Origin of the sequence: Caballeronia sp. ATUFL_F1_KS4A (assembly GCF_023630905.1) — a bacterium.
GTDB classification, from domain to species: Bacteria; Pseudomonadota; Gammaproteobacteria; order Burkholderiales; family Burkholderiaceae; genus Caballeronia; species Caballeronia zhejiangensis.
Window position 1 is genome coordinate 1 of record NZ_JALQEB010000037.1, and the last position, 112668, is coordinate 112668.

111 protein-coding genes (1 of these 111 only partly in view) are annotated in these 112668 nt (G+C 64.5%); 57 read left to right on the forward strand and 54 right to left on the reverse strand.

Going from position 1 to position 112668, the window contains the following annotated elements; all coding sequences use genetic code 11:
• Window positions 1–144 precede the first annotated feature (144 nt).
• The 3 genes from NCS03_RS23575 to NCS03_RS23585 form a co-directional block, all read right to left on the reverse strand.
• The gene (locus NCS03_RS23575) at window positions 145–429 is read right to left on the reverse strand and encodes a hypothetical protein (RefSeq protein WP_250529911.1); all 285 of its coding nucleotides are present in this window, start codon (window positions 427–429) and stop codon (window positions 145–147) included.
• Between the two features lie 303 nt (window positions 430–732).
• The gene (locus NCS03_RS23580) at window positions 733–2280 is read right to left on the reverse strand and encodes a methyl-accepting chemotaxis protein (RefSeq protein ID WP_250529912.1); all 1548 of its coding nucleotides are present in this window, start codon (window positions 2278–2280) and stop codon (window positions 733–735) included.
• A 177-nt stretch (window positions 2281–2457) separates the two neighbouring features.
• On the reverse strand, window positions 2458–3162 hold the full coding sequence (locus tag NCS03_RS23585; RefSeq protein WP_008347144.1) for a glutathione S-transferase N-terminal domain-containing protein: 705 nt from the start codon (window positions 3160–3162) through the stop codon (window positions 2458–2460).
• 376 nt (window positions 3163–3538) lie between these two features.
• On the opposite strand from NCS03_RS23585, the gene NCS03_RS23590 reads away from it, so the two are divergent.
• Together NCS03_RS23590 and NCS03_RS23595 are read left to right on the forward strand one after the other, a co-directional pair.
• Window positions 3539–4039: a hypothetical protein gene (locus NCS03_RS23590; protein WP_250529913.1), complete on the forward strand. Its 501-nt coding sequence runs from the start codon at window positions 3539–3541 to the stop codon at window positions 4037–4039.
• A gap of 72 nt (window positions 4040–4111) precedes the next feature.
• Window positions 4112–4879: an SDR family oxidoreductase gene (locus tag NCS03_RS23595; RefSeq protein ID WP_250441195.1), complete on the forward strand. Its 768-nt coding sequence runs from the start codon at window positions 4112–4114 to the stop codon at window positions 4877–4879.
• Window positions 4880–4887: 8 nt separating this feature from the next.
• On the opposite strand, the gene NCS03_RS23600 is transcribed toward NCS03_RS23595, so the two are convergent.
• Window positions 4888–5118 carry a hypothetical protein gene (locus NCS03_RS23600; RefSeq protein WP_008347150.1) on the reverse strand — a complete coding sequence of 77 codons (231 nt, stop codon included), beginning with the start codon at window positions 5116–5118 and terminating at the stop codon, window positions 4888–4890.
• A gap of 179 nt (window positions 5119–5297) precedes the next feature.
• Between NCS03_RS23600 and NCS03_RS23605 the strand changes: the two genes are divergently transcribed.
• The 7 genes from NCS03_RS23605 (at window position 5298) to NCS03_RS23635 (ending at window position 13420) form a co-directional block, all read left to right on the forward strand.
• A complete protein-coding gene (locus NCS03_RS23605; protein ID WP_250529914.1) occupies window positions 5298–7274 on the forward strand; it encodes a sigma-54-dependent Fis family transcriptional regulator in 1977 nt (658 codons plus the stop codon).
• 191 nt (window positions 7275–7465) lie between these two features.
• Complete coding sequence (locus tag NCS03_RS23610) at window positions 7466–8521, forward strand: ATP-NAD kinase family protein (protein WP_250529915.1); 1056 nt, start codon at window positions 7466–7468, stop codon at window positions 8519–8521.
• A gap of 33 nt (window positions 8522–8554) precedes the next feature.
• Window positions 8555–9550 carry a thiamine pyrophosphate-dependent dehydrogenase E1 component subunit alpha gene (locus NCS03_RS23615; protein ID WP_008347155.1) on the forward strand — a complete coding sequence of 332 codons (996 nt, stop codon included), beginning with the start codon at window positions 8555–8557 and terminating at the stop codon, window positions 9548–9550.
• A gap of 18 nt (window positions 9551–9568) precedes the next feature.
• A complete protein-coding gene (locus tag NCS03_RS23620) occupies window positions 9569–10585 on the forward strand; it encodes an alpha-ketoacid dehydrogenase subunit beta (protein WP_008347157.1) in 1017 nt (338 codons plus the stop codon).
• Window positions 10585–11709 carry an acetoin dehydrogenase dihydrolipoyllysine-residue acetyltransferase subunit gene (locus NCS03_RS23625; RefSeq protein ID WP_008347159.1) on the forward strand — a complete coding sequence of 375 codons (1125 nt, stop codon included), beginning with the start codon at window positions 10585–10587 and terminating at the stop codon, window positions 11707–11709. Before NCS03_RS23620 ends, NCS03_RS23625 begins: the two co-directional genes overlap by 1 nt.
• A gap of 109 nt (window positions 11710–11818) precedes the next feature.
• Window positions 11819–12571 carry a lipoyl protein ligase domain-containing protein gene (locus NCS03_RS23630; protein ID WP_008347161.1) on the forward strand — a complete coding sequence of 251 codons (753 nt, stop codon included), beginning with the start codon at window positions 11819–11821 and terminating at the stop codon, window positions 12569–12571.
• A gap of 18 nt (window positions 12572–12589) precedes the next feature.
• Window positions 12590–13420, forward strand: coding sequence for a hypothetical protein (locus NCS03_RS23635; RefSeq protein WP_250458097.1), 831 nt, complete (start codon window positions 12590–12592; stop codon window positions 13418–13420).
• A gap of 9 nt (window positions 13421–13429) precedes the next feature.
• Here NCS03_RS23635 and NCS03_RS23640 read toward each other — a convergent pair whose 3' ends face one another.
• The 3 genes from NCS03_RS23640 to NCS03_RS23650 all read right to left on the reverse strand — a co-directional run bounded on the left by NCS03_RS23640 (window position 13430) and on the right by NCS03_RS23650 (window position 15290).
• Window positions 13430–13960, reverse strand: a complete 531-nt coding sequence (locus NCS03_RS23640; protein ID WP_033535907.1) for a YMGG-like glycine zipper-containing protein — start codon at window positions 13958–13960, stop codon at window positions 13430–13432.
• Window positions 13961–14010: 50 nt separating this feature from the next.
• Window positions 14011–14361: a hypothetical protein gene (locus NCS03_RS23645; RefSeq protein WP_033535906.1), complete on the reverse strand. Its 351-nt coding sequence runs from the start codon at window positions 14359–14361 to the stop codon at window positions 14011–14013.
• 173 nt (window positions 14362–14534) lie between these two features.
• Window positions 14535–15290 (reverse strand): DeoR/GlpR family DNA-binding transcription regulator, encoded by a 756-nt coding sequence (locus tag NCS03_RS23650; protein WP_008347169.1) that lies wholly within the window; start codon window positions 15288–15290, stop codon window positions 14535–14537.
• Window positions 15291–15368: 78 nt separating this feature from the next.
• Between NCS03_RS23650 and NCS03_RS23655 the strand changes: the two genes are divergently transcribed.
• Entirely contained in the window at window positions 15369–15956 is a 588-nt protein-coding gene (locus tag NCS03_RS23655; protein ID WP_250529916.1) for an NUDIX domain-containing protein, read from the forward strand.
• On the opposite strand, the gene modC is transcribed toward NCS03_RS23655, so the two are convergent.
• Genes modC through modA form a run of 3 tightly spaced genes read right to left on the reverse strand, consistent with a single transcriptional unit; the run spans window position 15945 to window position 18536 of the window.
• Window positions 15945–17063, reverse strand: coding sequence for a molybdenum ABC transporter ATP-binding protein (gene modC, locus NCS03_RS23660; protein WP_250530054.1), 1119 nt, complete (start codon window positions 17061–17063; stop codon window positions 15945–15947). The genes NCS03_RS23655 and modC overlap by 12 nt on opposite strands.
• A 19-nt stretch (window positions 17064–17082) precedes the next feature.
• The gene (modB, locus tag NCS03_RS23665; RefSeq protein ID WP_175982081.1) at window positions 17083–17763 is read right to left on the reverse strand and encodes a molybdate ABC transporter permease subunit; all 681 of its coding nucleotides are present in this window, start codon (window positions 17761–17763) and stop codon (window positions 17083–17085) included.
• A gap of 8 nt (window positions 17764–17771) precedes the next feature.
• Window positions 17772–18536 carry a molybdate ABC transporter substrate-binding protein gene (gene modA, locus NCS03_RS23670; protein WP_008347177.1) on the reverse strand — a complete coding sequence of 255 codons (765 nt, stop codon included), beginning with the start codon at window positions 18534–18536 and terminating at the stop codon, window positions 17772–17774.
• A gap of 304 nt (window positions 18537–18840) precedes the next feature.
• Here modA and NCS03_RS23675 point away from each other — a divergent pair, with 304 nt between their 5' ends.
• The 4 genes from NCS03_RS23675 (at window position 18841) to NCS03_RS23690 (ending at window position 21948) form a co-directional block, all read left to right on the forward strand.
• Window positions 18841–19638, forward strand: coding sequence for an enoyl-CoA hydratase/isomerase family protein (locus NCS03_RS23675; protein WP_250441190.1), 798 nt, complete (start codon window positions 18841–18843; stop codon window positions 19636–19638).
• Window positions 19639–19656: 18 nt separating this feature from the next.
• The gene (locus tag NCS03_RS23680) at window positions 19657–20334 is read left to right on the forward strand and encodes a glutathione S-transferase family protein (protein WP_008347180.1); all 678 of its coding nucleotides are present in this window, start codon (window positions 19657–19659) and stop codon (window positions 20332–20334) included.
• Window positions 20335–20457: 123 nt separating this feature from the next.
• Window positions 20458–20640: a hypothetical protein gene (locus tag NCS03_RS23685; RefSeq protein WP_250503436.1), complete on the forward strand. Its 183-nt coding sequence runs from the start codon at window positions 20458–20460 to the stop codon at window positions 20638–20640.
• A gap of 264 nt (window positions 20641–20904) precedes the next feature.
• Window positions 20905–21948 carry a PDDEXK nuclease domain-containing protein gene (locus tag NCS03_RS23690; RefSeq protein ID WP_008347183.1) on the forward strand — a complete coding sequence of 348 codons (1044 nt, stop codon included), beginning with the start codon at window positions 20905–20907 and terminating at the stop codon, window positions 21946–21948.
• A 183-nt stretch (window positions 21949–22131) separates the two neighbouring features.
• Here the strand turns inward: NCS03_RS23690 and NCS03_RS23695 are convergent, their stop codons facing one another.
• From NCS03_RS23695 to NCS03_RS23705, 3 genes are all read right to left on the reverse strand, one after another.
• Window positions 22132–22449, reverse strand: a complete 318-nt coding sequence (locus NCS03_RS23695; protein ID WP_008347185.1) for a c-type cytochrome — start codon at window positions 22447–22449, stop codon at window positions 22132–22134.
• The gene (locus NCS03_RS23700; RefSeq protein ID WP_250503438.1) at window positions 22446–23714 is read right to left on the reverse strand and encodes a PQQ-dependent sugar dehydrogenase; all 1269 of its coding nucleotides are present in this window, start codon (window positions 23712–23714) and stop codon (window positions 22446–22448) included. The genes NCS03_RS23695 and NCS03_RS23700 overlap by 4 nt, the downstream gene beginning before the upstream one ends.
• A gap of 231 nt (window positions 23715–23945) precedes the next feature.
• Complete coding sequence (locus NCS03_RS23705; RefSeq protein WP_250520008.1) at window positions 23946–24704, reverse strand: hypothetical protein; 759 nt, start codon at window positions 24702–24704, stop codon at window positions 23946–23948.
• Between the two features lie 181 nt (window positions 24705–24885).
• Here NCS03_RS23705 and NCS03_RS23710 point away from each other — a divergent pair, with 181 nt between their 5' ends.
• The 4 genes from NCS03_RS23710 (at window position 24886) to NCS03_RS23725 (ending at window position 27919) form a co-directional block, all read left to right on the forward strand.
• Window positions 24886–25362, forward strand: coding sequence for an outer membrane lipoprotein (locus NCS03_RS23710; protein ID WP_033535903.1), 477 nt, complete (start codon window positions 24886–24888; stop codon window positions 25360–25362).
• 54 nt (window positions 25363–25416) lie between these two features.
• The gene (locus tag NCS03_RS23715; protein ID WP_250529917.1) at window positions 25417–26610 is read left to right on the forward strand and encodes a polysaccharide pyruvyl transferase family protein; all 1194 of its coding nucleotides are present in this window, start codon (window positions 25417–25419) and stop codon (window positions 26608–26610) included.
• A gap of 162 nt (window positions 26611–26772) precedes the next feature.
• Window positions 26773–27159: a potassium channel family protein gene (locus tag NCS03_RS23720; protein WP_250529918.1), complete on the forward strand. Its 387-nt coding sequence runs from the start codon at window positions 26773–26775 to the stop codon at window positions 27157–27159.
• A 58-nt stretch (window positions 27160–27217) separates the two neighbouring features.
• A complete protein-coding gene (locus NCS03_RS23725; protein ID WP_008347197.1) occupies window positions 27218–27919 on the forward strand; it encodes an SDR family NAD(P)-dependent oxidoreductase in 702 nt (233 codons plus the stop codon).
• 4 nt (window positions 27920–27923) lie between these two features.
• Here the strand turns inward: NCS03_RS23725 and NCS03_RS23730 are convergent, their stop codons facing one another.
• The 11 genes from NCS03_RS23730 to NCS03_RS23780 form a co-directional block, all read right to left on the reverse strand.
• Window positions 27924–28967, reverse strand: coding sequence for a sensor domain-containing diguanylate cyclase (locus NCS03_RS23730; RefSeq protein WP_250529919.1), 1044 nt, complete (start codon window positions 28965–28967; stop codon window positions 27924–27926).
• 209 nt (window positions 28968–29176) lie between these two features.
• Window positions 29177–30388, reverse strand: a complete 1212-nt coding sequence (locus NCS03_RS23735) for an SAM-dependent methyltransferase (RefSeq protein WP_250529920.1) — start codon at window positions 30386–30388, stop codon at window positions 29177–29179.
• Window positions 30385–31155, reverse strand: a complete 771-nt coding sequence (locus NCS03_RS23740; RefSeq protein WP_250529921.1) for a DUF1365 domain-containing protein — start codon at window positions 31153–31155, stop codon at window positions 30385–30387. Before NCS03_RS23740 ends, NCS03_RS23735 begins: the two co-directional genes overlap by 4 nt.
• On the reverse strand, window positions 31140–32441 hold the full coding sequence (locus NCS03_RS23745; RefSeq protein WP_250529922.1) for an NAD(P)/FAD-dependent oxidoreductase: 1302 nt from the start codon (window positions 32439–32441) through the stop codon (window positions 31140–31142). The genes NCS03_RS23740 and NCS03_RS23745 overlap by 16 nt, the downstream gene beginning before the upstream one ends.
• 120 nt (window positions 32442–32561) lie before the next feature.
• Window positions 32562–33167 (reverse strand): lipocalin family protein, encoded by a 606-nt coding sequence (locus NCS03_RS23750; protein ID WP_250529923.1) that lies wholly within the window; start codon window positions 33165–33167, stop codon window positions 32562–32564.
• Window positions 33164–34285, reverse strand: coding sequence for an SAM-dependent methyltransferase (locus NCS03_RS23755; protein ID WP_250529924.1), 1122 nt, complete (start codon window positions 34283–34285; stop codon window positions 33164–33166). The genes NCS03_RS23750 and NCS03_RS23755 overlap by 4 nt, the downstream gene beginning before the upstream one ends.
• 19 nt (window positions 34286–34304) lie before the next feature.
• Window positions 34305–35084: a DUF1295 domain-containing protein gene (locus NCS03_RS23760; RefSeq protein ID WP_034472218.1), complete on the reverse strand. Its 780-nt coding sequence runs from the start codon at window positions 35082–35084 to the stop codon at window positions 34305–34307.
• Window positions 35085–35194: 110 nt separating this feature from the next.
• A complete protein-coding gene (locus tag NCS03_RS23765) occupies window positions 35195–35920 on the reverse strand; it encodes an anti-sigma factor (protein WP_250529925.1) in 726 nt (241 codons plus the stop codon).
• Window positions 35917–36489, reverse strand: a complete 573-nt coding sequence (locus tag NCS03_RS23770) for a sigma-70 family RNA polymerase sigma factor (RefSeq protein WP_008347216.1) — start codon at window positions 36487–36489, stop codon at window positions 35917–35919. The genes NCS03_RS23765 and NCS03_RS23770 overlap by 4 nt, the downstream gene beginning before the upstream one ends.
• A gap of 30 nt (window positions 36490–36519) precedes the next feature.
• Entirely contained in the window at window positions 36520–36960 is a 441-nt protein-coding gene (locus NCS03_RS23775) for an SET domain-containing protein (protein ID WP_008347218.1), read from the reverse strand.
• 296 nt (window positions 36961–37256) lie between these two features.
• Window positions 37257–38510 carry an MFS transporter gene (locus NCS03_RS23780; protein ID WP_250529926.1) on the reverse strand — a complete coding sequence of 418 codons (1254 nt, stop codon included), beginning with the start codon at window positions 38508–38510 and terminating at the stop codon, window positions 37257–37259.
• A 131-nt stretch (window positions 38511–38641) separates the two neighbouring features.
• Between NCS03_RS23780 and NCS03_RS23785 the strand changes: the two genes are divergently transcribed.
• Window positions 38642–39514, forward strand: a complete 873-nt coding sequence (locus tag NCS03_RS23785) for a LysR family transcriptional regulator (protein WP_250503450.1) — start codon at window positions 38642–38644, stop codon at window positions 39512–39514.
• A gap of 1 nt (window position 39515) precedes the next feature.
• Here the strand turns inward: NCS03_RS23785 and NCS03_RS23790 are convergent, their stop codons facing one another.
• On the reverse strand, window positions 39516–39794 hold the full coding sequence (locus tag NCS03_RS23790) for a hypothetical protein (RefSeq protein WP_008347227.1): 279 nt from the start codon (window positions 39792–39794) through the stop codon (window positions 39516–39518).
• Between the two features lie 97 nt (window positions 39795–39891).
• Between NCS03_RS23790 and NCS03_RS23795 the strand changes: the two genes are divergently transcribed.
• Complete coding sequence (locus tag NCS03_RS23795; RefSeq protein ID WP_250436985.1) at window positions 39892–41280, forward strand: FAD-binding oxidoreductase; 1389 nt, start codon at window positions 39892–39894, stop codon at window positions 41278–41280.
• On the opposite strand, the gene NCS03_RS23800 is transcribed toward NCS03_RS23795, so the two are convergent.
• The gene (locus NCS03_RS23800) at window positions 41277–42332 is read right to left on the reverse strand and encodes a DMT family transporter (protein ID WP_175982066.1); all 1056 of its coding nucleotides are present in this window, start codon (window positions 42330–42332) and stop codon (window positions 41277–41279) included. The genes NCS03_RS23795 and NCS03_RS23800 overlap by 4 nt on opposite strands.
• A gap of 138 nt (window positions 42333–42470) precedes the next feature.
• Between NCS03_RS23800 and NCS03_RS23805 the strand changes: the two genes are divergently transcribed.
• Together NCS03_RS23805 and NCS03_RS23810 are read left to right on the forward strand one after the other, a co-directional pair.
• On the forward strand, window positions 42471–42746 hold the full coding sequence (locus NCS03_RS23805) for a hypothetical protein (RefSeq protein WP_008347233.1): 276 nt from the start codon (window positions 42471–42473) through the stop codon (window positions 42744–42746).
• Window positions 42747–42813: 67 nt separating this feature from the next.
• Window positions 42814–43152 carry a cupin domain-containing protein gene (locus NCS03_RS23810; RefSeq protein ID WP_250529927.1) on the forward strand — a complete coding sequence of 113 codons (339 nt, stop codon included), beginning with the start codon at window positions 42814–42816 and terminating at the stop codon, window positions 43150–43152.
• Here NCS03_RS23810 and NCS03_RS23815 read toward each other — a convergent pair.
• Window positions 43149–44051, reverse strand: a complete 903-nt coding sequence (locus tag NCS03_RS23815) for a LysR family transcriptional regulator (protein ID WP_250529928.1) — start codon at window positions 44049–44051, stop codon at window positions 43149–43151. The genes NCS03_RS23810 and NCS03_RS23815 overlap by 4 nt on opposite strands.
• Before the next feature lie 118 nt (window positions 44052–44169).
• Between NCS03_RS23815 and NCS03_RS23820 the strand changes: the two genes are divergently transcribed.
• From NCS03_RS23820 to NCS03_RS23840, 5 genes are all read left to right on the forward strand, one after another.
• Window positions 44170–45111 (forward strand): hydroxymethylglutaryl-CoA lyase, encoded by a 942-nt coding sequence (locus NCS03_RS23820; RefSeq protein WP_250441178.1) that lies wholly within the window; start codon window positions 44170–44172, stop codon window positions 45109–45111.
• A 7-nt stretch (window positions 45112–45118) separates the two neighbouring features.
• On the forward strand, window positions 45119–46267 hold the full coding sequence (locus tag NCS03_RS23825; protein ID WP_008347241.1) for a CaiB/BaiF CoA transferase family protein: 1149 nt from the start codon (window positions 45119–45121) through the stop codon (window positions 46265–46267).
• Window positions 46268–46325: 58 nt separating this feature from the next.
• Window positions 46326–47765, forward strand: a complete 1440-nt coding sequence (locus NCS03_RS23830; protein ID WP_250458081.1) for an MFS transporter — start codon at window positions 46326–46328, stop codon at window positions 47763–47765.
• Between the two features lie 134 nt (window positions 47766–47899).
• Window positions 47900–48289, forward strand: a complete 390-nt coding sequence (locus tag NCS03_RS23835; protein ID WP_008347245.1) for a hypothetical protein — start codon at window positions 47900–47902, stop codon at window positions 48287–48289.
• A 68-nt stretch (window positions 48290–48357) separates the two neighbouring features.
• The gene (locus tag NCS03_RS23840; RefSeq protein ID WP_008347246.1) at window positions 48358–48618 is read left to right on the forward strand and encodes a hypothetical protein; all 261 of its coding nucleotides are present in this window, start codon (window positions 48358–48360) and stop codon (window positions 48616–48618) included.
• A gap of 25 nt (window positions 48619–48643) precedes the next feature.
• On the opposite strand, the gene NCS03_RS23845 is transcribed toward NCS03_RS23840, so the two are convergent.
• Window positions 48644–48955 carry a hypothetical protein gene (locus tag NCS03_RS23845; protein ID WP_075583514.1) on the reverse strand — a complete coding sequence of 104 codons (312 nt, stop codon included), beginning with the start codon at window positions 48953–48955 and terminating at the stop codon, window positions 48644–48646.
• 839 nt (window positions 48956–49794) lie between these two features.
• Here NCS03_RS23845 and NCS03_RS23850 point away from each other — a divergent pair.
• Window positions 49795–50952, forward strand: a complete 1158-nt coding sequence (locus NCS03_RS23850) for a porin (RefSeq protein WP_008347250.1) — start codon at window positions 49795–49797, stop codon at window positions 50950–50952.
• A gap of 64 nt (window positions 50953–51016) precedes the next feature.
• Here NCS03_RS23850 and NCS03_RS23855 read toward each other — a convergent pair whose 3' ends face one another.
• A complete protein-coding gene (locus tag NCS03_RS23855) occupies window positions 51017–53407 on the reverse strand; it encodes an ATP-binding protein (RefSeq protein WP_008347252.1) in 2391 nt (796 codons plus the stop codon).
• Between the two features lie 281 nt (window positions 53408–53688).
• On the opposite strand from NCS03_RS23855, the gene NCS03_RS23860 reads away from it, so the two are divergent.
• Entirely contained in the window at window positions 53689–55473 is a 1785-nt protein-coding gene (locus NCS03_RS23860) for a ShlB/FhaC/HecB family hemolysin secretion/activation protein (RefSeq protein ID WP_250529929.1), read from the forward strand.
• Window positions 55474–55493: 20 nt separating this feature from the next.
• Here the strand turns inward: NCS03_RS23860 and NCS03_RS23865 are convergent, their stop codons facing one another.
• From NCS03_RS23865 to NCS03_RS23885, 5 genes are all read right to left on the reverse strand, one after another.
• Window positions 55494–57857, reverse strand: a complete 2364-nt coding sequence (locus NCS03_RS23865) for a beta strand repeat-containing protein (protein WP_250529930.1) — start codon at window positions 57855–57857, stop codon at window positions 55494–55496.
• Window positions 57858–58117: 260 nt separating this feature from the next.
• Complete coding sequence (locus NCS03_RS23870) at window positions 58118–58486, reverse strand: hypothetical protein (protein WP_250503457.1); 369 nt, start codon at window positions 58484–58486, stop codon at window positions 58118–58120.
• Between the two features lie 125 nt (window positions 58487–58611).
• A complete protein-coding gene (locus NCS03_RS23875; protein WP_250522140.1) occupies window positions 58612–59895 on the reverse strand; it encodes an ATP-binding protein in 1284 nt (427 codons plus the stop codon).
• Entirely contained in the window at window positions 59892–60554 is a 663-nt protein-coding gene (locus NCS03_RS23880) for a response regulator transcription factor (RefSeq protein WP_008347261.1), read from the reverse strand. The genes NCS03_RS23875 and NCS03_RS23880 overlap by 4 nt, the downstream gene beginning before the upstream one ends.
• Window positions 60555–60739: 185 nt before the next feature.
• Complete coding sequence (locus NCS03_RS23885) at window positions 60740–61885, reverse strand: porin (RefSeq protein ID WP_250529931.1); 1146 nt, start codon at window positions 61883–61885, stop codon at window positions 60740–60742.
• A gap of 280 nt (window positions 61886–62165) precedes the next feature.
• Here NCS03_RS23885 and aldA point away from each other — a divergent pair, with 280 nt between their 5' ends.
• From aldA to NCS03_RS23915, 6 genes are all read left to right on the forward strand, one after another.
• Window positions 62166–63590, forward strand: coding sequence for an aldehyde dehydrogenase (aldA, locus tag NCS03_RS23890; RefSeq protein WP_250529932.1), 1425 nt, complete (start codon window positions 62166–62168; stop codon window positions 63588–63590).
• A gap of 115 nt (window positions 63591–63705) precedes the next feature.
• Window positions 63706–65010: an MFS transporter gene (locus NCS03_RS23895; RefSeq protein WP_008347266.1), complete on the forward strand. Its 1305-nt coding sequence runs from the start codon at window positions 63706–63708 to the stop codon at window positions 65008–65010.
• Window positions 65007–66224 carry a mandelate racemase/muconate lactonizing enzyme family protein gene (locus NCS03_RS23900; RefSeq protein ID WP_008347267.1) on the forward strand — a complete coding sequence of 406 codons (1218 nt, stop codon included), beginning with the start codon at window positions 65007–65009 and terminating at the stop codon, window positions 66222–66224. Before NCS03_RS23895 ends, NCS03_RS23900 begins: the two co-directional genes overlap by 4 nt.
• Window positions 66225–66241: 17 nt before the next feature.
• Window positions 66242–67900, forward strand: coding sequence for a GMC family oxidoreductase (locus NCS03_RS23905; protein ID WP_250441169.1), 1659 nt, complete (start codon window positions 66242–66244; stop codon window positions 67898–67900).
• A gap of 158 nt (window positions 67901–68058) precedes the next feature.
• Entirely contained in the window at window positions 68059–68979 is a 921-nt protein-coding gene (locus NCS03_RS23910) for a LysR substrate-binding domain-containing protein (protein WP_033535896.1), read from the forward strand.
• Between the two features lie 11 nt (window positions 68980–68990).
• The gene (locus tag NCS03_RS23915; RefSeq protein ID WP_250529933.1) at window positions 68991–69872 is read left to right on the forward strand and encodes a LysR substrate-binding domain-containing protein; all 882 of its coding nucleotides are present in this window, start codon (window positions 68991–68993) and stop codon (window positions 69870–69872) included.
• Window positions 69873–69894: 22 nt separating this feature from the next.
• Here NCS03_RS23915 and NCS03_RS23920 read toward each other — a convergent pair whose 3' ends face one another.
• From NCS03_RS23920 to fae, 6 genes are all read right to left on the reverse strand, one after another.
• Entirely contained in the window at window positions 69895–70245 is a 351-nt protein-coding gene (locus NCS03_RS23920) for an STY0301 family protein (RefSeq protein WP_250529934.1), read from the reverse strand.
• Window positions 70232–70489 carry a BPSL0067 family protein gene (locus NCS03_RS23925; protein WP_284504156.1) on the reverse strand — a complete coding sequence of 86 codons (258 nt, stop codon included), beginning with the start codon at window positions 70487–70489 and terminating at the stop codon, window positions 70232–70234. The genes NCS03_RS23920 and NCS03_RS23925 overlap by 14 nt, the downstream gene beginning before the upstream one ends.
• A 389-nt stretch (window positions 70490–70878) precedes the next feature.
• Window positions 70879–72249 carry an MFS transporter gene (locus NCS03_RS23930; RefSeq protein WP_250529935.1) on the reverse strand — a complete coding sequence of 457 codons (1371 nt, stop codon included), beginning with the start codon at window positions 72247–72249 and terminating at the stop codon, window positions 70879–70881.
• A gap of 106 nt (window positions 72250–72355) precedes the next feature.
• A complete protein-coding gene (locus tag NCS03_RS23935; RefSeq protein ID WP_250529936.1) occupies window positions 72356–73795 on the reverse strand; it encodes an NAD-dependent succinate-semialdehyde dehydrogenase in 1440 nt (479 codons plus the stop codon).
• Window positions 73792–74829, reverse strand: coding sequence for an aldo/keto reductase (locus NCS03_RS23940; RefSeq protein ID WP_250529937.1), 1038 nt, complete (start codon window positions 74827–74829; stop codon window positions 73792–73794). Before NCS03_RS23940 ends, NCS03_RS23935 begins: the two co-directional genes overlap by 4 nt.
• A gap of 13 nt (window positions 74830–74842) precedes the next feature.
• Entirely contained in the window at window positions 74843–75352 is a 510-nt protein-coding gene (fae, locus tag NCS03_RS23945; RefSeq protein ID WP_008347281.1) for a formaldehyde-activating enzyme, read from the reverse strand.
• A 248-nt stretch (window positions 75353–75600) separates the two neighbouring features.
• On the opposite strand from fae, the gene NCS03_RS23950 reads away from it, so the two are divergent.
• From NCS03_RS23950 to NCS03_RS23960, 3 genes are all read left to right on the forward strand, one after another.
• The gene (locus NCS03_RS23950; protein WP_085955306.1) at window positions 75601–76290 is read left to right on the forward strand and encodes a 4'-phosphopantetheinyl transferase family protein; all 690 of its coding nucleotides are present in this window, start codon (window positions 75601–75603) and stop codon (window positions 76288–76290) included.
• A gap of 52 nt (window positions 76291–76342) precedes the next feature.
• The gene (locus NCS03_RS23955; protein ID WP_250529938.1) at window positions 76343–77098 is read left to right on the forward strand and encodes a phosphatase PAP2 family protein; all 756 of its coding nucleotides are present in this window, start codon (window positions 76343–76345) and stop codon (window positions 77096–77098) included.
• Window positions 77099–77162: 64 nt separating this feature from the next.
• Window positions 77163–77486, forward strand: coding sequence for an outer membrane protein assembly factor BamE (locus NCS03_RS23960; RefSeq protein WP_008347287.1), 324 nt, complete (start codon window positions 77163–77165; stop codon window positions 77484–77486).
• Between the two features lie 66 nt (window positions 77487–77552).
• Here NCS03_RS23960 and NCS03_RS23965 read toward each other — a convergent pair whose 3' ends face one another.
• From NCS03_RS23965 to NCS03_RS23975, 3 genes are read right to left on the reverse strand one after another with little or no spacing between them, the layout of a single operon-like run.
• Window positions 77553–78413 carry an ABC transporter permease gene (locus tag NCS03_RS23965; protein ID WP_008347288.1) on the reverse strand — a complete coding sequence of 287 codons (861 nt, stop codon included), beginning with the start codon at window positions 78411–78413 and terminating at the stop codon, window positions 77553–77555.
• A 23-nt stretch (window positions 78414–78436) separates the two neighbouring features.
• Window positions 78437–79225: an ABC transporter ATP-binding protein gene (locus NCS03_RS23970; protein WP_008347290.1), complete on the reverse strand. Its 789-nt coding sequence runs from the start codon at window positions 79223–79225 to the stop codon at window positions 78437–78439.
• Window positions 79226–79235: 10 nt separating this feature from the next.
• Window positions 79236–80252, reverse strand: a complete 1017-nt coding sequence (locus tag NCS03_RS23975) for an ABC transporter substrate-binding protein (RefSeq protein WP_008347292.1) — start codon at window positions 80250–80252, stop codon at window positions 79236–79238.
• Window positions 80253–80419: 167 nt separating this feature from the next.
• On the opposite strand from NCS03_RS23975, the gene NCS03_RS23980 reads away from it, so the two are divergent.
• The 10 genes from NCS03_RS23980 to NCS03_RS24025 all read left to right on the forward strand — a co-directional run bounded on the left by NCS03_RS23980 (window position 80420) and on the right by NCS03_RS24025 (window position 90961).
• Complete coding sequence (locus NCS03_RS23980) at window positions 80420–81097, forward strand: response regulator transcription factor (protein ID WP_008347294.1); 678 nt, start codon at window positions 80420–80422, stop codon at window positions 81095–81097.
• Window positions 81087–82463 (forward strand): sensor histidine kinase, encoded by a 1377-nt coding sequence (locus NCS03_RS23985; RefSeq protein WP_008347296.1) that lies wholly within the window; start codon window positions 81087–81089, stop codon window positions 82461–82463. The genes NCS03_RS23980 and NCS03_RS23985 overlap by 11 nt, the downstream gene beginning before the upstream one ends.
• A gap of 200 nt (window positions 82464–82663) precedes the next feature.
• Window positions 82664–83299 carry a M12 family metallopeptidase gene (locus NCS03_RS23990; protein WP_250529939.1) on the forward strand — a complete coding sequence of 212 codons (636 nt, stop codon included), beginning with the start codon at window positions 82664–82666 and terminating at the stop codon, window positions 83297–83299.
• Between the two features lie 129 nt (window positions 83300–83428).
• Window positions 83429–84739 (forward strand): MFS transporter, encoded by a 1311-nt coding sequence (locus NCS03_RS23995; RefSeq protein WP_250529940.1) that lies wholly within the window; start codon window positions 83429–83431, stop codon window positions 84737–84739.
• A gap of 2 nt (window positions 84740–84741) precedes the next feature.
• Complete coding sequence (locus NCS03_RS24000) at window positions 84742–85821, forward strand: proline racemase family protein (protein WP_175982046.1); 1080 nt, start codon at window positions 84742–84744, stop codon at window positions 85819–85821.
• 4 nt (window positions 85822–85825) lie between these two features.
• Window positions 85826–87052 (forward strand): NAD(P)/FAD-dependent oxidoreductase, encoded by a 1227-nt coding sequence (locus NCS03_RS24005; RefSeq protein WP_250529941.1) that lies wholly within the window; start codon window positions 85826–85828, stop codon window positions 87050–87052.
• A gap of 15 nt (window positions 87053–87067) precedes the next feature.
• Window positions 87068–87970: a dihydrodipicolinate synthase family protein gene (locus NCS03_RS24010; RefSeq protein ID WP_008347307.1), complete on the forward strand. Its 903-nt coding sequence runs from the start codon at window positions 87068–87070 to the stop codon at window positions 87968–87970.
• On the forward strand, window positions 87967–88965 hold the full coding sequence (locus NCS03_RS24015) for a 4-hydroxyproline epimerase (protein ID WP_250529942.1): 999 nt from the start codon (window positions 87967–87969) through the stop codon (window positions 88963–88965). Before NCS03_RS24010 ends, NCS03_RS24015 begins: the two co-directional genes overlap by 4 nt.
• Before the next feature lie 12 nt (window positions 88966–88977).
• Complete coding sequence (locus tag NCS03_RS24020) at window positions 88978–90213, forward strand: metal-dependent hydrolase family protein (protein ID WP_250441158.1); 1236 nt, start codon at window positions 88978–88980, stop codon at window positions 90211–90213.
• A 46-nt stretch (window positions 90214–90259) separates the two neighbouring features.
• The gene (locus NCS03_RS24025) at window positions 90260–90961 is read left to right on the forward strand and encodes a GntR family transcriptional regulator (RefSeq protein ID WP_175982040.1); all 702 of its coding nucleotides are present in this window, start codon (window positions 90260–90262) and stop codon (window positions 90959–90961) included.
• Here NCS03_RS24025 and NCS03_RS24030 read toward each other — a convergent pair.
• The gene (locus tag NCS03_RS24030) at window positions 90942–91382 is read right to left on the reverse strand and encodes an aconitase X swivel domain-containing protein (protein WP_250529943.1); all 441 of its coding nucleotides are present in this window, start codon (window positions 91380–91382) and stop codon (window positions 90942–90944) included. The genes NCS03_RS24025 and NCS03_RS24030 overlap by 20 nt on opposite strands.
• Window positions 91369–92622 carry an aconitase X gene (locus NCS03_RS24035; protein ID WP_250529944.1) on the reverse strand — a complete coding sequence of 418 codons (1254 nt, stop codon included), beginning with the start codon at window positions 92620–92622 and terminating at the stop codon, window positions 91369–91371. Before NCS03_RS24035 ends, NCS03_RS24030 begins: the two co-directional genes overlap by 14 nt.
• A gap of 124 nt (window positions 92623–92746) precedes the next feature.
• On the opposite strand from NCS03_RS24035, the gene NCS03_RS24040 reads away from it, so the two are divergent.
• A complete protein-coding gene (locus NCS03_RS24040; RefSeq protein WP_250529945.1) occupies window positions 92747–93907 on the forward strand; it encodes a CaiB/BaiF CoA transferase family protein in 1161 nt (386 codons plus the stop codon).
• Between the two features lie 45 nt (window positions 93908–93952).
• Here NCS03_RS24040 and NCS03_RS24045 read toward each other — a convergent pair whose 3' ends face one another.
• From NCS03_RS24045 to NCS03_RS24075, 7 genes are all read right to left on the reverse strand, one after another.
• A complete protein-coding gene (locus NCS03_RS24045) occupies window positions 93953–94936 on the reverse strand; it encodes a glycosyltransferase family 2 protein (RefSeq protein ID WP_250529946.1) in 984 nt (327 codons plus the stop codon).
• Window positions 94937–95270: 334 nt separating this feature from the next.
• A complete protein-coding gene (locus NCS03_RS24050) occupies window positions 95271–96092 on the reverse strand; it encodes an SDR family NAD(P)-dependent oxidoreductase (RefSeq protein ID WP_250503492.1) in 822 nt (273 codons plus the stop codon).
• 22 nt (window positions 96093–96114) lie between these two features.
• On the reverse strand, window positions 96115–96531 hold the full coding sequence (locus NCS03_RS24055) for a MaoC family dehydratase (RefSeq protein ID WP_008347317.1): 417 nt from the start codon (window positions 96529–96531) through the stop codon (window positions 96115–96117).
• Between the two features lie 14 nt (window positions 96532–96545).
• Entirely contained in the window at window positions 96546–96983 is a 438-nt protein-coding gene (locus tag NCS03_RS24060) for a MaoC family dehydratase N-terminal domain-containing protein (protein WP_008347319.1), read from the reverse strand.
• The gene (locus NCS03_RS24065) at window positions 96983–98170 is read right to left on the reverse strand and encodes a lipid-transfer protein (RefSeq protein ID WP_008347320.1); all 1188 of its coding nucleotides are present in this window, start codon (window positions 98168–98170) and stop codon (window positions 96983–96985) included. Before NCS03_RS24065 ends, NCS03_RS24060 begins: the two co-directional genes overlap by 1 nt.
• Window positions 98171–98205: 35 nt before the next feature.
• The gene (locus tag NCS03_RS24070; RefSeq protein WP_008347322.1) at window positions 98206–99345 is read right to left on the reverse strand and encodes an acyl-CoA dehydrogenase family protein; all 1140 of its coding nucleotides are present in this window, start codon (window positions 99343–99345) and stop codon (window positions 98206–98208) included.
• Between the two features lie 20 nt (window positions 99346–99365).
• The gene (locus tag NCS03_RS24075; protein WP_250529947.1) at window positions 99366–101249 is read right to left on the reverse strand and encodes a feruloyl-CoA synthase; all 1884 of its coding nucleotides are present in this window, start codon (window positions 101247–101249) and stop codon (window positions 99366–99368) included.
• 227 nt (window positions 101250–101476) lie between these two features.
• Here NCS03_RS24075 and NCS03_RS24080 point away from each other — a divergent pair, with 227 nt between their 5' ends.
• The 6 genes from NCS03_RS24080 to NCS03_RS24105 are packed head-to-tail and all read left to right on the forward strand — an operon-like array spanning window position 101477 to window position 107130.
• Window positions 101477–102229, forward strand: a complete 753-nt coding sequence (locus tag NCS03_RS24080) for an SDR family NAD(P)-dependent oxidoreductase (RefSeq protein WP_250529948.1) — start codon at window positions 101477–101479, stop codon at window positions 102227–102229.
• Between the two features lie 42 nt (window positions 102230–102271).
• The gene (locus NCS03_RS24085; protein ID WP_008347329.1) at window positions 102272–103420 is read left to right on the forward strand and encodes an acyl-CoA dehydrogenase family protein; all 1149 of its coding nucleotides are present in this window, start codon (window positions 102272–102274) and stop codon (window positions 103418–103420) included.
• Between the two features lie 7 nt (window positions 103421–103427).
• Window positions 103428–103931 carry a MaoC family dehydratase gene (locus NCS03_RS24090; protein ID WP_008347330.1) on the forward strand — a complete coding sequence of 168 codons (504 nt, stop codon included), beginning with the start codon at window positions 103428–103430 and terminating at the stop codon, window positions 103929–103931.
• Between the two features lie 9 nt (window positions 103932–103940).
• Entirely contained in the window at window positions 103941–104729 is a 789-nt protein-coding gene (locus NCS03_RS24095; protein ID WP_250529949.1) for a citryl-CoA lyase, read from the forward strand.
• A 59-nt stretch (window positions 104730–104788) separates the two neighbouring features.
• The gene (locus tag NCS03_RS24100) at window positions 104789–105982 is read left to right on the forward strand and encodes an acyl-CoA dehydrogenase family protein (protein ID WP_250529950.1); all 1194 of its coding nucleotides are present in this window, start codon (window positions 104789–104791) and stop codon (window positions 105980–105982) included.
• An 8-nt stretch (window positions 105983–105990) separates the two neighbouring features.
• Window positions 105991–107130 carry an acyl-CoA dehydrogenase family protein gene (locus tag NCS03_RS24105; RefSeq protein ID WP_250529951.1) on the forward strand — a complete coding sequence of 380 codons (1140 nt, stop codon included), beginning with the start codon at window positions 105991–105993 and terminating at the stop codon, window positions 107128–107130.
• 17 nt (window positions 107131–107147) lie between these two features.
• Here NCS03_RS24105 and NCS03_RS24110 read toward each other — a convergent pair whose 3' ends face one another.
• A complete protein-coding gene (locus tag NCS03_RS24110) occupies window positions 107148–109955 on the reverse strand; it encodes a winged helix-turn-helix domain-containing protein (RefSeq protein ID WP_250529952.1) in 2808 nt (935 codons plus the stop codon).
• A 296-nt stretch (window positions 109956–110251) separates the two neighbouring features.
• Between NCS03_RS24110 and NCS03_RS24115 the strand changes: the two genes are divergently transcribed.
• Window positions 110252–111364 carry a porin gene (locus tag NCS03_RS24115; protein WP_250529953.1) on the forward strand — a complete coding sequence of 371 codons (1113 nt, stop codon included), beginning with the start codon at window positions 110252–110254 and terminating at the stop codon, window positions 111362–111364.
• A gap of 106 nt (window positions 111365–111470) precedes the next feature.
• Complete coding sequence (locus NCS03_RS24120) at window positions 111471–111839, forward strand: BON domain-containing protein (RefSeq protein ID WP_063828775.1); 369 nt, start codon at window positions 111471–111473, stop codon at window positions 111837–111839.
• A 60-nt stretch (window positions 111840–111899) separates the two neighbouring features.
• Here the strand turns inward: NCS03_RS24120 and NCS03_RS24125 are convergent, their stop codons facing one another.
• Window positions 111900–112668 carry the 3' portion of an aldehyde dehydrogenase family protein gene (locus tag NCS03_RS24125; RefSeq protein WP_175982023.1) on the reverse strand. 659 nt of this gene lie beyond the right edge of the window, so the window shows 769 of its 1428 coding nt (coding positions 660–1428); its start codon lies beyond the right edge, outside the window; the stop codon is at window positions 111900–111902.

The window sequence follows — 112668 nt, forward strand, 5'->3', positions numbered from 1 at the left end:
CAACATGCCGCCGCGCCCCGCCGACTGGGGGGGTCTTTCGGTGTATCGATTATGGGGGGGGCCGCGTGGTGTGTGGTGCGGGCAAACTCTCCGCGGCGGCCCCCAAAAAGGGGCGCCCCCCGCTTTTTTATTTGCGCGATGACATCAGCCGTGCGTCGTGCCTTTAGGCATCCTTGACGACGCGCACGCCTGCAACGCGACGATCGCCTTGTTTGCGAGCGTGAGCGTTTCCTCGCAGGCGAGGCGGTCGCGAAAGATCGAGCATCCGCCGCCGGCGTTCACTTTCGCCACCGCGTTACGCAGCTTGTCGAGCGCGGATTGCGGCGAGCCGGCGTCGCGAATCATCGACGCGATATCGAACGCGCTGCCGGCGTCGGTTTCGACGTAGCCGGGGCATTGCGTTTGCGCGTGAGCCGCCATGCAGATCATGCCGGCAGCCGCAGCTAGCGAAAGGCGCCGGGCGCGGCGTCGAGAAGGGTAGAGGAGGGCATCCATTGGCGTCACCATCGTCAGATTCGCATTGACAAATCATGCGTTCGGCGAACTCGTGACGGCTGGAACGGACGAATGCTTGTCCACAGAATCGGTGGGCAAGATTGTGGATATCCTGAGCATCGCCGGGCCAACGTGTTGATGCGTAACGCATTTGACCCGGCGTACGAAATTCGCGCGTTGCTTCGTCTCCCATTCTGAACCGGTAAAAAAATTCGCGCCGGCCGCGTCAAAAAACGCCTAAACCCGGAATGCCTGGACGGTTTGCCCGAGTTCGCGCGCCTGCGCGTCGAGCGCGTGCGCGGCCGTCGCCGCTTCGTTCACGAGGGCGGCATTCTTCTGCATCAAACGATCCATCTGCGATACCGCGTCGTTCACTTCGTCGATGCCGCTGCTTTGCTCGCGCGAAGCCGTCGCGATCGCTTCGACGAGCATCGACACGGCGTCGACGGAAGCGAGCAGATCGGCGAGCGTCGTGCCCGCGCGCATGACCGTCGAGCCGCTCGATTCGACGTGCGCGTTCACTTCGCGGGTCAATTGCGAGATTTCCTTCGCCGCGGCCGACGAGCGTCGCGCGAGCGCGCGAACTTCCTCGGCGACGACAGCAAAGCCACGTCCGAGCGACCCGGCTCGCGCCGCTTCGACCGCCGCGTTCAGCGCGAGCAGATTCGTCTGAAACGCGATGGATTCGATCACGCTCGTAATCTGCCCGATCTGCGCCGAACGCGACGACAAATCCGTCATGCGCGCGATTGCATCGGCGACGGCGCGTTCGCCATCTTTCGCGCGCCCAGACGCTTCCCTCGCCAACTCGCGCGCGCGATTCGCGTGCTCGGCGTTCGCGCGAACGGTGGATGCGATCTGCTCCATGCTCGCCGACGTCTGCTGCAAGCTCGCCGCATGTTCCTCGGTGCGCGCGGACAGTGCGTGGTTGCCCTCGGTGATGTCCGCCGCCGCGACGCCGATGGTCTGCGTCGAGCGCTTGATGTCGCCGACCATCGACGCGAGCTGGCTGCGCATCAGGCTCATCGCGTACATCACGCTTTCCGTGTCGCCGCGCGCGACGGGCACATCGGTCAGCAGATCGCCTTGCGAGACGCGCCGCGCCACGCTTGCCGCGAGTTCCGGTTCGCCGCCGAGCTGGCGCATGAGCGAGCGCGCCAACGAAAAGCAGAGCCAGCCGACGAGCGCCACGCCCGCCCCGATGCACGCGCCCACGCTCCATTGCACGATGCGGCTCACGCGTTGCGCGTCGTCGTATTCCTGCTGTGCGGCGGTGAGCTGAAACGCGCGCAGATCGGTGCTTTCCTTCTTGACGCGCTTCGCTTGCGGCTCGATCTGCTGCGTGACGATCCACTGTGCTTCGGCCAAATTGTTGGCGGCGAGCAGATCCGTCGACGGACGAAAGCCTTTGTCGCGCAGTGTCGCCCAGTCGGCGGCGAGGCGCTTTGCGAGCGGCGCTTCGGTCGAATCGAGCGGATAGCGCAGATAGCGGCCGAGCAGGGCATCGATATTTGCGACGCGCTGCTGCGTCGATGCGACCACGGCTTGCGTCTTTTGCGCCGATGGATCGAGCACGGCGTCGCTGATCGCGAACTGGCTTTGCGTGATGAGTTCGTCGATCGTGGAAATGGTCTGCAGCGCTTGCACGCGCCCTTCGAAGACGTGGCGTAGCGCGGCATTGCCTTGCTGGACGCCGAATAATCCGACGCTGCCGACCGCGACGAGCACGGCGGCGACCGCGCCCGTGACGATCGCGAGGCGCGCCTTGACGGTGAACTTTGACATGTTCGGTAGAAGAGAAACGTGCGCGGAGAAGTCCGAGGCGCGCAGCGGCCAATCATCGGACTTTTATGGAGAGCGCAATCTACCGATCGTCGACGACGTTTGTGTGACAAGCGCCGCGGTCACGCGCCGCAAACCTTTGCGTGCGCGTTCCCAACGAAAGCGACCGATGCCCCGCAATCAATCGCGCTTCGGAATCTCCAGTCCGCGCTTCACCGCAGGCCGCGCGAGAAACGCGTCGAGCACGCGCTCGACGTTCTTGAACTCGTGAAAATCCACCAGCTCGCGCGCTTCGTAAAAGCCGATCAGATTGCGCACCCACGGAAACGTGGAGATATCCGCGATGCTGTACTCGTCGCCCATGATCCAGTCGCGACCTTCGAGCCGCTTGTCGAGGACACCAAGAAGCCGCTTCGATTCGGCGACGTAGCGCGCACGCGGACGCTTATCCTCGTAATCCTTGCCCGCGAACTTGTGAAAGAAGCCGACCTGCCCGAACATCGGGCCGACGCCGCCCATCTGGAACATCAGCCATTGCAGCGTTTCGTAGCGCTTCGCCACATCGTCGGGCATCAACTGGCCGCTCTTCGCCGCGAGATAGACAAGAATCGCACCGGATTCGAAGAGCGGCATCGGCTCGCCGTTGGGTCCGTCCGGATCGATGATCGCGGGAATTTTGTTGTTCGGATTGAGCGACAGGAACTCGTCCGACATCTGATCGTTCTTGTCGAAGCGCACGAGATGCGGCTCGTAAGGCAGGCCGGTTTCCTCGAGCATGATCGAGACTTTCACGCCATTGGGCGTCGGCAGCGAATAGAGCTGAATGCGCTCGGGATGCTGAGCGGGCCATTTGCGGGTGATGGGGAAATCGGCAAGCGCGGTCATTTAGAGTCCTCGAAGGTCGAAGCGCCGAATATAACGATTTCGCGGCTTTCCTGCGTCGAAGACACCATCGCGCGCGCTGTCATCCGCTCGCCGCATCGACAGGAAAAGATTGAGGGATCTCGTACAGACGACGTATGTCGAAACGCGGAATCTGTTCTTGCCTCGACTACAAAAGCGATTGTAGGAATCGCAGCATCGATACGAGGATTGCGCGCAGCGCGAAGGTCAAGAAGTCAACGAACAACGAAGAAACCAAGCCCTTGCGGGAATGTGCAGCGCGAACGCGACGTGCGGGCCGGTCCACTGGCTCGGTTATTGCATCGGCACGGGTGCCCGGGAATCCGTGCCGGCCTTACGAACCGTTGGTTACGCTGCCATGAAAACCGCTCCTCTCGCAACGCTTACCGCAATCGCTGCCGTGGTCGGGGGACTGCTGCCCAGCCTGTGCACCGCCACGTCTCTCGAAAGCCAGCTCGACTGCAAGTCCAGCGCGCACAACTTCATCGCACCGCTCGTCGCCGATAAATCCATCGACGCGCGCCCCATGCGCGTCGAGGCGAATTCGGTCAACGCGTTCAAGCCGACCCAGGGAAGCGAGCTCACCGCTTACGGCTTTCGCGTGTATGCCGTGCTGGGCTACGAGCACGGCGACGAGATGTTCAAGCGCGGTAGCGGCCAGCCGATCAACGATTCCGCGTATGGCGTCGTGGTGCTCGCCGCGTCGGAAACGGTCGAGGCGAAGGTGCGCGAATCGGGCAGCACGGCGGTCGTCAAACAGGTCGTGCCGATGATGATGACCGCCGTCTTCTGCGACGGCAGCGGCGCGAGCAAGACGACGGCCGGCGCCGTTACGACGGAAGCGTCGCGGAATCGCTGAATCATCGTCGATAATGTTCTCCCCAAAAGCGCGCGCAAAGTGTCGCGCGCCCGACAACAGGAGAACGCCGACATGTCTGACGCAGCCAAGCAGTCTCAACGAATCGCCATCGTCACCGGAGCGGGAAGCGGGATCGGCCGTGCGGCGGCGCTGGCCTTGCTCGGCGACGGCTGGTCGGTCGTGCTTGCCGGAAGACGTCCCGCGCCGCTCGACGCGGTGATCGGCGAATCGAATGCAGCGGAGCGCGCGCTCGCCGTGCCGACCGACGTCTCCGATCCGCAATCGGTCGAGAAGCTCTTCAAGGCGGCGGTCGAGCGCTTCGGCCGCGTCGATCTGCTGTTCAACAACGCTGGCGTGACGAATCCGCCGGGACCGTTCGAGGACTGGACGCCCGAGCAATGGAAGAACGTCGTCGATATCAATCTGAACGGCATGTTCTATTGCCTGCAGCAAGCATTCCGCACGATGAAGGCGCAAACGCCGATGGGCGGCCGCATCATCAATAACGGTTCGATTTCCGCGAGCGCGCCGCGCCCCAATTCGGCGGCCTACACGGCGACGAAGCACGCGGTGCAAGGTCTCACGAAGACCGCATCGCTCGATGGCCGCAAGTACGACATCGCGGTCGGTCAGATCGATGTCGGCAATGCTTTCACCGAGCTGTCGGAGCGCATGTCGAAGGGCGTGCCGCAAGCGAACGGCGAGATCGCCATCGAACCGATGATGGACGTGAAGATCGTCGGCCAGTCGGTGCTCTACATGGCGAACCTGCCGCTCGAAGCCAACGTGCTGTTCCACACCGTGATGGCCACCAAGATGCCGTTCGTCGGCCGCGGCTGATTCTTCTTCTACGCGATCCGATACCAGACGCGAATGCCCGAGTACCAATGGCTCACGCTGGTATCGTCGCCGGCGCCGAACGTCGAGAGGCTCTCGACGTTCAGCACGTCGACGTCGTTCTCCGCAATCCACCTGTTCGCGCGCTCGACGAGCGCCGCGCCGTTCTCGTACACGTTGCCCTTGATGAGGTGATGCTGCACGATCTGTCGCTCGAAGTCTTCGTAAGCGATCTTCGCCATCCGCTGTCTCCTGATTTTCGTTCTGATGCGCCGATGTATCAGCGGCCGTTTATGTTGCGGCGCAGCGCTATCGCCGCATGACGCGTTCTGCCGATTCGAGCATCATATGGCCTGAGACACGCTCGTGCGAATCGGTGAATTCCGCGTGCGGGCGGCACGAGAACGCCAAGGAGAGCACGATGGACATGCGGCAACGCGAGCACATCGAGGCAGTCGTCGCGGCGACCACGCGGGCGGACGCGCTCGGTACGGCGCGAGCGCACGACGGCATCATTCAGTCTTCATGGCGGCGTTGCGTGCATCAGTACGGACTCGATCCGTCGCGCATGCAGGAAGCGCGCATCCTGCCGCAGACGCGCCTGCGCGAGCATCAGCAGCGCATCGACGACTTCGCGCGCATCGCGCGTCACGGTCTCGAAGCCTTGTACGAGCAGGTCGCGGGCATGGGTTATGTCGTGCTGCTCACCGATGCGCTCGGCGTGACCGTCGATTACATCGGCGATGCGAACACCGATTCCTCGCTGCGCCGCGCGGGTCTCTATCTCGGCGCGGAGTGGAGCGAAGCGGGCGCGGGCACCTGCGCGGTCGGCACCGCGCTCACGACGGGGCAGGCGCTCACCGTCCATCAGATCGATCATTTCGACGCCACGCACATTCCGCTAACGTGCACCGCCGCGCCGCTCTACGATTCGCGCGGCGCGCTTTCCGCGGTCCTGGACATTTCCGCGCTCGTGTCGCCGCAAGCGCGAGACAGCCAGAATCTCGCGCTGCAACTCGTGCGGATTTACGCGGGGCACATCGAGAACGCGAATTTTCTGCGCACGCATCGGCAGGACTGGATTCTGAAGCTGAACACCGCGCCGGAATTCGTCGATGTGAACCCCGAATATCTGATCGCGCTCGATGCGAGCGGACGCATCGTCGGACACAATCGCCGCGCGCATACGATGCTCGCCGCCGAAATCGGCCGTCCGGTCGCGCCGGGAGAAAGGGCGACGTCGCTGATCGGCGTGCCGTTCGATACGCTTTTCGACGCGCGCATCGAAGAGCTGGGCCGCTTCGTCTATTCGCGCCCGAGCGAATTGCGCGCGGTGCCGCTCGCAAAATCCGGCGCGCTGCTTTATCTGAGCGTGATGCCGCCCGCGCCGTGCGTCACGCCGTCGACCAACGCGACTGCGGCGCGCAGCGTGGAAGTGCCCGCGCCGCTCGCCGCGCTGTGCGGTGGCGATGCCGCGCTCAGGCGTCAACTGGAACGCGCCGCGAAGCTCGTCGATTCGCCGATCAACCTGCTCGTCAATGGCGAAACCGGCAGCGGCAAGGAGTTTTTCGCGAAGGCGCTGCATCGCGCGAGCGCGCGGCGCGCGGGGCCGTTCGTCGCGGTGAATTGCGCGGCGATTCCGGAGACGCTCATCGAAAGCGAATTGTTCGGGCATCTGCCGAACAGCTTTTCGGGCGCGGGCGCGAAAGGCAAGCGCGGGCTCATTCAGGAAGCGGACGGCGGCACGCTCTTTCTCGATGAAATCGGCGACATGCCGCGCGAGTTGCAATCGCGGCTGCTGCGCGTACTGGCCGAAGGCGAAGTGCTCGCGATCGGCGCGTCGCGGCCCGTATCGGTCGATGTGCGCGTGATTTCCGCCACCCATCATTCGCTCGACGCGCTCATGCACGACGGACGCTTCCGCGAGGATCTCTACTATCGCCTGAACGGCGCGCGTTTCACGCTGCCGCCGCTGCGCGAACGAAGCGATCTCGACTGGCTCGTCGACAAGCTGCTCGAAGGCGCGGTCACGCTGACGCCGGCGGCGCGTGAACGGCTGCATCGGCATGAGTGGCCGGGCAATCTGCGCGAGCTTTGCAACGTGCTGCGCTATGCGCGCGCGGTGTGCGCGAACGGTTCGATCGATGTCGATGATCTGCCGGAAGGATTCGACGGCGCGCCGACGCCAGTCGAAGCCGAGCCGGCGCGCGCCGTCGTCGAGGATTTCGATCCGCATCGGCTGCCGCCCGAAGGCATGCTGCTGATGCAGTATCTGCGCGCGGCGAGCTGGAATCTGAGCGCGGTCGCGCGGCAGATCGGCGTGAGCCGCATGACGCTTTACCGGCGCATGGCGCGCTACGGCATCAAGTCGCCGAATCAGCGCGACGCGGGTCACTAACGCGCGATACGCCTGTACTCCCGCCGATACACCTGCCGCTGTGACACCTGTCACGGCGGCGCCCCGTACACCCTCCAAAGCGCCCGATTTCCGCGGGTAATCCCTCGCTTTTTCGCGCGCGAAAGCCGTCTTCAGATTGGCATGGCGCTTGCCTTTATCCGCCGCACAAAACACACAACGGAGACACTGGCATGCGTGACAGCGCGGCGCCGCTCGTCGGCATCATTGCCAATCCTGTTTCGGCGCGGGACATCCGGCGCGTCATCGCGAATGCGAACAGCCTGCAGCTCGCGGATCGCGTGAATATCGTGTTGCGGCTGCTGTCGTCGCTCGCGTCGTGCGGCGCTTCGCGCGTGCTGATGATGCCGGACCGCGAAGGTCTCAAGGTCATGCTCCAACGGCATCTTTCGCGCAAGCAAGGTCCGGACGCCGCGCTCGCTCACGTCGAATTCCTCGACATGCCCGTGACCGCGCGCGTCGACGACACGTTTCGCGCCGCGCGCATGATGCGCGACGCCGGCGCCGATGCGCTCATCGTGCTCGGCGGCGACGGCACGCATCGCGCGGTCGTGCGCGAGTGCGGCCAGGTGCCGATCGCAGGCTTGTCGACGGGCACGAACAACGCCTATCCGGAAATGCGGGAGCCGACCATCTCCGGACTTGCGACGGGGCTCTACGCAACGGGCCGCGTCCCCGCGCGCCAAGCGCTCGCGTCGAACAAGTTGCTCGACATCGAAATTCGCGATGCGAAAGGCAGCGTGCGCCGCGACATCGCGCTCGTCGATGCCGTGATTTCGCACGAGCATTTCATCGGCGCGCGGGCGCTGTGGAAGATCGACACGCTCGCCGCCGTCTACGTCTCTTACGCCGATCCGCAGGCGATCGGCATGTCGGCGATCGCCGGTCTGCTCGAACCGCTCGGGCGGCACGACAAGGGCGGACTCGCGATCGAGCTCGGCAGACCAGGCGACTGCGAATTCGAACTGCACGCGCCGATCGCGCCCGGCCTCGTCGAACCCGTGCCGATCGCGAACTGGACGCGCCTCGCCGACGGCGTGCCGCATCGCGTGAAGCAGAAGAGCGGCATCGTCGCGCTCGACGGCGAACGCGAGCTCGCCTTCGGACCCGGCGACGAAGTGAGCGTCACGCTCAGGGAAAGCGCTTTTCGCAGCATCGATGTCGCCGCGTGCATGCGTTACGCGGCGGCGTCCGGGCTGATGCGTCAGTCCAGCAGCCACACCCGCTAGGCCAACCCACGGAAGACATCAAAGGAGACAGAGATGACAGCGACGCAACATGCGGGCGGCTTGCCGCTCTCCAAGGACGAACTGCTGAGCGCGTATCGCAAGATGCGCACGATCCGCGATTTCGAAGAGCGCCTGCACGTCGATTTCGGACGCGGGGACATTCCCGGCTTCGTGCACCTGTACGCGGGCGAGGAGGCGGCGGGCGTCGGCATCATGACGCATCTGAACGATGGCGACCGCATCGCGAGCACGCATCGTGGACATGGACACTGCATCGCGAAAGGCGTCGATCCGGTCGCGATGATGAAGGAGATCTACGGCAAGAAAGGCGGCTCGTGCAACGGCAAGGGCGGCTCGATGCATATCGCCGATCTGTCGAAAGGGATGATGGGCGCGAACGGCATTCTCGGCGCGGGCGCGCCGCTGATCTGCGGCGCGGCGCTCGCGGCGAAGTTTCGCGGCAAGGGCGAAGTCGGCATCACGTTCGCGGGCGATGGCGCGTCGAACCAGGGCACGTTTCTCGAAAGCCTGAATCTCGCGGCCGTGTGGAACCTGCCGGTGATCTTCGTGATCGAGAACAACGGCTATGCCGAATCGACCGCGCGTGACTACGGCACGGCCGTCGATAGCTACGTCGATCGCGCGGCGGGCTTCGGCATTCCGGGCGTGACCGTCGACGGCACCGATTTCTTCGCGGTGTACGAAGCGGCGGGCGAGGTCATCAAACGCGCGCGCGAAGGCGGCGGGCCGGCGCTGCTCGAATGCAAGATGATCCGCTTCTACGGTCACTTCGAAGGCGACGCGCAGACGTACCGCGCGCCCGGCGAAATCGACGATATCCGCTCGAACAAGGATTGCCTGAAGAAGTTCGCGGCCGCCGTCACGCAAGCCGACGTGATCTCCCCGGGAGAACTCGACGCGATCGACAAGGAGGTCGCCGCGCTGATCGACCGCGCGGTGCAGGAAGCGAAGGACGCGCCTTTGCCGACCGCCGCCGATCTGCTCACCGATGTCTACGTCAAATATTGATTCGAGGAGACAAACACCATGGCCCGCAAACTGAGCATGAAGATGGCGATCAACGAAGCCATCGATCAGGAAATGACGCGCGATCCGAGTGTGATCGTGCTGGGTGAGGACATCGTCGGCGGCGCAGGCGCGGACGGCGAGAAAGACGCGTGGGGCGGCGTGCTCGGCGTCACCAAAGGTCTGTACGCGAAGCACGGCGATCGCCTTCTGGATACGCCGCTCTCGGAATCGGCATACGTGGGCGCGGCGATCGGCGCGGCGGCGTGCGGCATGCGTCCGGTCGCGGAGCTGATGTTCATCGACTTCATGGGCGTGTGTTTCGACCAGATCTTCAATCAGGCGGCGAAATTCCGCTACATGTTCGGCGGCAAGGCGGAAACGCCCGTCGTGATCCGCGCGATGGTCGGCGCGGGCTTTCGCGCGGCCGCGCAGCATAGCCAGATGCTGACCTCGCTGTTCACGCACATTCCGGGGCTGAAGGTCGTGTGCCCGTCGACGCCCTACGACACGAAGGGATTGCTGATTCAGGCGATCCGCGACAACGATCCGGTCATTTTCTGCGAGCACAAGAATCTCTACGGCTTCGAAGGCGAAGTGCCCGAGAACTCGTATGCGATTCCGTTCGGCGAAGCGAACGTCGTGCGCGACGGCAAGGACGTGTCGATCGTCACGTACGGCTTGATGGTGCATCGCGCGCTGGAGGCCGCCGCGACGCTCGCGAAGGAAGGCATCGAAGCGGAAGTCGTCGATCTGCGCACGCTGTCGCCGCTCGATCTCGATACGGTGCTGGAGACGGTCGAGAACACGGGCAGGCTCGTCGTCGTCGATGAGGCGAACCCACGCTGCAATATCGCCACGGATATTTCCGCGCAGGTCGCGCAGCAGGCGTTCGGCGCGCTGAAAGCGGGCATCCAGATGGTCTGCGCACCGCATACGCCGGTGCCGTTCTCGCCGACGCTCGAAGATCTTTACATACCGAGCGCCGCGCAGATCGCCGACGCCGCACGAAAAACCATGAAGGGAGGAAAGCACTGATGGCCGCAATCACACCGATCGTGATGCCCAAATGGGGCTTGTCGATGAAGGAAGGCACGGTCAACGAATGGCTCGTGGAGGAGGGCACGGAGATTACCGTCGGCATGCCGATTCTCGATGTCGAAACCGACAAGATCGCCAACGCCGTCGAAGCGCCCGACGCGGGTTTGCTGCGTCGGCGGGTCGCGTCGGCGGGCGATACGCTGCCGGTCAAGGCGCTGCTCGGCGTGCTCGCGCCGTCCGACGTGAGCGACGCCGATATCGACGCGTACGTTTCGTCCTACGTCACGCCCGCCGAAGATGAGGAAGCGGGCGAGGAAGCGGCGGCGTATCACTTCGTCGATGTCGATGGCATCCGCGTGCGCTACGCCTCGCGCGGCGGCGACGATGCGAGCCGGCCCGCGGTGTTGTTCATCCACGGCTTCGGCGGCGATCTCGACAACTGGCTGTTCAATCTCGATGCGCTCGCCGAAAGGAACCGCGTATTCGCGCTGGATCTGCCGGGCCACGGACAATCGACGCCTAAAGTGCCTGGAACGTCTCTGGCAGCGCTGGCCGCGTTCGTCGGCAAGTTCATGGACGCCGTGGGTCTGGAAGCGGCGCATCTCGTCGGCCATTCGATGGGCGGCGGCATCGCGGCGCAGATGGCCGTCGACCAGCCGTCGCGCGTGCAGTCCGTGTCGCTCATTTCGCCTGCCGGCTTCGGCGATGAAGTGAACAATGCGTACACCGAAGGCTTCGTCACGGCCGAATCGCGTCGCGAGCTGAAACCGGTGGTCGAACTGCTGTTCGCGAATCCCGAACTCGTCAGCCGCCAGATGCTCGACGATCTCCTGAAGTACAAGCGGCTCGACGGCGTCAGCGACGCGCTGACATCGCTCAACGGCGGCTTGTTCGCGGGCGGAAAGCAGAGCGCGCTGCCGGGCGGCAAGCTGGCTGCGTCGGGCAAGCCGGTGCTCGTGATCTGGGGCGAAAAGGACCAGATCATTCCCGCCGCGCACGCGAAGCATGCACCGGAAGGCGCGACCGTTCGCGTGTTCGACGACGCCGGGCACATGAGTCAGATGGAGAAGGCCAACGAAGTCAACGCGTTGTTGAAGGAGCACGTAGGCAAGGGCGGCTGATCGTCCGGCGCGCGCCGCGGCGGAGCAGGACACCGTCGCGGCGCGCCCGCGCGTTCTTGACTACCATGTCGGGATCGCGTCTGCGTCGGCGCGTCATTCCTTCGATGCCATGCCCTTCCAACTGATCGATCCCGCCGCGCTTTCCGGCGATCCGCACGATCCGCTGCAAGCCGAAGAAGCGCTCCTCGCGCGCGCGGCCGCGGGCGATGCCGTCGCGCATGTCTGGGACGCGCCTGCATCGCTCGTCGTGCCGCGCAGCTATCAGCGTTACGCGGCGCTCGCCGACGCGCGCGAGGCTTTTGCTGCGCGCGGCTGTCCCGTGTGGCTGCGTCTGTCCGGCGGCGGTCTCGTTCCGCAGGGTCCGGGCGTGCTCAATCTGAGCCTCGCGTATCCGGTGCGCGCGCCGATGGGCGCGCTGTCCGAAACCGTCTACGTGCATCTGTGCCGGATTCTCGCCGATGCCCTCAGCTCGCTCGGCGTGCTGACGCACTGGCAGGCGGTCGAAGGTTCTTTCTGCGACGGCCGCTTCAATCTCGCCTGGGGCCCCGGCGACGACGCCCGCAAGATCGCGGGCACCGCGCAGTACTGGCGGCGCGTGCCGCACGACGACAAGGCCCAGCCGCTCTATGCGGTGCTTGCCCACGCCGTCCTGCTCGTCGATGCCGATCCGATCGAAATCAACGAGCGCGCCAACGCCTTCGAAGCGATGATCGAAAGCGGACGCCGCTACGAAGAACTGCGGATCGTGACCGTTGCGCAGGCGCTCGCCTACGAATGCTTTTCGATGCCCGCCGACCTGCGCGAGCGCGTGCGCGCGACATTGATCGAGCGCGTGAAGGATGCGTCGCCGCCGGAACAATAAAAACGCATCGAGGTGGCCATGCCGCTCAGAAGTGCTTCGAACGGGTTCTTCTTCGCGCTTTGGGTGGCCGTGTGCGCGGCCGCGCCCGAATTTCTGTGGCAAGGGCTGTTTTCGCTCTTCGGCCATTTTTCGCTGACCGATGCCGCCGCCGCGCTCCTGATCGGCGCGATTCTCGCGTTCTTCGTCGAGCCGGTGCTGGAGCGCTTGCGCGGTCTGTCCGACGCGCACGAGCCCGCCGAGAAATCTCCCGCTTTCGCCGCGTGCGAGGCGTTGAGCTTTGCGATCGTCGCCGTCTGCGTGCACGAGGCGATCACCGTGTATGTCGCAGCGAGTCACGCCAACGAGCAGGCAAGCGAGAACCTCGTGAAAGCCGTGGCGCAGGCGCTGCAATGGGCGATTACGCCGTTTTTCATCACGATTGCGTGGATGGCCGCGCGCGCGCCGTCGTGGATCGCGTGGCCGATTGCGGCGCTGTCGATCATCGTCGGTTTGCTGGTCGGCGTGATATTCGGCTGGAGCGCGCATGTGCTCGTGACCAGCGCGATTCCCACGATAGCCGTGCTGATCGCGGGATGTCTCATCGTGCGGGAACAGTGGGATGCGTTCACCTTCAGGCGCTGCGCCCGCGCGACCGGCGTGATCGCGCTCGCCTGGCTCGTGCTGACGGGCGCGCTGCAACTCGCGCTATGGCTCGCGCACGTACAGGCGTTTCGCGTGTATGAGCGATCGGAGTTCTGGAGCGACTTGCGGTTTTATATCGGCTGGGTGACGGGCTTGCTCGTGGCGCCGTCGTTCGTGCCCGATGCGCCGCTCGCCGCCGGCGGCGATGACCGGCGCGTGCGGCATTGACTCAGTCTGTCAGTAAGTTCCGGGCGGCGGCTGCCAGCCCGGCGGCGGCGGAGGCGGCGGAGGCGTGGTGGAATACGCGCCGCCGGACGGCTGGACCATGCGGGTCGAGCCGCGTACCGGCACTTTGTCGCCGGCGGCGTACATGCATTGCAGATACGCGTAGTCGTAGCGCTGCTGCACGTTGTAGCCCGATGCCTGCGATGCCCCGACGCCGAACGCGCTGCCGGTCAGAAGGCCCGCGCCCGCGCCGATGGCCGCTCCCGATCCGCCGCCGAAGGCCGCGCCCGCCGCCGCGCCGAGCGCGGTGCCGACGACCGCGCTGCCGACCGCGCTGTTGGTCGCCGCCTGATTGGCGTCCACGCCGCCGACCTGCTGAAGGGCAAACTGGCGGCAGGAGTTGTCATCGGCGCGGAACTGGTCGAACGTTTTGGTGCTGCCGGGTAGCGCCATCACGCTGGGGCCGGTAGGCATCACGGTGCAGGCCGAAAGGCCCGTCACGCCGATTGCCGCCAGTAAAAGGCCAAGCCTCGAGTAGTTCATGGATTCTTGCGAATTCGCTTGGTTATCGGTTTTCAAAGTGCCGAACAGCATCAGTTCGATGGCGGCGGCGTCGCCGGAACCGGACGCCATGCGTTGGCGCATTGCTTCACGTACGGGTAATAGGCCTTCGCGGAGTCGCAGTAGTACCACATGCCTGGCTGCTGCGCGGGCGCGCCCGGATCGGCGGCGGGCTGACCCTGCTCGACGTATTGAACCGGCGCGGCAGGCTGAACGACGACGGGCGGCGGCGGATAGTAGTAATACGGCGCCGGCGCGACGGGATACGGGTAATACACGGGTCCGCCGACCCACACGCCGACGCGCGCCCAGGCGTACGCGTTGGCGGTCACGCCCGCGCTCGCGATCAGCGATAGCGCGATAAAAGCCTTCAGGCGATTCACGTCCTTCTCCAGAAAAAATGTTTGCGATGTCGATGGCACTAACGGAAATCCGACCTCCGCAGTTGACCTGACATAGCGCATCCTCGAACGCTATTCCCTTTGCCGGAGAATTTCAATTACGCGGAACGGCGCGTATTTTTCGGCGCGTTACCCGGTAACAAAGTGTCGTGAATTCATGCGCGCAGCACGGTGATTCCGGCGCGTTCGATCGGTTCGACGAGCTTCGCGTCGGCGGTTTCCTCGACGATGACCGTCTGAGCCAGATCGATCCCGCCGATCCTGTAGGCCGAAGCCGCGTTGAGCTTCGCCGCCGACGCCAGCACGACGGTTTCCGCCGCGCGCGCCGCGAGCGCGCGCTTGACGTGCGCTTCCTCGAAATCGCCGGTGGTGAGGCCGGCCGTCGGATGTACGCCGGTGACGCCCATGAAATAGAGATCGGCGTGAATGTGCGACATGGCTTCGACGGCAGCGGCCCCGACCGTGACGATCGAATGCTTGTAGAGCTTGCCGCCGATCAGCACGACGTCGACCGAAGCGTGCTCCGCCAGCGCCACGGCGACGCTCGGACTATGCGTGACGATCGTCGCGGACAGATTCGCCGGCAACTGACGCACGAGCAGCGCGGACGTCGTGCCGCCGTCGATGATCGCGATCTGCCCCGGCGCGATCATGTCCGCCGCTTTCTTCGCGATGCGCCGCTTCGCCTCCGATTCCATGTCCTCGCGCCGCGCGAACGGCGCGATCGCGGGCGAAGCAGGCAGCGCGCCGCCGTGCACGCGTTGCAGCAGCCCTTCGGCCGCGAGTTCGCGCAGATCGCGCCGCACCGTGTCCTCGGAAATGCCGAAGCGCGCGCTCAGTTCGGCGGCGAGCACCTGGCCGTCGCGTTTGAGGGCATCGAGAATCGCTTTCTTGCGCTGACTGGTCAACATTGTTTGCACGAAATTTCTTGATATTGCACGAAACTGCACGCTACCATGAGTTCAACAACTTGTCGAACGGGTGAACCGATGGAAACGAGCGAGCGCGTCCGCATCCTCAAAACCGAAGTGCTGTCGGACGACTGGTACGTCCTCAGAAAAGTGACTTTCGATTTTCAGCGCCGCGATGGCGTCTGGCAGCGTCAGAGCCGCGAAACCTACGATCGCGGCAACGGCGCGACGATTCTGCTGCGCGATCGCAAGACCGGCAACGTGCTGCTGACGCGCCAGTTCCGCATGCCCGCGTTCGTCAACGGACACGACGGCATGCTGATCGAGTCGCCCGGCGGCCTGCTCGACGACGCCACGCCCGAAAAGCGCATTCGCGCGGAAGTCGAGGAGGAAACGGGTTATCGCGTGCATCGCGTCGAGAAGATCTTCGAGGCGTTCATGAGCCCGGGATCGGTCACGGAGAAGCTCTATTTCTACGTCGGCGATTACGACAGCTCGATGCGCGTTTCGGACGGCGGCGGCGTAGAGGAAGAGGGCGAGGAAATCGAGACGATCGAAGTCCCGCTGCAAACCGCCATGCAGATGATCGAGCGCGGCGAAATCATGGACGGCAAGACGATCATGCTGCTGCAATACGCCGCGCTCGCGGCGCGTTCAGGCGAGTAGCGACACCGTCTTCACCTGCGCCCACAGGCGCATGCCTTCGACGATGCCTAGCCGGTCCAGCGAATAACGCGTGACGCGCGCCAGCAGCGGCGAGCCGTCGACGTCGAGCCGCACCACGGCTTGCGACGGATGGGCGTCCTTCGCGATGCCGATCACCGTCGCGGGCAGCACGTTCAGCACGCTGCTGCGCTCGTGCTCGTGCGTGCCGGTGACGAGACTCACGTCGCGCGCCTTGATGGCGACGCGCATCGTCTTGCCGCAGGACAAAGGCGTATGCACGACGGCGAGCTTCGCGCGCGAGCCCGGCAGCGCGAGCGTGAGCAGGCCGTACTTGCTGTCGTATCCGTCGACGATTCCCTCGAACACGACCGATGCGTCGTCGGCCATTGCGAGCGGCAGATCGAGCCGCGCGAGCGTATCGGCGATCGGCCCGCTCGCAAGCGCACGGCCGCCTTCGAGCAGCACGAGATGATCCGCGAGGCGCGCGACTTCTTCGGGTGCGTGGCTCACGTAGATCACGGGAATGTCGAGTTCATCGTGCAGGCGTTCGAGATACGGCAGGATTTCCTGCTTGCGTTTTTGATCGAGCGACGCGAGCGGTTCATCGAGCAAAAGCAGACGCGGACTCGTCAAGAGCGCCCGCGCGATGCCCACGCGTTGCCGTTCGCCGCCTGACAATCCGGCCGGCATGCGCTCCAGCAGATGCGTGATGCCGAGCAATTCCGCCGCCTGCGACAAATCCACGCGCCGCTCTGCCGGTTTCACGCGCTCCAGCCCGAAGCGCAGATTCTTCTTCACGCTCAAGTGCGGAAAGAGGCTCGCTTCCTGAAAGACGTAGCCGAGCGGGCGCTTGTGCGTCGGCAGAAAAATGCGGCGCTCGGTGTCGAGCCAGACTTCGCCGTTGACGACGAGCCGCCCGGCGCGCGGCCGCGCGAGTCCCGCGAGACAGCGCAGCAGCGTGGTTTTTCCGGAGCCGGAATGGCCGAAGATCGCGGTGACGCCGCGACCGGGCAGCGCGAGATCGATATCGAAGGCGAAACCCTCGTGCTCGACGAGAAAGCGCGCTTCGATGGCTTCGTCGGAACGGGTATGCGCGCGGTCGAGCATCACGCGTTGATAAGTGAGTTCAGACATGAGCCGTGACGGAACGTCGGCCAGAGTAGAGCAGCAGAAGAACGACGAACGAGAATATCACCATGCCGCCCGCGAGCCAGTGCGCCTGCGCGTATTCGAGCGCCTCGACGTGATCGAAGATCTGCACGGACACGACGCGCGTGCGCCCCGGAATATTGCCGCCGATCATCAGCACGACGCCGAATTCGCCGACGGTATGTGCGAAGCCGAGAATCGTCGCCGTGACGATGCCCGGCCGCGCGAGCGGCAGCGCCACCGTGAGAAACGTGTCCCACGGACCGGCGCGCAATGTCGCGGCGGCTTCGAGCGGACGGCGCCCGATCGCTTCGAACGCATTCTGCAGCGGCTGCACGACGAACGGCATCGAATAGATCACCGAGCCGACGACGAGCCCCGTGAACGTGAACGGCAGCAAGCCGATACCGAGCGCCTGCGTGATCTTGCCGACATAACCGTTCGGCCCCATCAGCACGAGCAGATAGAAGCCGATGACCGTCGGCGGCAGCACGAGCGGCAGCGCCACCACCGCGCCGACGACGCCCTTCAGTTTCGAACGCGTATGCGTGAGCCACCACGCGATCGGCGTGCCGACGACGAGCAGGAGCACCGTTGTCAGCGACGCGAGTTCGAGCGTCAGCGTAATAGCCTGGAGATCGGCGCTATCGAGCGGCATCGGCGAAATTAGAGTTGATAACCGTAGGACTTGATGACTTCGGCGGCCTTCGGACCCTTCAGGTACTCGATGAACTGCTTCGCGACCGGATTGTCCTTGCCCTTGTTCAGGATAACCGCGTCCTGCTTGATTGGCTCGTGCAGGTTCGCCGGCACGATCCACGCCGAGCCGCTCGTGACCTTGCCGTTCTTGTAGATCTGCGACAGCGCGACGAAGCCGAGCTCCGCGTTGCCGGTCGCGACGAACTGCTGCGTCTGTGAAATGTTCTGGCCTTCGACGACCTTGGGCTTGATTTCTGCTGCGAGGCCGAGCTTGTCGAGCGTCTGATAGCCGGCGAGACCGTACGGCGCGGCCTTCGGGTTCGCGATCGCGATGTGCTTGAACGCGTTCTTCTTCAGCACGTCGCCTTTATCGTCGACGTAGCCGTCTTTCGCGGACCACAGCGCGAGCGCGCCCGTCGCGTAGGTGAAGCGGCTGCCGGGAACGGTCGCGCCTTCGCTGTCGAGCTTGGCGGGCGTGGCGTCGTCGGCGGCGAGGAACACTTCGAACGGCGCGCCGTTCTTGATCTGCGCGTAGAACTGACCCGTCGCGCCGAACGATGCGACGACCTTGTTGCCGGTGTCTTTCTCGAAGTCGGCGGCGATCGCCTGCACGGGCGCCGTGAAGTTGGCCGCGACCGCGACCTGCACTTCGCCGGCCAGCGCGGATGCCGAAGCAATGCCCGCAGCGAGCGGAACGAACGCGCAAAGCAAAGCGCGCAGAATACGAGTCATCACGTAAAGCTCCTTGAACCGAGTTGAAATTCTGCTTATGGAACGACTTCAGGCGGCGCGTTGGAGGCCGCGAGCGTGTGGCCGTAGGGTCCGGCGAGCACCGTAATATATACGAGTATATTGCGTCGGTGCATGGGTTTCGGCGCGACTCGTCGGATGATTGTTTGATGGACTCATTGTGAGTGACACTCAAATATATGAGTTGACCGTTTTCGCGTTTTTCGATGACACTGATCGCCGAAAGGTAAATTGCCAGCCACGATAAACTGAGCCGCGCTCAATTCGAGCGCGCAGGAGACGAAGCATGACCGACGCAGCGAATCTGCAACGCCTGAAGCTCGGCATCGAAGGCCACGTCGCGCGCGTGACGCTCGATCGCCCCGACGTGCGCAACGCCTTCGACGACGCGACCATCGTCGAGCTGACCGCCGCCTTCCGCGCGCTCGACGACGACGCCAACGTGCGCGTTATCGTGCTTGCCGCGAACGGTCCGGCATTCTGCGCGGGCGCCGATCTCAACTGGATGAAGCGCATGGCGGGCTATTCGGAAGCGGAAAATCGCGCCGATGCGCTCGGTCTCGCCACCATGCTCAACACGATTTACGCCTGCTCGAAGCCGGTCATCGCGCGCGTGCAGGGCGACGCCTACGCGGGCGGCATGGGACTCGTCGCCGTGTGCGATATCGCGGTCGCGGCGGACACGGCGCACTTCTGTCTCTCCGAAGCGAAGCTCGGCCTGATGCCCGCGACGATCGCGCCGTACGTGGTCCGCGCGATGGGCGCGCGCGCGGCGCATCGCTATTTCGTGACGGCCGAGCGCTTCGATGCCGCCGAAGCGCTGCGTCTCGGTTTCGTGCACGAAGCCGTCGCCGCCGATCAGCTCGATGCGCGCGTCGAAGCGATCGCCGCGAGCATCGCCGCGAACAGTCCGAACGCCGTGCGCGAATGCAAGAAGCTCGTCGCGGATTTCGCGGGCAAGGAGATCGACGAATCGTCGATCGGCGAGACGGCGGAGCGCATCGCGCGCATCCGCGCATCGGACGAAGGGCGCGAAGGCGTGCGCAGCTTCCTCGAGAAGCGCAAGCCGTCCTGGCTCGTTTGAAGCACCGGAGGAATCGACGTGATTACGCTGCATCACTGCGTGAGCGCGCGCTCGTTCCGGCCGCTGTGGGCGCTGGAAGAAATCGGCGTGCCGTATGAACTGAAGATGCTGCCGTTTCCGCCGCGCGTGTTCGCGCGCGGTTTCAAGGACGTGAATCCGCTCGGCACGATTCCGGCGCTCACCGACGATGCGGACGACGCGCTTTTCATGACCGAATCGTCGGCGATCTGCCAGTATCTGGCGGCGCGCTATTCGCCGGGCGCGCTCGATGTCGCGCCGCACGAGGCCGATTTCGGCCGTTATCTCAACTTCGTGCATTTCGGCGAAGCGACGCTCACGTTTCCGCAGACGCTCGTGCTTCGCTACGCGCATCTGGAGCCGCCGGAGCGGCTGCAGCCGCAGATCGTCGAGGATTACGCGCGCTGGTTCCACGCGCGTCTGCGCACGCTCGCGCCGCTGCTCGACGCGCAGCCGTATCTGTGCGCGGGGCGTTTCACGGCGGCGGACATTTCGGTCGGCTACGCGCTGATGCTCGCGGAATTGCTGGGGCAGAGCGCGCACTTCGCGCCATCGATCGCGGAATACTGGCGGCGTCTGCGCGAACGCGAAGGCTTCGTCCGCGCGCTCGAGGCGCAGGAAGCCGCGGCGCTCGCGCAAGGCGTATCGACGACGGCGTCGCCACTGCTGCGTCCGTAGTTACCCTCCTTCACGTCCCCCCGTCCGTAGGGCTGTGCGAAGCGCCGCGCAGCCGTACTCTTCACATCACGCGCTGACGTTCACGCGCGCCGATTCAGAGAGTTTTACTTGACGAGGTTGGCGATGATCGTTCTTTCCTGGTTCCTGTCGGTTGTCGTTGCGCTGCTCGCGACGGCCACCATTGCGATGGCGCTGCCGACATCCCCCGCGGACGAACTGAACGCCACCGCGCCCCAATCGATTTTCAGCATCGAGATGAATCGCTTCGACGCGGTGCTCGCGTCGTGCATGCCGAATGCCGACTGACGACGACGACGGCGGCGCGCGCGGGGCGCGTCGTTGGGCGGCGGAAGTAAGTGTTGTCGAATCAATGCGTTGCAGCAAAATCTGAAACGATATCCACAGGCTTGTGCCCAGTTTCTGTGGACAACATAAAGCATCGAGGCCGAAGAGCCTGGGAAGATAACCCCAAGCCAGGCGCCACGGGCGCGTCAGGAGACCAACCGACGCAGCAGCAGAATCCGCCGATAATGACGGTTCCACGACAACCGGCGTCGAACCAGGAACCGCATGACCGCCAATCTTCCCAACGTCTGGGACGACGATTACCGGCGCTGGCTCGCCGAACTGAAACTACGTGTCGAGCGCGCGCGCCAGCGGGCGGCGGCCAGCGCGAACCGGGAGCTCGTCACGCTGTATTGGCAGATCGGCCGCGATATTCTCGATCGTCAGCGGCGACAGGGCTGGGGCGCGGGCGTCATCGATCAGCTCGCGCGCGATCTGAAATCGGCGTTTCCCGACATGCGCGGCTTTTCACCGCGCAATCTGAAATACATGCGCGCGCTCGCGCAGGCGTGGCCGGACGAGGCATTCGTGCAGCAGCCTGCTGCACAATTGCCGTGGTTCCATCTCTGCACGCTGCTCGATAAGCTCAAGAATCAGGACGATCGAAGCTGGTACGCGGCGAAGGCGCTGGAGCACGGCTGGTCGCGCCAGATTCTCGTGATGCAGATCGAAACCGCCGCGCACACGCGCAGCGGCAGCGCGATCACCAATTTCGACGAGCGCCTGCCGCCGCCGCAATCCGATCTGGCGCGCGACGCGCTCAAGGATCCATACATCTTCGATTTCCTCGGACTCGCCGAAAACGCGCAGGAACGCGATATCGAACAGGCGCTCACCCAGCACATCACACGCTTTCTGCTGGAGCTGGGCGCAGGCTTCGCGTTCGTCGGACGGCAGTATCGGCTGGATGTGGGCGGCGACGAGTTCTTCATCGATCTGCTGTTCTATCACCTGAAGCTGCGCTGCTACGTGGTGGTCGAACTGAAGACGACGCCGTTCAAGCCCGAATACGCCGGCCAGCTCAATTTCTACCTCTCCGCTGTCGATGCGCAACTGAAGGCGCCCGACGATCAGCCGACGATCGGGCTTTTGCTGTGCAAGGAGAAGAACCGGCTGGTCGCCGAATATGCGCTGCGCGGCGTCGCGAAGCCGATGGGCGTCGCCGAATATCAGCTGCTGCGTGAAGTTCCGGCATCGCTGGAGACGACCCTGCCTTCGATCGACCAGATCGAGGCCGAATTGCGCGGCGACATGCCAGACGAGCGGTGAAGCGGCCAGAAAATTAGGCCAAAAAAAAGCCCGCTTCAGTTGAGCGGGCTTGAATCCACATCGGTTGAGACATGGAGGAGACAGGTGTTAGTATAAACCCTTAAGCCGCCACGTCAACACCTAAAACAAAAAAAATCGCAATCGGTAATCGACCGCAGCAAATTTGCAACACATCGGCGGCGGTCACTGCTTGCCGAGGCTGTGATAGTAGGCGGCCAGATTGGCGACGTCCGCGTCGGACAAGGTTTTCGCCATCATCGACATCATTTCGTTCTTGCGCTCGCCCGTGCGGAAATCGTTGAGCGCCTTCACGAGATATTCCTCCGTCTGCCCGGCGAGATTGGGCGCTTCCGGCAGTTTCGACATTCCGTCGATGCCATGACACGCCGCGCACGCCGTCGCCTTCGCGCGCCCGGCTTTGATGTCGCCGGCCGCGAACGACGCGGAAGCGCCCGCCGCCAGAACGCCCGCGAGCACCGCCGCCGTCAGCGCGACCCTCATTTGGCCCCCGAATACGAAATGCGATAGATCGCGCCCGCGTAGTCATCGGAGACGAGCATCGAGCCGTCTTGCAGCATCTGCACGTCGGCGGGACGGCCCATGTACTCACCGCTGCTCGTCAGCCAGCCTTCCGCGAAGACTTCCGCCTCGCCTGCGGTGCCGTCGTCCTTGATCGGCGTGAACATGATGCGCGCGCCGATCGGCTTCGTGCGGTTCCACGAGCCGTGCTCCGCAACGAAGATGCCGCCCTGATACTTCTGCGGGAACATCTTCCCGTTGTAGAACGACATGCCGAGATCGGCGGCATGCGCGGCGAACTCGACCTGCGGAAACACGAGACCCGCCGGCGGATTCTGGTCCTTGTATTCCACCGTTCGCACCTTGCCGCCGCCGTACCACGGAAAGCCGAAGTTCTCGCCGCCCTTGGTCGCGCGATTCAGCTCGCCCGGCGGGGTGTCGTCGCCCATGCCGTCGACCTGGTTATCGGTGAACCAGAGCGTCCTGTCCTTCGGATTGAAATCGAGACCGACCGAATTGCGCACGCCGTGCGCGTAGACTTCGCGGTTCTTGCCGTCCTGATCCAGACGGATGATGCCCGCGAGCCCATTCCTGTCGAGTTCGGCGAGCTTGTCTTTCGGCGGCACGTTCCACGGCTGGCCGAGCGCGATGTACAGCTTCTTGTCCGGCCCGACGCGGCAGTAGCGCGCGCCGTGATTGAAGCTTTCGAACTGCGTCGGGATCAGCTTGCCCTGCGGGACGACGACCGCCGCGGCGACATCCGGTCCGCCTTCGCCGAAGAACTGCGCCGCCGGGAAGCCGAGCACGCGGTTCTGCTCGACCACGTAGAGCACGCCGTCCGGCGAGAAGCAGACGCCATTGGGCACCTTGAACGTCACCGACGACGCGAACTGCACGACATCGCTCGCTACGCGTTGCTTGGTCCGGTCAGTCACCTGCCACACGCGATTTTTGCGGCTGCCGACGAACACGACGCCCGTCGAAGGCTCGATCGTCATCGCGCGGGCCTCGGGCACGACGGCGTATAGCTCGATTTTGAAGCCGGGCGGCAATTTGATCTGCTCGAGATTCTTGCGCAGCGCATCGGCCGTCTGGCCAGCTTGCGGAATGGTTTCCGGCGGTGCGGCATTGCCCGTCTGCCGGAAATTCGAAAGCGCGTTGATGTTGTCCTGCGCGGCGTTCGCGTGCGGCACGCAGGCGATCATCGCGCCGACGGCCAACGGCAAAAGCTTGAACGTTGCGTTCATCCGGTTTGTCTCCTGTTGTTGTTAATAACCGGAGCGGACGTTTCGATGGCGCCGTCCGGTTCCATGCAAAGCAAAAGGTGCTCTCGGAATTGCACTGAACAAAACACGGCCACTTCCGCCGACGCGCGCATCGCACGACGCTTCGGCAATGAAAACAATCTTAGGATAGAAATCGCTTAAGTAAGCAGCGGATGACTAAGTTTCGCTGCGGCGCGCGGTTGCATGCGGCATCTATTTCCGGCCGTCGAAGAGAAAGACGTCGGTGCGGTCCGGGCTCGGCAACGCGACGAGTAGACGCGCGCCGTCGAGCACCGCGTGACCGGTCACGGTCGTATCGGGAAGCGGGCAGGGCGCGGGGCCGAAGGTCACGGAGACGTCGTAGGCGTTCGCGCCTTGGTGCGGCGCCGTCGTGCCTTTGAAGATGCAGCCGGATGTCGTCGTGCCGGCGAGATAGCCGTCGCCCGCGACCGTGATGCGCGTCTGCGTCGTTCCGCCGAGCGACATGCCGCGTCCGCTGTACAGGCCGCCCGCGTTGGCGCGGCTCGGCGCGATGTCGAGCATCGGCGCGGCGTTGGCGGAAAACGCGAGCCCCGCGCCGCCGTCCTTGTTCGCGACAGTTCCGTCGACGGCGGGCGCGCGCGCGAAGTTCACGCTGAAAACGGCCGCCGACGCAGGCGCCTTGCCCACGCGATAGTCGAATGCGGCGTCGCTGATGAAGCGGCCATCGCCCGATTGCTTGCCGCTCTTCGCGACCGCGACGCCCGCGAGTCCCGCGCCGCCCGCGCTTGCGTAGAAGAGATAGGCGGTGCCGTCGAAAAGCATGAGAAGCGTGGCTTGCGCCGTGCTGCCCGTGAGCGAGCCTTTGTAGACGCCGCCCGAAGGTAGCGTCGTCGTAACGGCGCCGGGCGGCGGCGCGGAGTTGGAACCGCCGGTGGAACATGCAGCGAGAGCGATGGCGCAAACCACGAAGGGAATTGCGTTTCTTGTCATTCTGCACTCCGGTCGCGAGCGATGAGAGTCCTGTATAAGCGCTTCAATCATGCAGGTCAAGCGCGTCGCGCCGGCTCATTCAGCGCTCATTCAGCCTCTTTACGATGCTTTGCATGGCAACGCGATACGCGAAACGCGAGCCGAAACCAACAAGACATCGTCCGATCTGAGGAGCAAGAACATGAACAAGTCGACTATCGCGGTCTGCGCTTTGGCCGTCGCCTGCACGGTGGGCATGAGCGGTTGCGCATCGATGGGAAGTTCCGCCGACATCTACGACAGCATGCAGACGCAACACGAGGAAACGGTGCGTATGGCGACCGTCGAAAGCGTGCGCGGCGTGACGATCGAGAACAACGACGTCCATCCGGCTCCGTTCGGCGCGATCGGTGGCGGCCTGCTCGGCGCGGTGGCGGGCAGCGCGGTCGGAGAAGGACACGGCTCGCTGCTTGCCGGCGTGATCGGCGGCATTGCCGGCGCGGTCGCGGGCGATCAAATTCAAGATCATCTCGAACGGCAGAAGGGACTCGAAATCACCGTGCGTCTCGACAACGGCGATTTGCGCGCGATCACCCAGGCCGCCGATGGCCAGATGTTCTACGCCGGCCAGCGCGTGCGTTTGCTGTCGAGCGGCGGCATCACGCGCGTGACGGCGTGATCGTGTGAAGGAAGTGTGAACGTGCAGAATGAGCGGATCGTGAGGTGCGTTCGGATGGGAAGCAATCGGCGGATCATCGTGTTCGGCGCGTTCGACCGGCATAACTTCGGCGACATGTTGTTCGCGCATGTCGTCGCGGCCTTGCTCGCTGAACGCCGTCCGAACGTCGAACCGATATTCGCCGGATGCGCGCGGCGCGAACTGCGCGCGCACGGCGGCCACGACGTCGCCGCGCTTTCGCAACTGGCCGCGCGCTGGCGCGACGAGCCCGTCGTGCTGATCCACGCGGGCGGCGAGTTGCTGACGTGCGACGCGTGGGAAGCCGCCGTGATGCTGAAGAATCCCGACGAAGCGCAAGCCTGCATCGCCCGATACGAGTCGCGCGCGGCGGATCGAAACGCGTGGGCGCGCGCCGAACTCGGCATGGACGCGCTCGCGCCGTACGTCATCGGCCGCGAGATGTTTCCGCGAGCGGCGTCGATTTCCTTCGATGCGATCGGCGGCGCGACGCTCGACGCCCGCGATGCCGCGTTTCAGGCCGAAGTGCTGGCCAAGCTCCGTTCAGCCGATGACATCAGCGTCCGAGACACGCACACGCAAGCCTTCCTGAAGCGCGCGGGAATCGACGCGCGCCTCGTCCCCGATCCGGCATCGATGGTCGCCGAGCTTTTCGACGCGCGCATCCGGACGCGCGCCGGCGCATGCCGCGCGTTCCCGCGCGGTTATCTGGCCGTCCAGTTCAGCGCGGATTTCGGCGACGACGCGACGCTCGCGCAAATCGCGCATCAACTGGATCTGATCGGCGCATCGACGGGACTGGGCATCGCGCTGTTTCGCGCGGGCGCGGCGCCGTGGCACGACGACATCGCGGTCTACGAGCGCATGGCGGCGCGTATGCGCCATCCGTCGGTGACGATCTTCGATTCGCTCGACATCTGGGACATCTGCGCGCTGATCGCGAAAAGCGACGGTTACGCGGGCAGCAGCCTGCATGGCCGGATCGTCGCGATGGCGTACGGCTTGCCGCGCGTGAATGTGGCGCACGCGGACGCGGCCAAGCAGCGCGCGTACGCCTCGACGTGGGAGATCGCGGGCGCGCCGGGTGTGGTGAGCATCGCCGAATTGCACGCCGCCATGCACGAAGCGCGGGCGATGGATCGCGCGGCGCTTCGCGAGACGGCACCGGCGCTCGCGAAGGCGCATCGGGCGGGATTCGAGCGTGTCGCGCGATCGGCGCTCGGGCCATGAAGACGCGAAATCCGGATACGACCTGACGGCCGCCGAAAGCGGCGCGAAGGCTTCCGGAAAGACGGGATCGGCGCTGGCTGAATAACGCGCCCGGATGCTTCGGGCCGATGCGGGCGAAGGTAGGATGACGGCTTTCGTTCACGCGCCGCAGGTCCATTCCGAATGAATAGCATCACGAAACTCTTCAAGGTCGAAACGATCAATTCACGCGAGGTGACGGTCGAGTTCATCCGCGCGCTGTGGCATTTGCGCTCGCTGCTCGGCACGCTGCTGATGGCGTTCTTCGCGCTCTGCGCGGCGATGTTCTGGTTCGGCGCGCCCGTCGAAACCGCGACGCACGCGCGCGTTTCGTTCGGCGCAACCGTCTATTACTGCGGCGTGACGGCGCTGACCATCGGATACGGCGATGTCGTCGCGACGACGGGCATCGGGCGAGCCTTGTCGATGTTGCTGGGCTTGTATGGCGTGCTCGTCACCGGCACGACGACGGCGGTAGCCGTGTTCGCGGTCCAGCGCGCGGTGAAACGCGATCCGCGACACGCGCCCTGAAGATCGCCGCGTTCCGTCCTATGCTTCATCAGGCGCCATCGAAGGGAGCGACAACGTCATGAACAGCCTCGAAGGAAAGATCGTCGCCATCACGGGCGGCTTCGGCAGTCTCGGACTCGCGACGGCGCGCGTGCTCGCGCAACGCGGCGCGCGGGTCGCGCTGATCGGCCACGGCGCGGCGTCGGAAGCGTTGCCCGCGCCGCTCGGCGACGCGTGCATCGTGACCGGCATCGATCTGACGGATGCGAAATCGGCGCAACAAGCCATCGATACGGTCGTTCAGCGGACGGGCGGCCTCGATGCGCTCGTGAACGTCGCCGGCGCATTCGCCTGGGAAACGGTCGCGGACGGCAGCGCCGACACCTGGCAAGCGATGTTCGATGTCAACGTGAAGACCGCGCTCAACGCATCGAAGGCCGCGCTCGCGCAACTGGGCGCGAAGGAAGGCGGGCGCATCGTCAATGTGGGCGCGCTCGCGGCGATGAAAGCGGGCATGGGGATGGGCGCTTACGCGGCATCGAAGGCCGCGCTGTTGCGCCTGACCGAAGCGCTCGCCGAAGAGTTGAAGGACACGGGCGTGACGGTGAACGCGGTGTTGCCGTCGATCATCGATACCGCGCCGAATCGCCGCGACATGCCCGACGCCGATTTCTCCCGCTGGGTGCGGCCCGAAGCGCTCGGCGCGGTGATCGCGTTCCTGCTTTCGCCGGATGCGCAATGCATCACGGGCGCGGCGATTCCGGTGACGGGACGCGTCTGACGTTTCAGCGCGACTGCGCCTTGAAGCCTTCGCCCTGCATGCCCGCGCGATCCACCGCCGCAATGCGGTTGCGGCCGTTGTCCTTCGCCTGATACAACTGCGCGTCGGTCAGATTGATGAACGCCGTCGCGTCCATGCGCTCGCCCGGAACGACGGTGCCCACGCCGAAGCTCGCCGTCACTCGCTGATCGTGCGGCGAGCGCACGTGCGCAATCGCTTCCTCGGCGATCAGCGCGCGGCAACGCTCCGCGACGCGTATCGCGGATTCGGCGTCGGTATCGGCGAGAATCAGCGCGAATTCCTCGCCGCCGAACCGGCCGAGAAAGTGCTGCGGACCCGCCGCCTCGCCGAGCACGCGCGCAATGCGCTTCAGACACTCGTCGCCCTGAACGTGGCCGTAGTAATCGTTGTACGACTTGAAGAAGTCGATATCGATCATCACGAGCGACAGCGGCTTGCCCGAATCCTTCGCGGCATGCCATTCGCGCGCCATCACGTCGTCGAAGCGGCGGCGGTTGCCGACGCCCGTCAGGCTGTCGCTGAACGACAGGCGTTCCAGTTCGCGCTGCATTTGCGCGAGCTTTTCTTCGGTGCGCTTGCGTTCGCTGATATCGAACATGAAGCCGATCAGCGCCTCGACCTCGCCTTTCTCGTTGCGCTCGACGTGCACGACATCGCGCAGCCACACGTAGCCGCCGTCGCGGGTGAGCGCGCGGTAATCCGCTTCGTGATCCGTGCCCGCCTTCGATTGAGAGACGCAGAAGTTGACGACTGCTTCGCGGTCGTCGGGATGCATGCGCTCGGCCCAGTCGTTGACCGTTTTCCACGACGACGGCGCCCAGCCGAGCAAGGCCTCGATCTGCGGGCCGATGTAGGCGAATTCCATCGTCGCCCAGTCGATCTTCCACGGAATCGCCTTGGTCGATTCGAGCAGCGTGCGATAGACGGCGTGATCGTCCTCGCCGAGCGCGCGCTCGGGCGGCGCGAGTGTGTCTTCGTGCCGCAGGAAAGCGGCCTGGAGCGAACTGTCGGATGGGGCGCGATTCATCGTGTGCGGTGGCGGCGATGCCTGGTGGACGTGTGCGTGTGTTATCGGCAACGTCCGCCGATTCTGAAGTCGCGCGTGAAGTTTCGGACTTTACTGGTGGGAAGTGCGCGCGCAGTCGCCTATGCTCGCCGGGTAGCTGCAACGCTACAAGGTGGTCTCGTACCTTTGCCCCGACAGGGTCGGGGCTTTTTTTCGCCCGATCGACGTCCTCACCCCTCCCCCCACACCACAAAGTGCATGACATCGGTGCGCGCCTCGTCGAAGCCCGCTTCGCAATAAGCCAGATACAGCCGCCACGTCCGCACGAAGGCTTCATCGAATCCTTGCGCGCGGACTGCATCGGCGTGCATCTCGAACGCGTCTCGCCAACACCTCAGCGTCCTTGCGTAATCCGCGCCGAACGAAAGCGTCGCGCGTGCATCGAGTCCCGCGTGCCGCGCCGCGCGTGCGAAGCGCTCCGGGCTCGGCAGCATGCCGCCCGGAAAGATCGTCTCGCGGATGAAGTCACTGGACGCGCGATACGCGGCAAAGCGCGCATCGTCGATGGTGATCGACTGCACGAGCGCCTTCGCGCCCGGCGCGAGACAGCGGCGCAGCACGCGGAAATACGCCGGCCAGAACCGTTCGCCCACGGCTTCGAACATTTCGATCGACACCACCGCGTCGTACTGTCCATACACATCGCGATAGTCGCGCAGTTCGATATCGACAAGCCCGCTCAAACCTTCGCGCGCCACGCGTTCCACGGCGAACGCATGCTGCGCGGTCGAAACGGTCACGCCGTGCACGCGTATGCCGAGACGCGCCGCGTGCCGCGCGAAGGCGCCCCAGCCGCAGCCGATCTCCAGCACGCGCATCCCCGCCGTGAGTCCGAGCGTATCGACGATGCGCCGATACTTCCGTTCCTGCGCCGCTTCGAGCGGAAGACCGGCGTCGCCATCGAACCATGCGCTCGAATACGTCCACGTCGGATCGAGCCAGAGCCCGTAGAACGCGTTGCCGATGTCGTAATGCGCGTGAATGTTGCGGCGGCTCCCCGCGCGCGTGTTCAGGCGCAGACGATGCCGCACGTTGTGCCAGCACCGCGCGACAAAGCCGCCCGCGACCGTGCGCGCGAGCGCCGTCTCGTTGCGGATCGCGAGCCGCAGCAGGGCGCACGGATCGGGCGTATCGAGCCATTTCGCCCGATACGCCCGCGCGAAGCCGATGTCGCCCGCGCGCAGAATCGCCCGGCACGCGCGCCAGTCGCGGATGAAAAGAAGCGCGGCTGGTTGCATCAGCGGATCGCCGAACACAGAGCGCCCGCCATCCGGCATGACGAGCACGAGATGTCCGACGCTGATGCGACGCAGAAGGCCGAGAAAGATCCGCGCGGACATCGGCATCGCCGATGTCGCGGAGAAAGATCGCAGCAGGTTCATGGTCCCGTCTCGTCCCTCGTCGGTGGATGCTTGCCGTAAAAAGGCACGCGCTTTATCCACAGCCGCAGCGCCTGCCAGTGAATGCGCGCAATGACGCCCGCGGCGAAGAGCGGCGCGCACAAGAGCGTGCGACACGCGAGCGCGCCGGTGAGCGGCCGCGCGACGAGACCGATCGCGGTGCGCAGCAGCAGCCCGTCGCGGTCGCGATAATCGATCGAGATGCTCAAGCGGTCGCCACGCTGCCGCACGCGAAACGCGTAGTCGCCGGCGACATCGCAAAAGGGCGAAACGTGCAGCGTCTTGCGGCAGACGAGCACGGTGTCTTCGACGATCGGCGCATGATCCTGCGCGCTCAGCAAATAGCCGCGATGCTCGCCGAAGGTGTTGCGCACATCGGCGTAAAGCGCGCGCAACGCGCCTGCGCGGTCATGACAGAACCAGAAGCTCACCGGATTGAACGCGTAGCCGAAGACGCGCGGAATCGTCAGAAGATGGATTTCGCCGTCGGCGGGAATGCGCGACTGCGCGAGGCACGCGCGCATCCATAGATCGAGATCGCAGTGTTCGCGCGGGCCGTAATCGCATCGAAACAGCGCGAGCGGCCGAATGCGGTCGATGCCGAACCACGCACAGCGCAACGCGTCGAGACGCGCGACGTCGCAACGCACGTAGCGCACCGGATACTCGAAGCGATGCCGCGCCGGGCGCAGCCGCTCGTGCATCACGCGGCCCGTCAGCCATTGCGCCGTCTTCATGGTCGCGCCCATGCCGGCTGGACGCCGAAATCGCGCGCGACGCGCAACGCCGATTTCAGGCCGTCTTCGTGAAAGCCGTAGCCGGTCCACGCGCCCGCGTGCCACGTCCGGCGCACGCCCTGAATGCGCGGCAGACGCGCCTGAGCATCGATGGCGGCGAGATCGAAGAGCGGATGTTCGTATTCGTAGCGGCCGAGTTGCGTGCGAGGTGCGGGTTCATCGACGGGATTGAGCGTGACGATGACCGGCGTCCTGTAAGGAAGCGGCTGAAGCTGATCGAGCAGATAGCTCACGCAGACGGGCGCGGCCGCGTCGCGCGCAAGCGCCGCACGCGCGCCGATGTAGTTCCAGGCCGACCACACGCGGCGGCGGCGCGGCAAGAGCGCGCAATCCGTATGCAGCACCGCGATGTTGCGCTGATACCGCACGGCGCCGAGCACTGCGCGCTCATCGGCGGATGCGTCGTCGATGAGGCGCAGGCTCGTCGGTGCGTGCGTCGCGAGCACGACGGCATCGAAGCGCTCGGGACCGGCATCGTCGGTCATCACGGTGACGCCGTTGTCGTCGCGGCGCACGCCTCGCACGGGCGCGCGCGTGCGTACGTCGTCGAGCGTGGCCGCGATGCGCCGCACATACTCGCGCGCGCCGCCCGCGACGGTCTTCCACGGCGGCCGGCCGTTCACCTGCAATAGCGCGTGATTGAGACAGAAGCGCAGGAACGTGGCGGCGGGAAAGCGCAGGATGTCGTGCGCGGCGCTCGACCAGATCGCCGCGGCCATCGGCAGAAGATAGTGGCGCTGAAACGGCGCGCCGTATCCGCCCTCGACGAGCAGTTCGCCGACCGAGCAGCGCGTCGCGCTCACGCGTTCGAGCTGCCTATGAGCCGATGCATTGAAGCGCAGAATGTCGCCCAGCATGCCGATGAACGACGGCGAGAAGAGATTGCGCCGCTGCGCGAACACGGTGTTGAGGTTTGTGCCCGCCCATTCGAAGCGTCCGCCGTCGAGCGAAACGGAAAACGTCATGTCGCTGCGATGCGCCGCGACGCCGAGTTCATCGAACAGCGCGATGAGATTGGGATACGTTCGGTCGTTGAACACGAGAAAGCCCGTATCGACGGGATGCTGCACGCCGTCGAGCGCGACATCGACGGTATGCGTATGGCCGCCGAGATAATCGGCGGCTTCGAAAAGCGTCACGCGATGCGCGCGCGAGAGCAGATACGCGCTCGCGAGACCGGCGATCCCCGCGCCGATCACCGCGATGCGCTGCTGTCTTTCTTTTGTCGATGATTCCATGACGGGCGGTCTCCTCGCGCCAAAAGGTCTCCTCGCGCCGCGTGGACGTGGCTGTTCCAGACGAGTGCGAGATCAAATACGAGAAAGACGCGCGCGCGGATGCACGCGCGCCGCGCTGCTTCAGTCGCGCTGACCGGGACTTTGAAATCCCGGCTGACCGATCTGCTCCGGCGATTGCGGCACGCGGCTAAAACGCGCGGTGTCGTAGCCCATCGCGTCGAGGCGCGCGAGCATCGAGCGATAGATGTCGTCGCTCATCGCCGGCTCGCGCGAAAAGATCCAGCCGAGCTTTCTGTTCGGATAGCCGAGGATCGTGTAGCGATAATCCGGATCGACGTAGAGCGTGAGTTGCGTCACGCGTATCGGCCAGAAGAGTTGCACGCTCCATTCGCCGCCGTTGCTGCCGGGCTTCACGGTATCGACGAAACGATGCGTCGTTTCCTCTTGCCCGAAGCCGTTCTTGCGGCCGTGAAAGACGTCGTCGATTTTTCCGTCCGCGCGCAGCGACCATTCGACATGCGTGCCGACGAAATCGCGTTCCGCGAAGTACGGAATATTCGCGATGACATACCAGCGCCCCATGTAGCGCGGCACGTCCACGGCAACGGTTTCGAGCGGTCGGTTCGCTCGCGGATTCGGATTCGGCGGACTCGAACAGCTCGCCACCGTCACGACGACGCCGGCCGCCACCAGCGCCACGATGAGCGCCCGCTTCGTGTTTGTCATGACATCACCTTTATCGGACGCTTCTCGAACAGATAGTGCGCGACGCCCCATTCGCGGCCGCGCGCGTAGCCGAACAACTCGGCCACCGCCATGTAGAACATGCGCCAGCGCTGAAACCAGATGGCGGCCGCATCGCCGTAGACGTCGCGCAGCATCGGCATGACGCGATCGCGAGCGGCATCGAGATTCGCGAGCCATTGATTCGCCGTGCGCGCGTAGTGCGTGCCGTTCATCCACCACTGACGCGTGACGCGCAAATCGTCCTGAAAGTGCAGCAGCAAGGACGCGGATGGCATCGTGCCGCCGGTGAAGAAATAGCGCGACATCCAGTCGCCGCCGTCGCGCGATGTGAAGTGATACGCAAGCGTCGCGTGCGCGAAGTGGTGGACAAAAAGTCGTCCATCATCGGCGAGCCAGCGCGCGATCTTCGCGAGCAACAGGCCGTAATGCTTCATGTGCTCGAACATTTCGATCGACAGAATGCGATCGAACGGCGTCTCGTCGTGCGCGAAATCGAAATCGACGACATCGCCCGTCACGACGCGCAAGTTGCGAAGGCCGCGCTGCCGCGCCCGCGCTTCGATGAACGCGCGTTGCCCGCCCGAATTAGACAGCGCGACGATTTGTGCGCGCGGATAACGCTCCGCCATCCACAGCGCGAGCGAGCCCCAGCCGCAGCCGAGATCGAGGATGCGTTGACCATCGGCGAGTTGCGCGCGCTCGGCATAGCGTTCGAGCATCGCGAGTTCGGCTTGCGCGAGCGTTTCGTCGCCGCGCGGGTAAAGACCGCACGAGTACTTCAGGCGCGGGCCGAGGTGCGCTTCGAAGAACGCATCGGGCAGCTCGTAATGCTGCGCGTTGGCGGCGTGCGTATCGATCGCGATCGGGCTCGCGCGCAGTTCGTTCAGAAAGCGCTCGAACGCCTGCGTGCGTTGCGCGTTGTCGTTCGCATATTCGTCGATGAGACGCTGACGGATCAGCAGGCGCATGCCGGCGCGCACGAGCGCATCAGGCACGAGGCCGCGCTCGCACGCGCGAATGATGCGGCTTTCGTCGAGCGCGGGCATGTCGGCGGGTGCGGCGGGCGCGGATGAGGTAGCGCGGGCGGTGATGTTCATCGGCGTGTCCTTGCTTTGTTCATGCGCGTTTACGCGGCCACGGAATCAGCGCGCTCGTCGTTCGCATGTAGTCGCGATAGCCGTCGCGCGTATCGGCGAGATGCGCTTCGAGAATCGGAATGCCCGATACCTTCAACAGCAGCCACGCCATCAGCACGGGCGGCGCGAGCGTCGCCCAGCCCCACGGCATGCCGATCGAGAGCACCGCGTACGCGAGCCAATGCACGCATTCGAAGAAGTAATTCGGATGGCGCGAATAGCGCCACCAGCCATCGCGGCACACTTTTCCGCGATGCGCGGGATCGGCGGCGAAGCGCTTGAGTTGACGATCGGCCGCCGCTTCGCCCGCGACCGCGACGATCCACACGGCGGCGAATCCCGCGATGCACAGCGGACTCGCCGCCTCGCGCGCATAGGCGGGCACGAAGAACGCGATGGCAAGCAGCATCGAAATGAACGCCTGCAACTGGAAGAAGCCGAGCATGTTGCGCGCGGCGTGTTCGCCCCAGCGTTCGCGAAACGCGCGATAGCGCGTGTCTTCCGGCTTGCCGCGATTGCGCCGCCACAGATGCCGCGCGAGCCGCGCGCTCCAGAGCCCGCCGCCCGCCGCGACGCATACGCGATTGACCGTCGCGCCGGTCCCGCACGCGGCGATGACGAGCGCGGCCGCGCCGAGCGAAGCGGCCCAGAGCGGATCGACCATGCCCGCGTTTTCCGTGCGCAACTGCCAGAGCCACGCGGCGAAAAAGACCAGCACGAATCCGCTGACGACGACGAGCACGGTGACGATGAAAGGCATGGCGGCTCCGCGAACAGGCGTTCACCGAGTCATACGGATGCCGAGTGCGATTGGATGCAGCGAACGAAAGATGGACGTTCGCTATGCGAGAGTCGCGATGCGATCGATCGTCAGGTCGAACGCAGCTGGCCGGTTGCGAGCACGGGTCCGGTCGGGGCGCCCGTCGGCGAGCCGCCGGGGGGTTCGTCGGATACGGCGAGCACGGCCTGCGCGCTGAGTTGCGCGACGATCTCGGGCGGCAGCGTCATCGTCGCGGGACGATCGGGCGGGAAGACGCCGAGGGCAATCGGCTTCGCGTTCGGCGGAATCAGCCACAGTTCCGTCGCGCGATTCGCGGGGATCGTGACGTGCGACGCGGGCACGACGACCATGCGCGCGCGCCGCACATCGACGGTCGCGGTCCAGTGCACGACGCCGTCCTTGCGCGCGATCGACGCGACCATGTACTCGCCGGAGACGGCTGCCGTCGTCGGCGTTTGCGGGGCTTGCCGCAGCAAGGTGAAGGTCACGCCGAGCAGGACGAGCGCGGCGACGCTCGCGCCGATCGTCAGCCAGCGCCACACGTTCAGGCTGTCGCGCCAGCGTTCGCGTTTCGGCTGCGGCGCGATGAATCCCAGATCGCGGCGGATGCGCGTCCACACGCGCGGCGGCGGCGCGATCGCGCGGACATCGTCGGCGAGCGGGGCAAGACGTCGCTGCCAGTCATCGAGCGTGTGCCGCAACGCGGGATCGCGCGACACGTCCGCTTCGAGCGCTGCGCGTTCGTGCGCGTCGAGCACGCCGAGCGCATATTCGGCGCAGCGCAGATCGTCGTCGTCGCGAGCGGGCGTGTTCATTGTTCGAGGCAGGTCTTGAGCTGCATCAGGCTGCGGCGAATCCAGCTTTTCATCGTGCCGAGCGGCACGGCGAGCCTTTGCGCCAGTTCGTTGTACGTCGCGCCGGTGAAGAACGCCTCGCGGATCGCGCTCTTCTGCTGCGGCTCCAGCCGGTCGAGACACGATTCGAGCCGCCGCCGTTCCTCGCTCGATTCCGCCGCGGCCGCGGGCGTGGGCGCTTCGTCGGCGATGTCGGGCGCATCGCCTTCGCCAAGCAGTTCTTCGCGATGCTGACGCATGCGGTCGATCGTGCGATTGCGCCCGAGCGCGACGAGCCATGTCATCGCGCTGCCGCGTGCCGGATCGAAGGTATCCGCGCGACGCCAGGCCGTGGCGAACACTTCCTGCAGCAGGTCTTCGGCTTCGCCGCGATCGCGGATCATGCGCACGATCACGCCGAACACTCGCGCCGATGTCGCGCGATACAACTCGGCGAACGCCTGTTCGTCGCCCTTCGCGACGTTCGTGAGCATCTCGTCGATGCGCTCGCGGGGCAGGCGTTCGATATCGCCGGAGTAGGTGTCCGTCATGTGCAGGTCAGGTGTCTCGCGGTGCAATCCCTACTTGTGCGAAAGCATCGTTCCACGGCAACCCGACGCGAGACACCGGCACGCATAGAGCCGCTTGAGCGCCGCGGTGCGCCGGCCATCGACGGTCAGGCAATAATCGATGAACAACTCCTGGCCTTTGCCGATCGGCCGGATCGCGCGGATGAACACGCGCTCGCCGTCCTGCTCCGCTTCGCAGTTCGGCGCGCAACTATGATTGAGCCAGCGCGCGGAATTGCCGCCGCGCGCGCCGTCGATGACCGTGCCGTCATCGAGACCGAAGAGGAAGGTATGACCCTCTTCCGCGTTCGATTTCGCGTGCATGCGCTGCGCCTCCTTCCACGACAGGCGCAGACCCTTGTATTCGAGCAGCAGCGCGCCCGTGGGAAGGTCGGCGAGAGCGAAAACGCCCCGGCCATGAACGGGCGATGTCCGGACAGTGATTCGACGCATGGTGTGGCGGGCCGCAGTGAGGAGGTTGAATATTTGAGTGCAGGCGTGAGCATCGTTATGATGTGGCCGTCATAAATCGTTGTCACGTCCATGCCCGCAGTTTCTCCCCGCAAGAGCAGGAAGCGCAAGCCATTACGCGGCTCGCTTGCGCGATATCGCAACCGGATCGTCGAAGTTCTCGGGGAGGCGCGCGGCCAGCGCGTGATGATACGGTCGATTCATGAAGACGGCGTGGAGCGGCGCACCGCCGTGAAATGGATCAACCTGCTCCCGCTCGAAACGGAGTTGTTCTAGCGCTACCGGATGTCGCGCTTCTGAACGATGCGGCTCACCACCACGAGACAAACCGCGAGCAACACGCCGACATAGCCCACGACGGCCAGCCATCCGCCGTGCTGCCAGAAAGATCCGCCAATCGATCCGAGCACGCTCGACCCGACGTAGTAAGCGAGCAGATAGAGCGATGCCGCGTGACCCTTGGCACTGCCGGCGAGTTGCCCGACCCATCCGCTCGCGACCGAATGCGTGACGAAGAAGCCGATCGTCACGAGCACGATGCCGACGATGATCGTCACGAGCGCGCCCGAAAGCGTCAGCGCGAGACCCAGAGCGAACAGCACGACACCGCTGACGAGAACCGGCGCTCGTCCGAACCTGTCGGCAAGCGCGCCCGCCGTCGACGACGACACCATCCCGAACAGATACGCGCCGAAGATCAGGCCGCATGCGGTCGCGCTCAGGTTGAACGGCGGCGCGACAAGACGGAATCCCGCGTAGTTGTACACGGTCACGAACGCGCCCATCGCGAGAAAGCCGATGGCGAACACGAGCGGCAGAAGTCCGTGAAGCAATTGCGCTTTCCACAGCTGAAAATGATGCCGAAGCGTGAGATCGGTGCGTTTGACGAAACGCCGTGACGGCGGCAGCAGCATCACGAATGCGATGGCCGCGATCAGATCGATGACGCTGATCGTCCACATCGCCGTGCGCCACGAGAAATTTTCCTCGAGCGCGCTCATGCCGATCCGCCCGATCATGCCGCCGAAAGCCGTGCCGCCGACGTAAAGGCCCATCGCGAAGCCGAGCCCTTCGGCTGCGATTTCTTCGGCGAGATACGCCATGGCGACGGCGGGCACGCCGCCAAGCGCGAAGCCTTCGAGCGCGCGCCATACGAGCATCGCGTCCCAGTTCGACGCGCTCGCCGCCAGCAGATTGAACACGGCCGCCGATGTCATCGATGTGAACATCAGCCCGCGCCGCCCGACGCGCTCGGACAACGCGCCCGCGCACAGAATGGACACCGCGAGAAATCCGGTCGAAACCGACAGCGACAGCGAACTCGCCGCCGCGCCGATATGAAACTCGCGCGCGAACGCCGGAAGCAGCGGCTGGACGCAATAGAGCAGCGAAAACGTCGAGAAGCCCGCGAGAAAGAGCGCGAGCGCGATGCGCCGATACGCGGCCGAAGCAGGAGAAATGCCGCTGGGAAGCGGGCGCGTCGCGGCGGTGCGTTCGTGGGTCGCCGACGGTGAAATCGAAGGGGAGGACATGGGCGTCGCCGGTTGAGAAGTAACCGGATTCATTCTTGCCAATGCGCGCTCATATGTCCAATATATGAAAGTATGCCCGGCGATATGTTTTAGCACTGGCTCGATCGTGTTCATGCAAAAGGAAAAAGAAAATGGAGCTTCGGCATCTGCGTTATTTCCTGGCCGTGGCCGAAACCGCGAATTTCACGAAGGCCGCCGAGATGCTCGGCATCGGCCAGCCGCCTCTTTCCCAGCAAGTGAAAGCGCTGGAGCAGGAACTCGATGTCGTGTTGTTCAAGCGCACCGCGCGCGGCGCGGAACTGACGCTGGCCGGACGCGTGTTCGCCGACGAAGCGCGCCGCGTGCTCGACGACGCGCAACGCGCAGCGCGAGCGGCCCAACGCGCGGCGCGGGGTGAAACCGGACATTTGCGCGTCGGGTTCACGGGCACGGCGGCGTTCAACGAGCGCGTGTCGGCGCTGATCCGCAAATTTCGCGAAGCGTATCCCGATGCGGAACTGACGCTGCACGAAGCCGCTTCCGGCGTGCTGCTGGACGAGATCGAAGCGGGGCAGCTCGATGTCGCCATCGTTCGTCCGGAGCGTCGCGTCGCGGACGTCGTGCAGCAGCATGACTGGGACGACGAGCCGATGTTCGTCGCCTTGCCTGTCGGTCATCGGCTGGCTTCGCGCCGGCGCATCGAGTTGGCGGAACTGATCGACGAACCCTTCGTGCAAGTGCCGCGCGCGGCGGGCGGCACGCTGTTCGACGACATCGTCGCCGCATGCGCCGCGGCGGGTTTCGAGCCGCGTCTCGCGCAACCCGCGCCGCAGATGGCGTCGGCGGTGACGCTCGTGGCGGCGGGGCTCGGCATATCGATCGTGCCGAAGGCGATCACGCAGGTGCGCGTCGCGGGCGTCGTCTACCGTCCGATCGTCGCGCGAGGCTTGCGCGCGCGGCTCGCGCTGGCGTCGCGGCGCGACGATCCATCGGCGGTGGTGCGCAATTTCCTCGAGCTTGCGTAGTTCAGTTCGTCAATAGTCCGCGCGCCTGTTCGAGCAACGCGGCGGCGGCGAGAAATTCCTTGCGGCCCGCCATCGTGAGCGCGGCGATCGCCGTGTCCTTGAAAAGCTCGTCGTTCGACGTGACGAGCGCGCCCGCTTCCCCGATTCGTCCCTGACGCAGCCGATAAAACGCCAGCATCTCGAACGCCTGCGCGCGCCGATCTTTATCCGCGCCCGACGCAACCAGTTGCGCCGCGCCGACCAGTTGTGCCAGCGCGCTTTCGTAGTCTGCCCGTTCCATCGTCGCGTTTCTCCCGAATCGTTGCCAATAATTCTCGCGCGTTTTGGTTCAAACTATCGCATCCGATACCGAACCGAAACAACGAAGGAGACGACGCATGGCAGTAAGCGAAGCAGTGATGGCATTGCGTGAAGCGCTCGGCGCACAGGTCGTGGCGCTGCCCGACGAATTCGGCGACCGGCGCGTCGCCGACTGGAGCGGCATGCCCGGCGCGACGCCGCTCGCGATCATCCGTCCGCGCGATACGAATGAAGTCGCGCAGGCGCTCGCCATCTGCTCGGCGCACAAGCAGCCGGTCGTCACGCAAGGCGGATTGACCGGACTCGTCGGCGGCGCGAATCTGCTCGGCGGCGAAGTGAGCCTGAGTCTCGACCGCATGAACCGCATCGTCGAGATCGACGCAATCTCGGGGACGATGACCGTCGAAGCCGGCACGCCGCTGCAAGTCGTGCAGGAAGCGGCGAGCGCGGCGGGCTTCTACTTTCCGCTCGATCTCGGCGCGCGCGGCAGTTGTTCCATCGGCGGCAATCTCGCGACGAACGCGGGCGGCAACCGCGTCATCAAGTACGGGATGATGCGCGATCAGGTGCTCGGCGTCGAAGCGGTGCTCGCGAGCGGCGAGATCGTCGGCGGGCTCAACAAGATGATCAAGAACAACAGCGGTTACGACTTGCGTCATCTTCTGATCGGCAGCGAAGGCACGCTCGCCGTCATCACGCGGGTCGTGCTGCGCTTGCGTCCAAAGCCCACGGCGACCGCGACCGCATGGTGCGGCCTGCCCGATTTCGCCGCGGTGACGACGCTGCTCACGCGCGCGCAGGCGAGCCTCGCGCCGGGCGTGTCCGCGTTCGAAGTGATGTGGGCCGGCTATCACGATACGGTCATCGCGAATCTGAAAAACTTGCGCGCGCCGCTCGCCGATGCGCATCCGTTCTACGTGCTGCTGGAAAGCGTCGGCACCGATCCCGCGCGGCACGGCGAAGCGTTCGAGGAATTTCTCGGCGGCATGCTCGAAGCGGGCATCGTGACGGACGCGGCCATTGCATCGAACGAAGCGCACGCGCGCGATTTCTGGGCGATCCGCGATGCGCCCGGCGAATACGATCGCTTCATCCCGAACTACGCGGCGTACGACGTGAGCTTTTCGATCGCGCAAGTCGGCGATGCGGCCGCGCAATGCGAAGCGCGTCTGCGCGCGCGCTGGCCGGGCGCCATCGTGATGACCTACGGCCATCTCGGCGACGGCAACATTCACATCGTCGTGGATATTCCCGGCCGGGGAAAGCAGGATCACGACGATGTCGATGCCGTCATTTACGACGTCACGCGCGAGTTCGAAGGATCGATTTCGGCGGAGCACGGCATCGGCGTGAAGAAGCGCGAATATCTTCATCTCGCGCGCCGCGCAGCCGATATCGCGGCGATGCGCGCGATCAAGGCATCGCTCGATCCGCACGGCCTGCTCAATCCCGGCAAGGTGTTCTAGCCGCGCTTGTGCGAATGCCGGTGGTGAATGTCGGGGAAGTGCGCGTGCGAGTGCGTGATTGGCAGATGCGCGTGCGGATGCGTGTGCGGTTCGTCGCCGGAATACGGAAAGTCGTGCGTATGCCGATGATGCTCGTCATGCACATGCCGATGCGTATGTTCCAGGCGCTCGTGCGTGTGCTCGTGCTCGTGCCGTTCGCGTACGTGCAGCCACACGCCGAGCGTCATCAGCGCGGCGGCGATCCAGAACGGCATGCCCGGCGTTTGCGGCCAGATCGCGAGGGAGAGCGCGACGCCGAACACCGGCGCGACCGAGAAGTACGCGCCGGTGCGCGCCGTTCCGAGATGCCGTAACGCGATCACGAACAGCACGAGGCTCACGCCGTAGCCGCCGAAGCCCGTCGCCATCGCGGCGATGACGATAGGCGGCGCGGGCAAGTGCGCGCCCATCGCGAATGCGATGCCGAGATTCGTCGCGCCCGCGACGAGCCCTTTCGCGCAGGCGATGACCATTGCGTCGGCGGTCGAGATCTTGCGCGTCAGATTGTTGTCGATGGCCCAGCACAGGCACGCCAGGGCGATCAGGATCGCGCCGGTCGTCGCATGGGCGGCGCCCGGTTCCCACGCGAGCACGACGCCGCCCGCGACGATCGCGGCCATGCCGAGAAACACGGATACATCGACGTTTTCCCGAAAGACGATCCACGCGATCGCCGCCGTCAGCACGCCTTCGAGATTGAGCAAGAGCGAGCTCGTCGCGGCGGGCGTGCTGGTCAGGCCGAGCATCAGCAAGGCCGGCCCCGCGACGCCGCCGAACGCGATCGCGCCGCACAGCCATGCGATTTCCCGAGCGCGCATGCCTTCGGTTTTTTCGCGCCAGATTCCGCGCGCGAGCAGAATCGCGCCGAGGCCGACGCCGCTGCCGAGATAGAACAGGCCCGCGACCATGAACGGCGGCATCGGGCCGAGCAGCGCTTTCGCGATGGGCGTGGTCGCGCCGAAGAGCGCGGCCGCGGTGAGGGCGACGAGAATCGCGGTGAATCGGCTTTGCATGAAGGGACCGTGGAACGCATCGTGACGTCTCGAAAGTGTAGTTCACATGGTCTGACGCCCGCCGCGCTCTCATTCTTTGCTCATTTTCGCCGCGCAGAATGCCTCCATCGACGAACAACGCAGCGCGGGAGACGAGAAATGAAGACGATCCGACATGTGATGGTGGGCGTGAAACTCCTTGGCCTCGTGACGGTGGCGCAGGCGCATCCGTTCATCGGCGTGGGCATTGTGGGCGGGCCGCTGTTCCCGGTCGCATCGAGCGCGCAGAGTGCGCCGCCGCTGCCGGTCTATGCGCACGCGACGGATTCCGGCCCCGCGCCGCTGCCGCCCGATGCGCCGCCGGTGCGGTACGCGCAACCGGCCATCGGCAATATCTCGGCGATCATGGGGCACGCGAACGCGGCAGGCGTGTGAATCGCGCTCACATGAAAGTCAAAACGATTCGTTTGTGCCGATTCGCGCGCGGCGTTAGCCTGAAACGATGAACAGCACAATCGACTACGCAGCCATCGCCGATGCCGCGCGCGATGGCTACATGAATCGCGTCATCGCGAACGTCAACGATCACGACGTCCATATCAGCGTGATGGACGCGCCGTATCGATGGCACTTTCATCCGAACTCCGACGAGACTTCCGTGGCGGTCGAAGGCACGCTCGTCATCGAGTTCGAGGAAGGCGCCGTCGAATTGCGCGCCGGGCAATTGCTGACCGTGCCCGCGGGCAAGCCGCATTGCACGCGCCCGGGCGGCGCGCGTTCGGTGAATCTGACGATCGAGAAAAAGGACACGCAAACCGTGTTCTGCGACGCGCCCGCCTAACGCGCCGCACGCGTTTCGAGATGCTCGACGAGCCGCCTCGCGGCCGGCTGCAAGGCGTCGAAGTCGCGAAAACATACGACGAAGCGGCGCTTCGCGAACGCATCGGAGAGCGGCACGGCTTCGATGCCGAGCGCCTGCCGATACGTTCCGGCGACTTCCATCGGCACGACGCTGATGCCGAGCCCCGCCGCGACGACGCGAAACGCCGCATCGAAACTCGACACGATCACGCGATACGACATCGACTTGCCCGCTTGCGCCGCCGCGCGCTGGAGCATCGTATGCACGGCGGTCGCGGGCGGCAGACCGACGTGCTCGAATTCCAGCGATTCCTCGAAGCTCACCGAACGCCGCTTCGCGAACGAATGATCCGCCGGCACCGCGAGCGCGAGCCGGTCGTGCCGATAAGCGCGATGTTGCAGCCCGTGCAGATCGACGCTGTCCCAGCACACGCCCACCGACGCCACGCCTTCGCGCAACTGCCGCACGAGATCGTTCGATAGCCGTTCTTCGACATCGACCTTGATGTTCTTGTTGGACGGCTCGCGCATGAACGACGCGATATCGTCGAGCAACGCTTCCGCAATCGCCGATGCCGACGCGCAAATGCTCACGCGCCCCATGAGACCGCCGCCGAACGCGGCGACGTCGTTGGCGATGCGTTCCATCGTGAACAGCACGCTGCGCGCGTGTTCGAGCAGCGCGATGCCCGCGGGCGTCGGTTCGACGCCGCGCCGCGAGCGCGACAACAACGGCACGCCGAGCGATGTTTCCAGTTGCGCGATGCGCTTGCTGATCGCGGATGGTTCGATATGCGCCTCGTGCGCCGCGCGCGCGATGTTCTGGTGCTCGCAGACCGTCACGAAGAGACGCAGCGTTTTCAGATCGATATCGCGCATGTGACTGGATTCCTCTGACGTTCCGAACGGGAAGCATGAGCTTTCCAAATTACCGCTTTTAGGCCATTTGCGGAATCTCTAAAGTCGAGACCATACACATAAGACCGGAGACAAAGCCATGCCCGCGTTCCCGCAGAACGCCGTAATCCGCGAAGTCGGCCTGCGCGACGGCCTGCAGAGCATTCGCACGATCGTGCCGACCGAACGCAAGATCGAATGGATCGGCGATGCCTACGCCGCCGGTCAGCGCGAAATCGAAGTCGGTTCGTTCGTGCCCGCGCGCCTTCTGCCGCAACTCGCCGATACCGCCGAACTCGTCGCCTACGCAACGACGCTGCCGGGCCTGCTGGTTTCGGTGCTCGTGCCGAATCTGAAAGGCGCGGAGCGCGCCATCGAAGCGCGCGCCGATCTGATGCTCGTGCCGCTTTCCGCGAGCCGCGCGCACAGTCTCGCCAATCTGCGCAAGACGCCCGAGGAAGTCGTCGATGAAGTCGCGCGCATGCGTGCGGCGCGCGATGCGTCGGGCGCGAAGACGCTGATCGAGGGCGGCATCGGCACGGCGTTCGGCTGCACGATTCAGGGCCGCGTCGATCACGCCGATGTGCTGCGCTACATGCAGGCGCTGCTCGATGCGGGCGCGGACCGCGTGAGCATCGCCGATACGGTTGGATACGCCGGTCCGCGTGCGGTGCGCGAGCTCTTCGAGAAGGCGCGCGATATCGCCGGCGAGCGCTTCTGGTGCGGCCACTTTCACGACACGCGCGGCCTCGCGCTCGCCAATGTCTACGCCGCGCTCGAAACCGGCGTCGCGCGTTTCGATGCGACGCTCGCGGGCATCGGCGGCTGTCCGCATGCGCCGGGCGCGAGCGGCAACGCGTCGAGCGAAGACCTCGCGTTCATGCTCGCCGATATGGGCATCGAGACCGGCATCGATATTTCAGCGTTGCTGGACGTGCGCGCGAAACTCGCGCGCTGGCTCGACGGCGAAACGCTGCACGGCGCGCTCGCGCTCGCGGGCTTGCCGGTCAATCACGAATCGAAAACTGCAATCGAAGCCTGAGGACGTCATGAGTCATTCAACCCTGCCGCTCGAAGGCGTGCGCGTGATCGAGTTCACGCATATGGTGATGGGCCCGACCTGCGGCATGATCCTCGCGGATCTCGGCGCGGAAGTCATCAAGATCGAGCCGCCCGGCGGCGACAAGACGCGCAATCTGCCGGGTCTCGGCATCGGCTTCTTTCGCTCGTTCAATCGGAACAAGAAGAGCGTCGTCATCGACATCAACACGGAAGAAGGGCGTGACAGCGCGCTCGAACTGATCGGCGCATGCGATGTGCTGCTCGAAAATTTCCGCCCCGGCCTCATGACGAAGCTCGGTCTCGACTACGAAACCTTGTCGAAGGCGCATCCGAAACTGATCTACGTGTCGCACAAGGGCTTTTTGCCGGGGCCGTACGAGAAGCGTCTCGCGCTCGATGAAGTCGTGCAGATGATGGGCGGCCTCGCCTACATGACCGGTCCGGCGGGCAGGCCGCTGCGCGCGGGAACGTCGGTGAACGACATCATGGGCGGCATGTTCGGCGCGATCGGCGTGCTCGCCGCGCTGCGCGAACGCGATCTCACCGGACGCGGCCAGGAAGTGCAGAGCGCGCTCTTCGAGAACTGCGTGTTTCTCTCCGCGCAACACATGCAGCAATACGCGATGACGCGCGAAGCGCCGCCGCCGATGCCGTCGCGCGTATCAGCATGGAGCGTGTACGACGTATTCACGCTGGCCGAAGGCGAGCAGTTGTTCATCGGCGCGGTGAGCGACAAGCAATTCGTTACGCTTTGCGATGTGCTCGAACGTCCCGATCTCGCGCAAGCGCCCGAGTTCGCGACCAATGCGATGCGCGTCGCGGTGCGGCCGCAATTGCTCGCGCGGCTCGGCGAGATTCTCGCGGATCACCGCGCCCACGAGCTCGCGCCGAAGCTCGAAGCGGCCGGCATTCCCTACGCGCCGATCATGCGCCCCGAACAGTTGCTCGACGATCCGCATCTGAAAGCGAGCGGCGGACTCGTGCCGATGCAGACCGACGACGGCGGCACGACCGACGTGGTTTTGCTCCCGCTCACGATGGGCGGACGCCGCCCCGGCGTGCGGCAGCCGCTCGCGCGCGTCGGCGAGCACACGGACGAAGTGCTCGGGCAACTGACGAAACGCGTCACGGCATGAGGCATTGCGACAGGCGCATATAAAAACACGCGCCGTCGCCAACACAGGAGACAGGACAATGCAGCCCACTTTCAGCGCGGTCGCCGAGCCGCTCGCAACGCCCGACGTTCGCGTCGCCACGACGCCCGGCGCGCAAATCTCCGCGCGCATGGATCGACTGCCGATCACGCGGCATCTCTGGATGCTCGTGTTGCTCATCTCGCTCGGCGGCTTTTTCGAAATCTACGATCTGATCTTCACCGGCTATATCGCGCCGGGCATGGCGAAGAGCGGACTTTTGCAGACGACGACGCATGCGTTCTTCGGCTTCACCGGCATTGCGGGATTCATCGCGGCGACGTTCGCGGGCTTGTTCATCGGCACGTTCTTCTTCGGCTGGCTGCCGGACCGCTACGGGCGGCGCAGCGTGTTCACGTTCTCGCTGCTGTGGTACTCGATCGGCTCCGCGATCATGGCGTTCCAGACGAGCCCCGAAGGCGTGATCTTCTGGCGCTTCGTGACGGGCATCGGGGTGGGCATCGAAATCATTACGATCGACAGTTACGTGACGGAACTCGTGCCGCAGCACATGCGCGGCCGCGCGATGGCCTTCAATCAGATGGTGATGTTCGCGGCGGCGCCCGTCGCCGCACTGCTTTCATACTGGCTCGTGCCGGAAACCGTGTTCGGTCTCGATGGATGGCGCGTCGTCGTGCTCGCGGGTTCGGTCGGCGCGGTGATCGTGTGGTTCATCCGGCGCGCGGTACCGGAAAGCCCGCGCTGGCTCGCGATGCATGGCCGGCTCGAGGAGAGCGAACGCGTCGTCGGCGACATCGAGCGCGTGGTCGAGCGCGAATCGGGCGCCGCATTGCCGCCGCCCGCGCCTGTCGTCGAGCAGCCGGCGCATCGGCGGGCGTCGCTCGGCGAGCTGTTCGTCGCGCCGTATCGCTCGCGTCTCGTGATGCTCATCGTCTTCAACTTCTGTCAGGCGATCGGGTACTACGGCTTCGCGAACTGGGTGCCGACGCTCCTGATCGGGCAGGGCATCACCGTGACGAAGAGCCTGCTGTATTCGTTCATCATCGCGTTCGCGCTGCCGCTCGGACCGCTCTTCGCGATGTTCTACGCCGACCGCGTGCAGCGGAAGTATCTGATCGTCGGCGGTGCGCTCGTCGTGATCGCGAGCGGTCTCGCGTTCGGGCAGATGAAATCGCCCGTTGCGCTCATCGCGCTCGGCGTGCTGATCTCGCTCGCCGGCCAGACGATCTCGGTCTGCTATCACGCGTATCAGACCGAGCTTTTTCCCACGGCCGTGCGCTGCCGGGCGAGCGGAATCGTCTACTCGGCGAGCCGCGCGGGCGCGATGATGTCGGGCTTCATCATCGCGTCGCTGCTGAAGGACTTCGGCGTGCCGGGCGTGTTCATCGGCATTACGGTTTGCATGCTGCTCGTGGCGCTGGCAATCGGCCTGTTCGGTCCGAAGACCAACGGGCTGCGGCTCGAGGAGCTGAACCGGTGAATCAGGTGACGCGCGCGCGTGCGTTCGAAACGCAGTGCAATCGGACATACGTTCGGGCTCGCGGCATCCTATGCTGAAGCGGGATCAATTCCTGCTGCGCGTCGCTCCAGGCGAGCGACGCGGGCTTGAGTCAAATGAACACGCAACTCAGTGAACAATGCAGGGCGCGGCTGTATCGGCTGAAGTTCGAGACGCCTCTGGAAAGCGTCGCTTTCGTGCTCGCCGATAGCCGCGAGGCCGCTTGGCGCATCGGCAAGACGGTGATGGCGGTGGTGCACGGCGTCGGCATACAGAACGTCTCGCTGCACGATATTCGATCGTTTCGCGAACTCGTGAGCGCAGGCGTCAGCGATGACCAGGACATGCGTATCTTCGAGTTGGCCGTCGCGGGCGGAAAGGTCGCCCATTGGACGCACGCGCCTTACTTCTTCACCGACGACGCCACGCTGCTCGGCAAATGGGCCGAACTGCGCGCCGATCTCGCCGCTGACATCGCGCGCACGGCGCTTCGACGCGCGAAGTAGCAGCGCTTCGAACGGGTACATCTCATGCTGGAAGCACGCCATATCCACGGCGCGTACGGGGTGTCCGGATGATACGGTCGTACAACCACAAGGGCTTCGTGCTCGAAGTCGCGATCGAAACGAGCAGCCGGCTCGTGCCGCCGCCGGGCGAATTGCGCTATCTGGCGATCGTGACGATCAGCCGTTCCGGAAGGCCGGTCACTGCGTTCTCGCCACTCCTGATCGAGAACACACGCTATTCGAATTTCGCATCCGCCGAGGACGCGCTGATGAGCGCGCACACGCAGGCGCGCACGCTGGTCGACGAATGGGTGCGGGCGGCACTATAAATTAGCGCCGCGCGACGAACCCGGATCAGGCAGCGACGCGCCGGTTCTGTTGCCCTTCCTGCGCGTCGGCAGCGGTGGCGAGCGCGTTGTCGAGTAACGCGAGTTTGCGTTGAAGCGATGCTACACGCTGACTTTGCGACGGGACGAGGTCGTACTCCGCGTCCAGTTGCGAAATCCGCATATCCCAATAGCTGGCGGGAAGGCGATCGGAAGCCGAGTTCCCTTCGACGACACTCGAGAGAATCATTTCCAGATGGAGAAGCTCGCGTTCAGCGAGCTGAGCGGGCCGCCGCTGTCGAAATGCTGGGACGGTCGTGGCATTGGCGCTTCTTTTCATGTGGCTATATCCGGCTAGATTTTACAGAGGCCTCTATTAAAGCAAGCAGCGTTCCGCAGAGGCGATTCAAGCTCCTTCAGATTGTTTCGAAATGAAACGAGCAGAACGCCCGGTCCCGTTCTGTGCGGTAGCAAACGTTTGCGCGACGGTTACATTTAGTGAAGAACTTGTTCCCGAATTTCCGAAATTTGCCGTCACAGGACGTAATTTCGTCGCCTGATTTGCCCGTCTATCTCGCGCAAAATTTTCAAAACGTCGAGATATATAGAGAAACATATCGCGTTACTCGTTGATTCGATTCATCTAAATGCGATTCGTTCCGTTCGCGGTGGGCGCGTAACCTTTACGGTCGGCATCAAGAATCGGGAAAATCGTTCGGGTACTTCGGGTAACTGAGTGATTTCGACGGCCGCTGTTCTGAGACCGTCTAAAGCGCTCGGATTAATCGCCGCGTCGGGAATAAAAACGGAGCGGCTCCCTCTCGCGAAACCGCTCCGTGTCCTCGAGATATCTGCGTGGAGATCTTCAGACCCGGGAAGCTTAGCAAAACGCCTCGGCCGCTATAAACCGCATGCGACGCAATGGACTTCTCCAGAATGCGCAGTAATAACGTCGTCGATGTGCAACAGCCATTTGGATTATCTGAGCTCCGAATCGCCGCTAAGCACTTGACCTTAAAAGATTATGAAGGGATCTGCACGCCGGTTCGCAGAATCAGCAAATGATTATTGCGCCGGATACGCGGTCACATTCAAGCGCCCGTCGCATACAGTGTGTCCCAGTTTCCCGGGCTCTTTCAGTCCCGGGAGGCTTTCGCATTAAACAGGACACAGAGAACCATGAAAAAAACCCTTCTCATCGCGGGCATTCTCGGCACCTTCGCAGCAGCAGCCCACGCTCAGAGCAGCGTCACGTTGTACGGCACGCTGGATGCCGGTCTCGTCTATACGAACAACGCCGGTGGCCATAACAATTGGCAGCAAGGCAGCGGCGCGGTTTCGGATACTTACTTCGGCCTGAAAGGCAGTGAAGATCTCGGCGGCGGGTTGCACGCGCTCTTCAAGCTGGAGAGCGGCTTCAACCTCAATAACGGCCGCTATACCGAAAACAGCACGATGTTCAACCGTCAGGCATATGTCGGCCTTCAGCACGATCAATTCGGTACGATCACGCTCGGCCGTCAATATGATTCGATGGTCGATTATCTGTCGCCGCTCGCCGAAGCAGGCGCGGGCTATGGCAATAACCTGACGGCGCATCCGTTCGACAACGACAATCTCGATCACTCGTTCTCGATCCGCAATTCGGTGAAGTATCAGAGCGCGAATTACGCGGGCTTCAAGTTCGGCGGCCTGTATGGCTTCTCGAACGACGCAGGCCAGTTCGCGAACAACCGCGCATGGAGCGCCGGCGCGTCGTACGGCAACGGCCCGCTGAACTTCGCCGCGGCCTACTTGCAGACGAACAACTCGCGCAACAACGCGAACACGGGCGGCGCGGTGTCGGCGGGTCAGGGCAACAACGCGAATCTGACGGCTGAACTGCAGCGCACGTTCGGCGCGGGCGTGAACTACACGTACGGCCCGGCGACGGTCGGCTTCGTGTGGACCAACACGCACTACGACAACCTGCTCGCCGCATCGCAAGGCGGCACGACGTTCGCGCTGCCGGGCAACTCGAACCTGCACATGAACAACTTCGAGCTGAACGGCCGCTATCTCGTGACGCCGGCATTGAGCCTCGACGCCGCGTACACGTACACGGACGGCAAGGTGACGGGCGCGAACGGCTCGGGCGATCCGAAGTGGCACACCGTTTCGCTGCAGGCTGACTACTCGCTCTCGAAGCGCACCGATGTGTACGTCGAAGGCGTGTACCAGCATGCGTCGGGCGAGCTGGGCAATGCGGGCGCCAACGTCGCGATGATCAACACGCTGTCGCCGTCGTCGACGCAGAATCAGGTCGCGGCGACCGTGGGCCTGCGTCACCGCTTCTAAGCGCAGCGCCGTAGGAAAAAGAACGGCCGCGATCCACAAGATCGCGGCCGTTTTGCATTGCGCGTTACTTCTTGTCCTGCTCCGAACGTTTGATGAGCTGGCCGATGTCGTGCCCCGCGCCGCCCGTGCCCGCGGCGAGCCGCGCCAGCGCGGTCGCGGCCGTATCGCGCCGCACGCCGCTTTCGGGGCGGAACTGCTTCGGCAGCGCCATATAGAAGGTCGCCCCGCCATCGGGCGCGCCTTCCGCCCATGCCTTGCCGCCATGCCGCTCGATGATGCGCCGCACGTTCGCGAGCCCGATGCCGGTGCCGTCGAACTTCTCGTTGACGTGCAGACGCTGGAACACGCCGAAGAGCTTGTCGACGTAACGCATATCGAAACCGATGCCGTTGTCGCGCACGAAATAGACGACATGCCCGATCAGCTCGCCCACGCCATCGTGCGCGCCGACCTCGATCGTCGGCTCTTCGCGTTGCGCGCTGAACTTCACCGCGTTCGACATCACGTTCGCGAACGCGACATGCAGAAACACGTGATCCGCTTCGACGCGCGGCAACGCGTCCACCTTCCAATGCACGCGTGCGGACGATTGTTCGTCGATATCGTTCTGAATCACCGTATGCACCAGCGCGTGGACGTCGACCGTGTGCGGACGCAGCGCCGCGCGGCCGAGTTGCGCGAACGACAGCAGATCGTCGACGAGACGCCCGCCGAAACGCGCCGACGTCACGATGCGCTCCAGATAGCCGCGCCCGCGCTCCGACAGCTTTTCGCCGTCCATCTGCTTTAGCAGGTCCGCGAAACTCACGATATGCCGCAGCGGCGCGCGCAGATCGTGCGACACCGTGTATGAAAATCCTTCGAGTTCGTGATTCGCGCGCCCGAGTTCCGTCGCGAGCTGCGCAATTTCCTCCGCGCGCCGCAACACGATGCCGAGCACGGCGGCGCGAAATTCCAGCGCGATCTCGCGCTCGGCGGGTCGCCACGGCAGCGAGCGGCCGCGCACGACATCGGTCCAGGTATCGAAGCTCACGCGCGGCGAAAGCGACGCGGCGAGGCCCGTCAGCTTCGCGCGCGGATCGCCCGCCCATTCGATCGTCTGCACGACTTCGCGGCGAAACCAGATCACGTAATTGCGGTAGATCTTCGAGATCGACACCGCGAGAAAGCCCGCGACTTCGGGCGAATCCGCGAGCGCGGGGCAATCCTGCGAAGCGCGGTCGGACATCACGACGTCCTCGCTCTGATTGTCGAGCCAGTCGACGAGCGCCGTGACGCTGTGCGCGCTCGGCGTCACGCCGATGAGCGACGTGCGTCCTTCGAAGATCACCGCCGCGCCCGACGAGCGCGTGAAGCCGAGCAGATCGGAGGCGTCGCTGACGAGCGCTTCGACGAAGCTGTCTGTGTTCGCCATCGACGACAGCAGCTTCGAAAGCATGCGGCGCAGTTCGAGCCGGTAATGCGCTTCGGCCTGCGTCTCCCGCGCTTCGATCTGCAGCGAGACGATCTGCGCGACGTGCTCGCACGCGGTGCGGACTTCGAACGGCGGCAGACGCGGCGTCGCGTGATGACAGGAAATGAGGCCCCAGAGCTTGTCGTCGACGAGAATCGACATGGACATCGACGCGAGCGTGCCCATGTTGCGCATGTATTGCAGATGCACGGGCGACACGCTGCGCAAGGACGCGTACGTGAGGTCGGTCGGGCGGCCCGTCGCCGGATGCAGCGCGGGCACGAGCGGCGCGGCTTCGTAGTTCGCGTTCGATATGAGCCGAATGCGATTCTTGCGATACAGCTCGCGCGCCTGCGCGGGAATGTCCGATGCCGGAAAGTGCTGCTTCAGATACGACGGATAGCCCGGCTCGACGCTTTCCGCGAGCACGTTGCCGTTGCCTTCCTCGTCGAACTGATAGACGAGCGTGCGGCCGAAACCCGTGATGCGCGCGATCTCGTTCGCGGCGAACTGGCAAATCTGCTCGACGGTGTGCATCGATTGGACATCGCTCACGAAGGAGCGCACGAGCGGATACATCGTCGAGAAGACGTCGGCGGTGTCGCGCGCCGGCTCCACTTCGACGAACAACAGCCCGTCATGCCGATGCACGACGATCGCGACGGGACCGTCCGGCGTCCATCCGTCGAGCACGACGTTGCCGACGTGGATCGCCGCGCCGTCGCGCGTGAGTTGCTTCAGTCCCGCGCTCGCACGTTCGGCCGCGTGCTGGCCGAGCACCGTCGAGAGCGCGCGGCCGAGACACGCTTCGGGCGCGATGTGCGCGAGCTGCGCGACGTTGGCGCTCGCCTGCAGGATGTGGCAATGCGCGTCGACGCTGAAGAGCACGCCGTGAGGCTGAATGCCGCCGGGAATGTGGATCGGCTCGCGCGCGCATTGCGCGTAGACCGATGCATCGAGCGAAGCGGAATCGGTGATTTCTGCGTTGGAGGTTTTGTCCATCCTCGTCCTGACAATGCGGTTCGGCTGCTCATCGCGCCGATCATCTCCGAATCATAGATGCGTTGCGCGGTCGGAAGAAAGGCCAATGTCGCTGCGGTGTTTTCTACTGGCTCGGCCGTTCACGTCGAGTCATTTCTACGCGCGTTCGCGACGCTAACAGGTACGGTGCGAGCATCTTTCTCTCGCGACCGGTCATGCGCGCCCGACGCATGAAACGTTCCGCTCCGTGCGCTGATAACATGCGGGGCCAACATACGCGGCCGGCGCCGAGGAGACATGATTTGAACCGCACACGCGTCGCCGCGACGGTGCTATCGACCGCGATCGCCTGCATCGTTGCCGAACGCGACGCCGCCGCGCAGTCGTATCGCGATGTCGCGCCGATTGCGCCGCCCGCCGAGCAGCGTCCGCGCGCGTCGCCGTCGCCGCCCGAGCCGAGCGACGACTCGCACAGAATCGCGCTTCAGGATCTGCGCGGCATCGCGTTCGTGCGTGCGGATGCTACATCAGATGCGACGCAATCGGGCGCGAACGGCGCGATCACGTCGACGGGCGCGCCTTTTCTCACGCCCGATTTTCTCGACAGCTTCTCCGCCGATCTCCATAAGCCGCTGACCTTCGCGCGTCTCGCGGAAATCCGGCGCGCCGTCGTGCAACGTTATCGCGCGGCGGGCCAGCCGCTCGTCGATGTGTACGTGCCCGAGCAGGACGTGAGCAATGGCGTCGTGAAGATCGCCATCGCGGAGTTTCGCGCGGGGCGCGTGATGCCGAAGGGCAACCGCCATTTCTCCGATGCGCTGCTCGCCCGCGAGATGCCGCTCGCGCGCGGCGAGCCGATCCGCGAAGCCGATGTCGCCGCGGGACTCGCGTTGCTCAACGCGAATCCGTATCGGCGCGTGGACGTGATTTATGCGCCCGGCACCGCGCCCGATACGACCGACGTCGTGCTGCAAACCGAAGACCGCTTTCCGTTCCGCATTTACGGCGGCTATAACAACGACGGCGTGCGCGACCTCGGCCGCGATCGCATTCTCGCGGGATTCGATGACGGCAATCTGTTCGGCATCGATGCGCGCTTCGGCTATCAGATGACCGCGAGTAACGATCTGTTGAGCGGCAATCCGGATATCGAAGGGCGGCCTGATCGTCCGCGCTACATCGCGCACGCGTTCAATGCCGTTGCGCCGTTGCCGTGGCTCGATCGCATCGAGTTGTTCGGCGTGTTCGCGCAGAGCACGCCGCGTTTGCCCGACAGTTACGGACAAACGGGTCTCAGCGCGCAGCTCAGTTTTCGTTACGACTGGCGTCTGCCGCCGCTCGACAACGCGGGCGCGTGGCAACAGCAAGTGCAACTCGGCTACGACTTCAAGCGCTCGAACAACGATCTCGAGTTCGGCGGCTTTCAGGTGTTCAATGCGAACACGCATATCCATCAGTTCGTGATCGCCTACGATCTTTCGAATAGCGATGCATCGGGCGATACGCATCTGAACGCAGCGCTCTTCGCGAGTCCCGGTTACTTCGACAGCAACAGCAACGACGAAGCCTACGATGCCGCTCGTCTCGGCGCGAAGCCGCGCTATCAGTACATGCAGTTGTCGGCGCAGCGTGACATGCCGCTCGGCAAGTCGGGATTCTCGATATCGGCGCGCGGATTGTTGCAGTGGACGGGCAGCACGCTATTGCCGAGCGAGGAACTCGGACTCGGCGGCGATGCCACCGTGCGCGGCTACGAGCCGTATTCCGCGCAGGGCGATCGCGGATGGAACCTGCAAACCGAATTGCGTGCGCCGGCGATATCGGCGGGAAGCGCGGGACTCGCGGGACTCGCGGGATTGGCGGCGATGCAGCCGTTCGTGTTCTTCGATGCGGGTCACGTGTGGAATCGCATCGCGGAATTCGGCGAAGTGAACAATGCTTCGCTGGCGAGCGTCGGTGTGGGCGTGCGTGTGCAGGTCGGAAGGTTCGTCAGCTTTCGCGGAACGTATGGGTTTCCGTTGAAGGCGGTCGTGCCGAACGGATCGAAGGCGCCGGTGGGGGAGATATTCCTCGTGATCGGAAGCTGACGATCCGCTCGGCACGCCCCTCAAGGCTGCGCCTGCTGCCACTGCAAAACGGGATGCGTCGCGCCGGTAGGCATCGCCCAGACGCCGCCCGACGGAATGCCCCAATCGAGGAAATTCGACGCATTGCTCATCTGCGCGGTCGTGAGCCCGTTCGCGTCCGGCGGCGTCGTGCCCGAGTTCGAACCGGCCGCGCTCGTGCGGATCGTCGTCTCCTTGTTCCAGTAGACGTTGTTGTGAATCGCGCCCTCGTTGTACGCCGCGATACCGCCGTATGCGTCGCCCGGAGGCCCGCCGCCGCCGACTTGCCCCACGGCGAAGGACTCGTTGATGACACCCGTCGCGCCGTTGTCGAACACGAGCCCGCCGCCGCCGAAGCCGCCCACGCCGCCCGTCGCATACGACTGCGTGATCAGTCCGTTGTTGTACGCGACGAGCCCGGCGGTCTGGCCGTGATTTCCGGCGTACGTCGTGCCGGTCGCATACGACTGCACGATGGTGCCGTTATTCACGCCGACGAGCCCGCCCGCAGGAATCTGATAGCCGACATCCGCCGTGCTCGACGAGCGCTCGATGATCCCGTTGTTCACGCCGACGAGCCCGCCCGCGCCCGCGCCGCCGAAGCCGTTCTGTCCGACGCCGCCCGTCGTGTTGACGTACGTGACGAGGCCGTCGTTCTGGCCCGCGAGCAAACCGTACGCGCCCGACGCGTAGCCGCCCGTGCTCGAGTTCGTGAGATTCAGATCGCGCACGACGCCGTTCGCGCCGATCACGCCGAACAGGCCCTGACGGTCGTCGTTGAGATTGGGCGTCGACGCGAGCCTGTCGATCGTGTGGCCGAAGCCGTCGAACTGTCCGGTGAACGGCGTCGTCTTCGAGCCGATCGCCGTGAAATAGTTCGGATACGACGTCGCGCTCGCGTCGATATCCTTGCCGAGCGCGTAGTTGCCCGCGAGATCCTGCGTCACGTTCGAGAGATCCGCGAGATTGTTCACGAGCCGGTACGCGGTCGCCTGCGTGCGCACGCCGCTGTACGGCGCGGCGGTCCATCCGCTGTTCGTGAGCAGCGTGCCCGGCGCATAGCTGCCGTTCATGTCGTAAAGCGCGCTGACGATGCCGCCGCTCTTCGACCAGTCGATCGTGCCGCTGTTCGCCACGCCGCCGCCGTTGTCGATGCCGCCCGAATCCGCGCGCAGCGTGAGATTGCCGTTGCCCGTGTTGCCGATGGTCGCGCCCGCGCCGATGGCCACGCTGTGCGCCGCGCCGAGCGTCAGCGACGCGTTGCCGTTCCACTGGACGTTGCCGCCGACGTTCAGATCGCCGGTGCTCGCTTCGACATCCACCGATGTGCCGTTGGCAAGGCCGCGCGCGAGGGAATCCGCGTTCGCCTGATCGACGGTGAACGACGGCGCGCCGAGTTTCCATGTACGCGCCGTCACGTTCGCGCCCGCGACATCGAGCGTATTCGCGCGCGTTTCGACCGTGCCGCCGCTGCCGTCTGCGTTCGTCGCGGCGAGCGTGCCGTTCGCGTGCACCGCGCCCTGATCGGCGACGAGCCAGACGTGGCCATCGCGCGTCGCGGTGCCGGTCGCGCGGATCGCGCTGCTGTTGCCGGCGAGCGCGTACACGTTGCCATCGGCGGCTTGGAGGCTCGCCTGCGCCGCCCGAATCACGCCGCCGTTCATCGCCGTGCCGCCGCTGCCCGCCTGCACGAAAACCTGCTGTCCACCGGATGAATCCTGCAGAAGCACCTGATTGCCGCTCGCGATTTCGACCGTGCCCTGCGGCGCGTTGATGCTGCCGCCATTCACCGCCGCCGTGCGCGACACGAGGAACACGTCGCCGCCGCTCGATCCGATCGTGCCCAGATTGATGACCATGCCGTTGCCGCCGCCCGAAAGCGTGAGCGGGCCGCCCTGCATGAACGCATCGTTGCCGATGTCGAGCGCCGACGCAACGAAGCGCCCGCCCGTCGCGACGACGCCGCCCGGCCCGACCAGCACGCCCTGCGGATTGACGAGATACACGCTGCCCGTCGCGTTGAGCTGGCCGAGAATGACCGAAGCATTGCCGCCGGTCACGCGATTGAGCGTCGCGCCGCTGCCGTTGTTGAACGTGACCTGCCTTCCGCTGCCGATGGAAAAGCTGTTCCAGTCGATGACACCGCGCGTCGTCGTCTGATTGATGGTGAGCGTCGAACCGGTGCCGCCGCCGCTGATCGCGCCGCTGCCCGCGACGAACTGGCCGCCGGCGGGCAGCGGCGGCGCGGCATCGGCGATGCTCGCGCAAGTCAGGCCCGCGACGATCGGCACGAGGATCGCGAGCGGGCGCAGGCGCGCACGACGAATCGCGGTTTGAGAAACAAGCGGACGAATGCTGCGCTGCATGGCGACCTCCAGTCGGTGTCGATTGTTGTCATCGTTTTTGGCCGCTGACGGTGTAGCCGCTTTTCAGCCCGGCGATTGGGGACATCGGCGGGAGGCGCGAACATCGACGTGCGAGCAGGCGCGCCGATGGTATCGCCGCGCCCTGAGCGCCAATGTGGGGTTCCGCACATTCCGCCAGCGCAAAAAAATGTCCGTGCCCGCGCGCGAGACGCGCCAAGGCACGCGCGCGGCGCGGCACGGAAATTGATCGGAGGAACGCGTTACTGCGACGGCTTTCGTCCGCTCGACAACTCGATCCAGCACTCGTGATAGATGCGCTGCACGAGCACGCTTTCGTAGTCGAGATCCTCGCCTTCGAGAATGCGTTCGATGTCGCTGCGCGAGGCGTCGGCGTCAAGCATCGTCGAGAAGCGCGCGGCGAGCGCGTGCGCCGCCACCGAAAGCCGCGCGGTCTCGATCCAGTCGGCCGCGCGATGATGCCGGTCGAGCCAGCGATGCGCGGCGCGCACCTGAAACGACGTATCGGGCCATTCGCCTTCGATGTAGTACGCGCCGAGCAATCCGCACGTGAGCCAGCAGAGCAGATGCACGCGGTCATCGGGGCCGAGGGGATAGCGCACTTGACTCATGATGGCGGCATCGGAATGCCACGTCGGAATGACGCATCGACGATAGCACGCCGCGCGTGCGCCGGACACGCGCGGGCGCGTATGGTCCGGCGCGTCGTGCATGTCGCTTCGGGCAGCCGACGCCTTCAGATCGTGACGGTCACGACGAGCCCGCGCGGCGCGGCATCCGCGAGTTCGATCGTCGCGCCGATGCGCGCCGCGATCGTGCCGACGATCGAGAGCCCGAGGCCCGAGCCGTCCGCGTCGCCGCCGAGCACGCGATAGAACGGATCGAAGACGCGCGCGCGTTCCTCGGGCGCGATGCCCGGCCCGCTGTCCGCCACGCGAATCCACGGCCGCGCATTCGAAACGCCCGCCGCGAGATCGACGCGGCCGGCCGCCGGCGTATAGCGAATCGCGTTGTCGACGAGATTTTTCACCATGATGGTGAGATCGGCTTGCGGCGCGTGGATGAACACGTCGTCGCTCGTCGATACGCCGATGTCGATGTCCTTCGCCTCCGCGAGCGGCATCAGATCTTCGAGAACATTGCGGAAGACGTCCTGCACGCGCAAACGCGCGGTATCGGCGTCGGTGCGTTGCTGCAGGCGCGCGAGCGTCAACAGTTGATGCAGCAGCGAGCGCGTGCGCGCAAGGCCGCGCCGCAGCGCGTCGAGCCGTTCGCGCGCGCTGTCGGGCAACTCGGCGGCGTCGAGGCGCTCGGCCTGCAGCGACAGCGCGGTCAGCGGCGAGCGCAGTTCATGCGCGGCATCGGCGACGAAGCGGCGCTGCAGCGCCACCGACGCCTCCACGCGCGCGAGCAGCCGGTTGATCGCGACGACGAAGGGCGCGATCTCGCTCGGCAGCGCGTCGCGGGAAAGCGCGGAGAGATCGTGTTCGGGCCGTGTGTCGAGACTCGCCGACAGCGCGCTCAGCGGCCGGAACATGCGGCGCACGATCAGATGCAGCGCCGCGAGCAGCACGAGCGCGAGCGCGGCGAAGGGCATCACGGTGGCGAGCGCGCCGTTGCGGGCGATCTCGTCGCGGCCCGCCGTCTGCTGGCCGATCACGACGCGCGTGCCGTCATCGAGCGTCTTCACGACGAGACGCCAGCGCGTGCCTTGGACGATGGCGTTCTGCAGGCCGTCGCGCAGATCGGACGCGACCGGCAGCGGCGCTCGCTCGCCGATCGTCTGGATGACGAGCTTCGACTCAGGATCCGCGCCGTCGACGCGGCCGAGCGCTTCACGCTGCATCGTCGCGAGCGTGCGCGGCGTGACGAGCGCGGCGACCTGCTTCAACTGGCCGTCCTGCAATTCGTTGGCCTCGTGGAAAGCCGTCTGGAACGCGATGACGCCGCCCGCCGCCGCGATCGCGACGATCAGCGCCGACAGCCAGGCCGACAGCCTGAACTGAAGCGAACGCGTCATGGCTGCTTCGAGACCATCCAGCCGACGCCGCGCACGTTCTTGATGGCCGTGGCGCCGAGCTTCTTGCGCAGCGAATGGATCAGGAATTCGACGGCGTTGCTTTCCACTTCCTCGTTCCAGCCGTAGATGCGGTCTTCGATTTCCGCGCGCGAGAGAATCGCGCCGGGGCGGATCATCAGCGCTTGCAGCAGCGCGAATTCGCGGCTGGAAAGTCGGATCGCGATGTCGCCGGAGGTGGCTTCGCGCGTGGCCGGATCGAGCGTGAGCACGCCGTTCGACATGATCGGCGCGGCCTGCCCGCCGCGGCGGCGGATCACCGCGCGCATGCGCGCTTTGAGCTCGGAGATGTCGAAGGGCTTGATGAGGTAGTCGTCGGCGCCTTCGTCGAGTCCGCGAATGCGTTCATCGACGGAATCGCGCGCGGTGACGATGATGAGCGGCACGTGATTCGCCCCGCTGCGCACGGCGCGCAGCACCGCGAAGCCATCGGCGCCGGGCAAGCCGAGATCGAGCAGGATCGCGTCGTAGACGTGCGTGTTGAGCGTCGTGAGCGCGAGCTTGCCGTCGCGCACCCAGTCGACCGCGTAGCCGCCGTCGCGCAGTTCGTTCTGAACCGATTCGCCGATCATGCGATCGTCTTCGACGAGCAATACCCTCATGGCGTGTCTCCGGGCAGTCATGGCGTCCGACGGCGGCGCGCGGGGGCTGGGGCGAGCGTGTGATTCATCTTGCGGCGTCTTGGCGTTCGGGAAAGCCGCAAGATTAGAAGACGAAAGCTTAGGAAATGCTTAGGAATTTTTTGTCCGCGTTTAATACGCGGACAGCGATTTCATCGATTCGACCGTCAGAACGCGTGCCGCAACGCGACGCGCGCGACGAACTGCTCCGAATTCGACGACACACCCTGCGTGCCGGGAATGAACGCCTGATCCATCACCGAACCGGTCGAACTGCCCGCGATCTTCTGATAGACGCCCTGCACGTACACATCGGTGCGCTTGGAGAGGAAGTAATCCGCCATCAGACCGGCCGAATGGATGTGCGGCTTCACGGTGCCGGCGGTCGAGTCGTACGTTTCCATCGAATAGACGTACTGACCGCCGACGAAGAACGCCGGCGTGAACTGATACTTCCCGTTCACTTCGAAGTTCTGATAACGCAGATTGTTGAGCGTGTTGCCCGCCGATGCCAGCGACCCGCCGATATAGCCGTTCGTCACCGGATCGCGATAACTCGAGTTCGTGTACGCGAAGCCCGCCGTCGCCTTGCCGAACGTGTAGCTCACGCCCGCGCCGAAAATCTGCATGCGCTGCGCGATGAAGCTCGCGTCGTTCGTGGCGATTGCGCCGTTCGGGTTCATGCCGACGCCATCCGCGCGCAAGTAAGCCGCGCCGATCAGAAGGCCGCTGTTCGCATACGACGCGCCGATGCTGTACTGCCGGTTGTTCGCGAAGTTCGTGTCGTTGCTGAAGCTGTACGTGCCGCCGAACCTGAAGCCGCCGAACGACGGGCTCGCGTACTTGACCGTGTTGTTCACGCGGAACGAGTTGTCGGTGTTGTCGTTGTCGAACGGATGCGCGAAGAGATAGCCGGCGAAGTTGCCGTTGGCCGTCGTCGGCGCGAGATAGTCGACCACCGAATCGTACTGACGGCCGAGCGTGACGGAGCCGAAACGGTTATCGGTGACGCCGACGTAGGCCTGCCGCCCGAACATGCGTCCGCCCTGGCCCGCCGCGCCGTTGCTCAAATTGATGCCGCTTTCGAGCTGGAACACGGCCTTCGTGCCGCCGCCCAGATCTTCGACGCCGCGCAGGCCCCAGCGGCTTCCCGACGCATAGCCGCTCGTCAGCTCATAGACACGATTCCCGCCGACATTGCTCGTGTAGTCGAAGCCTTCATCGAGGACGCCAAACAGCGTGACACTGCTTTGAGCATGAGCTGAAGTCACGATACAGGCGAGCGAGGCGAGGGCGATTACTTTGATTCTCATGAAAGTCTCAAGTCTTTTACTTATTCGTCAAGAAGTCCTAGCCATGAGGCTCGGCGAGGACGGCGAGCGACGGATTGTGCGCGATTAAAGGGACGCCGCAAAAGGATTTAGTCGAACAGCGAGCGCGAGTTTTTTGAATGTTTTTCCAGCGAATTCTTCGCTTGTCGTTGCAGCGCGAGGCACGAAAGAATGGCCCGCAAATGCGTTGCCTTGTCGCAGCGGTCGTCCGATTTCCCGGCGGCCGGGCGTCGTGGCGCGCAGCGATCAAGGAAACCGCCACATGAAGCCAGAACGCAATTTTGTGAACGGACGTTTCGTCGAGCCCGTGAGCGATGACGTCACCGCCGTCCTGAATCCCGCGACCGAAGAGGTGCTGGGCCACGTTCACAATGCGTCGCGCGAGCAGGCGCTGCTCGCCGTCGATCAGGCCGCCGACGCGCAACGTCTGTGGCGCGCGATGCCTGCCGCGGAGCGCGGCGCGCATATGCAGCGCCTCGCGGATGCCATCGTCGAAGCCTCCGCCGATATCGGCGCGGCGCTCGCGGCCGAGTCCGGCAAGAGCCTGCTCGACGCGACCAACGAAGCCGTCTACGCCGCGCAGATCACGCGCTATCACGCGGAATGGGCGCGCCGCATCGAAGGCGAAGTCATTCCGAGCGATACGCCGAACGAAAATCTCGTGCTGCATCGCGAGCCGATCGGCGTTGTCGCGTGCCTGATTCCGTTCAACTTCCCCATCTACACGCTGATGCGCAAGGTCGCGCCGGCGCTGATCGCGGGCAACACGGTCGTCGTGCGTCCGAGCAACAACACGCCGCTGTCGGCGTTCGAACTGGCGCGCGCCGTCGAGCGTGCGGCCTTGCCCGCCGGCGTCATCAATGTGCTCGCGATGGATCACGCGACCGCCGGGGTCGTCTGCACGCATCCGAAGGTCGGCATGATTACCTTGACGGGCAGCGTCAACGCGGGCCGCAAGGTGCTCGAATACTGCAAGGCGAACATCGCTAAACCTTCGCTGGAACTGGGCGGCAAGACGCCCGCGATCGTCGAGCCGGACGCCGATCTGCAGAAGGCCGCGCGCGAACTCGTCGCATCGAAGCTCACGCACAGCGGTCAGCTTTGCACGGCGATCGAACGCGTCTATGTGCACGAGCGCATCCACGACGAATTCGTCGGCCTGCTGCGCGAGCAGATGAAGGCGAAGGCGATCGGCGATCGCTACGAGGACGCGAGCCACATGGGTCCGCTCGTGAACAAGGCATCGCGCGACGGCATTCACGCGATGGTCCGCCGCGCGATCGAAGCGGGCGCCACGCTGGAAACCGGCGGCGAAGTGCCGGATCGCAAGGGCTTTTTCTATCCGCCGACGCTGCTGTCGAGCTGCCGTCAGGACATGGAAATCGTGCAGGAAGAGACGTTCGGCCCGGTGCTCGCGGTGCTGAAGTACGCGACGATCGAGGAAGCGATCGCGATGGCGAACGATCATCAGTTCGGCCTTTCGTCGGTGCTCTACACCGAGAACTACCGCACGGCGATGAAGGTCGCGAATTCGATCGAAGCGGGCGAGTTGTACATCAACCGCACGCCCGCCGATCCGTATCAAGGTTTTCACGCCGGCTGGAAGCGCTCCGGCATCGGCGGCGACGACGGCAAGCACGGCATGCTCGAGTTCACGCAGACGCGTCTCGTCGTCATGAAGTACTGATTCTCGCGGCCGTTTCCGGCCGCATTCCTTTTCTCACCCTCTACAAAAACATAGTGAAGGCCCAGCCGCGCGGCGTCCGCACGCCGCGCGCCGCTGCCCTTCGAGGAGCACGCCTGTGTCATCGAATCCCGCTCAATCCGGCCAAAGCGTGGCGACGCCGCGCGAAGGCACGCGCGCCGACCGCTATATCCAGCTCGCGCTGCTCGTCATCGCCGCCGGCGCCATCTATCCGATTCTGTATCTGCGGCAGGTGTATCAGCCGACGATGCTCGAAGTCTTCCATATCACCGAAGCGCAACTCGGCTATCTCTACTCCGCGCTCGGCACGATCTTCCTCGTGTGCTATTTGCCGAGCGGCTGGCTCGCGGATCGCGTCGCGCCGCGCCTGCTCATCAGCTTCTCGCTGATCGCGACGGGCGCGCTCGGGCTGTGGTATTCCACCGCGCCGTCGTTCGCCTCGCTGATCGTGATCTTCGGCGGATGGGGCCTGACGACCGGCCTCACGTTCTGGGCCGCGATCATCAAGCGCGTGCAGACGATCGCCGCCGCCGACGAGCAAGGCCGCTTCTTCGGCTTTCTCGACGGCGGGCGCGGCCTGATCGAAGCGCTGCTCGCGACCATCGCGATCGGGCTGTTCGCCTGGGTCACGCAGACGCGCGGCGATTCGACGGTCGCGGGCTTCCGGCTCGTCGTCTACATGTACGCGTTCCTGTGCATCGGGCTCGGCGTCGTGCTCGGCCTCGTGCGCGATCCGCAAGGCGCGCAGGCGGCGGCTGCGGCGAAGCGCGAAAAGCGCAATGTGCTGCGCGATCTCATATCGCTGATGAAGAATCCGCAACTCGCGCTGCTTTCCGCGATCGTCTTCTGCGGCTATCAGGTCTTCTGGTCGACTTACAGTTTCTCCGCTTATCTGCATGAGAAGGAGATCGGGCTGTCGGTGGTTCTGGCCGGCTTCATCACGACGCTGAAACTCTGGATGCGCCCGATCGGCGGCATCGGCGGCGGCTTTCTCGGCGATCGCTTCTCGAAGACGACCGTGCTCATCGTCGCGCTCTTCTCCGCATCCGCCGCGCTCATCGTGCTGATGGCCGCGCCCGGCATTTCGAGCCATGTGCTCGTCGCGGTGCTCGTGCTGTTCATCGGCGTGATGACGTACGCGATTCGCGGGCTTTACTGGTCGCTGCTCGATCAATGCAAGGTGCCCGCCGAAACGATGGGCCTCGCGATCGGCCTCGTGTCCGTCGTCGGCTATTCGCCCGATGCGGTCCTGCCGCTCATCAACGGCTATCTGACGCAGAACTATCCGGGCGTGTACGGATATCAGCTGTACTTCGGTTATATCGCCTTCATGTCCGCGCTCGGCGGCGTGGCGGCCATCATGTTCAAACTTCGACTCAGGAAGCTGGGAGCGCAACAGTGAAGATCGCCGCACTGGAAACACATATCGTCGCCGTGCCGCCGCCGCATATCGGCGGCATGTACTGGATTTTCGTGAAGCTGCGCACGGACTGCGGCATCGAGGGCGTCGGCGAGATTTATTCGGCGACGTTCCATCCGAAAGCGATGGCGCCGATCATCGAAGACGTGTTCGAGCGCTATCTGCTCGGTCACGATCCGCATCATGTCGAGCGCTTCTATCGCGAGGCGTATTCGAGCGGCTTCACGCAGCGCCCCGATCTCACGATGATGGGCGTCGTCAGCGGCCTCGAAATGGCGTGCTGGGACATCATCGGCAAGGCGGCGGGCAAGCCCGTCTACGAACTGCTCGGCGGACGCGTGCATGAACGTCTGCGTTCGTACACGTATCTCTATCCGAAGAACGCGCGCGGCGAATACGACTACGACGATCCCGATCTCGCCGCCGAATGCGCCGCGCACAACGTCGCGCTCGGCTTCACGGCCGTCAAGTTCGATCCGGCCGGCCCGTACACCGCGTATTCGGGGCATCAGATTTCGCTCGAAGTGATGGACCGCTGCGAGACGTTCTGCCGCAAGGTGCGCGAGGCGGTCGGCAGCAAGGCCGATCTGCTGTTCGGCACGCATGGTCAGATGGTGCCGTCGTCGGCGATCCGTCTTGCGCAGCGCCTCGAGAAGTTCGATCCGCTGTGGTTCGAGGAACCGGTGCCGCCGGGACAGGAAGACGCGATGGCGCAAGTCGCCGCGAAAACCAGCATTCCGATCGCGGCCGGCGAGCGCCTCACGACGAAGTACGAGTTCTTCAAGCTGCTCGAAGCGAAAGCCGCGTCGATCCTGCAATTCAACGTGGGACGCGTCGGCGGTCTGCTCGAAGCGAAGAAGATCGCGAGTCTCGCCGAGGTGTACTACGCGCAGATCGCGCCGCATCTTTACAACGGTCCGGTCGGCGCGGCGGCGAGCATTCAGATCGCCGCGTGCTCGCCGAACTTCCTGATTCAGGAAAGCATCGAGACGTGGGGCGGATTCCACGCGGAAGTGCTCAAGACGAAGATTCGCTGGGAAGACGGCTACATCATTCCGTCGACTGAGCCGGGCCTGGGCGTCGAACTGAACATGGACGTCGTGCGCGCGCATACGCCGTACACGGGCGAGCGTCTGCATCTGCAGATGGCCGCGAAGCCCGCCGACGTGAAAGATCTCGCGCCCGCCAAGGGCTGAACGGAAAAGCAGAAAACATGGAATTCGATTACATCATCGTAGGTGCGGGATCGGCGGGCTGCGTGCTCGCCAATCGTCTCACCGAGTCCGGCGAGCATTCGGTGCTGCTGCTCGAAGCGGGCGGCAAGGACGATTCGTTCTGGTTCAAGGTGCCGGTCGGCTTCACGAAGACCTACTACAACCCGCAATACAACTGGATGTACTACAGCGAGCCGGAAGCGCAACTGAAGGACCGCTCGCTGTATTGCCCGCGCGGCAAGGTGCAGGGCGGCTCCGGCTCGATCAACGCGATGATCTACGTGCGCGGCCAGCCGCACGATTTCGACGACTGGGCGCGCGCCGGCAACGCGGGCTGGGGCTATCGGGACGTGCTGCCGTATTTCCGCCGCCTCGAATCGCACTGGGCCGGCGACACGCCGTATCACGGCGCGAACGGCAAGATCAGCATTTCGTCGATGAAAGAGGGCGCGCACGCGATCTGCGGCACGTTCCTCGAAGGTGCGCGGCAAGCGGGCTTTCCCGTGACCGGCGACATCAACGGCCCCGATTACGAAGGCGCGACCGTGTATGACATCAACGCGCGCAATGGCGAGCGTTCGTCGAGCAGCTTCGAGTATCTGCATCCGGTGCTCGGGCGCAAGAATCTGCGCGTGGAGCGCAATGTCAGCGTGAGCCGCGTGACGTTCGACGGCAAGCGCGCGACCGGCGTCATCGCCACGCGCAACGGCGAATCGCTGCAGTTCCGTGCGAAGCGCGAGGTGATTCTGTCGGCGGGCGCGGTCGATACGCCGAAGCTCATGCAGCTTTCCGGTCTCGGCGACGCGGCGCTGCTCGCGAACCACGGCATTCCGGTCGTGCACGAGTTGCCGGCGGTCGGCAAGAATCTGCAGGATCACTTGTGCGTGAGCTTCTACTATCGCGCGACGGTGCCGACGCTGAACGACGAACTCTCCTCGCTCTTCGGCAAGGTCAAGGCGGCGATGCGGTATCTGACATCGCGCAAGGGCCCGCTCTCGATGAGCGTGAACCAGTCGGGCGGCTTCTTCAAAGGCGATGACGACGAGAAAGAGCCGAACCTGCAGCTCTATTTCAATCCGCTTTCCTATCGGATTCCGAAGAGCAGCAAGGCGCAGCTCGAACCCGAGCCGTATTCGGGCTTCCTGCTGTGCTTCAATCCGTGCCGTCCGACGAGCCGCGGATCGATCGAAATCGCGTCGAACCGCGTGGAAGATGCCGCGAAGATCAGCATCAACGCGCTGACGACGCCGAAGGACATCCGCGAAGCGGTGCAGGGCAGCAAGCTCGTGCGCAAGATCATGAGTTCGGCCGCGCTGCAGGCGATTACGGCAGAAGAGATTTCGCCGGGACCGCAAGTCGAAAGCGATGCCGACATGCTCGAGTATTTCCGCGAGCAGTCGGGCTCGATCTATCACCTGTGCGGTTCCTGCGCGATGGGACCGGACGCGCGCACCGCGGTCGTCGACGAGCGCCTGCGCGTGCATGGCATGCAAGGCTTGCGCATCGTCGATGCGTCGATCTTTCCGAACATCACGTCGGGCAATCTCAACGCGCCGGTGATGATGGTCGCGGAGAAAGGCGCGGACATGATTCTCGACGATGCCCGCACGGTCATCGAACAGGTGTCGGCGCCTGCGGAGCCTGCCGCGATCGCGTGATGCACGCGGGCGCGAGACATGAAACGTCTTCGCGCCCCGAAGCGGCATAATTTGCCTCGATTCGTAAAATGTCGCCCAAGAGCGATACGTTCCGGCGCGGATACGTGTTCAATGCGCCCGTCGAACGCCAGGAAGAGGAGACGGAATTGAAGCGAAAAATGCCTGCCCTGAATGCGCTCAGGGCTTTCGAAGTCGCCGGGCACACCGGCAGCTTCACGCGCGCGGCGGAAATGCTGCATGTGACGCAAAGCGCGGTGAGCCGGCAGGTGCGTCAGCTCGAAACGCAGCTCGGCGAACCGCTGCTGTTGCGCCGCCATCATTATCTGGAGTTGTCGGCGACGGGGCGGCTCTTGCTGCAGGCGCTCAGAATGTCGTTCGATCGCATCGAACTCACGGTGCGCAGCATTCAGGAAAAGACTCATCTGACGCGCTTGCGCGTCAATGCGCCGCCTACCTTCGCGCGCCGCTGGCTGATGCCGCGGCTGCAATCGCTGCGCGCCGCCGCGCCGGAACTCGAAATCACGCTGACTACGCGCCTGAAGGACGATCTCGTCGAATCGGGCGCACTCGACTGCGCCATCCGCTTCGGCAATGGCGAATGGGACGGCCTCGACAATGAGTTGCTGATGAACGAGCGGCATATCGCCGTGTGCTCGCCCGCGCTGCTCGCCGAGTGCGATACGACCGGCATCGATCTGAACGCGTTCACGCTGCTGCATGTGCTCGCGGCGAGCGATCAGCGCTATCTGACGTGGCAGCACTGGCTCAAGGCGGCGAACATCGACAATGTCGATACGCGCGGCGGCTACGAGTTCGATCTGCTCGACAACGCGATTCGCGCGGCCACCGACGGCCTCGGCGTCACGATCGCCGATCGCCACATGATCGGGCACGAGTTGCGGCAGGGGACGCTCGTGCCGATCGTCGATGTCGAAGTGGACGGGCATCAGTCTTACTGGCTTGTGACGCGCACCGGCCAGGACGACGCGCCGCAAGTCGCGCTGTTTCGTGAATGGCTGCGCGGCGAGATCGGGAAACAGACGCAGGCGCTCGGCGGCAAGCGTAGCGCGTTCGTCTGAAGGAGCCGACCGTGCGGCGCTTGCCATCTCTGACCGCGTTGCGCTTTTTCGAGGAAAGCGCGCGCCATATGAGCTTCAACAAGTCGGCGGCGGCGTTGTGCGTGACGCCGGGCGCGGTCAGCCGTCAAATTCGCCTGCTCGAAGATGCGCTCGGCACGAAGCTTTTCGATCGCGATCACAAGGGCATCCGGCTCACGAAGCAGGGCGCCGAATTGCTTGCTTGCCTGTCGGAGGCGTTCGATTCGATCGAGCGCGTCACGCGTTCGCTTTCCAACGTGCAACGCAGCGAGCGCAAGCGTCTGACCGTGATCGCGCCGCCGACTTTCGCGACGCGCTGGCTCTCGCCGCGACTGGGTTCGCTAATGGACGCCGTGCCCGACATCGATCTCTCCGTTCGCACCGATGCCGTCGAAGACCGTCAGTGCAGCATTCGCTTCGGATACGAGGCGCGGGCGGATCATCGGTCGGAGCTGCTGTTCATCGAGCGGCATGTGCTCGTCGGCGCGATGAAGTTGGCGGGGCAGCCGGTCGAAGCGCTGCTGAAGCGGCTGCCCGCGCTGCATGTGCTGCACAACGATGCGCGGCTCACGCTCTGGCCCAACTGGCTCGATGCCGCCGGTTTGCCGCGCGCGTTCGGCGAGAACGGCATCGAGTTCTCGACACTCGATCAGGCGATTCACGCGGCGCGCGCGGGATCGGGGCTGGCGGTCGTCGATCGCAACATGATCGCGGATGAACTGCATGACGGGTCGCTGGTTCTGCTGTCGCCGGTGGAGGCGACAGGGCCTTACGGATATTGGCTGGATATCGCGCCTTCGTTCGCCGGGGCGGATTCCGTGCAGGCGTTCGCGGAATGGCTGCGCGGGGAGGGAGCGAAGGCGGCGCGGGATTGAGTGCGCGGCCTTCGCCTTTGCGTTACTTGCAATCGAGTTCGGCGGATCCTGGCTTGTCGATCCGATATCGGCACTCATCGACTCGCTTCTCAAGGGTGAAGTCCCGCGTTTCCTTGTTGGCGTAGACGCACTGAACGGTCACTGAGCGGCCGTGATCGTAGACGTAGCCGAGTTTCCAATAGCCCCGCTTGGCATCGCCATGATCCGCAATGAGCCGGACGTGTTCTTCCGGCTTTCCGTCGAAGGCCGCGACGTATTGGAGATGCGTGCCCGGCAACGCAGGACACGCGATCGCTTCCGCCTTCGCGCGTCCGCTGACGCTTGCGGCGAGGAGCAATGTCGTCAGACAGGCGAGCGTCTTACTCGACGACATAGAATTTGTCTCCGTTGTTGACGTCGGAGCCTTGGCCCCAGCGCAAGATGCGCGGTCCAATGGGCTTGGGCGGATGCGCGTATTGGTCATATACCGTTACGCCGACGGGACTCTGACTGACATAGATTGCAGCGTGCCCGTGGAAGTGTCGGTGATTGTCGAATGTGGCGATGACGGTCCCCTCAACGATGTGCGGGTTGTTTTTAACAGCAGCTCCTTTTTTCCATGCAATCGTGGCCGGCAGCGACGGACATACTTGCTTGACATAGGAGACGCATCCGCCGCAATAGTCCGGGTGGCCAGTGCGACCATCGGGTGGCGCATCGTCGTAAGGACCGTGTGCGGATCATGGGGCGCATACCCAAGTGTTCAGCCGCGCCGAGGGTGAGTTCTTGTAGTTTGAACTGATATAGCTCATGGCGAAAACGATCGAGATGTTCAGAATGACGAGACTGTCAAATGACAGGAAAATCTCTGTCGGCAATGACGCGAGTCAACGTCCCGCTTCGCGCCTTGTCCTCTCGGCGCTCACCTCAAAGGTAACAACTATGTCGGACGGCCTCGACGCGTTTATTCCGAATCTGCCATGAAACGCGGCAACGTTTCCGTTGCCGCGCGTTACTGCACTTGGTCTCACCCCCCACTCGCCTCACTCAACGTCAGATGCTTCGTCTCCGGCGCCCACGCGATCGACACGATCATCCCGACGAGCAACACCGCCGCAAGCGCGAGCATCGTCATCTGCACGCCGGCCTGCGCGATCCCGATAGGCAAAAGAAACGTCCCCACCGCCGATCCCAACCTGCTGCACGCGATCGACAGTCCCACACCGCACGCCCGCGCCTCGGTCGGAAAGCACTCCGGCGGAAACACGCCGACGAGATTCGAGAATGCCGACATCGTCAGCGTGAAGACGCCGAACGCAACGATCATCCCCACATTCGCCGACGACGGCAGCACGCTCAACGCAAACAGCGACAGGCAGCACACCGCGAACGACCCGATCAGGAACGAGCGCCGCGACAGCTTGATGGTCAGCCAGATGCCGATCAGCGCACCGAGCACGAGAAAGCCATTGAGCAGCAGATCGGCGCCCGATCCTTCGGGCAGACGGATCGCCGTGAGAATGCTCGGCAGGAACGTGTAGATCGCAAAGTACGGAATCACGAGGCACACGAAAAACGCGCAATTGAAGACCGTGCGGCGAATCAGATCCGGCTTGAAGAGCCGCGCGAAGCCGCCCTTGCCCGCGAAATGCTCGCCCGTATCGGCTTCGAGCGTGACGTTCGGGCCGAAGTGCTTGCGCACGATCCGCATCGCTTCATCGACGCGGCCTTTGCCGAGCAGCCAGCGCGGCGATTCCGGCGTGCCCACGCGCATGATGAGCACCAGAAACGCCGGCACGCCGGCGGAGGCCAGCAGCCAGCGCCACGCATCGGGCGTCGCGTCGGCGTAATGCATGCCGAGCACGTTCGCGATCACATAGCCGATCGTCCAGATCACGCTGAACGAGCCGAGCAGCACGCCGCGATGCTTGCGCGGCGAGAACTCCGCGAGAATCGCATGACCGACCGCGAAATCGCCGCCCATGCCGAAGCCGATCAGCACGCGCAAGCCGACGAGCATCGCGGGCGTCGTCGCATAGAACTGCGCGAACGCGGCCGCCGTGATGATGATGAAGCTCAACAGGAAAATCTTCTGACGTCCGAGCTTGTCCGAAAGCCAGCCGAACACGAGACTGCCGAGAAAAATGCCGATCAGCGCGGATGAACCGAGCAGGCCCATCCAGAACGCGTCGAGCGGAATCTGTTTGTTGAGCGACGACAGCGCATAACCGATCGTGCCGAGCGCATAACCTTCGGTGAAGTGCGCGCCGAACGTGAGGCCCGCGATCTTGATGTGGAAACGGTTCAGCGGCACATCGTCGAGCGCGACGCGATTGCGCGTCGTATCGAAGGGCGCGGCGGCGCCCGGGGCGAGCGGCTGCGCGCTCAGGCTTTGCATGTCCAAGAGTATCTCCTCCACCTCGAGTGGAGCGGCGCGTCGACGCCGCAAGAAAACCGCGCACGCGATAGCGTTATGTTTCGTGCATGCGCGGTATGGCGATGATTCAGCGGCCGAGTCCGGCCATCATCATGTACTTGAGTTCCGTGTATTCATCGAGTCCGTACTTGGAACCTTCGCGGCCCAGTCCCGACTGCTTCACGCCGCCGAACGGCGCGACTTCCGTCGAGATGATGCCTTCGTTGATGCCGACCATGCCGCTCTCCAGCGCCTCCGCGACACGCCACGCGCGGCCCAGATCGCGCGTGTAGAAGTACGCGGAAAGGCCGTACGGCGTGTCGTTCGCGGCGGCGATGACGTCTTCTTCCGTCGCGAAGCGGAAGCACGCGGCGACCGGACCGAAGGTTTCCTCATCGGCGACGAGCATCGAAGGCGTGGCGTCCGCGAGCACCGTCGGCTCGTAGAACGTGCCGCCGAGCGCGTGCGGCTTGCCACCCGTCAGCACCTTCGCGCCTTTGCTCACGGCATCGGCGACATGGGCTTGCACCTTCGTCAGCGCGGCTTCGTTGATGAGCGGCCCCTGATCGAACTCGCCTTCGAGCCCGTTGCCGACGCGCAGCTTGTGCACCGCGCGCGTCAGCGTTTGCGTGAAGGCATCGTAGACGCCGTCCTGCACGTAGAAGCGGTTCACGCACACGCACGTCTGCCCGGTATTGCGGAACTTCGACGCGATCGCGCCTTGCACGGCGGCGTCGATATCGGCGTCGTCGAACACGATGAAGGGCGCGTTGCCGCCGAGTTCCAGCGACAGCTTCTTCAACGTATCCGCCGATTGCTTCGCGAGCAGCTTGCCGACGCGCGTCGAGCCGGTGAACGAGAGCTTGCGCACATCGGGCGATGCGGTCAGCGTCTCGCCGATGGCGACCACATCGCCCGACACGACGTTGAACACGCCTGCCGGAATGCCTGCTTGCTCCGCGAGCACCGCCAGCGCGAGCGCGGACAGCGGCGTTTCCTCGGACGGCTTCAGCACCATCGTGCAGCCCGCGGCCAGCGCGGGACCGGCTTTGCGCGTGATCATCGCGAGCGGGAAATTCCACGGCGTGATGGCGGCGACGACGCCGACCGGCTCGCGCGTCACGACGATCTTCGCGTTCGGCTTCGGACTCGGGATGATGTCGCCGTAGCTGCGCTTCGCTTCTTCCGCGAACCATTCGAAGAAACTCGCCGCGTACGCGACTTCACCGAGCGCTTCGGCAAGCGGCTTGCCTTTTTCGCGAGTCAGCAGTTCGGCGAGCGTGTTGCGATTGGCGAGCATCAGTTCGCCCCAACGCTTCACGCGCGCGCTGCGTTCCTTCGCGGTCAGCGCGCGCCATGCGGGGAAGGCGCGCTTCGCGGCATCGATCGCCTGCTGCGCTTCGGCACGACCGCCGCGCGCGACGTTCGCGATGGACTCGCCCGTCGCCGGATTGCGCACGGGATACGTGCCCGCGCTTTCGCGCCATGTGCCGTCGATGTAGTGATTCGTCCGCATCAGGTCGATCATGCCGCGCGCTCCATCGCTTGTTCGAACACACCTTGCGCCGCACGCGCCTCGCGCGCGATGCGCCGCCCCGCCGTGTAGTCGTTGATGAGATCGCACGGCGTGTAGTTGCGCTCCAGCTCGTGCAGTTCGTCGTCGTCGAGCTTCGTGTCCAGCGCGGCGAGCGCGCTGTCGAATTGCGCCGGCGAATCCGCGCCGACGAGCATCGACGCAATCCCGGGACGGCTCAACACCCACGCCTGCGCGATCTGCGCGGCCGGCACGCCGCGCCGCGCCGCGACGCGCGCGACCGATGCCGCGATGTCCTGCGACGCGCGATCGCCATACATTTGCGCGGTGAAGAAATCGGTCTGGTTGCGCGTGGATTTTGCGTCGGATGTGAGCAGGCCGCGCGCGAGCGGACTGAACACGGACACGCCGACGCCCTGATCGATGCAGTACGGAATCATCTCGCGCTCTTCCTCGCGATACGCGACGTTCAACTGCAACTGCATGTTGATCGGCTTGTGCCAGCCGTGGCGCTCGCACGCCTGCACGATCTTGGCGAACTGCCACGTATACATCGTCGATACGCCGATGTAACGCGCCTTGCCCGCGCGCACGATGTCGTCGAGCGCGTGCATCGTTTCTTCGACGGGCGTGTTCACGTCGAAGTAATGCAGCATGTAGATATCGACGTAGTCCATGCCGAGACGCTTCAGGGAGCCGTCGATGCCGTCCATGATGTGCTTGCGCGAGTGGCCGCCCGCGTTCGGATGGCTCGCCATGTCGTAGCCGACCTTCGTCGTCACGACGACTTCCTCGCGCGCAACGAGCCGCTTCAGAATGCGGCCGACGACTTCCTCGCCGACGCCCGTCGAATAGAAATCCGCCAGGTCGATGAAGTTCACGCCGTGGTCGAGCGCGTGCTTCACGATCGGCTCGCTTTGCGCTTCATCGAAAATCCACGGCTTCCATTGCGGCGTGCCCATGTTCATCGTGCCGAGGCACAGGCGCGAAACCTTCAGGCCGGACTGGCCGAGACGCACATATTCCATTGTCGAAAACTCCTTACTTCTTCGGCGTGTAGAACGGATTCGACACATCGCGCGCGGCCTTGAACACGGCTTCCTTGCGCGGCAGGCCTTCCATCGCGGCGATGATCGCGTTACGGCACGCGCGATAGTTGTTCTCGAATACGGCGTCGAGATCGTCGGTTTTCGGATTGACCCAGTTCGCCGACACGACGACCCAGTCGTTCTCCGCTTCCGGCGGCAGCGTGCCGTTTTCGAGCGATTCGGCGACCGCCTTCGCGATGCCCGCCTGCGATGCGCCCCACGTCGCGTTGCCGTGGAAATCGCCGTCGATCTGCGCCTTGTTGACATAGAGCGTGAGCGGCTTGGTCGGCACGCCCGGCTGCGCGATCACGACGAACGGCGCGTGCCCGGCGGACGGCGTCGCGAGCGCGGTCGCGAAAGCCTGACCGGCCGGGCCGTTGCGCGGGCCGACCAGCACGTTGATGTGCGCGAGATTGACGCCCGGCCCTTCGAAGCCTTCGCCGATGAACAGATTCTTTTCCATTGACTCCTTCCTTGTGTCCGCGTGATGTGTGCAGTTCAACCACCGTTGCGGTGGATGTGAGGCATTCTGCGGCGGGCGTCGCGCGGGGAGGAATCGACGATTTTTGAGGACCGGATTGATGAAAGCTCAACTCGGGAATCACCCGTAGGCGGGATAAGCGTCCCATAAGCTTCCAGCGCCCAAAATGTGAGTTTGTTCTGAATGCGGATTATTCCGGCGTGAGCGCGCCGCCGGGTCCGCTGACGCACATGTCTTCCATCGATCGCATCTCCCCGCTTCCCGTCACCGATGTCGCGTGGCGCTACTACGATCTCGCCAAATCGCGCGTGCAGATCCACGAAGCGCCCGCGCCCGGCGAAGTCTTTCTGTGGCTGGTGCCGAGCGAATTCCGCTTCGCATCGGCATCGAATATCGGGAACTGGCTCAGTCCCGCCGAACGAAAACGCACGCGGCTGCATCCGAATTCCGCGCTCGGGCGGCGCTTTTCCGTCGCGCGCGCGACCCTGCGGCTCGTGCTTTCGCACATGTTCCATTGCGAGCCACACGAAGTGGGCGTCGAGGACGAACCGGACGATCGCATCGTCGTGACGCATCCGCATGACGACGGCCCGGTTCACGTCGATGTCGCGTATTCGGGCATCTGGATCGTGGTCGCGGTGGCATCGGCGAGAATAGGGCTTGGCTTGACGGTCGAATCGACGGGCGCGCATGACGCTGCCGCCAGACAATCGATGTGGGACGAAGCGGCGCGCATCGGCAAGTCGCGTGCGCAGCGCGGCGACACAGACGCCGACACAGACGCCGACTGGCACGGACTCACCTTGCCGATGCCCGGCGGCATCTGCGGCGTGCTCGTCCTGGACAAGCCCGTCGCGCGCGTGCAGGCGTTCGGCTGGGAACGGCCGCTCGAAGCGGAGGGCAACGCAGCCGCGTCCTGAGCCCGCGAGCGCCGTGTAATCACGGATCGGGATCGGGAGAAAACAGGACATCATGGAATACACGGCGCTCGCACAACGCCACGCGGCCGCGATCATCGCGATCGCGCTCTTCGCCGGCCCGGCGCTCGCAGCGGTCGCGTGGGCCTTCGCCGCGCGCGGACGGCGCGCTTCCGGCGCGGCCGTCGCGGTTACGGCGGGCATCGTCAGCGCGACGGGCGCGGCGGTGTTCATCGCCATCGCGACGCGCATCGCGCATGGCACGGCGTTTTCATCGGCGGATCAGCGCATGGTCGACGCTCTGCGCGACGGCACGCCCGCATTCGCCGCGCGAGGATTCGCCGCGCTCACGCATCTCGGCGATCCCTGGTTCCTCACGCTGCTGTCGGCGCTCATGTGCGCGTGGCTGCTGCTGACGCGGCGCTTCGGTCTCGCTGTCTATTTCGCCGCGGTCACGAGCGCGGGCGGCCTGCTCAATCAGGCGCTCAAGTCGATGATGCGCCGCGACCGTCCCACCGGCGCGACCGTGCCGTTGCCCGAAAGCTTCGCGTTCCCGAGCGGACATACGTTCGGCTCGATCGTCTGCTACGGCATGTGCGCCTATGTGCTGCTGCGCCTCGCGCCGACGCGCCGCGATCCGCTCATCGTCGCGCTCGCGTGCTTCATCGTGCTGACGATCGGCGTGAGCCGCGTGGTGATGGGCGTGCATTTTCCCGGCGATGTGGCCGGCGGTTTCGCGTCGGGCGGCGCGTGGCTCGCCGCGTGCATCGGCGCGGCGGAATTCGTGCGGCGACGTAGCCGGACGCTTTAGGATTAGTTCGATTGTTCCGCGCATCCGTAGACGTTAGTTTCAGACCTTTTGCGAGGCTGAAACGATGCTCGAATCGAAAGCGTATGGCGCGGTGGCCATGGCCCTGGTGCTGATCGGTCTGAACGGATGTTCGGCCTTCGTCAAGGATCCCGATCCGCAGGAATACATGAGCCGCGTGAAGGTCGGCATGACGCGCGCGGAAGTCGAGGACAGCCTCGGTCCGCCTGACGGAAACTGGGGACCGTGGCATTCGCTGTGCACCGAATACGCGTTCAAGAAGCACGGCACCGACCGCTGGTCCGTGTATTACAACAATCAGAATCGCGTGGTCTATACGGAGCACGCGGGCTGCAACGTCAAGCGGGCGAAGGAAGTCGGCCTGCGCTGAACGCCAGAAAAGACAAACCCCACGCGCCGTGGGGTTTGTCGTTTTATGAGCCTGAAATTCGACGCGTCAGTTCGCCGTCGGCCGCCACTTCAACAGACGCTGCTCGACCGCCGTCAGCAGATAATCCGCCGCGAGCGCGACGACCGCGAGCACGATCATCGCCGCGAACACGCCGCTCGCGTTGAACGCGCCCTGCGCGGTCGAGATCAGCAAGCCGATGCCCTGCTTCGATCCGAGAAACTCGCCGACGACCGCGCCGACCAGCGCGAAGCCGAAGCTGACGTGCAGGCTCGCGAGAATCCACGAAAGCGCCGACGGAATCACGACCGAGGTCGTCACCTGGCGTCGCGATGCGCCGAGAATCTGCGCGTTCGCGATCATGTAACGGTCGGCTTCGCGCACGCCCTGGAACGCGTTCGCGAACACGACGAAAAACACCATCACGACGGCGAGCGCGACCTTCGACGCCATGCCGAGACCCAGCGCGATCACGAACACCGAGCCGAGCACGACGCGCGGAATCGAATTGGCGATCTTGATGTAGATGCTGAACACATCCGACAGCAGCTTGTTGCGGCCCAACACGATGCCGCAGAAAATGCCGCCGGCCGAACCGATCAGAAAGCCGAGAATCGTCTCTTCGAGCGTCACCCAGACTTGCGTGAGCAGCGGTCCTTGCGACGTGCCGTCGACGAACCATTCGACGATCTGATCGAAGATCGCGGACGGCATCGAGAAGAAGAACGGATCGATCCAGTGCAGGCGCGCCGAGAGTTCCCAGCCGCCGAGCACGAACACGAGCACCGCGATACGCAGCCCGATGACGAGCGCATTGCGCTGCCTGATGCGCTTTTGCGCTTCGCGTTCGACTTGCGCGAGCGTGCCGGGATCGATGCCCGAGGGCATCGTTTGTTGAGGCGTGGACATAGTGATGTTCCTATGAGGCGGGTTCAACCGATCTGCACTTCTTCGCGCAGGTCGTGCCAGATATCGCGCGAAATTTCGATGAAGCGCGGGTGATAGCGAATCTCCGACGTGATGCGCGGACGCGGCAGGTCGATCTCGTAGACCTTCTTGAGCGTCGCGGGGCGCGCGGTCAGCACGAACACGCGATCCGCGAGCGCGATCGCTTCTTCGAGATCGTGCGTGACGAACACGACCGAGCCCGCATTCGCCGACCAGAGCTGCAGCAATTCGTCCTGCATCAGCGTGCGCGTCTGCATGTCGAGCGCGGAGAACGGTTCGTCCATCAACAGGATTTCGGGCTTGTTGATGAACGTCTGCGCGAGCGCGACGCGCTTTCGCATGCCGCCCGACAACTGATGCGGATAGTGCTTGCCGAACTTGTCGAGACCGACGCGGCGCAGCCACGACTGCGCTTCGTCGTAAGCGGCGGACTTCGAGCGGCCGCGATACAGCGGGCCGGCTGCGACGTTGTCGAGCACCGAGCGCCAAGGAAACACGGCATCCGCCTGAAAGACGAAGCCGATGCGGGGATCGATGCCATCGACCGGCTGGCCCATCACGCGCACTTCGCCCGTCGTCGGCTTGAGCAGACCGGTAATCATGCTGAGCGTCGTGGATTTGCCGCAGCCGGTCGGCCCGACGATCGCGACGAATTCGCCCTTCGCGACCGACATGCTGAAATCGCGCAGCGCGACCGTCGCCTTGCCGTCCGGCGAGATGAAGCGGCACGATACGTGGCGCAGTTCGATCGCGGGTTGATTCGATTGATTCATCGTGAAAGCCTCACTTCGACGCGGTCGCCGTGCCCGACACGTACTCGTTCGAATACGTGCGCGCGAGATCGATATGCTTGCCCTTCACCGACGGATTGAACGCGGCGAGCACCTTCAGAACGGTTTCGGGACCGTCGGCGGGCATCTTGCCGTCCTTCGTGAACATCGGCAGCGAGGCTTTCAGCGCGCCCACGTACAGGTCCTTGTTTTTCGCGTAGTAGTCCTTCGGCATCTTCTCGGTGATTTCTTCGGCGCTATGCGTCGCGATGAAATTCAGCGTCTTCGCAAACGCGCGCGCGAGCTTCGCGGCTTCGGGCTTGTGCGCCTCGGCCCACGCGCGCTGCACGTAGAAGCTCGACGCCGGATACGTGCCGCCGAGCGCGGCGCGCGTGCCTTCGAGCGTGCGCATGTCGACGAGCACCTTCGCCTCGCCGGTCTTGAGCAACTGCGAGACGGTCGGCTCGGTCGTCATGCCCGCATCGATGCGCTCCTGCTTGATCGCTGCGATGAAGCTCGCGTCCGCGCCCACCGGCAGCAGCGTGTATTCCTTCGACGTGACGCCCGCGCGCTGCGCGAGATATTGCGTCAGAAAGCTCGTCGACGAGCCGAGGCCGGTCACGCCGAGCGTCTTGCCTTTCACGTCGGCCATGCTCTTGATCTTGTCGGCCTGCTTCGTCGAGACCAATTCGACTTCGCCCGGCACCTGACCGAAGATCACGAGCGCCTGGACTTCCTTGCCCTTGCTTTGCAGATCGATGGTGTGATCGTAGAAGCCGACGACGCCTTGCACCGCGCCGGCCAGCAATTCGTTCTCGGCATCGACGCCCGCGGGTTGCGACAGGATCTCGACGTCGAGCCCTTCGTCCTTGAAATAGCCGAGTTGCTCGGTGAGCTTCGCGGGCAGATAGATGATCTTGGTTGCGCCGCCGACCATGATCGAAATCTTTTCGGCGTGAGCGGATACGGAAGCGGCGGCGAGGGCGAAAGCGATACCGGACACAGCAGCGATCTGGCGCAGAGTACGCATCAGGAGTCTCCTTAATGTGGGCCGTGAAGTTGGGAATGGCCCGCTTTTTCAGTTGTGCGGCGATTATAGGAACGCGAAACCTTCTGCCAGCTTTCTGCGACGATGCGAAATCATGGGTGTTAACCCGATGCTTCATCGTTCGTCGAAGCCAATACAATCGCGCCACCATGAAACTGCTGTTGATCGAAGACAATCCGACGCTTTCGCTCTGGCTCGCGAAGATGCTGGAACAGGAGTCGTTCACGCTCGAAACCGTGCAGGATGGCGAATCCGCCGATCAGCTCCTGCGCGCAAATCTTTACGACGTCGTGTTGCTCGACCTGAACCTTCCGCGTCTTTCCGGCAAGAACGTGCTGCGCCGCATGCGTCAACGCGGCGACGCAACGCCGGTGATGATCCTCACGGCGAGCGGTTCCATCGACGAGAAGGTGGAGTTGCTCGGCGCGGGCGCGGACGATTACCTGGTGAAGCCTTTCGAAGTGCGAGAGCTCGTCGCGCGCGTGAAGGTGATGATCCGGCGGCGCAGTTCATCGACGGCGAACGAGGTGTCGTGCGGCGATCTCGTGTTCGATATCGACACGCGCCAGTTCACGCTCAAAGGCGCGCCGCTCAACGTGACGCCGCGCGAACGCAGCGTGCTCGAAGCGCTGATCCTGCGTCTCGGCAAGACGGTGTCGAAGGCGTCGCTGCTCGATACGATCTTCACGCACGAAGACAGCCCGAGCGAAGACGCGCTCGAAATCTACGTCTCGCGGCTGCGCAAGAAGCTCGATGGCAGTTCGGCGGCGATCGTCACGCTGCGTGGTCTCGGCTATCTGCTGCGCAAAAAGGACGATGACCAATAGCCTGCGCGTCCGTCTTCTATGGTGGCTGCTCGTGCCGCTCGCGATCTACGTGTTCGTGACAGGCAAAGCCGCCTACGACAACGCGCGCCACACCGCCGATCTCGTGCAGGAGAACACGCTGCTTGCATCGGCGCGGATGATCGCGGGCGAGGTCGAATGGTCGGACGGACGCTTGCTCGTCGATATTCCGCCGGCCGCGCTCGAAGTGTTCGCGTCGCCGCAGGGCGATCAGGTGTTCTACAACGTGAGCGTCGACGATGGCCGTCTGCTCGCCGGCGTGCCCGATTTCCCGACGCGCGACGCCGCCGGCCACGACGCGCCCGATTACTACGACGCCGATCTCCACGGCAAACCGATACGCGCCGTCGGCTTCGTACGCCAGATGTACGACAACGGCGCGATTCGCCGCGTGCTCGTTTCGGTCGGCAAGACGCAGGCTTCGCGCGATGCGATGGTGCGCGAGCTATGGCGTCCGCAGCTCGTGCGGCAGATCGAGATGGTGTTGCTGGCCGTGGCGCTCGCCTGCATCGGACTGACGTTCGAGCTGCGGCCGCTTCTGAAGGTGAAGAAAGAAGTGATGGACCGCGATCCGATGCAGCTCGAGCCGCTGCGCGTGGAGCGCTTGCATACGGAGTTGCGGCCGATCGTCGATGCGATCAATCAGTGCATCGCGCGGCTCGGGCTTCAGGTCGCGGCGCAGCGGCGTTTCATCGCGGATGCGGCGCATCAGTTGCGCACGCCGCTCACGCTGCTGGAGACGCAATTGCAGTTCGCGCGGCAGCATCGCGCGATGGAGCCGTCGCTGAATGAAACGCTCGCGGCGATGCAGCGAAGCAATCGTTCGATGGTCGGTCTCACCAACAAGCTGTTGCTGCTCGCGCAGGCCGAAGCCGCGGACTACGCGCAACTCGCGCGGCAGAAGGTGGATCTTGCCGCCATCGCGCAGGACGTGATCGAGGATCTGGCGATGTTCGCGCAGAAGCGCGAGATCGATCTCGGCGCGGAGCTGGTTGAATCGGCGTGGATCATCGGCCATGAAGGATTGTTGTCGGCGCTCGTGTACAACGTCGTCGAGAATGCGATTCGCTATACGCAGCCGGGCGGGCACGTGACCGTTGCCGTCATGCGCGATGCGCAACGCGTGACGCTCACCGTCATCGACGATGGCCCCGGTATTCCCGCCGAAGCGCGCAGTCGCGTGTTCGAGCCGTTTTATCGCGCATCGGCGGATACGGAAGGAACCGGCCTCGGCCTCGCGATTGCGAAGGAGATCGTGCAGGCGCATCGCGGGCAGATCGTGCTGGCGCAGCGCGAGCATCCGGATCGTGGGGTGGTCGTGACGGTGCGCTTCACGCATCTTTCGTAAATGCTATGGAATGACCAAACGAATTTCACCGCTGCTTTGAAAATATACTTCTCGTTTGCAGCGAAACTATCGCAGCGGAGAAGAACATGAGACGGATCGGCGCGTGCCTATTCGCATTATTGTTAGCAATGCTGCTTGGCGCATGCGGCGGAGGCGACGGCGTATCCGATGCCGTGAATGCATCCGCGAAAGATGCCCAGATGAATGGGACGAACAAGGGTTTCGCATTATCGACGGTCATCTGGAAGCAGTTTCCGATCAACGTGTGCTGGGATCTGAGCAACGCCGATTTCGCCATGTACGCCAATCAACGCAGTTGGAGTCAGCTCGCGGTTCAGCAAAGCTGGGAGGCGCATTCGGGCGTCGTATTCGCGGGATGGCAGCAATGCACCAACGCGCCGAACTATTACGGCATTCGGATATCGGTCGAGGATAGCGCCAAGACGGGACCGCATACGCAAGGTCTGGGAACGCAGATCAACAATGTCGCCGGCGGCATGGTCTTCAACTTCACGTTCAGAAACTGGAGTACGAGTTGCATCGGACGCGAGGAGTATTGTGTTCGCGCCATCGCCGCGCACGAGTTCGGTCATGCGCTGGGATTCGCGCATGAGCAGAATCGGCCGGACACGCCATCGACGACATGCAAGGAACCCGCGCAAGGCACTTACGGCGACACGATGATCGGCGCGTGGGATCTGGCGTCGATCATGAATTACTGCAATCCGCAATGGAACGGTAACGGACAGTTGAGCGCGACGGATATCGCGATGGCGCAGATGTTTTATGGGGCACCGGCCGTCACGCAGACCGTCGTGGCGCAGACGGCGCGCTGAAAGCCGACGGGTCGCCAGAAAATCCGGCGGTTTGCGGGCTTCGATTTTGGATCCAAAATCCTTGATTCAATTTTGACATGGGCGCACAATCACCCCCACGCCGCACCCAACGCTGCCGACGGAGCCCCCATGACCGACCGAGCCAATGCCGTTGCGAACCCCTATGCCGCGAGCGACAGCCCGCGGGTCTCATCGAAAACCAGCCGTGCAGTCACCGCCGCCGTCGTCGGCAATATCCTCGAATGGTTCGATTTCGGCACGTACGCGTTCCTCGCGACCGTCATCGCCAAAGTGATGTTCCCCACCGGCGACGACTTCGCCGCCATGCTCGGTACATTCGGCGCATTCGGCCTGGGCTTCGCGGCGCGTCCGCTCGGCGCGATCATCTTCGGCTGGCTCGGCGACAAGAAAGGCCGCAAGTGGACGCTCACCTTCGTCATGCCGCTCATGGCCGCCGCGACGCTCTTCATGGCGCTGCTGCCGTCGTATGCGGCCATCGGCATATGGGCGCCGATCCTGCTCGTCGCGGCGCGCATGCTGCAAGGCATTTCCGTCGGCGGCGAGCTGGGCAACGCGGTCGCGTTTCTCGTCGAATGGGCGCCGCCGAACAAGCGCGGCTTCTACGGCAGCTTCCAGCAATGCAGCACCCTCGGCGGCATGCTGCTCGGCTCGGGCGCGGCCGCGCTCATGACGACGCTGCTCTCGCCTCAAGCGATGCTCGATTGGGGCTGGCGCGTGCCGTTCATCATCGGTGCGATCGTGATCGGGCCGATCGGCTGGATCATCAGAAAGCGCAGCGAGGAGACGCCCGCGTATCAAAGCGCAAGCGACGAAGCGCCGAAGGCCAAAGGCCGCGCGCCCGCGCTGCTCGGTCTGCAGGCGTGCGGGCTCGTGATCGTGTGGACGGTCTCGCTCTACGTGCTGCTCAACTATCTGCCGTCGTTCACGACGAAATACGTCGGCATGCATCCGTCGACGGCGCTGTGGCTCAACACGGCGGGCCTCATCGCGATGACCGCGTCGATTCCGTTCTGGGGCGCGGCGTCGGATCGCTTCGGCCGCAAGCCGATCTATGCGATCGGCTGCATCGCGTTTCTCGTGCTGCCGTATCCGATCTTTCACTTGATGCTCACGTACAAGTCGGCGGCGATCGTCGGCGCGGTGCAGGTGCTGGGCGGCGTCGTCATCGGCATATTTTCGGGTGTGGGGCCGGCCGTGCTCTCCGAACTTTTCCCGACGAAAATCCGCACGACGTGGATGTCGATCGGCTACGGCATCGCCAACGCGGTGTTCGGCGGTTTCGCGCCGATGATCTCCATCGCGCTCATCAAGGCAACCGGCTCGCCGCTTTCGCCCGCGTATTTCGTGATGCTCGCGGCGTTGCTTTCGACGATCACGGTCGCCACCATCAAGGAGACGGCGCACGCGCCGCTGCAATAAACATGCGCTGGAATCGCACGCTCACCGTAGTGAACTGCCACGCCGAAGGCGAAGTCGGCAATGTCGTGACCGGCGGCGTCTTCGACGTGCCCGGCGCCACGATGTTCGACAAGATGATGCACCTCGAAGAAGTGCGCGACGACTTGCGGCGCATCTGCATCTTCGAGCCGCGCGGCTCGGCGAATCAGACCGTCAACTTCATCTTGCCCGCGACCGATCCGCGCGCGCAGATGGGCTACGTGATCGCGGAATCGACCGAATATCCGGCGATGTCCGGCTCGAACACGATGTGCGTCGCGACCGTGCTGCTCGAAACCGGCATCTTGCCGATGACCGAGCCCGTCACCGAACTCGTGCTCGAAGCGCCCGCGGGCCTCATCCATCTGCGCTGCTCGTGCGCGAACGGCAAGGTCACGAAGGTCGAGTTCACGAACCAGCCCGCGTTCGCGAATCATCTCGACAAGACGATCGAGGTCGAAGGCATCGGCAGTTTGACCGTCGATGTCGGCTATGGCGGCATGACGTATGTGATCGTCGATGCGGAGAAACTCGGCTTTCGCATCACGCCCGATGAAGCGCGCGAACTGTGCGAGCTGGGGCAAGTCATCAAGGCCGCGGCGGCGGCGCAGTTGCCTTCGCCGCATCCGCTCAATCCGCTCATCAAGGGCATCACGATGACCGAGTTCGTCGGCCCGATTTCGCGCGAGAACGGCGTGCTGAAATCGCGCAACACGGTGATCGTGTCGCCGGGACGCTGCGATCGTTCGCCGTGCGGCACGGGCACGTCCGCGCGGCTCGCGGTCATGCACGCGAAAGGGCTGATCGATGTCGGCGAGACGTTTCTGCACGAGTCGATCATCGGATCGGTGTTCGAAAGCCGCATCGAGTCCACGACGCGTCTGGGCGATGTTCCCGCCGTCGTGCCCGTCGTCGCGGGACAGGCGTGGATCACGGCGATCTCGCAGGTCGGCGTCGATCCGACCGATCGCTTCCAGACCGGCTTCACGCTCGCCGACACATGGTGCGAAGCCGTCGACGACAAGCTCATCAAATCGCGCGTGAGTTCGCAACGTGGCGAGTGAAGACATGACGGACGTCATCGTGATCGGCGCGGGCATCGTAGGACTCGCGTGCGCGTGGGCCGCGCTGCGCGAGGGCGCGCGCGTGACGCTCGTCGATCGCGATTTCGAAGGCGATCGCGCATCGCACGGCAATGCGGGCGGCATCGCGGTGACGGAGAGCACGCCGATCGCCGTGCACGGCATGTTCACGAAGGCCGCGAAATGGCTGATGGACCCGCTCGGGCCGCTCGCGCTCGACTGGAAGCATGTGCCGAAGGCGCTGCCGTGGTTCATGGCGTTTCGCCGCGCGAGCGAGCCGGCGCGCTTTCGGGCGATCTCGCATGCGCTTTCGCTGCTCAACAACCGCGTCTACGACGACATCCTGCCGATGTTCGACGATATCGGCGCAAGCGCGATGCTGTATCGGCGGGGCGCGCTCACGGTCTATGAAACCGATGAAGCCTTCGCCGCCGATCAGCCCGAATGGTCCTTCAAGCGCGAACTCGGCGCGCGCTGGCACGCGTTGAGCGCGCAGCAAGTGCGCGAATGCGAGCCGTCGCTCGCGCCGGTCTTCAGGCATGGCGTGTTCCTCGACGACTGGTCGCATATCGGCGATCCGCGCCGCATCGTCACGCTATTGCGCGAGCGCGTGCGCGCGCTCGGCGCGCGCTTCGTGACGGGCATCGCGCGCGCCATCGACGCGCCGGAATCCGTCGTGCTAGACGACGGCACGCGCGTCAACGGACGACGCATCGTGATCGCGGCGGGCGCATGGTCGGCGGCGCTCGCGAGGTCGATCGGCGATAGCGTGTTGCTCGAAAGCGAACGCGGCTACAACGCGACGCTGCCAAAGCACGGCGTCGCACTGACGCGCGAAGTGATCTTCGCGGAGCGCAAGTTCGTGGCGACGCCGCTCGATATTGGCTTGCGCATCGGCGGCGCGGCGGAGTTCGCGGGCATCGACGCGCCGCCGAACTATCGTCGCAGCGACGCGTTGCTCGAACTGGGCAAGCGCTTCATCGAAGGCATCGACGATACGGACGCCGTGAAATGGATGGGCCATCGCCCCGCGACGCCCGACTCGCTGCCGGTGATCGGCGCATCGCCGCGCATGCCATCGGTCGTCCATGCATTCGGGCACGGTCATCTCGGCCTCACGCAATCGGCGACGACCGCCGCGCTCGTCGCCGATGTACTCGCGGGACGCACGCCGCGCGTGCCGCTCACGCCTTACTCGATCGCACGTTTCTAAATTGGAGGAGCAAACATGCAAGTGAACTGGAAAGGCGTATTCCCCGCCGTGACGACGAAGCTCAAGCAGGACGGCTCGCTCGATCGTGACGCTATCGTGAACGGCCTGAACCGTCTGATCGACAACGGCGTCGGCGGCGTCGTGATGATGGGCATGGTCGGCGAGAACGCGCAGCTCACGCCCGAGGAAAAGCGCACGGTGCTGAAGATCGCGGTCGAAACCGTGAACGGGCGCGTGCCTGTGATCTCGGGACTGGCGGAACTGAACACGGCCAACGCGATGCAGTTCGCGAAAGACGCGGAAGCCATCGGCGTGCAAGGGCTGATGGTGTTTCCGGGCCTCACGTATCGATCGGACGATCGCGAGACCGTCGAATACTATCGGTCGATTGCGCGCTCGACGAAGCTCGGGCTCATGATCTACAACAATCCGCGCGGCTATGGCGTCGACATGCGGCCGGACTTGCTCGCGCAACTCGCGGATGAACCCAACGTCGTCGCGATCAAGGAAGAGACCTACGACACGACGCGCGTCACCGATCTCTACGCGCGCTTCGGCGACCGCTTCGTCGTGTTCTGCGGCGTCGACGATCTGATCGTGGAATCCGTCGCGCTCGGCGTGAAGGGCTGGGTTTCCGGCATGGCCAACGCGATGCCGAAGGAATCCGTCGATCTGCTGAATTACGCGGTCAACGGCGAATACGACAAGGCGCGCGCGCTCTATCGCGCGTTGATCGACTTGTTCCATCTCGACACGCACGTCAAGCTCGTGCAGTACATCAAGCTCGCGGAGAACATCACGGCGGGTTATCCGGAGTACGTGAAAGCGCCGCGCCTCTTGCTCGAAGGCGCGGAACGGCAGCGGACCATCGAGATCGTCGAGAAGGCGATCGCCAACGTGCGGGCGCTCGCGCAATGAAATCGACGTTCTTCTGCATCGACGGACACACATGCGGCAATCCGGTGCGCGTCGTCGCGGGCGGCGCGCCGCCGCTCGAAGGCGCGAACATGATCGAACGGCGCGCGCACTTCCTGCGCGAGTTCGACTGGATACGCACCGCGCTCATGTTCGAGCCGCGCGGCCACGAAGTGATGTCCGGCAGCATTCTCTATCCGCCGACGCGCGCCGACTGCGATCTCGCGATTCTCTTCATCGAAGTGAGCGGATGCCTGCCGATGTGCGGGCACGGCACCATCGGCACGGTGACGACGGCCATCGAAAACGGACTCGTGCGGCCGCGCGAGCCGGGCGTGCTGCGGCTCGACACGCCCGCCGGTCTCGTGATCGCGCGTTACAGGATGAACGGCGAGCATGTCGATTCGGTGCAGCTCGTCAACGTGCCTTCGTTTCTGCATTCGCAAGACTTGTCCGTCGACGTCGAGGGCCTGGGCGAGATTCGTTTCGATGTCGCGTATGGCGGCAACTTCTACGCGATCGTCGAGCCGCAGCGCGACTACGAAGGGCTGCACGCGCTGAAGCCATCGGACATTCAGCGTCTGAGTCCGATCCTGCGTCAGAAGGCGAACGAAAAGTACGCGTTCGTGCATCCGGAAAGCGATGCGATACGCGGCCTCAGTCACGTCATGTGGACGGGCGAGCCGACGGTGGAAGGCGCGAGCGCGCGCAACGCGGTGTTCTACGGCGACAAAGCCATCGACCGCTCGCCGTGCGGCACGGGCACGTCGGCGCGCATGGCGCAGCGTGTCGCGAAAGGGCAGTTGAAGATCGGCGAGCGCTTCGTGCATGAAAGCATCATCGGCACCTTGTTCGAAGGCGTGCCGATGGAAGCGGCGCGCGTCGGCGAATACGATGCGATCGTGCCGGCCATCGAAGGATGGGCGCGCGTGACGGGCCACAACACGATTTTCGTCGATGACCGCGATCCGCTCGCGCACGGATTCCTGCTTAAATAACGGAGAAAACGCATGCTGATTCTGAAGAACGCCCGCGTGCTCGACGCCGACCACGAACGCGACGACGGCCGCTATTCCATCGTCATCGACGGCGATGCGATCCGCGAAGTCACGCGCGAACCGGTCGAGGCGAGCGGCGCGCAAGTGATCGATGTCGGCGGCAAGACGGTGATGCCCGGCATGATCGATTGCCATGTGCATGTCATTGCATCGGTCGCGCATCTCGGCAACAACAGCCGTCTGCCGAACACGTTCGCCGTGCTGCGCGCCGTGCCGATCCTCGCGGGCATGCTCGATCGCGGCTTCACGACCGTGCGCGATGCGGGCGGCGCGGACTATGCGCTGTCGCGCGCGATCGAAGACGGCGTGATCGCGGGGCCGCGCTTGTTCGTCGCGGGCAAGGCGCTTTCGCAGACGGGCGGCCACGGCGATTTTCGCGAGCGCTTCGACAACGCCGATCCGGACCCGTGCGGCTGCAATCGCAACATGGGCGCGATCGGGCGCGTGGTCGACGGCGTCGACGAAATGCGCAAGGCCGTGCGCGAGGAGATGCGCGCGGGTGCGAATCACATCAAGATCATGGCGTCGGGCGGCGTGGCTTCGCCGACCGATCCCATCGGCAATCTGCAATTCTCCGTCGACGAAGTGAAGGCCGCCGTCGAAGAAGCGGAATCGCATCAGACGTATGTGATGGCGCATGCGTACACCGCGAAGGCGATTGCGCGTGTCGTGAAGCTCGGCGTGCGCACGATCGAGCACGGCAATCTGATCGATGAAGATGCCGCGCGCGTGATGGCCGAACACGGCGCCTACGCGGTGCCGACGCTCGTCACCTATGACGCGATGTCAAAGGTCGGCGCGCAAATGGGCCTCGCGCAAGACACGCTCGACAAGAATGAATCGGTGCGCAAGCGCGGTCTCGAAGCGCTCGCGATGCTGCACGAACGCGGCGTGAAGATCGGCCTCGGGAGCGATCTGCTCGGCGACATGCATCAGTATCAGAGCGATGAGTTGTCGATACGCGCGAATATCGTCGGCGCCTTCGAGGCGATTCGTCAGGCGACGGCCATCGGCGCGGAGATCGTCAACATGAAGGGCAAGCTCGGCGTCGTCGCGGCGGGCGCGTACGCGGATTTGCTCGTCGTCGATGGCGATCCGCTGAAGGATATTCGCGTGCTGACAGGGCAGGGCGAGCGCATCGCGGGCGTGATGAAAAACGGTGCGTGGGTACGCGAGAAGTTGCTGTGAACACGCGTGTTACGATGCCGCACCTTCACGCCTAAGCCGATAAAACATGTCTCCGGTCGCCGCCAAATCCCTTCGAAAAGAGAGCGACTCCACGCACAGGATCGTGCGCACGACGACGGTCGAACTCGTCACGACCGCGATCCGGCAACGCATTCTGTCGGGCGATCTCGCGCCGGGCGAAGTGCTGCGCCAGGAAGCGCTCGCCGATGAACTCGGCGTGAGCCGCGTGCCGATCCGCGAAGCGATCACGCGGCTTACCGGAGAAGGGTTGCTGACGAAGGTGCCGCACAAGGGCGCGTATGTCGCGGAGCTGTCGATCGAAGAAGTGCAGGAGACGTTCGAAATCCGCATTCGGCTGGAGCCGTGGCTCTTTTCGCAGGCGATCCCGCATATCACCGATGCCGAGATCGCGAAAGCCGAGAAGCTCGTCGCCGAAATGGATACCGCCGATTCGGGCGTCTGGGGCCAGTTGAACTGGCGTCTGCACGAGACGCTTTATCTGCCGGCGCGGCGCGACATCACATTGCAGATGCTGCGCGTGCTGCACGATCGCAGCGACCGCTATTTCCGCTTTCAGGTGGTGCAGGTGCCGATCCGCGAGCAGTCGCACGAAGAGCACATGAACCTGATAGACGCATGCAAGAAGCGCGATGCGAAGCTCGGCGCGAAGCTGCTGGAACAGCACGTCAAGACGGCGGCGCAGCAGATCATCTCGGTCGTGGAGACGATCATGTCGCGTCAGGGTTGAGGACGAGCCGCACGCTCGCCGCATCGCGCGTATCGATTTCGATGTGAGCATCGCCGGCGGCGGCGATGTGCGCGAACGCGGTTTCATCGACCATCACGACGGGCACGTTCGACGCATAGAGTTCGTTCGCGACGATCGCGCCGATCGACAGAATCAGATCGCGCTCCGCGAGCACGATGCCCGCGGGCCCGGTGCCGTTGCGCAACGCTTCGGCGAGCACGCTGCTGCTCGAACTCGATCCGCGCGCACGCGGCATCACGAGAATGCGCGACGCGAGACTTTGGCCGTGACCGGGATGCGTCGCATCGACGATCAGGCCGCGCTCAGCGTCGTAACCGCCCCAGAAGCTGAGCGGCGGCAACGCGATTCCCGACGCGCGCGCGTGGCCCGGAACGAGCGTGACGGCCTCAAACGTGTTCATCGATGCACACCTTTCCTTCGAACGCCGATCGCACGCATTCGCTCATGCTGCCGAACGCGACCGTCACGCCGATATTCGCCGGCGCGTAATGCGCCCATTTGCCCGAGTTGGTCATCACGAGGCCGCTCACCTGCTTCATCACCGGCGTGATGTACGTGCAGGTATCGACGACGATCTGCACGCCGCGTGCCGCGAGCTTCTGCGCAATGCCTTCTTCCTCGAGTTGCCACAGCACGAAGCGGCTCGTGTTCACGTAGATATCGCAGCGCGGCGCGCCGTCGTGACGCCCCATGAGCGCGGCAAGCGTGCGAAATTCATCGACGGAAAAGTGCGGCGTGCCGAGGCTCACCGCGGCGAGCGCATCGCCGGGTTTCGCGTGCGACCAACGCGCGCGCACGTCGTGAAGATCGGCTGCGCTGACGGCAATCGTGCGTTCGGGCGCGCGGCCCTGAAGCGCGGCATCGAGCGTGGCGGCTTCCGGCGTGATGCCGACCGCATGGAACAGCGCCACCGATCCGCTCGATGCCGCCGCCGCGCCTAGCGCTTTGAGTTCGTCTTCGGTGGTGTCGCCGGGCAGGCCGGTGATCGCGGCGACCGTCGCGCCGGCAATGCCGCCGAGCAGAAAGCCGAGCGCGGCGAAATCGGCATCGCGATGCGGCGACGCGCGCAGATCGGGCGCGGCGATCACGATGCGCGCCGCGCGATTCGCCGTCACATGCAGGCCCGCGTCCGGCACGCGCGCGGTGATGGCGGCGGCGAGATCGAGGAAATCGCCGTAACGGCTCGTGCGCGCGCCGAGCACGGAGTTCGCGAAAACGATCGCATTCGATTCGGCCCACGCGATCTGATCGCCCAGCTTCGGACGATGCTTCAATTGATACGGCGCGCAGGTGAAGCTGGCTTCGCATCCGAGCTCGAGATGCGCCTGCATGAGCCGCTTGCCCGCGCTCGCGATACCGGCGTCGCCGTGAAAGAGTTCCGGGTGAATGAGATCGAGCGAGCCGACATTGAGCGTGGTCGGCACGGCGACCTTCGCGCCGCTCGCGACGAAGCGCTCGACGAAATCGAGACTCGCCGCGCCGTGATACAGACAGCCGTCGATATGCGCGCCCGAGATATCGATGAGCGCATCGGCATCCATGACGCGCGCCGTCGCCGCGACGATACGCATCGCGAGCGCGAGGCCATCGCCGAAATCGCCGTTGAGCATGGCGGTGTCGAGTGGGGAAAGTGTGAGCATCGGATTCGCTGACGCAGCGCGGAGGAATGTCAGCGCAGTCTACCCGAAGCGGGTGGCGCGGCGCGTTCGCGCGTCTGGCCTACTGGCAAGATTGCAAAACTTCTAAATGCGGAGGCGGGGAGTCATGGGCGTATTGAGCGGGATAAAGGTTCTGGAATTCGAGGCGATCGGTCCTGCGCCGTTCGGCTGCATGTTGCTCGCCGATATGGGCGCGGACGTGCTGCGTATCGATCGGGCCGTCGCGCCCGGCGATCTCGGTCCGAAGGTCAGCGGCAAGCACAAGAATCTGACAGGGCGCGGCCGGCGCTCGGGCACGCTCGATCTGAAAAAGCGCGAATCGGCCGATGCCGCGCTCGAACTGATGTCGAAGGCGGATGTCGTCATCGAAGGATTCCGTCCGGGCACGATGGAGCGTCTCGGCCTCGGCCCAGACGCCGCGCTCGCGCGCAATTCGAAGCTCGTCTACGGACGCATGACCGGTTGGGGACAGACGGGGCCGCTCGCGCAAAGCGCCGGGCACGATCTGAACTACGTCGCGTTGTCGGGCGTGCTGTCGGGAATCGGCCGCGCGGGCGAAGCGCCGGTGCCGCCGCTCAACCTCGTCGGCGATTATGGCGGCGGCGGCATGCTGCTCGCGCTCGGCGTCGTGGCGGCGCTTCTCAACGTGCAGCGCGGCGGCGCGGGTCAGGTCGTCGATGCCGCGATGATCGAAGGCGCCGCGCAACTCGGCACGACCGTCTGGGGCTTGATCGCATCGGGCAACTGGCGCGAGACGCGCGAAAGCAATCTGCTCGATGGCGGCACGCCGTGGTACGACAGCTATCGCACCCGCGACGGGCATTACATGTCGGTCGGTGCAGTGGAGGCGCGCTTCTATGCGGAACTGCTGCAGAAGCTCGGGCTCGCCGATGTGGGTTTGCCAGCGCAGCACGATCGCGCCGGATGGCCCGTGCTGAAGGCGCGGTTCACGGCGGCTTTTGCCGAGCGCACGCGCGACGAATGGTGCCGCGTGTTCGATGGCAGCGATGCGTGCGTCGCGCCCGTGCTCGGCTTCTCGGAAGCGCCGGCGCACGCGCATCATCGGGCGCGCGGAAGCTTCGTCGAGTTCGATGGCGTCGTACAGCCCGCGCCCGCGCCGCGCTTTTCCGCGACGCCATCCGCGATCTCGCGCCCCGCGCCGCAACGCGGCGAAGGCGGGCGCGATGCACTTCGGGATTGGGGGTTGAACGACGCGGAACTGACGCGTTTGCGCGCGAGCGGATTGGGATTCAACGCGGAAGACTGACCGGCGGGACGAGCGGCCGCATGGGGCGCGGCCGCTGTGGCAGGATTACCTTTGTCCGAATCGCCGGACGAAGCAATAGAAAATCCACGGATGAATCTTCAGCATCGCCATGACGATCGACAGCTTCGGCCGACTGTCCGAATACATGCCGAGCAAATGCGCCATGCGCAACTTTTCTGACACGCTGCGTAGAATCGGCTTCGCGGAACCGTAAGTCGGCGCCTTCATCGCCGCCTGAAACGCAATTGTGCGATACGCATAGATGTACTTCAACCGGAACAGCAGACGCCGGTAATTCGGTATAGGCATCGACGCCGTGAGTCTCTCCACGCGATCGACAATCGCAAAGAGATCCACGATCCTCGGATTGAAGCGCGTCGAAATTCCCGCTTCCCGATACATATACGCGTACAAGGTATCGGGCATCAGCCGCACGATTTTCGACTTCCCGAGCGTCTGGACCGAGACGACGATATCCTCGTAAATCAGTCCGGTCGGATGTTCCACGGCGAGAAAAATCGAACGGCGCACGAGTTTGTTGCAGCAATACGCCTGCAAGGACAAATCGAGGATTTTCTCGACCGCCTGCACGCCGCTGATAACGGCGTCGCCCGTCTCGATGCGGTAATTGACCTTGCCATCCGGCGTCAGATTTTCGGCGGCGAAGACCACGACGTCTGCATTGTGCTTGTCGGCTTCCTGGATGACACGGCGAATGGTGTCGTGATGAATGTGATCGTCACTGTCGACGCACAAAACGTATTCGCCACGCGCCGCCATTGCGGCGATTTTGCGGGTTTCGGCCAGTCCTTTGTTCTTGAGATTCTTGATGAGTTTCCACGATATTCTGTTTTGCTTTTCCAGAATGCGTGAAGTCATTTCGCCGGATCGATCAGGACTGCTGTCGTCGACGGCAATAATCTCAAAGTCGGTGGAGGTTTGTGACAATAGCGAGTCGAGGCATTCTTCAACGTACGGCTCGACTTTGTACACGGGCAGCAGGACACTGATTTTTGGCGGTGCTTGCATGTATTGTCAGTCCCAGCTTCGAGACCTTTTTCAGTAGAACGGCTTAGGGATTCTACTTGGTGCATCGCATGCACGCATCAGGGTCATTGACTATTGCCAAACCGGTGCATGGTTCAATTCAGCAGATTTTCCCTGTTATATCTTGTTTCAACAAGAACTTAATACTTCAGTTCTCCTGCTATTCACGAATTAATGACCGGGCTGACGCGAAGGCGGTCAATTATGGACTTCGAAAACTTATCGCGTTCCCATGGCGATAAAAAGCAAAAAGGCACGTTCGGCTCTATCCGAACGTGCCAAAGAGAAGCAGCCACTCCAGGGAAAATCGATCGCTCTACTGCAAGTTGCCCGCAACCGCCACCGTCTGGCCGGTAATGTAATTCGACTCGGGCGAGCAGAACAGATAAACGCCGCCCGCGGCTTCTTCCGGCGTGCCGCCACGACCGAGCGGATTGCGCTGTGCGTGCGTCTTCAGCATGTCGGCGTTGAGGCCGACACGGATGTCGCGCCCGTCGATCTTCACGGTCTGCGCCTGCTCCGTGCTCACGGTCATGCGCGTATGGATGAGCCCGAAAGCCACGGCGTTGACGTTCACGTTGAAGCGGCCCCATTCGCGCGCCAGCGCGCGCGTCATCCCGATCACGCCCGCTTTCGCCGACGAGTAGTTCATCTGACCGGCGTTACCGTTCAGCGCGGACGTCGACGAAATGTTCACGATCTTGCGGTAATTGTCGCGTCCGGCTTCCTTGTCGGCGGCGTGCAGCGCCTTGATGTGCGGATACGCGGCGCGCAGGATGCGAAACGGCGCGGTCAGATGGCAATCGAGCACCGCGTACCATTGCTCGTCGGTCATCTTCTGCACGACGTCGTCCCAGGTGAAACCGGCGTTATTCACGATGATGTCGATGCCCTTGAACGAATTTATCGCCGTGCCGATGAACCGGTCCGCAAAATCCGGCGCGGACACGTTACCGACACACGCCACCGCTTCCGTGCCTTGCTTGCGCAGCAGTTCCACGGTTTCCTGCGCGGGTTCGGCATCGAGATCGTTGATGACGAGGCGCGCGCCTTCGCTCGCGAGCTTCATCGCGATCGCCTGACCGATGCCGCGTCCCGAGCCGGTTACCAATGCCACTTTGCCTTCGAGCTTTCCCATGATGTCTTCCTGATGATTGAAGTCAGAGCGCGATCACCGCGTCGCCGAGCACGCGCGGTTCGCCATATTGATTGACGGTCTGGATCTCGAGCCGCACGCGGCGTTCGCCGTCGGCTTCGAATTTTTCGGTGACCTTGCCCGTGCACGTCACGACATGCCCGAGCTGCGTGATGCCGACAAAGCGCACGCCGAACGCACGAAGCTGCCGTTGCTCCACCCACGACGTCAACAGCCGGCCGAGCCAGGCCATCGACAACATGCCGTGCGCGAACACGTCCGGCACGCGGGCGCGCCGCGCATAGTCGGTGTCGATGTGAATGGCGTTGTGATCGCCCGATGCGCCCGCGAACAGCGCGAGCATCGTGCGGTCGACGGGCGGAAGGGTGAGCGGCGGCAAGCTGTCGCCGATCTGGATCGAATCGAAATTGATGGTGCTCATTCGCATTTCCCCGCTTATCGCTGAACGACGACGCTGCGCAGATCGGCAACGTGCTCGCCGCGCTGGTTCGTGACACGCGTCTCGCGCACGATGAACCACAGCGCGCCGTTCTTCTTGTCGTAGATATCGGCGATGCGGCTCTCGAAGCGCAGCACGTCGCCCGCATACGCCATGCGGTGATACGTGAACGACTGCTCGCCGTGGAGGATGCGCGACGAGACGATGCCGATCGCCTCGCGCCACGCCGTCGACGGCTGCTCGAATTCGAGCGAGAACAGGAACGTCGGCGGCAGCGGCAGCGCCGGATAACCGGCGTCGTGAGCGGCGGCTTCGTCGAAGTAGACCGGATTGGTTTCGCCGATCGCCTTCGCGAAGAAGCGCAGACGCCACGCGTCCGCCGTCGCGGAATAGACCGGCAACTTCATGCCGATGTGTTGTTTGTCGATCGCCATTACGCAGTCTTCTTGTAGATGGTGACGACGCCCGCGCCGCCCAGCCCGAGGTTGTGCTGCAATGCGATCTTCGCGTCCTTGACCTGACGGTCGCCGGCCGTGCCGCGCAACTGATGCGTCAGCTCGTAGCATTGCGCGAGACCCGTCGCGCCGAGCGGATGCCCCTTGGAAAGCAGGCCGCCCGACGGATTCGTCACCCATTTGCCGCCGTAGGTGTTGTCGCCATCCATGACGAGGCGCTCGCCTTCGCCTTCCTTGCACAGGCCGAGTCCTTCGTAGGTCAGCAGTTCGTTCTGCGCGAAGCAGTCGTGCAGTTCGATCACGTCGATGTCTTCGGGACCGACGCCCGCCTGCTCGTATGCCTGCTGCGCCGCGTTGCGCGTGATGTCGAAGCCGACGACGCGGATCATGTCGCGCGCTTCGTACGTGCTCGGCAGATCGGTGGCGAGCGACTGGCCGGCGATCAGCACGTCGGTGCGCAGGCCGTGCTTGCGCGCGAAGGCCTCGGACACGACGATCGCCGCCGCGCCGCCGCATGTCGGCGGGCAGGCCATCAGGCGCGTGAGCACGCCTTCCCAGAGCATCGGCGCGTTCATCACGTCTTCGGTCGTCACGACGTTGCGGAACACCGCGAGCGGATTGCGTGCCGCGTGCTCGCTCGCCTTCGCGCGAATGCGGGCGAACGTTTCGAGCTTCGTGCCGTACTTGCGCATGTGCGCCTGGCCCGCGCCCGCGAACTGGCGAATCGCCGTGGGCACTTCGGTGTTGTCGACGAGTTCGTTCGTCAGGCTGATCGCACGCTCGAGCGCCGCCGCGCGATCCGGCCATTTCGGCAGCAGCGGTCCCGGCTGCATGAATTCGAAGCCGAAGGCGAGCGCGCAATCGACCGCGCCGCTTTCCACGGCCTGGCGCGCAAGCCAGAGCGCCGACGAACCCGTCGCGCAGTTGTTGTTGACGTTGATGACCGGAATGCCCGTCATGCCGACGCGATAAAGCGCTTTCTGGCCGCACGTCGAATCGCCGTACACATAGCCCGCGTAAGCCTGCTGGATGGCCTTGAAGTCGAGGCCGGCGTCGGCGAGCGCATCGCGGATCGCGATTTCGCCCATCACGTCGTACGTCTCGCTTGCACCCGGCTTCTTGAACGGAATCATTCCCACGCCCGCGACATACACCTTGCGACTCATGTGCTTCTCCTTCAGTGATTGAGGATTCGATGGATTCAGAGCTTGCGCGAGATGAGGTCTCGCATGACTTCACTGGTGCCGCCGAAAATGCGCGAGACACGGGCGTCGACGAATGCGCGCGCCACCGGATACTCCAGCATGTAGCCGTAGCCGCCGTGCAGTTGCACCATCTCGTCGAGCGCCTTGCCGAGCGCTTCGGTCGAATAGAGCTTGGCGATCGCGGATTCCTCGAGCGTCAGCCGGCGGCGCGTGTGCTCGCCGATGTAGTGATCGATCATCAGACGCACCGCGATCGCCTGCGCCTTGACGTCCGCGAGCTTGAACTTGGTGTTCTGAAAGTCCCACACGGTCTGTCCGAACGCGCGACGGTCCTTCACGTAATCGATCGTGTGCTGCAGGCAGGTTTCGAGACGCGCCGCCGCGCTCACCGCGATCGAGAGCCGTTCCTGCGGCAATTCCGCCATCAGATAGGCGAAGCCCTTGCCTTCGTCGCCGAGCCGGTTCGCGACGGGCACGCGCACGTCGTCGAAGAAGAGTTCGGCGGTGTCCTGCGCGTGCAATCCGACCTTGTCGAGCTTGCGGCCGCGGCGAAAGCCTTCGCGCGTCGCTTCGACGACGATCAGGCTCACGCCCTTCGCGCCCGCGGCCGGATCGGTCGTGCAGACGACCACGATCAGATCGCAGTTCAGACCGTTCGTGATGAAGGTCTTGCTGCCGTTGATGACGTACTCGTTGCCTTCGCGCCGCGCGGTGGTTCGCACGGCTTTGAGATCGCTGCCGACGCCGGGCTCGGTCATCGCGATCGCGAGAATCTGCTCGCCCGCGCAAATCGCGGGAAGCCATTTCTGCTTCTGCTCTTCATTGCCGATGCGCGCGATATACGGTGCGACGATGTCCGAGTGCACGCCAAAGCCCGGTCCGCTCACGCCCGTGTGCGCCATCTCTTCGACGAGCACGGCGACGTGCCCGAAGTCGCCGCCGCCGCCGCCGTACTCCGACGGAATCGACGTGCACAGCAGCCCTTGCTTGCCGGCCTTGAGCCATGTTTCACGATCCACGCAACCGGCCTTGTCCCATTGCGCCTGGCGCGGAACGCATTCGCGCTCGAAGAATCTGCGCGCAGTAGTCCGAAGCATTTCGTGATCGTCTCTGAAGACGGTTCGATTGATGTGCATTGCAAGCTCCTCTTGTTTTGTTATCGGCGCGCGCGGACGATGTGCTGGCCCGGTTCGGTCCCGTACAGCTCGTCGATCAGATGCGCCCGGCGCGCGCGCGTGGTCGCCTGATTGACGTATCCTTTGTCGGCGATTTCGTTGGCATCGAGCGATGGCGGGTCGGCCATCAGCATGAGCCGTTCGATGACGAGCGTCGCGCCGGCGGGCTTTTGCCGCACGAGCCGTTCGCGCAAAGCTTCGATGACGAGCGGATGCGCGATGAGCGACTTCGCATCCAGCGACGCGAGCTCGGGCGCGAGGCGCTGGCATGCCGCGACGTTCGGCCAGGCGAGCGCCGCGAGATAGTCGCGGTCGTGACCGCAGATCACGGCGTCGGAAACGAGCGGCGCGCAGCAGTCGACGAGCGCGAGCCGCAACGCGCCGACGCGCACCCAGCTGCCGTTCGCGAGCTTGAAGTCTTCGACGGTGCGGCCCGCGAACTCCATGCCCCTCGCCGGATCGGCGGGATCGGCGAGGCGCACGGCATCGCCGAAACGGAAGAAGCCTTCTTCGTCGAAAGCGGCGGCAGTCAAATCCGGCTGGCCGATGTAGCCGCCGAACACGTTCGGGCCGCGCATGCGGATTTCATAGCGTCCGTCGCCGCCCGGAAGCGGCAGCAGCTTGACTTCGGTGCCGAGCGACGGCGTGCCGATATTGCCCGGTGTGTCGGTCGCCCAGCCGCAGTACGTGCCCATTCCCGACGTTTCCGTGGCCGCGAGTCCCGAGCAGAACGTCATGCGCTCGCCGATGGTCTTCTCCGCGACGGCCTGAATGCGGTTCCACACTTCGACCGGCATGCTCGCGCCGCCATATCCGAAGAAGCTGGCTTTGCCGAAGAGATTCTGTGCGAGCAGCGGATCGCGTTCGAGTTCGTTCGACAGCGCGGCCCAGGCGGACGGCACGCTCGTATAGATGGTCGGCGCGACGTCGCGAAGATTGCGCAGCGTGCGCTCGATCATGCCGGGAAGCGGCCGGCCATCGTCGATGTAATGCGTCGCGCCGAACTGGATTGCGCGCCCGAGATGCAGCACGCCGCCCAGGCCGTGATGCCACGGCAGCCAGTCGAGGAACACGGGCTGCGATTCGCGCAGCCACGCGAGATTGTCCGAATAGTAGGCCGCCACCGCGCCGAGATTGCGGTACGTGAGGCGCACGCCCTTCGGTGCGCCGGTCGAGCCGGAGGTGAAGAGCACGCGCGCGGTGTCGTCGTTTTGGATGGCCGCATGCGCTTGCTCGACCGTTTGCAGCCGCGCGTCCGATAGCGGAAGAGCGGTCAACGCGTCCCATGCGATGTGTCCTGCCAGCGCCTGTTTCACTGCGATGACAGGCGCGCCGTTCAGCGGCAGCGCCGCGAGCGCCCGCGCGAACGGACCGGTTTCCTGCACGAACACCGCGCCGGGCGGCACGCGTTCGCAAATCGCCTTGAGTCGCGCGAAGTCCTTGCTGAGCAGCGCATAAGTGGGCGAAATGGGCGCGCTCGGAATGCCCGCGTATTCGGCGGCGAGCAGCACGACAGCCTGTTCGATCGAGTTGCCGGACAGCAGCATCAGCGGACGTTCCGCGCCGAGGCCCATTTCGAGCAGCGCGGCGCCGACCGTGCGGACTTGCCGCCACAGTTCTCTCCAGCTCAACGCGCGCCACGCGCCGTCTTCGCCGCGCTCGCAGAAGGCGGGCGTGTCGCCGCGTTCGGCGGCCCAGAGCGGAATGAAATCGGCGAAGGAACGCTGCGCGATGTCCGGCAACGGACGGTCGCAGCGAAGAATCAGCGTGCCGTCGGCGCGGAGCTCGACGAGCGTGCGGCGTTGCGGAAACCGCACGGGACGATATCGCGGCTTCGTCGCGTCGCTTGCTTCTAACGTACTCATTACGCCTGTCTCCTGAGCATGTTTGGCTTCTTTCCGATCGGGCTTGGGTGCCTGATTCGAGCGCTCTGCACTTTTCAGAAGCATACGGCTTGCGCGCAAGGCGGCGACCACCCGAGGTGGGTGGCGGCTCCTGTGGCGCCGCAGCGTATCTTCATTCCACGATGCGGCACAACGCGAAGTCGCTGAAAACGCGCATCGGTGAAGCCATCGAATCAAAGGGAGACGTCATGGATCTGGGTATCGCCGGGAAGGTCGCGCTCGTCACGGGCAGCGGACGCGGCATTGGAGCGGAAGTCGCGCGCATGCTGGCGGCGGAAGGCGCGCGCATCGTCGTGTCCGATATCGACGCCGCCGCCGCAGACGAAGTTGCAAGCGGTCTGCAAAAGAGCGGCGCGCAGGCGATCGCGGTGCGCTGCGACGTATGCAGCGAGGACGAAGTGCGGCACGTCGCGAACGCGGCGGACGAAGCCTTCGGCGGCGTCGACATCCTCGTGAACAACGCGGGCTTCAACAAGGACCGCTATCTGACGAAGATGACCGAGCCCGAATGGGACTCCGTCGTCGACGTGATCCTGAAAGGCGCGTTTCACAGCAGCCGCGCGGTGTTGCCCGGCATGATGGCGCGCAAGTGGGGGCGCATCGTGAACATCTCTTCGCGCTCCGTGTTCGGCAATCCGGGGCAAACCAACTACAGCGCCGCCAAACTCGGCCTGATCGGTTTCACGCGCGCGCTCGCGCTCGAACAGGCGAAGTTCGGCATCACCGTGAACGCGGTCGCGCCGGGCTTCGTCGAGACCGAACTGATGCGCGCCAATCCCACGTACGAAACGCTGCGCGACTCGGCGATCGCGAAAACGCCGGTCGGCTTTCTCGGCATGCCCAGCGACATCGCGTCGGCGGTTGCGTTCATCGCGTCGGAGCGCGCGCGCTACATCTCCGGCGTCACGCTGTACGTCACGGGCGGGCGCTTCTCGTCCTGAACGCGCATTCATTTACCCATCATTCGAAGACGCAGGTGGCACATGGATTTTGATTTCGACGCGGATCAGGTCGCGCTGCGCGACAGCATCCGCCGTTATATGCGCAATGAAGTCGTGGCGCGCATCGACGAATGCGAGAAGGCGCGGCGCATTCCGCTCGACCTGCTCGCGGGCGTGAGCCAGTTCGGCTATATCGGCGGCCTGCTGCCGGAAGAAGACGGCGGCATGGGCCTCGATTTCGTCACCTGGGCGATGATGCTCGAAGAATGCGGCTATTTCTGGGGCTCGCTGCGCACCATCGTCAATATCACGAACGTGTTCTGCCGCCTCGTTTCGCATCAGGGCAACGACGAGCAGAAGGCGCGCTTTCTCGCGCCCGTGCTTGCGTCGCAAAAGGGCGCGTGCGTCGCGTTCAGCGAGCCGAATCACGGCTCGAATCCGGCGGGCATCGAAACGCGCGCCGAAGATCGCGGCGATCACTACGTGCTCAACGGCACGAAGCTGTGGATCACGAACGGCGTCGCGGCCGATTACGTCATCGTGCTCGCGCGCACGCACAGCAAGACGTGCGACGGCGGCCACTCGCTCTTTCTGGTCGACAAGTCGCAGACGCCCGTCGAGGCGCGGCTCGTCGACAAGATGGTGCTGAAGGCGTCGGGCACGTCCGAGCTTTTTCTCAACGATCTGCGCATTCCGAAGGAAAACCTGCTCGGCGCGGAAGGCGGCGCCCTAAAGGTGATGGCGATCGGACTGAACTACGGCCGCATGAATATTGCGATGGGCGCGGTCGGCGCGGCGCAGGCGGCGCTCGATCTGTCCGTCGAATACGCGAAGACGCGCAAGCAGTTCGGCAAGCCGATCGGCCAGTTCCAGCTCGTGCAGAAGCATATCGTCGACATGATGGTGCGCACCGAAGCTGCGCGCGCGCTCGGCTACAAGGCGGCCGTCGCGTTGCAGAAGGGTTTGCCCGCGCGCATCGAATGCTCGATCGCGAAGCTCTATGCCGCCGAAGCGGCGCATGAAGTGGCGAAGATCGCGATCGGCGTGCACGGCGGCATCGGCTATTCGACGGAGTATCCGCTGGAGCGCATATTCCGCGACACGAGCGGCGGCACCATTCCCGAAGGCACCGCCGAAGTGCAGACGCTGATCGTCGGGCGCGAAGTGCTCGGCATGTCGGCCATCGTGTGAGGCGCGCATGAACCAGGAAAACATGCTCGCGCCGCGCGACCTCCACACCGCGCGCTACTACTGGGAAGACCTGGAGCCGGGCTTCTCGTTCGAAACGGCGAGCCGCACCGTGACCGAAGCGGACGTCGTGAGCTTCGCCGCGCTTTCCGCCGATTACAACCGCGTGCACGTCGATGCTGAATACGCCGCGAGCACGCCGTGGGGCGCGCGCATCGCGCACGGCATGCTCGTCGCGTCGATCGTGTCGGGATTGAACACGCGCACGGTGGTCAATCAACTGCTCGAGCCGTCGCTGATCGGCATGCTGGAGACGCGCATCCGCTTTCCGAAGCCGACGCTCATCGGCGACACGATCAAGGCGCGCATCGAAATCAGCGACAGGCGCGAGACGTCGAACCCGGCGCGCGGCATCGTCGATTTCAGGCGTGTGGCGGTCAATCAGCGCGGCGAGACCGTCTGCGAATGCGACGTACGCATGATGGTCCTGCGCCGCGCGCAGAACGATTCATAAGGAGACAGCATGGTCAGCACCGAAATCGGCTACACGACGATCGACAGGATCACCGTGCGCGGCAAGGATCTGTCGAAGGACATTCTGGGCAAACTCGACTTCGTCGAAACGATGATGTTGACGATCCTGAACCGCGTGCCCGACGAGCGCGAAAAGCGCATGGTCAATCTCATTCTCGTGACGGCGTGCGATCACGGCCTGACGCCTTCCGCGATGAGCGCGCGTCTCACGTATCTCGGCGCGCCCGAGGCGATGCAGGCGGCGGTCGCGGCTGGGCTCCTCGGCGCGGGCAGCGTCTTTCTCGGCACGACGCAGAACGCGTCGGAGATGCTTATCAAGGCCGGTCGCGAATTGCGCGACGACGCGAGCGAGGACGACATCACCGCGTGCGCGCGCGAGACCGTGCGGCGCGCGAAGGAAGCGAAGCAGCCGATCTACGGCGTCGGGCATCCGATCCACATCCACGGCGATCCGCGCGTCGCGACGCTCGCGCAGGCATCGCGCGACAACGGCTATTTCGGCAAGCACTGGCGGCTCGTGTTCGCGATCGAGCGCGTGCTGCGCGACGAGCACGGCAAGAACCTGCCGCTCAACGCCGTGGGCGCGATCGGTGCGATCGTCGCGGACATGTCGCTCGATCCGCTGCTCGCGCGCGGCTTCATGCTCGTCGGGCGCGCGGCGGGGCTCATCGCGCATCTGTACGAGGAGCGTCAGAACCCGGTTGCGCAGCAAATCTGGGATCTTGTGTTGACGCAGGACGAGCGCAACGAAATTCCGGCGCGCTCACGCACGCGCTGAGCCGCCAGCCGACGCTAACTCAGGCGCTCCGCGAAGGGGCGCCTCCAGAAGGAAGTGCCATGAACCTCAGCTATTCAAGCGCGGATCTCGCGTTCCGCGACCAGGTACGCCGCTTTCTCGCGGAGAACCTGCCCGTGGATCTGCGAGAGAAAGTGCTCAATCATCGTCACCTCGATGCCGACGACTTCGTGCGCTGGCAGCGCATTCTGTATCAGCATGGCTGGGGCGCGCCCGGCTGGCCGGCCGAGTTCGGCGGCACGGGCTGGAGTGCGTTGCAGCGGCTGCTGTTCGACATCGAATGCGGCATCGCGGGTGCGCCGCGTCAGCTTCCATTCGGCCTCAACATGATCGGCCCGGTGCTGATGAAGTTCGCGGGCAAGGCGCAGCAGGCGCGCTTCCTGCCGCGCATTCCGACCGCCGAGGACTGGTGGTGTCAAGGCTATTCCGAACCGGGCGCGGGTTCGGATCTCGCCTCGCTGAAAACACGGGCGGTGCGCGACGGAGGCCATTACATCGTCAACGGGCAAAAGACCTGGACGACCTACGCGCAGCACGCCGACTGGATGTTCTGTCTCGTGCGAACCGATCCCGAAGCGAAGCCGCAAAGCGGCATCTCGCTGCTGCTGATCGACATGAAAAGCCCCGGCATCACCGTGCGTCCGATCCGCACGCTCGAAGGCCTCACCGATGTCAACGAAGTCTTCATCGACGAAGTGAAGGTGCCCGTCGAAAACCTCGTCGGCGAGGAGAACTGCGGCTGGACCTACGCGAAATACCTGCTCGGCCACGAGCGCACGGGTATCGCGGGCATCGGCAATTGCAGACGCGAGCTGAATTACGTGAAGGCGCTGGCGCAGCGCGAGCGCCGCCACGGCAAGCCGCTCGCGGACGACTTGCGCGTGCGCGAGAAGATCGCGTGCATCGAGGCCGAAGTGCTGGCGCTCGAAATGCTGCTGATGCGCGTCGCGTCGCAGGCGAGTCAGCGCGGCGCGGGCGTGGAATCGTCGATCCTCAAGATTCGCGGGTCCGAACTGCAGCAGTCGTTGTCGGCGCTGCAACTCGATATCGCCGGGCCGAATGCGGTGCCGTTCTCGCCCGACTGGCTCGCCGACGGCTTCGACGGATGGACGCCCGATCCCGGTCATGGCGCGAGCATCGGCAGCTTCTATCTGGAGATGCGCAAGCCGACCATCTACGGCGGCACGAACGAGGTGCAGAAGGAAATCATTGCGAAAGCGGTCATCGAGGGATGAGATCGGACATGGACTTTTCATACAGCGAAGAACAGCGCCAGCTCGCGGACAGCCTGAGGCGCTTCACGGAAGAGCGCTATCCGCTGGAGGCGCGCCGCAAGGCGAACGGTTTCAGCCGCGACGCGTGGCGAACCTACGCGGAATTCGGCGTGCTGGGGCTCGTGATCGGCTCCGAGCACGGCGGTTTCGATGGCCAAGCCACGGACACATTCGCCATTCAGTTCGAAGCGGGCCGCGCGTGCTTGCCAGAGCCGCTCATTCCGTGCGCGGTCATGGCGGCCGGGCTGATTCAGCGATACGCCACCGAAGCGCAACGCGAAGCGTGGCTGCCGCCGATCGCCGAAGGCCGCGAGATCGTGACGCTCGCGTATCAGGAGCCGTGTGCCCGCTACGACTTCGCGCGTCCGTCGACGGTAGCCGAAGTGCGTGACGACGGCTTCCTGCTCGACGGCGAGAAAGTTCACGTATGGCATGGCGCCGTCGCGCAATCGCTGATCGTATCGGCGTGGAACGCGTCGGCGCAGGCAATGTCGCTGTTCGTCGTGCCGTCGTCGGCTGCCGGCGTGACGATTCGCGCCTATCCGACGCTCGACGGCACGCACGATGCGCAAGTCACGCTGAAGGCGGTGCGCGTGCCGAAAAGCGCGCTCATCGGCGATACCGCGCGCGGCGAAGCGATGCTCGAAAGCGCACTCGAACTCGGCATCGCGGCGCAATGCGCGGCAAGCGCGGGCGCGCTGGAACGCCTCGTCGAGATGACGGCCGAATATCTGAGCACGCGCAAGCAGTTCGGCCAGCCGCTCGCGCGCTTTCAGGCGTTGCGCCATCGCGTCGCGGACATGGCCGTGCAAAAGGAACTGGCGTTGTCGATGGCGCATCTGGCGGCATCGGCCATCGATCATCCGAGCGTCATCGAGCGGCGTCGCATGATTTCGTCGGCGAAGCTGATCGTGAGCCGCGCGGCGCGTTTCGTCGGCGAGCAGGCCGTGCAGTTGCACGGCGGCATGGGCGTTACGGCGGAACTGGCTGTCGGCGATTACTTCAAGTCGCTGATGGTGGCGTCGCTACGTCTGGGCGATGCCGAATTTCACGCCGACGTGCTGGCGAATCTGCCGATCGAGCCGGAGGCACGCGCGCGCGCCGCGTGAGACGCGCGCGTCCGGGATCACGCGCCGTCGTTCAGCGCGAGGTCCCGCGAGCGCGCGACGGCTTCGTCGCGGCTCGACACGCCGAGCTTGCTGTAGATGTTCTTCAGATGCCATTTGACCGTCTCGGGCGATATGCCCATCGTCCGGGCGATCTTCTTGTTCGGCAACGCCTGCGCGAGCAGGCTCAACACCTTGGTTTCCCGCACGCTCAGGATTTCCGGCGCCTTCGCCTCGCCGGCGCGCACGCCTGATCCTGGCGCGTCCGGCCGCTTCGCCGTCGCGCGCGCTTGCGCGCTGCGCAGACGATCGGCGTAGAACTGCAACACCGCGCCCTGCGGTTCGGTCCGGACGGCGGCGCCGATCAGATCCAGCGCGGCGGGATGCGCATCGAGCAGCGTGCGCACGAGGCCCAGGCGATGTCCGTGGCGCACGGCGTCCAGCATGACCTGGCGCGCCGAATCCGCGTCGCCGCGAACGTGCGCCGTGACAGCCCTGCGCACTTCCAGAGACACGGTGCGTCGCTGCCAGCCGCGCGCCCGGCACAGTTCGATGAGCGGCGCGAGCGCATGCGCCGCCGCGTCGTGATCCTCGTGCGCCATGCGCCAGTCGATGTGCGCCTGCTGCGCGACGAAGCGGAAATCGGCCGCGTGCGCGAGCGAGCCGGCGCGCGCGGTCAGTTCGTCGAGCCGCGCGAGGCCCGCGTGCGCGGCGTCGAACTGGCCGCCCTGCAAGTCGCGCCGGACGCGCTGCGCGACGCAATGCGCGAGCGCGCGCCGCAGATCGTGCTTCGCGGCGTAATCCTCGAGCCGATCGAGACACGCGATCGCATCGAGCCGATGACCCGCGAGCCAGCGCGATGACGACAGCACCGTGAGCACGCTCGTCACCGCATCCGGAAACGACACGCGCTCGATGACGTCGAGACGTTCTTCGAGCAGCTTGCACGCCTGATCGGCATCGCCGGATTCGTAGAGCACTTCGCCGAGCAGCGCGGCGGCGAGCGCGGACGCCTCCGCCGCGGCGCTGCCCCGCGGTTCGGCCTCGTGGAGCACGTCGCGGCACACGCGCTCGGTGCGCAGCAGATCGCCTTCCAGCAGATGACCGAAACCCACGAGCGCGCGCCCGCTCAGCACGCCCGCCGACGTGCTCATGAGCGGCGTGCCGTCCGCGAGCACGGGCGCGCGGTCGGTCTGCGCGCGGCGCGCTTCGTCGAATTCGCCGCGCAGCGTATGCGCCCAGGTCAGCAGATTGTTGTGCGCGCCGATGGTGATGCCTTGCGCGTCGTCCGGCAGCGTGCGCAGCTGCGGCAGCAGTGTGCAGGCGGCGTCGAGATCGTCGCGCTGGACCGCGAGCGCGGCTTCCAGCAGCGTTACGCGATAGCGCGAGTGCGTGTCGTCGTGCGCGAGATCGGCGCGCAGCCGTTCGATCTCGCTCGCGCAAGCGTCGAACTCGCGATTGTAGAGATGCAGATGAATCATCCAGAGCCGCAGCCCGACGCGCGCCTGAATCTCGGCTTGCGGCAAGAGACGCATCAGCGCGACGATCCGGCGCAGTTCGCCGCGCGGCTGCAGGGCGCGCGCGATCTGCGCGACGAGATCGGCGGCGGCGGCGGGTTCGCCGGCGAGCACGGCGTGACGCACGGCTTCATCGGCGTAATCGTGCTCGCGGAACCACTGCCATGCCGTGTGATGCACTTGCCGCTGCTGCGCCTCGCTGCGTGCGCGAAAACGCTCCAGCAAGGTCTCGCGAAAGAGCGGATTCAGGCGATACCACACATTGCGTGCATCCTGACCGGCGGGCGCGAGAAAGAGATTGTCGCTTTCCAGACGGGCGAGCAGCTTGAGCACGCTGTCGGGATGATCCGCGCCGCCGATCAGCGCGACGCACAAGGGCGCGCAGAGCCGCTCGCACACGGCCATCCGCATGAGCAGCTCGCATTCGCTCGCGGCGAGCCGCGACAGCACTTCGCGTCCGAAATACTCCGCGAACGTGTGGATGTCGAGCAGCGGTGCGTCCGCGAACGCTTCATCGAGCGCGAGCTGCTTCGGCGCGACGTTCCCGCGCTTCGCGCCGACCACCATCAGCTGCAGCCCGGCGATCCAGCCATCGGTCATTTCGTGCATGCGGCGCGCGTCGCGCGGGGCGATGTCGCGAAGCTGCGATTTGAGAAACGCGAACGATTCCGCCATCGAAAAGCGCAGATCGCGCATGTCGAGTTCGAGCAGCAGACCTTCGTCGCGAATGCGGCCGACGGACAGCGGAATCGCGCCGCGCGACGCGATCGCGACATGCAGATTCGGCGGCGCGTAATCGAGCAGCCATTGCAGCGATTGATGACAGCGCCGATCCGTCAGCCGATGCAGATCGTCGAGCACGAGCACGAGATCGCCCTGACGGCCCGCGATGCCGCGCACCAGCGCGATGATCGTGCGTTCGACCGCTTCGTCGTCGAGGCCGCGGCCGCCGAGCAGGGCGGCGTCGCCGGCGATCGACGGATCGACTTGCGCGAGGCTCGCGGCCAGTGCGTCGAGGAACCGGGCGAGGTCGTCGGTTTCATCGGACAGCGTGAGCCACGCGACCTGAAACGCTAGCGGATAAAGCGCCTCGCGCCACGCGATGAGCGCGGTCGTCTTGCCGTAGCCCGCCGGGCCTTGCATCACGATGCAGCGCTTGCGCCGGGCTTCGACGAGCTGCGCGACGAGCCGCTCGCGGCCCACGATGCGCGTCGATATGCGCGGCGATGCGCAGGCCGGATCGGACGCGGATGCCCGCGCGGTGTCGTCATCGGAATGATTCGGATAGCGAAGGAGGATCGTTTCAGTCATCAAGCACCTGCGTCTTTCAAGGTGGGACAAAACTCCGATGCCGGCGATTCTAGCGTTCACGACGCGCCGTGCCCGCTAGGGAACACGCGTAGTCCGGCGCGGGAACTATCGGAGTACGGCAATGGTTCGCTCGACGAACGAACTGGGGTATTCCCGCGCCTACTCGATTCGGGTAGTGGTGACGCGAAGACGCCCTGCAACACTGAATCGGACGGGATCGGAGGGGCGTCGGCGTGCGTCGCGTGCATCGGACAAACGCGCCGGGGAGACCAAAAACCCATAACGAGGAGACAGCTATGTGTATCGTCAGGAAGAGCGTTGCCGGTGCGGCCCTTGCGGTCGTGGCGAGCGGCGCGGCGGCCCAGTCCAGCGTCACGCTTTACGGCGTCGCGGACGCATTCTTTCAGTGGTACGCCAACGGCGGCCAGCATTCCTGGTCGATGCGAAGCGGCGGCAACAGCGGTTCGATGGTCGGCCTGAAGGGCAGCGAAGATCTCGGCAGCGGCCTGAAGGCCGTGTTCACGCTGGAGAGCGGCTTCAACATCAACAACGGCACCGCTTTCGCCGATTCCTCGGTGATGTTCTATCGTCAGGCGTGGGTCGGTCTGTCGCACGAAAAGTACGGCTCGCTGACGTTCGGCCGGCAGTATCAGCCGACGTTCTGGTCGCTCTATCCGACCGATCCGTTTCGCGCGAACGAAGTGCTCTCGCCGCTCGCGGCATCGGCGAATTCCATCGACCGAAACACGATCGCCACGCAGACGGGCGGCGGCCGTTCGAGCAATGCGATCGTCTACAAGTCGCCGAATCTCAGCGGATTCCAGCTTTGGGGCATGTATGCGCTCGCGGCGTCCGTGACGCAGCCGTATCCGCAGAGCACGGGCAACATGCTCGATGTGGCCGCCACGTACTCCGGTTACGGGCTGTACGCAGGCGTGTCGTATCAGTTCCAGCATCCCGGATCGAAGACCTTGCCGGGATTGCCGGCTGCGGTGAACACGGTGTCCGTCGAGCATTACACGGCGGCGCTCGCGTATCGCATCGGCATCGTGAATCTGCAGGCCAACTACACGTATCACAAGCCGGAGAATCCGGCCGCGGGTTCCGTCGCGGCGCGGCTGAACGCGGCGCATCCGTTCAGCGTCGCGGAAATCGGCGCGACGATTCAGGCGACGCCCGCCGACGCCATCGAAATCGCCGGCTTTCAGCGCCTCGCGCGCGGCGTGCATGACAACACCTGGGGCGTGCAGGTCGGCGCGGATCATAGCCTCTCGAAGCGCACGACCCTTTATGCGCGCGCGGGCTTCATGAAGAACAACGGCCTCGCGACGACCGCCTGGCCCGGCTACACGACGACCGCGGGCGAGAATCAGACGCTCGTCGGCGTCGGCATGTCGCATCGCTTCTGATTGACAGCGGGCGCGCTTCGTCCGAACCTGCGGGCGCGGCGGAGTGCGCCGTTCGGCATTCATCGCATCGAGCATCGTTACAACAAACATGTCGGAAAATCACACTATGAAATTACTTCGAACTGCAAAGCTGATGATCGGCGTCGCCGCCGTCAGCGCATCGTTTTATGGCAACGCGCAGAGCGGCGCGTCGGCGCCCGTGAGCGCGTCCGTGCCGGCGATGGCATCGGCGGCGAATGGCGGCAAGACTTCGTCGAAAGCGGCGGATCGCGCGCTGCGCCGGAAGATCCTCACCGCGCTCGCCGACGCAAAGGGAATGCGCGCGGCCGGCATCACTGTGCGCGCCACCGACGGCGACGTGCTGCTCGAAGGCTGGGTTCCCGAAGTCGCGCAGATCGAGCAGGCGACGCGCGTGGCGCAGGGCGTGCCGGGCGTGAAAACGGTGCGCAACACGCTGACGCTCTCGACGTTCTGATAGCGCTTGAACGTTCCTTCATGGCCCCGCGCCGGTTTGCGCCGACGCGGGGCGTTTGCATTACGCGCAGCCGGCGATCGACTTCGTTTCGAGGAACTCGGACAAACCGTGCTCGCCGAACTCGCGACCGTTGCCGGATGTCTTGTAGCCGCCGAAAGGCGCGTTCAGGTCGAGCGTCGCGCCGTTGAGCATCACCGCCCCCGCGCGCAGATGATCCGCGACGCGACGCGCGCGCGCCGCGTCGGATGACGACACGTAGGCGGCGAGACCGAAGTCGGTATCGTTGGCGATGTCGATGGCTTCGTCTTCGCTCGAATACGGAATCATCACGACGACCGGACCGAAAATTTCCTCGCGCGCAATGCTCATGTCGTTGCGCACGTTGGCGAACACGGTCGGGCGCGCGTAGAAGCCGCGCGTGAGCGTATCGGGCCGGCCGGGGCCGCCGGCTGCGAGCGTCGCGCCTTCGTCGATGCCGCGCTGGATCATCTGCTGCACGCGCTCGTACTGACGCCGATTCGAGATCGGGCCGAGTTTGGTATCGGGATGCGCCGGATCGCCGACCGTCAGCGCGTTCGCGGTCGCGGCAGCGATTGCTACGGCGTGGTCGTGCAGACGCTTCGGCACCAGCATGCGCGTCGGCGCGATGCACGTCTGGCCGGAGTTGAGCATGCAGAAGATCACGCCGTTCGATACGGCGCTCTTCAGATCGGCGTCGTCGAGGATCAGGTTCGGCGACTTGCCGCCCAGCTCCTGCGTGACGCGCTTCACGGTCGGCGCCGCTTTCATCGCGACATCGACACCCGCGCGCGTCGATCCGGTGATCGAC

Bases quoted from the DNA above. Each gene is read 5' to 3' on its own strand.
- NCS03_RS23575 (WP_250529911.1), bottom strand. From the start codon at position 429: ATGATCTGCATGGCGGCTCACGCGCAAACGCAATGCCCCGGCTACGTC.
- NCS03_RS23580 (WP_250529912.1), bottom strand. From the start codon at position 2,280: ATGTCAAAGTTCACCGTCAAGGCGCGCCTCGCGATCGTCACGGGCGCG.
- NCS03_RS23585 (WP_008347144.1), bottom strand. From the start codon at position 3,162: ATGACCGCGCTTGCCGATTTCCCCATCACCCGCAAATGGCCCGCTCAG.
- NCS03_RS23590 (WP_250529913.1), top strand. From the start codon at position 3,539: ATGAAAACCGCTCCTCTCGCAACGCTTACCGCAATCGCTGCCGTGGTC.
- NCS03_RS23595 (WP_250441195.1), top strand. From the start codon at position 4,112: ATGTCTGACGCAGCCAAGCAGTCTCAACGAATCGCCATCGTCACCGGA.
- NCS03_RS23600 (WP_008347150.1), bottom strand. From the start codon at position 5,118: ATGGCGAAGATCGCTTACGAAGACTTCGAGCGACAGATCGTGCAGCAT.
- NCS03_RS23605 (WP_250529914.1), top strand. From the start codon at position 5,298: ATGGACATGCGGCAACGCGAGCACATCGAGGCAGTCGTCGCGGCGACC.
- NCS03_RS23610 (WP_250529915.1), top strand. From the start codon at position 7,466: ATGCGTGACAGCGCGGCGCCGCTCGTCGGCATCATTGCCAATCCTGTT.
- NCS03_RS23615 (WP_008347155.1), top strand. From the start codon at position 8,555: ATGACAGCGACGCAACATGCGGGCGGCTTGCCGCTCTCCAAGGACGAA.
- NCS03_RS23620 (WP_008347157.1), top strand. From the start codon at position 9,569: ATGGCCCGCAAACTGAGCATGAAGATGGCGATCAACGAAGCCATCGAT.
- NCS03_RS23625 (WP_008347159.1), top strand. From the start codon at position 10,585: ATGGCCGCAATCACACCGATCGTGATGCCCAAATGGGGCTTGTCGATG.
- NCS03_RS23630 (WP_008347161.1), top strand. From the start codon at position 11,819: ATGCCCTTCCAACTGATCGATCCCGCCGCGCTTTCCGGCGATCCGCAC.
- NCS03_RS23635 (WP_250458097.1), top strand. From the start codon at position 12,590: ATGCCGCTCAGAAGTGCTTCGAACGGGTTCTTCTTCGCGCTTTGGGTG.
- NCS03_RS23640 (WP_033535907.1), bottom strand. From the start codon at position 13,960: ATGAACTACTCGAGGCTTGGCCTTTTACTGGCGGCAATCGGCGTGACG.
- NCS03_RS23650 (WP_008347169.1), bottom strand. From the start codon at position 15,290: ATGTTGACCAGTCAGCGCAAGAAAGCGATTCTCGATGCCCTCAAACGC.
- NCS03_RS23655 (WP_250529916.1), top strand. From the start codon at position 15,369: ATGGAAACGAGCGAGCGCGTCCGCATCCTCAAAACCGAAGTGCTGTCG.
- modC (WP_250530054.1), bottom strand. From the start codon at position 17,063: ATGCTCGACCGCGCGCATACCCGTTCCGACGAAGCCATCGAAGCGCGC.
- modB (WP_175982081.1), bottom strand. From the start codon at position 17,763: ATGCCGCTCGATAGCGCCGATCTCCAGGCTATTACGCTGACGCTCGAA.
- modA (WP_008347177.1), bottom strand. From the start codon at position 18,536: ATGACTCGTATTCTGCGCGCTTTGCTTTGCGCGTTCGTTCCGCTCGCT.
- NCS03_RS23675 (WP_250441190.1), top strand. From the start codon at position 18,841: ATGACCGACGCAGCGAATCTGCAACGCCTGAAGCTCGGCATCGAAGGC.
- NCS03_RS23685 (WP_250503436.1), top strand. From the start codon at position 20,458: ATGATCGTTCTTTCCTGGTTCCTGTCGGTTGTCGTTGCGCTGCTCGCG.
- NCS03_RS23690 (WP_008347183.1), top strand. From the start codon at position 20,905: ATGACCGCCAATCTTCCCAACGTCTGGGACGACGATTACCGGCGCTGG.
- NCS03_RS23695 (WP_008347185.1), bottom strand. From the start codon at position 22,449: ATGAGGGTCGCGCTGACGGCGGCGGTGCTCGCGGGCGTTCTGGCGGCG.
- NCS03_RS23700 (WP_250503438.1), bottom strand. From the start codon at position 23,714: ATGAACGCAACGTTCAAGCTTTTGCCGTTGGCCGTCGGCGCGATGATC.
- NCS03_RS23705 (WP_250520008.1), bottom strand. From the start codon at position 24,704: ATGACAAGAAACGCAATTCCCTTCGTGGTTTGCGCCATCGCTCTCGCT.
- NCS03_RS23710 (WP_033535903.1), top strand. From the start codon at position 24,886: ATGAACAAGTCGACTATCGCGGTCTGCGCTTTGGCCGTCGCCTGCACG.
- NCS03_RS23715 (WP_250529917.1), top strand. From the start codon at position 25,417: ATGGGAAGCAATCGGCGGATCATCGTGTTCGGCGCGTTCGACCGGCAT.
- NCS03_RS23720 (WP_250529918.1), top strand. From the start codon at position 26,773: ATGAATAGCATCACGAAACTCTTCAAGGTCGAAACGATCAATTCACGC.
- NCS03_RS23725 (WP_008347197.1), top strand. From the start codon at position 27,218: ATGAACAGCCTCGAAGGAAAGATCGTCGCCATCACGGGCGGCTTCGGC.
- NCS03_RS23730 (WP_250529919.1), bottom strand. From the start codon at position 28,967: ATGAATCGCGCCCCATCCGACAGTTCGCTCCAGGCCGCTTTCCTGCGG.
- NCS03_RS23735 (WP_250529920.1), bottom strand. From the start codon at position 30,388: ATGAACCTGCTGCGATCTTTCTCCGCGACATCGGCGATGCCGATGTCC.
- NCS03_RS23740 (WP_250529921.1), bottom strand. From the start codon at position 31,155: ATGGGCGCGACCATGAAGACGGCGCAATGGCTGACGGGCCGCGTGATG.
- NCS03_RS23745 (WP_250529922.1), bottom strand. From the start codon at position 32,441: ATGGAATCATCGACAAAAGAAAGACAGCAGCGCATCGCGGTGATCGGC.
- NCS03_RS23750 (WP_250529923.1), bottom strand. From the start codon at position 33,167: ATGACAAACACGAAGCGGGCGCTCATCGTGGCGCTGGTGGCGGCCGGC.
- NCS03_RS23755 (WP_250529924.1), bottom strand. From the start codon at position 34,285: ATGAACATCACCGCCCGCGCTACCTCATCCGCGCCCGCCGCACCCGCC.
- NCS03_RS23760 (WP_034472218.1), bottom strand. From the start codon at position 35,084: ATGCCTTTCATCGTCACCGTGCTCGTCGTCGTCAGCGGATTCGTGCTG.
- NCS03_RS23765 (WP_250529925.1), bottom strand. From the start codon at position 35,920: ATGAACACGCCCGCTCGCGACGACGACGATCTGCGCTGCGCCGAATAT.
- NCS03_RS23770 (WP_008347216.1), bottom strand. From the start codon at position 36,489: ATGACGGACACCTACTCCGGCGATATCGAACGCCTGCCCCGCGAGCGC.
- NCS03_RS23775 (WP_008347218.1), bottom strand. From the start codon at position 36,960: ATGCGTCGAATCACTGTCCGGACATCGCCCGTTCATGGCCGGGGCGTT.
- NCS03_RS23780 (WP_250529926.1), bottom strand. From the start codon at position 38,510: ATGTCCTCCCCTTCGATTTCACCGTCGGCGACCCACGAACGCACCGCC.
- NCS03_RS23785 (WP_250503450.1), top strand. From the start codon at position 38,642: ATGGAGCTTCGGCATCTGCGTTATTTCCTGGCCGTGGCCGAAACCGCG.
- NCS03_RS23790 (WP_008347227.1), bottom strand. From the start codon at position 39,794: ATGGAACGGGCAGACTACGAAAGCGCGCTGGCACAACTGGTCGGCGCG.
- NCS03_RS23795 (WP_250436985.1), top strand. From the start codon at position 39,892: ATGGCAGTAAGCGAAGCAGTGATGGCATTGCGTGAAGCGCTCGGCGCA.
- NCS03_RS23800 (WP_175982066.1), bottom strand. From the start codon at position 42,332: ATGCAAAGCCGATTCACCGCGATTCTCGTCGCCCTCACCGCGGCCGCG.
- NCS03_RS23805 (WP_008347233.1), top strand. From the start codon at position 42,471: ATGAAGACGATCCGACATGTGATGGTGGGCGTGAAACTCCTTGGCCTC.
- NCS03_RS23810 (WP_250529927.1), top strand. From the start codon at position 42,814: ATGAACAGCACAATCGACTACGCAGCCATCGCCGATGCCGCGCGCGAT.
- NCS03_RS23815 (WP_250529928.1), bottom strand. From the start codon at position 44,051: ATGCGCGATATCGATCTGAAAACGCTGCGTCTCTTCGTGACGGTCTGC.
- NCS03_RS23820 (WP_250441178.1), top strand. From the start codon at position 44,170: ATGCCCGCGTTCCCGCAGAACGCCGTAATCCGCGAAGTCGGCCTGCGC.
- NCS03_RS23825 (WP_008347241.1), top strand. From the start codon at position 45,119: ATGAGTCATTCAACCCTGCCGCTCGAAGGCGTGCGCGTGATCGAGTTC.
- NCS03_RS23830 (WP_250458081.1), top strand. From the start codon at position 46,326: ATGCAGCCCACTTTCAGCGCGGTCGCCGAGCCGCTCGCAACGCCCGAC.
- NCS03_RS23835 (WP_008347245.1), top strand. From the start codon at position 47,900: ATGAACACGCAACTCAGTGAACAATGCAGGGCGCGGCTGTATCGGCTG.
- NCS03_RS23840 (WP_008347246.1), top strand. From the start codon at position 48,358: ATGATACGGTCGTACAACCACAAGGGCTTCGTGCTCGAAGTCGCGATC.
- NCS03_RS23845 (WP_075583514.1), bottom strand. From the start codon at position 48,955: ATGAAAAGAAGCGCCAATGCCACGACCGTCCCAGCATTTCGACAGCGG.
- NCS03_RS23850 (WP_008347250.1), top strand. From the start codon at position 49,795: ATGAAAAAAACCCTTCTCATCGCGGGCATTCTCGGCACCTTCGCAGCA.
- NCS03_RS23855 (WP_008347252.1), bottom strand. From the start codon at position 53,407: ATGGACAAAACCTCCAACGCAGAAATCACCGATTCCGCTTCGCTCGAT.
- NCS03_RS23865 (WP_250529930.1), bottom strand. From the start codon at position 57,857: ATGCAGCGCAGCATTCGTCCGCTTGTTTCTCAAACCGCGATTCGTCGT.
- NCS03_RS23870 (WP_250503457.1), bottom strand. From the start codon at position 58,486: ATGAGTCAAGTGCGCTATCCCCTCGGCCCCGATGACCGCGTGCATCTG.
- NCS03_RS23875 (WP_250522140.1), bottom strand. From the start codon at position 59,895: ATGACGCGTTCGCTTCAGTTCAGGCTGTCGGCCTGGCTGTCGGCGCTG.
- NCS03_RS23880 (WP_008347261.1), bottom strand. From the start codon at position 60,554: ATGAGGGTATTGCTCGTCGAAGACGATCGCATGATCGGCGAATCGGTT.
- NCS03_RS23885 (WP_250529931.1), bottom strand. From the start codon at position 61,885: ATGAGAATCAAAGTAATCGCCCTCGCCTCGCTCGCCTGTATCGTGACT.
- aldA (WP_250529932.1), top strand. From the start codon at position 62,166: ATGAAGCCAGAACGCAATTTTGTGAACGGACGTTTCGTCGAGCCCGTG.
- NCS03_RS23905 (WP_250441169.1), top strand. From the start codon at position 66,242: ATGGAATTCGATTACATCATCGTAGGTGCGGGATCGGCGGGCTGCGTG.
- NCS03_RS23910 (WP_033535896.1), top strand. From the start codon at position 68,059: ATGCCTGCCCTGAATGCGCTCAGGGCTTTCGAAGTCGCCGGGCACACC.
- NCS03_RS23920 (WP_250529934.1), bottom strand. From the start codon at position 70,245: ATGTCGTCGAGTAAGACGCTCGCCTGTCTGACGACATTGCTCCTCGCC.
- NCS03_RS23930 (WP_250529935.1), bottom strand. From the start codon at position 72,249: ATGCAAAGCCTGAGCGCGCAGCCGCTCGCCCCGGGCGCCGCCGCGCCC.
- NCS03_RS23935 (WP_250529936.1), bottom strand. From the start codon at position 73,795: ATGATCGACCTGATGCGGACGAATCACTACATCGACGGCACATGGCGC.
- NCS03_RS23940 (WP_250529937.1), bottom strand. From the start codon at position 74,829: ATGGAATATGTGCGTCTCGGCCAGTCCGGCCTGAAGGTTTCGCGCCTG.
- fae (WP_008347281.1), bottom strand. From the start codon at position 75,352: ATGGAAAAGAATCTGTTCATCGGCGAAGGCTTCGAAGGGCCGGGCGTC.
- NCS03_RS23950 (WP_085955306.1), top strand. From the start codon at position 75,601: ATGTCTTCCATCGATCGCATCTCCCCGCTTCCCGTCACCGATGTCGCG.
- NCS03_RS23955 (WP_250529938.1), top strand. From the start codon at position 76,343: ATGGAATACACGGCGCTCGCACAACGCCACGCGGCCGCGATCATCGCG.
- NCS03_RS23960 (WP_008347287.1), top strand. From the start codon at position 77,163: ATGCTCGAATCGAAAGCGTATGGCGCGGTGGCCATGGCCCTGGTGCTG.
- NCS03_RS23965 (WP_008347288.1), bottom strand. From the start codon at position 78,413: ATGTCCACGCCTCAACAAACGATGCCCTCGGGCATCGATCCCGGCACG.
- NCS03_RS23970 (WP_008347290.1), bottom strand. From the start codon at position 79,225: ATGAATCAATCGAATCAACCCGCGATCGAACTGCGCCACGTATCGTGC.
- NCS03_RS23975 (WP_008347292.1), bottom strand. From the start codon at position 80,252: ATGCGTACTCTGCGCCAGATCGCTGCTGTGTCCGGTATCGCTTTCGCC.
- NCS03_RS23980 (WP_008347294.1), top strand. From the start codon at position 80,420: ATGAAACTGCTGTTGATCGAAGACAATCCGACGCTTTCGCTCTGGCTC.
- NCS03_RS23985 (WP_008347296.1), top strand. From the start codon at position 81,087: ATGACCAATAGCCTGCGCGTCCGTCTTCTATGGTGGCTGCTCGTGCCG.
- NCS03_RS23990 (WP_250529939.1), top strand. From the start codon at position 82,664: ATGAATGGGACGAACAAGGGTTTCGCATTATCGACGGTCATCTGGAAG.
- NCS03_RS23995 (WP_250529940.1), top strand. From the start codon at position 83,429: ATGACCGACCGAGCCAATGCCGTTGCGAACCCCTATGCCGCGAGCGAC.
- NCS03_RS24000 (WP_175982046.1), top strand. From the start codon at position 84,742: ATGCGCTGGAATCGCACGCTCACCGTAGTGAACTGCCACGCCGAAGGC.
- NCS03_RS24005 (WP_250529941.1), top strand. From the start codon at position 85,826: ATGACGGACGTCATCGTGATCGGCGCGGGCATCGTAGGACTCGCGTGC.
- NCS03_RS24010 (WP_008347307.1), top strand. From the start codon at position 87,068: ATGCAAGTGAACTGGAAAGGCGTATTCCCCGCCGTGACGACGAAGCTC.
- NCS03_RS24015 (WP_250529942.1), top strand. From the start codon at position 87,967: ATGAAATCGACGTTCTTCTGCATCGACGGACACACATGCGGCAATCCG.
- NCS03_RS24020 (WP_250441158.1), top strand. From the start codon at position 88,978: ATGCTGATTCTGAAGAACGCCCGCGTGCTCGACGCCGACCACGAACGC.
- NCS03_RS24025 (WP_175982040.1), top strand. From the start codon at position 90,260: ATGTCTCCGGTCGCCGCCAAATCCCTTCGAAAAGAGAGCGACTCCACG.
- NCS03_RS24030 (WP_250529943.1), bottom strand. From the start codon at position 91,382: ATGAACACGTTTGAGGCCGTCACGCTCGTTCCGGGCCACGCGCGCGCG.
- NCS03_RS24035 (WP_250529944.1), bottom strand. From the start codon at position 92,622: ATGCTCACACTTTCCCCACTCGACACCGCCATGCTCAACGGCGATTTC.
- NCS03_RS24040 (WP_250529945.1), top strand. From the start codon at position 92,747: ATGGGCGTATTGAGCGGGATAAAGGTTCTGGAATTCGAGGCGATCGGT.
- NCS03_RS24045 (WP_250529946.1), bottom strand. From the start codon at position 94,936: ATGCAAGCACCGCCAAAAATCAGTGTCCTGCTGCCCGTGTACAAAGTC.
- NCS03_RS24050 (WP_250503492.1), bottom strand. From the start codon at position 96,092: ATGGGAAAGCTCGAAGGCAAAGTGGCATTGGTAACCGGCTCGGGACGC.
- NCS03_RS24055 (WP_008347317.1), bottom strand. From the start codon at position 96,531: ATGAGCACCATCAATTTCGATTCGATCCAGATCGGCGACAGCTTGCCG.
- NCS03_RS24060 (WP_008347319.1), bottom strand. From the start codon at position 96,983: ATGGCGATCGACAAACAACACATCGGCATGAAGTTGCCGGTCTATTCC.
- NCS03_RS24065 (WP_008347320.1), bottom strand. From the start codon at position 98,170: ATGAGTCGCAAGGTGTATGTCGCGGGCGTGGGAATGATTCCGTTCAAG.
- NCS03_RS24070 (WP_008347322.1), bottom strand. From the start codon at position 99,345: ATGCACATCAATCGAACCGTCTTCAGAGACGATCACGAAATGCTTCGG.
- NCS03_RS24075 (WP_250529947.1), bottom strand. From the start codon at position 101,249: ATGAGTACGTTAGAAGCAAGCGACGCGACGAAGCCGCGATATCGTCCC.
- NCS03_RS24080 (WP_250529948.1), top strand. From the start codon at position 101,477: ATGGATCTGGGTATCGCCGGGAAGGTCGCGCTCGTCACGGGCAGCGGA.
- NCS03_RS24085 (WP_008347329.1), top strand. From the start codon at position 102,272: ATGGATTTTGATTTCGACGCGGATCAGGTCGCGCTGCGCGACAGCATC.
- NCS03_RS24090 (WP_008347330.1), top strand. From the start codon at position 103,428: ATGAACCAGGAAAACATGCTCGCGCCGCGCGACCTCCACACCGCGCGC.
- NCS03_RS24095 (WP_250529949.1), top strand. From the start codon at position 103,941: ATGGTCAGCACCGAAATCGGCTACACGACGATCGACAGGATCACCGTG.
- NCS03_RS24100 (WP_250529950.1), top strand. From the start codon at position 104,789: ATGAACCTCAGCTATTCAAGCGCGGATCTCGCGTTCCGCGACCAGGTA.
- NCS03_RS24105 (WP_250529951.1), top strand. From the start codon at position 105,991: ATGGACTTTTCATACAGCGAAGAACAGCGCCAGCTCGCGGACAGCCTG.
- NCS03_RS24110 (WP_250529952.1), bottom strand. From the start codon at position 109,955: ATGACTGAAACGATCCTCCTTCGCTATCCGAATCATTCCGATGACGAC.
- NCS03_RS24115 (WP_250529953.1), top strand. From the start codon at position 110,252: ATGTGTATCGTCAGGAAGAGCGTTGCCGGTGCGGCCCTTGCGGTCGTG.
- NCS03_RS24120 (WP_063828775.1), top strand. From the start codon at position 111,471: ATGAAATTACTTCGAACTGCAAAGCTGATGATCGGCGTCGCCGCCGTC.